The sequence below is a fragment of the Dysgonomonas sp. genome, assembly GCF_035323175.1.
GTDB lineage: Bacteria > Bacteroidota > Bacteroidia > Bacteroidales > Dysgonomonadaceae > Dysgonomonas.
This window is the reverse complement of the sequence record NZ_DAOKYH010000004.1, coordinates 1-115343: the sequence shown is the minus strand read 5'-3', so window position 1 is coordinate 115343 and position 115343 is coordinate 1. Positions and strand designations below refer to the sequence as shown.

General features: G+C 35.5%; 87 protein-coding genes and 2 tRNA genes (1 of these 89 running past the window's edge). 53 read left to right on the top strand and 36 right to left on the bottom strand.

Features of this window, described 5'->3' with window-relative positions:
* From PKC55_RS07255 to PKC55_RS07185, 15 genes are all read left to right on the top strand, one after another.
* Positions 1 to 973: the 3' portion of a GumC family protein gene (locus tag PKC55_RS07255; protein ID WP_291130508.1), read on the top strand. 1442 nt of this gene lie to the left of the window's left edge; only the last 973 of its 2415 coding nucleotides appear in the window; its start codon lies beyond the left edge, outside the window; it ends in the stop codon at positions 971 to 973.
* A gap of 54 nt (positions 974 to 1027) precedes the next feature.
* On the top strand, positions 1028 to 1912 hold the full coding sequence (rfbA, locus tag PKC55_RS07250; protein WP_135105964.1) for a glucose-1-phosphate thymidylyltransferase RfbA: 885 nt from the start codon (positions 1028 to 1030) through the stop codon (positions 1910 to 1912).
* A 3-nt stretch (positions 1913 to 1915) separates the two neighbouring features.
* Positions 1916 to 2509, top strand: coding sequence for a dTDP-4-dehydrorhamnose 3,5-epimerase (gene rfbC / locus PKC55_RS07245; RefSeq protein WP_414647322.1), 594 nt, complete (start codon positions 1916 to 1918; stop codon positions 2507 to 2509).
* 54 nt (positions 2510 to 2563) lie between these two features.
* A complete protein-coding gene (gene rfbB / locus PKC55_RS07240; RefSeq protein WP_291130511.1) occupies positions 2564 to 3628 on the top strand; it encodes a dTDP-glucose 4,6-dehydratase in 1065 nt (354 codons plus the stop codon).
* A gap of 33 nt (positions 3629 to 3661) precedes the next feature.
* Positions 3662 to 4285: an acyltransferase gene (locus tag PKC55_RS07235; protein ID WP_291130512.1), complete on the top strand. Its 624-nt coding sequence runs from the start codon at positions 3662 to 3664 to the stop codon at positions 4283 to 4285.
* Positions 4286 to 4292: 7 nt separating this feature from the next.
* On the top strand, positions 4293 to 4880 hold the full coding sequence (locus PKC55_RS07230) for an acyltransferase (RefSeq protein WP_291130513.1): 588 nt from the start codon (positions 4293 to 4295) through the stop codon (positions 4878 to 4880).
* A 63-nt stretch (positions 4881 to 4943) separates the two neighbouring features.
* Entirely contained in the window at positions 4944 to 5777 is an 834-nt protein-coding gene (locus PKC55_RS07225; RefSeq protein ID WP_291130515.1) for an NAD-dependent epimerase/dehydratase family protein, read from the top strand.
* A 2-nt stretch (positions 5778 to 5779) separates the two neighbouring features.
* Positions 5780 to 7003, top strand: a complete 1224-nt coding sequence (locus PKC55_RS07220; RefSeq protein WP_291130516.1) for an O-antigen ligase family protein — start codon at positions 5780 to 5782, stop codon at positions 7001 to 7003.
* Between the two features lie 5 nt (positions 7004 to 7008).
* On the top strand, positions 7009 to 7974 hold the full coding sequence (locus PKC55_RS07215; protein ID WP_291130518.1) for a WaaS/CpsH family glycosyltransferase: 966 nt from the start codon (positions 7009 to 7011) through the stop codon (positions 7972 to 7974).
* A 44-nt stretch (positions 7975 to 8018) separates the two neighbouring features.
* Entirely contained in the window at positions 8019 to 9278 is a 1260-nt protein-coding gene (locus PKC55_RS07210; protein ID WP_291130520.1) for a lipopolysaccharide biosynthesis protein, read from the top strand.
* Positions 9275 to 10228, top strand: a complete 954-nt coding sequence (locus tag PKC55_RS07205; RefSeq protein ID WP_291130523.1) for a WaaS/CpsH family glycosyltransferase — start codon at positions 9275 to 9277, stop codon at positions 10226 to 10228. Before PKC55_RS07210 ends, PKC55_RS07205 begins: the two co-directional genes overlap by 4 nt.
* A gap of 5 nt (positions 10229 to 10233) precedes the next feature.
* Entirely contained in the window at positions 10234 to 11193 is a 960-nt protein-coding gene (locus PKC55_RS07200; RefSeq protein WP_291130526.1) for a WaaS/CpsH family glycosyltransferase, read from the top strand.
* 28 nt (positions 11194 to 11221) lie between these two features.
* Complete coding sequence (locus tag PKC55_RS07195) at positions 11222 to 12268, top strand: Gfo/Idh/MocA family protein (protein WP_291130527.1); 1047 nt, start codon at positions 11222 to 11224, stop codon at positions 12266 to 12268.
* 2 nt (positions 12269 to 12270) lie between these two features.
* Complete coding sequence (locus tag PKC55_RS07190; protein ID WP_291130530.1) at positions 12271 to 13146, top strand: hypothetical protein; 876 nt, start codon at positions 12271 to 12273, stop codon at positions 13144 to 13146.
* Between the two features lie 99 nt (positions 13147 to 13245).
* The gene (locus PKC55_RS07185; protein ID WP_291031168.1) at positions 13246 to 13452 is read left to right on the top strand and encodes a hypothetical protein; all 207 of its coding nucleotides are present in this window, start codon (positions 13246 to 13248) and stop codon (positions 13450 to 13452) included.
* 235 nt (positions 13453 to 13687) lie between these two features.
* Here the strand turns inward: PKC55_RS07185 and PKC55_RS07180 are convergent, their stop codons facing one another.
* Positions 13688 to 14566, bottom strand: a complete 879-nt coding sequence (locus PKC55_RS07180; protein ID WP_283687504.1) for a helix-turn-helix domain-containing protein — start codon at positions 14564 to 14566, stop codon at positions 13688 to 13690.
* Positions 14567 to 14735: 169 nt separating this feature from the next.
* On the opposite strand from PKC55_RS07180, the gene PKC55_RS07175 reads away from it, so the two are divergent.
* The 3 genes from PKC55_RS07175 to PKC55_RS07165 are packed head-to-tail and all read left to right on the top strand — an operon-like array spanning position 14736 to position 20173.
* The gene (locus PKC55_RS07175; RefSeq protein WP_283687503.1) at positions 14736 to 15788 is read left to right on the top strand and encodes an efflux RND transporter periplasmic adaptor subunit; all 1053 of its coding nucleotides are present in this window, start codon (positions 14736 to 14738) and stop codon (positions 15786 to 15788) included.
* 9 nt (positions 15789 to 15797) lie between these two features.
* The gene (locus PKC55_RS07170) at positions 15798 to 18899 is read left to right on the top strand and encodes an efflux RND transporter permease subunit (RefSeq protein ID WP_324372447.1); all 3102 of its coding nucleotides are present in this window, start codon (positions 15798 to 15800) and stop codon (positions 18897 to 18899) included.
* A gap of 32 nt (positions 18900 to 18931) precedes the next feature.
* Positions 18932 to 20173: a TolC family protein gene (locus PKC55_RS07165; protein ID WP_283687501.1), complete on the top strand. Its 1242-nt coding sequence runs from the start codon at positions 18932 to 18934 to the stop codon at positions 20171 to 20173.
* Between the two features lie 138 nt (positions 20174 to 20311).
* On the opposite strand, the gene PKC55_RS07160 is transcribed toward PKC55_RS07165, so the two are convergent.
* The 3 genes from PKC55_RS07160 to PKC55_RS07150 form a co-directional block, all read right to left on the bottom strand.
* Positions 20312 to 20782, bottom strand: coding sequence for a pyridoxamine 5'-phosphate oxidase family protein (locus PKC55_RS07160; protein WP_283687500.1), 471 nt, complete (start codon positions 20780 to 20782; stop codon positions 20312 to 20314).
* A gap of 166 nt (positions 20783 to 20948) precedes the next feature.
* Positions 20949 to 22547 carry an ATP-binding cassette domain-containing protein gene (locus tag PKC55_RS07155; protein ID WP_324372444.1) on the bottom strand — a complete coding sequence of 533 codons (1599 nt, stop codon included), beginning with the start codon at positions 22545 to 22547 and terminating at the stop codon, positions 20949 to 20951.
* A complete protein-coding gene (locus PKC55_RS07150; protein WP_324372442.1) occupies positions 22540 to 24186 on the bottom strand; it encodes an ATP-binding cassette domain-containing protein in 1647 nt (548 codons plus the stop codon). Before PKC55_RS07150 ends, PKC55_RS07155 begins: the two co-directional genes overlap by 8 nt.
* A 260-nt stretch (positions 24187 to 24446) precedes the next feature.
* Between PKC55_RS07150 and PKC55_RS07145 the strand changes: the two genes are divergently transcribed.
* From PKC55_RS07145 to PKC55_RS07110, 8 genes are read left to right on the top strand one after another with little or no spacing between them, the layout of a single operon-like run.
* Entirely contained in the window at positions 24447 to 27413 is a 2967-nt protein-coding gene (locus PKC55_RS07145) for a TonB-dependent receptor (protein ID WP_291128423.1), read from the top strand.
* A 52-nt stretch (positions 27414 to 27465) separates the two neighbouring features.
* Positions 27466 to 28794, top strand: coding sequence for a DUF4876 domain-containing protein (locus PKC55_RS07140; RefSeq protein WP_291128424.1), 1329 nt, complete (start codon positions 27466 to 27468; stop codon positions 28792 to 28794).
* A 13-nt stretch (positions 28795 to 28807) separates the two neighbouring features.
* Positions 28808 to 30421 carry a DUF6850 family outer membrane beta-barrel protein gene (locus tag PKC55_RS07135; RefSeq protein ID WP_324372439.1) on the top strand — a complete coding sequence of 538 codons (1614 nt, stop codon included), beginning with the start codon at positions 28808 to 28810 and terminating at the stop codon, positions 30419 to 30421.
* Positions 30422 to 30470: 49 nt separating this feature from the next.
* Positions 30471 to 31346 carry an ABC transporter ATP-binding protein gene (locus PKC55_RS07130; protein WP_291129974.1) on the top strand — a complete coding sequence of 292 codons (876 nt, stop codon included), beginning with the start codon at positions 30471 to 30473 and terminating at the stop codon, positions 31344 to 31346.
* A gap of 22 nt (positions 31347 to 31368) precedes the next feature.
* On the top strand, positions 31369 to 32040 hold the full coding sequence (locus tag PKC55_RS07125) for a hypothetical protein (RefSeq protein ID WP_291129976.1): 672 nt from the start codon (positions 31369 to 31371) through the stop codon (positions 32038 to 32040).
* Positions 32041 to 32070: 30 nt separating this feature from the next.
* Positions 32071 to 33303: a DUF4857 domain-containing protein gene (locus PKC55_RS07120; protein WP_291129979.1), complete on the top strand. Its 1233-nt coding sequence runs from the start codon at positions 32071 to 32073 to the stop codon at positions 33301 to 33303.
* Between the two features lie 7 nt (positions 33304 to 33310).
* Positions 33311 to 33859 carry a hypothetical protein gene (locus tag PKC55_RS07115; protein ID WP_135106015.1) on the top strand — a complete coding sequence of 183 codons (549 nt, stop codon included), beginning with the start codon at positions 33311 to 33313 and terminating at the stop codon, positions 33857 to 33859.
* Positions 33828 to 34391 carry a PepSY-associated TM helix domain-containing protein gene (locus PKC55_RS07110; protein ID WP_291129983.1) on the top strand — a complete coding sequence of 188 codons (564 nt, stop codon included), beginning with the start codon at positions 33828 to 33830 and terminating at the stop codon, positions 34389 to 34391. The genes PKC55_RS07115 and PKC55_RS07110 overlap by 32 nt, the downstream gene beginning before the upstream one ends.
* 204 nt (positions 34392 to 34595) lie before the next feature.
* Here the strand turns inward: PKC55_RS07110 and PKC55_RS07105 are convergent, their stop codons facing one another.
* From PKC55_RS07105 to PKC55_RS07090, 4 genes are all read right to left on the bottom strand, one after another.
* A complete protein-coding gene (locus tag PKC55_RS07105) occupies positions 34596 to 37520 on the bottom strand; it encodes a DUF8696 domain-containing protein (RefSeq protein WP_291129985.1) in 2925 nt (974 codons plus the stop codon).
* Complete coding sequence (locus PKC55_RS07100) at positions 37517 to 38059, bottom strand: hypothetical protein (protein ID WP_291129987.1); 543 nt, start codon at positions 38057 to 38059, stop codon at positions 37517 to 37519. The genes PKC55_RS07105 and PKC55_RS07100 overlap by 4 nt, the downstream gene beginning before the upstream one ends.
* A 33-nt stretch (positions 38060 to 38092) precedes the next feature.
* Positions 38093 to 38776 (bottom strand): phage tail-like protein, encoded by a 684-nt coding sequence (locus PKC55_RS07095; RefSeq protein ID WP_291129989.1) that lies wholly within the window; start codon positions 38774 to 38776, stop codon positions 38093 to 38095.
* 861 nt (positions 38777 to 39637) lie between these two features.
* A tRNA-Arg gene (locus PKC55_RS07090) sits at positions 39638 to 39711 on the bottom strand.
* Between the two features lie 222 nt (positions 39712 to 39933).
* Between PKC55_RS07090 and PKC55_RS07085 the strand changes: the two genes are divergently transcribed.
* From PKC55_RS07085 to PKC55_RS07070, 4 genes are all read left to right on the top strand, one after another.
* A complete protein-coding gene (locus tag PKC55_RS07085) occupies positions 39934 to 40314 on the top strand; it encodes a VOC family protein (protein ID WP_135106024.1) in 381 nt (126 codons plus the stop codon).
* 107 nt (positions 40315 to 40421) lie between these two features.
* A complete protein-coding gene (locus PKC55_RS07080; protein ID WP_252637464.1) occupies positions 40422 to 41765 on the top strand; it encodes a hemolysin family protein in 1344 nt (447 codons plus the stop codon).
* Between the two features lie 13 nt (positions 41766 to 41778).
* On the top strand, positions 41779 to 42909 hold the full coding sequence (gene tgt, locus PKC55_RS07075) for a tRNA guanosine(34) transglycosylase Tgt (protein ID WP_291129992.1): 1131 nt from the start codon (positions 41779 to 41781) through the stop codon (positions 42907 to 42909).
* Positions 42910 to 42922: 13 nt separating this feature from the next.
* Positions 42923 to 44020, top strand: a complete 1098-nt coding sequence (locus PKC55_RS07070) for an LptF/LptG family permease (protein WP_291129995.1) — start codon at positions 42923 to 42925, stop codon at positions 44018 to 44020.
* A gap of 327 nt (positions 44021 to 44347) precedes the next feature.
* Here the strand turns inward: PKC55_RS07070 and PKC55_RS07065 are convergent, their stop codons facing one another.
* The 10 genes from PKC55_RS07065 to PKC55_RS07020 all read right to left on the bottom strand — a co-directional run bounded on the left by PKC55_RS07065 (position 44348) and on the right by PKC55_RS07020 (position 63790).
* Positions 44348 to 50005 (bottom strand): cadherin-like domain-containing protein, encoded by a 5658-nt coding sequence (locus PKC55_RS07065; protein WP_291129998.1) that lies wholly within the window; start codon positions 50003 to 50005, stop codon positions 44348 to 44350.
* A 116-nt stretch (positions 50006 to 50121) separates the two neighbouring features.
* A complete protein-coding gene (locus PKC55_RS07060; RefSeq protein WP_291130001.1) occupies positions 50122 to 51060 on the bottom strand; it encodes a fimbrial protein in 939 nt (312 codons plus the stop codon).
* Between the two features lie 12 nt (positions 51061 to 51072).
* Positions 51073 to 52371: a fimbrial protein gene (locus tag PKC55_RS07055; RefSeq protein WP_135106036.1), complete on the bottom strand. Its 1299-nt coding sequence runs from the start codon at positions 52369 to 52371 to the stop codon at positions 51073 to 51075.
* A gap of 37 nt (positions 52372 to 52408) precedes the next feature.
* The gene (locus PKC55_RS07050; RefSeq protein WP_291130005.1) at positions 52409 to 53380 is read right to left on the bottom strand and encodes a FimB/Mfa2 family fimbrial subunit; all 972 of its coding nucleotides are present in this window, start codon (positions 53378 to 53380) and stop codon (positions 52409 to 52411) included.
* Between the two features lie 98 nt (positions 53381 to 53478).
* Positions 53479 to 55113 (bottom strand): Mfa1 family fimbria major subunit, encoded by a 1635-nt coding sequence (locus tag PKC55_RS07045; RefSeq protein WP_291130007.1) that lies wholly within the window; start codon positions 55111 to 55113, stop codon positions 53479 to 53481.
* Positions 55114 to 55178: 65 nt separating this feature from the next.
* The gene (locus PKC55_RS07040; protein ID WP_324372427.1) at positions 55179 to 56642 is read right to left on the bottom strand and encodes a DUF3868 domain-containing protein; all 1464 of its coding nucleotides are present in this window, start codon (positions 56640 to 56642) and stop codon (positions 55179 to 55181) included.
* 6 nt (positions 56643 to 56648) lie between these two features.
* Positions 56649 to 57236 carry a DUF3575 domain-containing protein gene (locus tag PKC55_RS07035; RefSeq protein WP_252637454.1) on the bottom strand — a complete coding sequence of 196 codons (588 nt, stop codon included), beginning with the start codon at positions 57234 to 57236 and terminating at the stop codon, positions 56649 to 56651.
* 765 nt (positions 57237 to 58001) lie between these two features.
* The gene (locus PKC55_RS07030) at positions 58002 to 59027 is read right to left on the bottom strand and encodes a helix-turn-helix domain-containing protein (protein ID WP_291130016.1); all 1026 of its coding nucleotides are present in this window, start codon (positions 59025 to 59027) and stop codon (positions 58002 to 58004) included.
* Between the two features lie 975 nt (positions 59028 to 60002).
* Complete coding sequence (locus PKC55_RS07025; protein WP_291130019.1) at positions 60003 to 61967, bottom strand: transglutaminase family protein; 1965 nt, start codon at positions 61965 to 61967, stop codon at positions 60003 to 60005.
* Positions 61964 to 63790: a DUF3858 domain-containing protein gene (locus tag PKC55_RS07020; RefSeq protein ID WP_291130021.1), complete on the bottom strand. Its 1827-nt coding sequence runs from the start codon at positions 63788 to 63790 to the stop codon at positions 61964 to 61966. The genes PKC55_RS07025 and PKC55_RS07020 overlap by 4 nt, the downstream gene beginning before the upstream one ends.
* Before the next feature lie 182 nt (positions 63791 to 63972).
* On the opposite strand from PKC55_RS07020, the gene purH reads away from it, so the two are divergent.
* From purH to rodA, 6 genes are all read left to right on the top strand, one after another.
* Positions 63973 to 65496: a bifunctional phosphoribosylaminoimidazolecarboxamide formyltransferase/IMP cyclohydrolase gene (gene purH, locus PKC55_RS07015; protein WP_324372423.1), complete on the top strand. Its 1524-nt coding sequence runs from the start codon at positions 63973 to 63975 to the stop codon at positions 65494 to 65496.
* 33 nt (positions 65497 to 65529) lie between these two features.
* Positions 65530 to 66555, top strand: coding sequence for a rod shape-determining protein (locus PKC55_RS07010; RefSeq protein WP_006843992.1), 1026 nt, complete (start codon positions 65530 to 65532; stop codon positions 66553 to 66555).
* 64 nt (positions 66556 to 66619) lie between these two features.
* Positions 66620 to 67480: a rod shape-determining protein MreC gene (gene mreC / locus PKC55_RS07005; RefSeq protein WP_291130026.1), complete on the top strand. Its 861-nt coding sequence runs from the start codon at positions 66620 to 66622 to the stop codon at positions 67478 to 67480.
* Positions 67481 to 67496: 16 nt separating this feature from the next.
* Positions 67497 to 67991 (top strand): rod shape-determining protein MreD, encoded by a 495-nt coding sequence (gene mreD / locus PKC55_RS07000; protein WP_228093915.1) that lies wholly within the window; start codon positions 67497 to 67499, stop codon positions 67989 to 67991.
* Positions 67973 to 69949, top strand: coding sequence for a penicillin-binding protein 2 (mrdA, locus tag PKC55_RS06995; RefSeq protein ID WP_291130029.1), 1977 nt, complete (start codon positions 67973 to 67975; stop codon positions 69947 to 69949). The genes mreD and mrdA overlap by 19 nt, the downstream gene beginning before the upstream one ends.
* A gap of 6 nt (positions 69950 to 69955) precedes the next feature.
* Positions 69956 to 71413, top strand: a complete 1458-nt coding sequence (gene rodA / locus PKC55_RS06990) for a rod shape-determining protein RodA (protein WP_135106059.1) — start codon at positions 69956 to 69958, stop codon at positions 71411 to 71413.
* A 3-nt stretch (positions 71414 to 71416) separates the two neighbouring features.
* Here the strand turns inward: rodA and PKC55_RS06985 are convergent, their stop codons facing one another.
* From PKC55_RS06985 to PKC55_RS06975, 3 genes are all read right to left on the bottom strand, one after another.
* The gene (locus tag PKC55_RS06985) at positions 71417 to 72433 is read right to left on the bottom strand and encodes an ABC transporter ATP-binding protein (RefSeq protein ID WP_291130031.1); all 1017 of its coding nucleotides are present in this window, start codon (positions 72431 to 72433) and stop codon (positions 71417 to 71419) included.
* 89 nt (positions 72434 to 72522) lie between these two features.
* The gene (locus tag PKC55_RS06980) at positions 72523 to 73554 is read right to left on the bottom strand and encodes an iron chelate uptake ABC transporter family permease subunit (RefSeq protein WP_135106063.1); all 1032 of its coding nucleotides are present in this window, start codon (positions 73552 to 73554) and stop codon (positions 72523 to 72525) included.
* Between the two features lie 50 nt (positions 73555 to 73604).
* Positions 73605 to 75239, bottom strand: a complete 1635-nt coding sequence (locus PKC55_RS06975) for a dipeptidase (RefSeq protein ID WP_291130037.1) — start codon at positions 75237 to 75239, stop codon at positions 73605 to 73607.
* 594 nt (positions 75240 to 75833) lie between these two features.
* Between PKC55_RS06975 and PKC55_RS06970 the strand changes: the two genes are divergently transcribed.
* Entirely contained in the window at positions 75834 to 76325 is a 492-nt protein-coding gene (locus PKC55_RS06970) for a helix-turn-helix domain-containing protein (protein WP_291130040.1), read from the top strand.
* Positions 76326 to 76569: 244 nt separating this feature from the next.
* On the opposite strand, the gene tnaA is transcribed toward PKC55_RS06970, so the two are convergent.
* Positions 76570 to 77946, bottom strand: coding sequence for a tryptophanase TnaA (tnaA, locus tag PKC55_RS06965; protein WP_291130043.1), 1377 nt, complete (start codon positions 77944 to 77946; stop codon positions 76570 to 76572).
* 296 nt (positions 77947 to 78242) lie between these two features.
* On the opposite strand from tnaA, the gene PKC55_RS06960 reads away from it, so the two are divergent.
* The 3 genes from PKC55_RS06960 to PKC55_RS06950 all read left to right on the top strand — a co-directional run bounded on the left by PKC55_RS06960 (position 78243) and on the right by PKC55_RS06950 (position 81037).
* Positions 78243 to 79025 (top strand): dihydroorotate dehydrogenase electron transfer subunit, encoded by a 783-nt coding sequence (locus PKC55_RS06960; protein ID WP_283687465.1) that lies wholly within the window; start codon positions 78243 to 78245, stop codon positions 79023 to 79025.
* Positions 79013 to 79924, top strand: a complete 912-nt coding sequence (locus tag PKC55_RS06955) for a dihydroorotate dehydrogenase (RefSeq protein WP_283687464.1) — start codon at positions 79013 to 79015, stop codon at positions 79922 to 79924. The genes PKC55_RS06960 and PKC55_RS06955 overlap by 13 nt, the downstream gene beginning before the upstream one ends.
* Positions 79925 to 79999: 75 nt before the next feature.
* On the top strand, positions 80000 to 81037 hold the full coding sequence (locus PKC55_RS06950) for a glycosyltransferase (protein ID WP_283687463.1): 1038 nt from the start codon (positions 80000 to 80002) through the stop codon (positions 81035 to 81037).
* 66 nt (positions 81038 to 81103) lie between these two features.
* Here PKC55_RS06950 and PKC55_RS06945 read toward each other — a convergent pair whose 3' ends face one another.
* From PKC55_RS06945 to ilvD, 8 genes are all read right to left on the bottom strand, one after another.
* Entirely contained in the window at positions 81104 to 81667 is a 564-nt protein-coding gene (locus PKC55_RS06945) for a 30S ribosomal protein S16 (protein ID WP_291130047.1), read from the bottom strand.
* Positions 81668 to 81789: 122 nt separating this feature from the next.
* Positions 81790 to 82758: an alpha/beta hydrolase gene (locus tag PKC55_RS06940; protein ID WP_283687461.1), complete on the bottom strand. Its 969-nt coding sequence runs from the start codon at positions 82756 to 82758 to the stop codon at positions 81790 to 81792.
* A 107-nt stretch (positions 82759 to 82865) separates the two neighbouring features.
* On the bottom strand, positions 82866 to 83483 hold the full coding sequence (locus PKC55_RS06935) for a hypothetical protein (RefSeq protein WP_252637427.1): 618 nt from the start codon (positions 83481 to 83483) through the stop codon (positions 82866 to 82868).
* A gap of 135 nt (positions 83484 to 83618) precedes the next feature.
* Positions 83619 to 84665, bottom strand: coding sequence for a ketol-acid reductoisomerase (gene ilvC, locus PKC55_RS06930; RefSeq protein ID WP_135106081.1), 1047 nt, complete (start codon positions 84663 to 84665; stop codon positions 83619 to 83621).
* A 31-nt stretch (positions 84666 to 84696) separates the two neighbouring features.
* Positions 84697 to 85440 carry an acyl-[acyl-carrier-protein] thioesterase gene (locus PKC55_RS06925; protein ID WP_283687460.1) on the bottom strand — a complete coding sequence of 248 codons (744 nt, stop codon included), beginning with the start codon at positions 85438 to 85440 and terminating at the stop codon, positions 84697 to 84699.
* 24 nt (positions 85441 to 85464) lie between these two features.
* The gene (gene ilvN / locus PKC55_RS06920) at positions 85465 to 86022 is read right to left on the bottom strand and encodes an acetolactate synthase small subunit (RefSeq protein WP_135106084.1); all 558 of its coding nucleotides are present in this window, start codon (positions 86020 to 86022) and stop codon (positions 85465 to 85467) included.
* Positions 86023 to 86090: 68 nt separating this feature from the next.
* Positions 86091 to 87794 carry a biosynthetic-type acetolactate synthase large subunit gene (gene ilvB, locus PKC55_RS06915; protein ID WP_135106086.1) on the bottom strand — a complete coding sequence of 568 codons (1704 nt, stop codon included), beginning with the start codon at positions 87792 to 87794 and terminating at the stop codon, positions 86091 to 86093.
* Positions 87795 to 87820: 26 nt separating this feature from the next.
* A complete protein-coding gene (ilvD, locus tag PKC55_RS06910) occupies positions 87821 to 89650 on the bottom strand; it encodes a dihydroxy-acid dehydratase (protein WP_291130051.1) in 1830 nt (609 codons plus the stop codon).
* 724 nt (positions 89651 to 90374) lie between these two features.
* Between ilvD and mfd the strand changes: the two genes are divergently transcribed.
* Positions 90375 to 93578, top strand: a complete 3204-nt coding sequence (mfd, locus tag PKC55_RS06905) for a transcription-repair coupling factor (protein WP_324372567.1) — start codon at positions 90375 to 90377, stop codon at positions 93576 to 93578.
* A gap of 56 nt (positions 93579 to 93634) precedes the next feature.
* Here the strand turns inward: mfd and PKC55_RS06900 are convergent, their stop codons facing one another.
* A complete protein-coding gene (locus tag PKC55_RS06900) occupies positions 93635 to 94237 on the bottom strand; it encodes a SagB/ThcOx family dehydrogenase (protein WP_291130056.1) in 603 nt (200 codons plus the stop codon).
* 200 nt (positions 94238 to 94437) lie between these two features.
* On the opposite strand from PKC55_RS06900, the gene PKC55_RS06895 reads away from it, so the two are divergent.
* The 9 genes from PKC55_RS06895 to PKC55_RS06855 all read left to right on the top strand — a co-directional run bounded on the left by PKC55_RS06895 (position 94438) and on the right by PKC55_RS06855 (position 108680).
* Positions 94438 to 95679 (top strand): lipoprotein N-acyltransferase Lnb domain-containing protein, encoded by a 1242-nt coding sequence (locus PKC55_RS06895; RefSeq protein WP_324372409.1) that lies wholly within the window; start codon positions 94438 to 94440, stop codon positions 95677 to 95679.
* Complete coding sequence (locus PKC55_RS06890) at positions 95676 to 97274, top strand: alkaline phosphatase family protein (RefSeq protein ID WP_291127970.1); 1599 nt, start codon at positions 95676 to 95678, stop codon at positions 97272 to 97274. The genes PKC55_RS06895 and PKC55_RS06890 overlap by 4 nt, the downstream gene beginning before the upstream one ends.
* A gap of 45 nt (positions 97275 to 97319) precedes the next feature.
* Positions 97320 to 100637 (top strand): preprotein translocase subunit SecA, encoded by a 3318-nt coding sequence (secA, locus tag PKC55_RS06885; protein ID WP_291127973.1) that lies wholly within the window; start codon positions 97320 to 97322, stop codon positions 100635 to 100637.
* A 192-nt stretch (positions 100638 to 100829) separates the two neighbouring features.
* Positions 100830 to 103430: a DNA gyrase subunit A gene (gene gyrA / locus PKC55_RS06880; protein WP_291127976.1), complete on the top strand. Its 2601-nt coding sequence runs from the start codon at positions 100830 to 100832 to the stop codon at positions 103428 to 103430.
* A gap of 22 nt (positions 103431 to 103452) precedes the next feature.
* Entirely contained in the window at positions 103453 to 104745 is a 1293-nt protein-coding gene (locus PKC55_RS06875) for a tetratricopeptide repeat protein (RefSeq protein ID WP_291127979.1), read from the top strand.
* Between the two features lie 186 nt (positions 104746 to 104931).
* A complete protein-coding gene (locus tag PKC55_RS06870; RefSeq protein WP_324372565.1) occupies positions 104932 to 105816 on the top strand; it encodes a universal stress protein in 885 nt (294 codons plus the stop codon).
* Positions 105817 to 106015: 199 nt separating this feature from the next.
* Positions 106016 to 107113 (top strand): methylmalonyl Co-A mutase-associated GTPase MeaB, encoded by a 1098-nt coding sequence (meaB, locus tag PKC55_RS06865; protein WP_291127985.1) that lies wholly within the window; start codon positions 106016 to 106018, stop codon positions 107111 to 107113.
* Between the two features lie 112 nt (positions 107114 to 107225).
* A complete protein-coding gene (locus tag PKC55_RS06860; RefSeq protein WP_135106107.1) occupies positions 107226 to 108188 on the top strand; it encodes an ROK family protein in 963 nt (320 codons plus the stop codon).
* A gap of 156 nt (positions 108189 to 108344) precedes the next feature.
* On the top strand, positions 108345 to 108680 hold the full coding sequence (locus PKC55_RS06855; protein ID WP_291127988.1) for a YegP family protein: 336 nt from the start codon (positions 108345 to 108347) through the stop codon (positions 108678 to 108680).
* 99 nt (positions 108681 to 108779) lie between these two features.
* Here PKC55_RS06855 and PKC55_RS06850 read toward each other — a convergent pair whose 3' ends face one another.
* Genes PKC55_RS06850 through PKC55_RS06840 form a run of 3 tightly spaced genes read right to left on the bottom strand, consistent with a single transcriptional unit; the run spans position 108780 to position 111380 of the window.
* Positions 108780 to 110204 carry an ammonium transporter gene (locus PKC55_RS06850; RefSeq protein WP_324372404.1) on the bottom strand — a complete coding sequence of 475 codons (1425 nt, stop codon included), beginning with the start codon at positions 110202 to 110204 and terminating at the stop codon, positions 108780 to 108782.
* Positions 110205 to 110241: 37 nt separating this feature from the next.
* Positions 110242 to 110610: a P-II family nitrogen regulator gene (locus PKC55_RS06845; RefSeq protein WP_135106111.1), complete on the bottom strand. Its 369-nt coding sequence runs from the start codon at positions 110608 to 110610 to the stop codon at positions 110242 to 110244.
* A gap of 41 nt (positions 110611 to 110651) precedes the next feature.
* Entirely contained in the window at positions 110652 to 111380 is a 729-nt protein-coding gene (locus PKC55_RS06840) for a TorF family putative porin (protein WP_291127993.1), read from the bottom strand.
* A gap of 443 nt (positions 111381 to 111823) precedes the next feature.
* Here PKC55_RS06840 and PKC55_RS06835 point away from each other — a divergent pair.
* A tRNA-Asp gene (locus tag PKC55_RS06835) sits at positions 111824 to 111900 on the top strand.
* 141 nt (positions 111901 to 112041) lie between these two features.
* Here the strand turns inward: PKC55_RS06835 and PKC55_RS06830 are convergent.
* Together PKC55_RS06830 and PKC55_RS06825 are read right to left on the bottom strand one after the other, a co-directional pair.
* Positions 112042 to 113055 carry a hypothetical protein gene (locus tag PKC55_RS06830; protein ID WP_291127996.1) on the bottom strand — a complete coding sequence of 338 codons (1014 nt, stop codon included), beginning with the start codon at positions 113053 to 113055 and terminating at the stop codon, positions 112042 to 112044.
* Between the two features lie 6 nt (positions 113056 to 113061).
* Positions 113062 to 113919, bottom strand: a complete 858-nt coding sequence (locus tag PKC55_RS06825; protein WP_050702519.1) for a toll/interleukin-1 receptor domain-containing protein — start codon at positions 113917 to 113919, stop codon at positions 113062 to 113064.
* A 116-nt stretch (positions 113920 to 114035) separates the two neighbouring features.
* Between PKC55_RS06825 and PKC55_RS06820 the strand changes: the two genes are divergently transcribed.
* Positions 114036 to 114752 (top strand): hypothetical protein, encoded by a 717-nt coding sequence (locus PKC55_RS06820; protein WP_324372401.1) that lies wholly within the window; start codon positions 114036 to 114038, stop codon positions 114750 to 114752.
* Between the two features lie 170 nt (positions 114753 to 114922).
* The gene (locus PKC55_RS06815) at positions 114923 to 115207 is read left to right on the top strand and encodes a MerR family transcriptional regulator (protein ID WP_308601652.1); all 285 of its coding nucleotides are present in this window, start codon (positions 114923 to 114925) and stop codon (positions 115205 to 115207) included.
* Positions 115208 to 115343 lie beyond the last annotated feature (136 nt).

Here is a 115343-nt window from a genome sequence, read left to right as displayed (position 1 = left end):
ATACAATACACGTATGATAACCCCTCCTTATGGTAATTTGAACTCGATAGCACCACAGAAAAGAAATATATTATTGGTTGCCTTTGTATTAGGTCTCCTTATTCCGGTAGTGATAATATTTATTCGAGAGAATACGAATTCTACAATACGGGGACGGAAAGATTTGGATAATCTGATCTTGCCTTTTATCGGAGAAATTCCTCTTTTCTATCCACAGAAACGTGGCTGGCGATTCTGGAAAAAACAACCTGAAGAGAGTAAAGTGGTTGTAAAAGAAGAAAATAAAGATGTCATCAATGAAGCATTTCGTGTTTTACGTACAAACCTTGAGTTTATGACAGCTAAGAAAGATAATTTGAATGTAATTATCTTGACATCGTTTAATCCCGGGAGTGGTAAAACATTCCTGACAATAAATATGGCTATCAGTTTGGCTATAAAAGGTAAAAAAGTATTGGTTATCGATGGTGATTTGCGCTATGCTTCTACTTCCTCTTTTGTTAATTCACCGAAGCAGGGTTTGAGTGACTATCTGGGGAAACAAATCGATAATATATATGATACAATTATTGTCGACGAAAAATATACGAATCTTAGTATTTTACCGGTGGGCACCATTCCTCCGAATCCTACAGAATTACTATTTGACGAACGTTTAGAAACATTGATAAACGATATGCGTAGTAAATATGATTATATCTTTATTGACTGTCCACCAATAGATATTGTAGCAGATACCCAAATTATTGAAAGGCTTGCAGATAGAACTCTTTTTGTTGTTCGTGCAGGATTGTTAGAACGAAGCATGCTCTCCGATTTGAATAACATCTATAAGGAAGAACGTTTCAAGAATATGGCTTTGATCCTGAATGGTACGACCAGTGGTATCGGATACCATAAATATGGCTATCGTTATGGCTATCAATATGGTTATTACGGATCCAATAATCAAACAAAGAAAAGAGATAAATAACGACCTGACTTATATATATACACATAATAGAAAATTAATAAAAAAAACTTTAAGATGAAAGGAATAGTATTGGCTGGTGGCTCGGGTACAAGATTATATCCGATAACGAAGGGTGTAAGCAAACAACTCCTTCCCATTTATGATAAGCCCATGATTTATTATCCCATATCGGTATTGATGCTTGCCGGAATACGAGAAATATTAATCATATCAACCCCTGTCGATTTACCTGGATTTAAACGCTTATTGGGCGATGGGTCAGATTATGGTGTGCATTTTGAATATGCAGAACAGCCTTCACCTGACGGGCTGGCACAAGCCTTTATTATCGGTGAAGAATTTATCGGAAATGATGCAGCTTGTCTGGTACTGGGAGATAATATTTTTCATGGAACAGGTTTCTCCGCATCACTCAAGGAAGCTGTACGAGATGCAGAGGATGAAGGTATTGCTACAGTATTTGGATATCGGGTTGATGATCCGGAACGATACGGTGTTGCCGAATTTGATTCAGAGGGAAATTGTCTCTCGATTGAAGAAAAACCTCAGAAGCCTAAATCCAATTATGCGGTTGTAGGACTCTACTTTTATCCAAACAAAGTGGTAGATGTCGCAAAAAACATTAAGCCATCTGCTCGTGGAGAGTTGGAAATCACGACTGTTAATCAAAAGTTCCTTCAAGATAAAAGCCTTAAAGTAAAGACTCTGGGGCGTGGTTTTGCTTGGTTCGATACCGGTACTCACGATTCATTAGCAGAAGCATCTATATTCGTTGAGGTTATAGAAAAACGACAAGGCTTGAAGATTGCTTGCCTTGAGAGTATTGCTTTGCAAAAAGGATGGATTAACCAAGAACAGATGTGTACTCTGGCTGTACCAATGATCAAAAATCAATACGGGCAATATCTACTGAAAATGATAGAAGAAATAGAACAATAAGCAATGGTGAATATAATAACAACTCAAATAAAAGATGTAGTGATCCTAGAACCGAAGATATTCGGAGATGATAGAGGATACTTTTTTGAAAGCTACAATCAGACTGAATTTAATACATCCATTCGCACAGTGCGTTTTGTGCAGGACAATGAGTCTAAATCGTGTTACGGAGTTTTAAGGGGATTGCATTTTCAAAAACCGCCCTTTGCACAGAGTAAGTTGGTACGTGTCATCGAAGGAGAAGTATTGGATGTGGCGGTAGATATACGCCGAAATTCACCTACATTCGGTAAACATGTAGCTGTGAAACTATCGGGAGAGAACCACCGTCAGCTATTTATTCCTCGTGGTTTTGCTCATGGTTTTGTCGTACTCAGCAATGAAGCTGTATTTCAGTATAAATGTGATAATTCTTACTCCCCGCAATCGGAGGGGGCTATTGCATGGAATGACCCGGAGATTGGTATCGATTGGATTGTAGCTCCTGAAGATATAATTCTTTCTGAAAAGGATACTCGGCACCCATTTCTCAAGGATGCAACCGAACTATTTGATTACAACATCGATTACTATACCGAGACATCCGTAAGTATATAAATATACCTATCCTGATAGTATATTATTTTAACAAACAATCAATTGATTATAAAAATGAAAAATATTATAATTACCGGAGGGGCTGGTTTTATAGGTTCACACGTTGTTCGTCTGTTTGTGAACAAATATCCCGAATACCATATTATCAATCTCGATAACCTGACCTATGCCGGCAATTTGTCTAACCTCAAGGATATAGAAGATAAATCCAACTATACGTTCATAAAAGGAGATATTTGCAACTTTGATCTTGTTATGCAGCTATTAAAGCAATATAACGTAGATGGTATTATTCATTTGGCTGCTGAAAGTCATGTTGATCGCTCAATCAAAGATCCATTTACTTTTGCTCGTACTAATGTGATGGGTACTCTTACCCTGCTGCAAGCGGCAAAATTATATTGGGAAACATTGCCCGAAGGTTATGAGGGTAAGCAGTTATATCATATCTCTACCGACGAAGTATATGGTGCTCTGATGTTTGATGATACACTGTTTACAGAAGAGACCAAGTATGACCCTCATAGTCCATATTCTGCATCCAAAGCTAGTAGCGATCATTTTGTACGTGCATTTCACGATACTTATGGCATGCCCGTAATAGTAACAAACTGTTCTAACAATTACGGTCCTTATCAATTTCCGGAGAAGTTAATTCCTTTATTTATCAATAATATTATTCACCGGAAGCCACTACCTGTATACGGAAAAGGCGAAAACGTACGTGACTGGCTCTATGTTGTGGATCATGCCCGTGCTATTGATGTTATATTCCATCATGGAAAAAATGCTGAAACTTATAATATCGGAGGTTTTAATGAATGGAAAAATATAGATATAATCAAGGTTATTATTAAGACTGTCGATCGTTTATTGGGTAATGCCGAAGATCATTCTCTGGATCTGATCACATACGTAACCGATCGTAAAGGACATGATTTACGTTATGCTATTGATTCAAGTAAGCTCAAGCGTGAACTCGGGTGGGAGCCTAGTCTCCAATTTGAAGAAGGCATAGAGATTACAGTGCGTTGGTATCTTGATAATAAGGAATGGATGGATAACGTCACTTCCGGAGAATATCAAAAATATTACGAAAGCATGTATAACGAAAAATAAAATTCAAATACATATTTACAACTCAACATATTTATGACAACGAATTTATTTGATATATATCATTTTGGAATTATAAAGATTAATAGTTTTATATATAGAACTATTTGGCGACCTTTTTTCGGATCGCTAGGTAAAGGTACAACTATAACTAAACCTCGGATTATGAATCCGGCTCGTATTTATATCAATCAGAGATGTTCTATCGAGTCTTTTGTTTGGTTAGGAGTCATAAAAGAATCTCATTCAAAGGCTAAGAATCCTCATTTGGTACTTAAAGATGATGTTAAAATCGGACGTTTGTCTGAGATATTTGCACACACTTCTATCATATTACACAAAGGGGTTCGAGTTGCAGATAATGTATACATTTCTGATAACACTCATACCTATGATGATATAAATACTCCATTTATCAAACAAGAGATCAAACTTGTAAATCCTGTTGAGATAGGAGAATACTGTTGGATTGGAAGGAATGTTTGTATTATTGGTTCAACCATAGGGAAACACAGTATTATTGCTGCCGGAGCATTTATTAGCAGAATGAATATTCCTGATTATTCAGTCGTTGTAGGTAATCCTGCTTATATAGTAAAACGCTACAATACCGAGACCGAAAAATGGGCAAAGACCGATAAAAGCGGAAATTTTATCTGAAGATATTATGTTACACGAAAAATTACGGAAGTTAAGATGTAAGATATTCATCTTGCTTAATAAACATAATTTCGCGCAATTTGGGAAAAACGTTTTCATCTTTGATCCTCAAGTTTGGAATCCTCAGCACATACATCTCGGTAGCAATTTATGGATAGGAGATAAGGTGTGGCTTGCAGTATCTTCAAATCGGTCTGATTCAAAACTTGTTATTAAAGATAAGGTTCGGATTGGTCGATTTTCCGAGATATATGCTCTACAAAGTATTATTCTCGAAGATGGAGTTGTAGCTGCTGAGAATGTGTATATTTCAGATAATACCCATGCATATAATGATATAAATAGGTTTATTCGCGATCAAGAAGTAGAATATACAGGAGAGGTTGTTATCGGTAGCGGAACCTGGATTGGTCGTAATGTGTGTATTATAAGCTGCACAATTGGAAAAAACTGTATTATCGGTGCATATTCATTTGTTAAACAGGATATTCCAGACTATTGCGTTGTTGTAGGTAATCCTGCCCGCATCGTAAAACGTTATAACCCCGATACTCAGAATTGGGAAAAAACGGACAGAGACGGTAATTTTATTTAATATACTTTCTTCTCTGTCTTTCTACACATATAATATTCCTAGAATCACAAAATCGTTTTTAATATGAAAATCTTAGTTACCGGAGCCAATGGTTACATTGGTCGTCACGTCGTGTGCAAATTATTGGATCAAGGACATGAAGTTACGGCTTGCGATGTTCGATTGACAGAAGTGGACAAGCGTGCCACTTTGCTAGAATATAATATTTTATCAGGTTCATATATTAATGCTTATGAGGAGCTTGGAAGCCCCGACGTTTGTTTACATATGGCATGGCGCGATGGGTTTGTACATAATTCATCTAATCATATGGGAGATGTGTCAAACCATTACAAATTTATGTGTTCGTTGATTGATGGTGGATTGAAGCAACTTGCTGTAATGGGTACGATGCATGAAGTGGGTTATTATGAAGGTGCTATTGATGAAACTACACCTTGTTATCCAATATCGCCGTATGGAATAGCAAAAGATGCTTTACGACGTAGCATACAATTATATGCCAAATCTCATGACTGTATTTTGCAATGGATCAGGGCATACTATATTGTTGGCGATGATTTGAAGAGTAATTCTATATTCGCTAAAATCAGAACAGCCGTCCTCGAAGGAAAGAAAAGTTTTCCTTTTACATCGGGTAAAAACAAATATGATTTTATCGAAATTGAAGAGTTAGCATTACAGATTTCAGCCGTAATTACTCAGAAAGATATTTCAGGTATAATTAATTGCTGTTCAGGCAAACCTATGAGTTTAGGCGAGCGCGTGGAAGCCTTTCTTAAAGAAAACAACTTGGATATCAGTCTAGAATATGGTGTGTTTCCCGATAGAGACTATGATTCTCCATGTGTTTATGGCAACGATAGCAAAATCAGAATGATATTATCTAATAAATAAATATGACTTCTAGTCCACTTGTTATAGAGAGAAGAGATTGGTTTGGAGTCATCCTGTTATTTTTAGTGATGATGATCAGTGGCGGTAACCATTTGTTCCCTCGAAATCCTATATGTTTGTTGATAATAGCCGGATATGGTCTGAAAATTTACAGATTGAATAATGGTATAACATTAAAATATGTTTCCTCAAAATTATGGCTATTCATAACAACATTTCTTGTAATAATAATATCACAAACTATACTGGGGGGGGATCTTGATAGTGCCGCATTAGCCGCATTATCCAGCGTTATTGCAGCTCTGTTTGTCTATACTTATTATAAGTATGAAGGAATAAATGCATTGATTAACGATGTTACTATTTTATTAAAGATTTTCATCGTTTTAGGATTGATTTCTTTTTTACTTTATACTTTTACCCCTGATCTTTTTTCAAAGTATACATTTATAGATAGTTATGGGGATAAAAGGTCTGTAAGCCATATCGCTTTTCTATTTTATAAAGGACTGGATATCCAAGGTTTATCTTCGAGGCTTTATGGCTTTTTCTGGGAGCCCGGAATTTTTCAAATATATCTTAATATCTTTTTATTAATCCAGATCTTCTATTTCAGACAGAAATTGTGGATTGTAGCAACATTATTGGCTATTTATTTGACAAAATCTACTACAGGATATCTTATCGCCATTATCATTCTAGGATATATTTCGGCTCGCTTCTTTTATAAAGAACGAAACCTATACAGCTCTGTATCTATCCTTTGCACAACCATCATTGCGCTTTTTTTTGTGTGGAATAATATTGTGTCTGTAAATGTTGAAGAAAAAGTCGCCGGAGCTCAATCCGGATCTTTTTTTGTTCGTCAGGCCGATGTAATTGCCGGTTTGAGTATTGCAGCCGAGAATCCTGTGATTGGGATTGGTGCGAATACCGATCGATTTAAGCAAATGAGGAGTAAAATTGCTTGGCAAGGTAAACTGAGCGGTTCAAAAACGAAAGAGAGCGGAACAACAAATGGCATAATAAGTCTAATGTACATATGGGGAATCCCGTTTTCTTTGTGGTACTTATGGGCCTTAATAAGGCAGAATATCTTATACAAGAATCGCTGGCTAATGGCTATTCTCCTGATTTTATCCCTAAGTTCTGAGCCTTTAGCTATGACTCCATTTTTTTTACTTTTCGTTTATTCGGGACTGGATGCAAAGACAATAAATAATTAATTGTTATGAAAAAACTATTGTTCATCGGTTGGGACTATCAAATATATACGCGAGAAATGATAGAAGAGTTTCAGTTATCCGGATATGATGTCACATTTTATAATGTTGTATCATTTTCTCCGGCTACGAAACTAAGAAATCTGATTTCTAAGAAATGGGATAAGGAAGTGCAGTATTCGAGACATCAGGAAATTGTTGTAAAAGAAAAAGACAATAAATATGACATTGTATTTTTGTTATTACCATTTTTCTCTTTCGATTGCTTACAAAACTTAAGAAAAGATCATCCGCAGGCAAAATTTATATTGTATTTATGGGATGCTGCCAATGGATATATAAGAAAGGGGATAAATATATCTGATTACTTGGGCTGTTTTGATAAAGCATACACTTTCGATAGACAAGATGCGATACAATATGGCATAAACTATTTACCACTCTTTTGCGTACGGAAGTTTCAGAATCTAAAGCAAAACGAAGTCGAATGGAATAATGTATATATGGTCGGGAACTTAGCTAATTTCAGACGGTATGATGCGATTAAGCAATTTGAAGAATATTGCAAAAAAGAACAAATCAGTTTCAACTGGTATCTAAAAGGAACGCTGCGTAAAAATATAAAAGTTTTACTGCAAGGGAAGTCTCTCAAGTATCTTCATACATCATCAATTAGCAATAATACATTTATCGACATGATGCAACGCTCATCAACCGTATTTGATTTTGCAAACCACGTACAAGATGGCTACACGATGAGAGTGATGGAGAATTTGTGTGCCGGAAAGAAAATCATCACGAACAATCGGAATGTTTTAAATGAGTCTTTTTACTCTCCTGACAGATTTTTTGTCTACGATGATTTAGATTTTAATGGTGTAAAAGAATTTCTGAGGACACCATTATCTGATCCGTCTGCCAGATTTGAAGAATTTTACTTAAGCTCTTTTATAAAAAAGCTTGTTTCGGAATGATTCGTTTAATTATACTGAAACTAAAAGCACCTATTTAGATCAAAATGTCAATAAATATCAAAGCAATAAAGCGGATTATATTTAGTTCAAGTTCCTTATTTATTCTAATAAATTTATTTACTTCTGCCATCAACTTTATCCGTTCTATGGTATTTATGCGTGTTATGGATATGAGAGAACTGGGTATAATCAGCCTCATTCAAACATGTATAATGTTTATTGGACTCTTACAGTTTGGGTTCCTAAACGGTGGATATAGGGTTTTTGCTTATAAGAAGACCAGTGATCAAACGAAGGTTAATAATATTCTCTTTAGCCTTTTTGGCGTCATTGCATTAGCCTTATTGCTTATATGGATTATATTAAGCGTATTAGATATTGAATTATTGATCAGCCCCCGGTATCTGATTTTAACGTTCATTGCAGGCCTATTTTCTTTGATATCTACTTGGCTGACAAATACTATGACGGTGAAAAAGATGATTAAAGATATTAATATCAGAAATCTCATCTCAGGTATTATATCTATAGCCTTAATTCCTCTTGTCTATCTTTATGGCATTATGGGAGGTATCATTAGTATTATGATGCAACCTATAGTTTTTGTTGTCCTGGCATTATTAATGCATAAAAGCTTAAGACCGGATAAAATATGTTTTGACAGAAAGGAAATTAAATATATTCTATCGTTAGGATTTGTCCCATTTATGATTGGAATATTTACAATTGTCAATATTCAGATCGAACGTTGGTCTATAGCATATATACTGAATGTGGAAGAATTAGGTAATTTTTATCTTGTTTTTATATTCTCTTCTTTATTTGTTTTAGTCCCAACGTCCATTAATTACCTTTTCCTTCCCAATATCATTTATTCATATGAAAATGGATTAATGGCAGAATTCAGGCGGCATGTACGTAATTATACATTAGTCCTGATGGGATATGGTATATGTGTAGTTCTTGCCGTACTTACTGCACTTCAACCATTGGTAGATATATTATTTCCAAGTCACTCGGGCAATACTCACTATGTGTTTTTGTTGATTCCGGGTTTAATGTCACAATTATTATACTACTCGGTATCTGCTACTTTAAATGCATGGAAAAACTTCACTCCATTGCTAATATCTGGACTTGTAGGAGTATTTTCTGCTATAGCAATAATCGCTATAACAGGTTCTATGAAGCTTTTCGACTTGACGGTTATGGTTTACATAAAGAATATCTCATATTTTTTACCAACTCTTTTCGGTGGAACTTATATCTATTTACATCGTCAAAAATTTAAAAATAAATTATGAGCAAAATACTTTTCATCGGGCTACCTTATCATAATTACATAAAGGCACTTACAGATGAGATGGAGTTTCAAGGGCATACGGTTACTTTCTATCCTGTAGAATTACGTAAAACAAAAGACAAGATTCTTCGTACGCTCTCGCCTTCGTCATACATAGACAAACTTGACCGGTATCATTCTCTAATGATAAGACAGGAAAAAAAAGAAAAATATGATTATATTATTTTTTTGCAAGTACACACGATCTCTATGTCTAACTTCTTAGAACTTAAAGATGATCATCCGGAGTCGAAGTTCATATTATACACATGGGATGCTTTGTCGCCTCTTGTAAATTATGTTCCTTACATTCCGTATTTTGATAAGGTTTACACCTTCGATGCGACAGATGCTGAAAACTACGGACTGAACTATCTGCCGTTGTTTTGTGTAAGAGACTTTCAGAATCTGCCTATTGTGGAGCCGGATACTGATGTATATATGGTCGGGAATTTGGTTAAACCAGATCGGTATAGGGCTATTCAGGCATTCGAAAGATATTGTAAAGAAAACGATATTCGCTTCAAGAAGTATATTAAGTGTACACCTGTTGTAATAATTCAATTATTGATTAAAGGTTTTGTCCCTAGAGGACTTAAGCTAAGGAGCATTTCTCGATCTCATTTTATCCATTTACTACAATATTCAATAGCGACATTCGACTTTGCCAATCATAAACAGTCTGGATACACAATGAGATTCATCGAAAATATGTGTGCAGGGAAAAAGATCATAACGAATAACAAGCGTGCTATTGGTGAGTCATTTTATTCTTCCAACCGCTTTTTTGTTTTTGACGAATTGAACTTCGATGGTATCAAAGAATTCATACAAGAACCTATAAAAGATAGCGACGTTCGTTTCGATGAATTTTCTATACAATCCTTTATCAGCACCCTGCTAACAATATAAATAAAATGAAAAAGAGGTGTTTACTCATCATGCCATTAAGTTTTTATTCGATGGGCAATCAGATAATATCCGGATTGAACGAATGTGGTTATGATGTGAGAATTTGCAATGATCGTTATCCGGATAATTTATTCACAAAAGTTCTGTGGAAAATAGGCATAACTAAAACGTTATATAGAAAAACATACAATCATATAACTCGCCACTTCCTTCAAGACGAAAGATATGATATCTGTATCATTATGAAAGGATACGGAATAGATAAAAAACTGATAGATGAAATATATAAAAAGTGTTCATATATAGTTGGTTATAATTTCGATTCTTTTGCCTTTCATCCTTTATCACTTTCTTGGTATCGCTTGGTCAATAATTTTTATACGTTTGATTATCATGATGCAAAGAGCTATGATATCAAAATAATAGAATTGTTTTCGGCAATAGAAAAGCAGAAGAAAAATGTAGAAAGAGTATATGATATATCTGTAATACAAAAGATACATTCCGAACGCTTGTCATATACCAATAAAATATTGCATCTGTTCCAGCCCGCGAATTCATACGTATATCTACATGAAAGTAATTATGTAACAATGGCTCTGAATTTTATCAGAAATCCGTTTACGTACATTAAACTACGACGATATATACATCTTAAAACATTGTCGTATGACCAATATGTAGATGTATTACATAAATCAAAGTACACGCTTGATTTTGCTCATCCCAAACAAAGTGGTATTACGATGAGATGCTTTGAGGCTGTGAGCTGTGGAACAAAAATAATAACGAATAACAGGAATATATTTAAAAGCGGATATTTCAACCAAGAGAATACAATCGTATGCGATAACTCGTCTGTAGTCGATAATGAAATAATCGAAAAATACAAGCAGATGTTGCCTTCAGATGTAATACCTCGTAGGCGGAATATTATAGATTTCGTAAAAGAAATAATCCAATAAATAATTCTGTGTTTTTAATAAATTCACAATGAAAGAAATAAAATTATCTATTATCGGAATGGGGCGAATGGGTATTACCCATTTCTCTATTATCAATTCACACCCTAATGTAAATATTGTATCAGTTTCCGATACTTCAAAAATTACATTGGACTTATTGAAAAAATACATACCATCGCTTCAAGTATTTACAGACTACAAGGAGTTGATTGATAAAACAATGCCGGATGCTCTTATCGTCTGTACCCCACCTAATTATCACTATGCAATATGTAAATATGCTTGTGAGAAGGGGATTAATGTTTTTTGCGAAAAACCCTTTACTCTTTCCACCGAAGAGGCTAATGAACTACAAGAAATGTTCGACAAAAAAGGTTTAATTAATCAAGTTGGGTATGTAAACCGCTTTAATGATATGTTCACAACTGCCCGAGAATATATAAAAGAAGGCTTAATCGGTGATATTGTGAGGTTTAAATCGGAAATGTTCAGTTGCACTATTTCAAAACCCGAAACAGGTGAGAGCTGGCGTGGTAAAAGAGAGAGTGGGGGCGGGGCTGTTTATGAAATGGCTGTCCACGTATTAGACCTTATTAATTATATAATAGGCGTACCCAATAAAGTTATTGGTACCAGCATGAACCAAATATATTCGAAGCATGTGGAGGATATGGTTTCAAGTACTTTAATATACGATAAAGGGTGTGTTGGGACATTATACGTGAATTGGAGTGATTCGAGTTATAGAAAACCTAGTAACAAAATTGAAATATTTGGTACAAATGGAAAATTACTGGTAGACCAGTACGAAATGAAGATATTTTTAAATGAACCTGTCTCAGGTCATAATTATAGAAAAGGTTGGAATACTATATATATCACAGATATCTTTAAACCTGTTCCTTTCTACGTTCGAGGAAATGAATTTACTAGACAATTATATCATTTTGCTGACAGTGTTTTAGATGGTAAGATTGTTGGAGCTACCCAATGTACATTTGAAGACGGATACAATACGCAACGTTTGGTGCACGACATGTTCAATGACTATGATAATAAAAATAAACAAGATTAAATATGGAAAGAATAGATAAAGTCATCTTTGGGGATAATCAGTTTTTCGGGATTAATCACATGTCACAAGAGAAAGCTCAACAACTTTCCGAAAAATTTCATGACATAAAGAATATCTACAAAGTATATGATCTTGCTTTCAAAAATGGCATTGGAGCTGTTATGCTTAATAGTAATGATCGCGCAAAAGATATATGCGAATATTTTCGTCAGAATAAGTCAAAATATAATGATATTGTATGGTATCCTTCAATTCCTTATCCACATAAATATGCAAATCTGGTTGCAGAAAAAGGGATATTTCCTGCAATCAATGAAGTAATATTTTCTAATAACTCAGCAGTAGGGGCATTGTCTATGATTGCCAAAGGAGGAATGGCTGTATTAGGAAAAGATCCTATAAAGATGATGCAGATGTTGATAGATGCCGAAGTAAAAATGTTTAAGGGGTTAAATGTTAAAGTGTTATTCCTGCAAAACATCATAACAGATCTTCTTCTTGGATATGGAACAAAAGATATATTTGAAGCATATTGCGACTATGTTCGTAAGAAATATAAATTGATTCCGGGGCTTATTACTCAAAATATGCCTTATTTGAAGCAAAAACTATCTGAGTGGGGAATAGAGGAGGTTGTTATATGCAGCTCTATTAATAAGATAGGTTACCTTATGTCCCCTTCGGTAGAAGCGTATGTTGATACAATTCAAAATAATGATTCTTCAAAATATCAACTTATGGCAATGAGTACACTTGCTTCTGGAGCAATTAGTGCCCCTGAAGCCTATGAATTTATTAATGCTCTGAATATACAATCCGTTGTTTTTGGTGCTTCTTCAGAAAGAAACATCAGAGAAACTGTGAGTTTAATAAAGTAATATTGTTCCGATTATCATTAGTTTACTGTTTGATCTCTGTTTGTCTGAATAGAAATTGCTTACCATTAAAAACGAAATAAGCAAGAATTACACTGAAATATGAATTATGCAAATTTAGACCGCCTCAAGATTCTGGACTATCTTGAGAGGTGCGGTAATGAGGCTTCTGTTGTTGATATAATAGCATATTCAGGAGCAGAAAAATTGAGGGTATACAGCTTGATAACTAAAATGGAACTGAATGGGGAAATAAAAATTTTGGAAAAAACCTCTTTTGGTGCTCCTATGTATATTAAAATAGTCTAAAATATATTGTCTATTCCATTATTATACATTTATATATAACCGATCAATTAAATAATTAATCAGATCTCGTGTAGAATCAAAATAGTCTCCAATCCAAGAAATACAGAAGTTCGACTATATTTTCTTACGCAAATTTGAATTTAAATTATTCTAGCCGTCTTGCTTGTGATAAGTAGGGCGGTTTTTTTATTTTAAGGATTATCTATATAACGTTCGATATATTTTATTGAAAATCTTAATTCTTCTTATATTGTAAAGGTGTCAGGCCAGTTCTCTTTTTGAAGTAGGTGCCAAAAAAGGAAGAATTTGGAAAATTCATCTCCTCCGATATCTGTAAGATAGTCATATTTGAGCTCTTTAGTAATGCTTTAATTGCCATAATAACCATATCGTCTATCCATTGTTGGATATGTATACCACTAGCATCCTTCACTATTTGAGATAAATATTTGGGCGTAATAAACATTTTATCTGCATAGAAACGAACACTACGTTCTTTCATATGATATTCAAATAACAAGCTGATGAAAGTTTGTAAGTATTTTTCTTTGCGGGTCAATACCTTATAGTCAATCTTCTTGTCCTGATATAGCTGCAAAACTTCATAAATTAATGTCTGCAATAAACTTCTTGCAATTTCTTCTTTGTAAAGAAAATTTGTTCTTTTGTAACGCTTTACAATAAAGGCATGCAATTCCAATAAATCATTCGTTTCTTCTTCACTTATCTTTAAACAAGCCATCTGATCTATTTTTTTAGGAATATCAATATCTATAATTAACTTGATATCGGAAATAAAGTCAAAAGAAAATAATAAGAACTCTACAACTAAATCTTCACTTTGCTCTATCAATTCTAAAATATAATTAGGCAGAACAACAATAATAGTACAAGGCTCAATTTTGTACTCGCGTAAGTTAATTTTGATTCGTCCGGTACCTTTCACACAAATAGCAAAAGCTATTCCTTCCATAATTTGCGGATATCTAAAATCAAAAGCATAATCATCAATATTAGCACCATCATCGGATATAACAAAGTTCTTTATTCCGTGATTTGAGGTTTGATCTTTAAAGTCATCCAGCGATATTTTAGCATAATTTTCCTTATTCATGATCTTATATGTTTCATTTTGGCCCTAAAAATATAAATAAATGTTGAAAACTGCATAAAAAACGAAGTTTTGAACATTTTTGGCGTAGTATTGATTTAGACAGAACCATATTATAAAGAGATCTTTGCGACAGAAATGAATAGTTGTAAAATTACTTTTAATGAAAGTTATGGATAAATTGAAATTATTTTTTAGTAGATCGGTATTGTGTCTTCTATTTTTAGGAATGGTTTCCTGTTCCGCAAAAAAGAGTGAAGAAGCCAATTCAAGACCTGTTCCGGTAAAAATACAAACAATAAAGTATAGTGATGATATATACCAACAAGAGTATATAGGAACTGTAGAAGGTGAGAATGCGGTTGATGTTAGTTTTCAAGTAAATGGAAATATTGAACAAGTATATGTACAGGAAGGACAAAATGTTCGAAAAGGACAATTGTTAGCCCGATTGAATACAAGTTCTATTGAAAGTATGCACAATGCAGCAAAATCGACCCTTAATCAGGCACAAGATGCATATAATCGCTTGTCTATTCTCTATAAGAATAACAGCCTTCCGGAAATAAAATATATAGAGGCGAAGACTCAGTTAGAGCAGGCGCAAGCTAATGAGCAAATTACCCGTAAGAATTTACAAGACTGTAATTTGTATGCTCCCATATCTGGTGTAGTAAGTCAACGCTATCAAGAAGCAGGAGCAAATGTCGCTCCTGGTACTCCAATTTATAATTTGGTAACTATAAATTCAGTGAAAATAAAAATAGCTATTCCAGAGAACGAAATTTCAGCAATAAAGATTGGTGAATCTTCACGGATAAAAATATCTGCGTTGAATGATGCTGAGTTTGAAGGCAAGATTCAGGAGAAAGGAGTATCTGCAAATCCGTTATCACATACCTACGATATCAAGGTACAGGTAAATAATCCCAACTCACAGATTATGCCGGGAATGGTGTGCAAAGCTTATCTAATAAATCCATCAGAAGTTTCAGGTCAAAAGAATATTATAGTTCCGTTAAAAGCCATACAAGTAGACTTTTCCGGTAAACAATTTGTTTGGTTAAAAGACGACCAAAATAAGGCCGTATATAGAGAAATTACTCAAGGTAAACTGATAGGTAATGGAGTTGTAATAGAGGAGGGACTGCAAGATGGGGATAACCTAATCATTGAAGGCTATCAGAATGTAAGTCCGGGTGTAACAGTCGAAATAGCTAAATAAGAAGAAGATATGAAATCAGAATCTGGTATTATCGGCTGGGCAATGAAGTATAATAAAATTATATTGCTCATTGTAATAGTGTTAAGTTTATTTGGAATTTATGCTCTCAATGTGATGCCCAAACAGGAATTTCCTGTATTTACAATCCGTCAGGGAGTTGTAGTGGGAGTGTACCCCGGAGCCACTTCTGCCGAAGTAGAAGAGCAATTGGCTAAACCTCTAGAGAATTTCTTGTTTACATACAAGGAAGTAAAGAAATCGAAGACATATTCACATTCCAAAGATGGAATTGTCTATGTATATGTCGAGCTGAATGATGATGTAAATAACAAGGACGAGGTATGGTCAAAAATAAAACATGGATTGATGTTTTTCAAAATGCAGTTACCTTCAGGAGTTTTGGCTCTTATTGCTAATGATGATTTTGGAGATACTTCGGCATTACTAATAACGCTTGAATCGGAGACCAAAACTTATCGACAATTGGAAACATATTTAGAAAATCTCGAAGACCGTTTACGAACTATAGAATCTGTTTCCAATCTGCGTCGTTATGGTGAACAAAATGAACAGATAAGTATATATGTTGAAAAAGAAAAACTGGCAGCATATGGTATTAATATATTGAACCTGTATCAGACGCTCATCACGAAGGGATTTATTACTACTGCAGGTAAGATTGATAATCGTGATATGGATGTGCCAATACATATCGAGAGACCCTATCAATCTGAGAAGGATTTGGAAGAACAAATCATCTATTCAGATGCTCAGGGAAATCATATTCGATTGAAGAATATAGCGAAAGTTGTTCGGGAATATCCTAAGCCTAACAGCTATACTACCAACAATGGCAAAAAGTGTCTCGTTTTATCTACTGAAATGCGTGAAGGCTATAACGTTATTCAATATGGAAAAGATGTCGAAAAGGTTCTCGAACAATTCCAGAATGATATTCCTAGTGATATTCATATCTATCGTGTAGCCGATCAACCTCAAGTTGTGGCTCATTCTATCACAACTTTCCTAAAAGAGTTAATGATTGCTATTGTAGCTGTTATACTCGTAACAATGATATTATTACCCTTACGGGTTGCCGGCGTTGCGGCATCTTCCATTCCTATATCTATCTTTATCTCTTTAGGGCTGATGCTTGCTTTTGGCATGGAGCTTAATACGGTGACATTGGCTGCCCTAATCGTGGTATTGGGTATGATTGTAGATAATTCGATCGTAGTTGTAGACAGCTATCTTGAAAAATTGGATCATGGTATTCCTCGTTGGCAGGCATCGATAGAAAGTGCCAAAGAATATGCTAAAGCAATCATCTCGGCAACACTGGCAATCAGTCTAACTTTCTTTCCATTCTTGGTGATGCTTACAGGACAGTTTCTCGACTTTGTAAAGCTCTTCCCTTGGACTGTACTTATTACGTTGGGTGTATCTTTGGCTGTGGCTGTTCTTCTTATACCATTCCTACAATATTTCTTTATACGCAATGGATTACATCAGCCCGGTAAGAAGCAGAAAGAAACATTCTTAGATAAATTACAAAACGGATATAATTGGCTATTGGAAAAAGTATTTCAATACCCGAAGATATCTCTTACGATAGGTATCATTTCTATCATATCGGGTATTTACATGTTTGCCAATGTTCCACAGAAGCTCATGCCTATAGCTGAAAGGAACCAGTTTGCAGTTGAAATATATTTACCGAACGGCAGCTCTCTGGAACAGACAGAAGTAATAGCTCAGGATCTTGAAAAGGTTTTGAGGAAGGAGAAGACTGTTGTTTCTGTAACGTCTTTTATCGGAACGGGATCTCCTCGTTTTCAGACAGCTTATGCTCCTAAAGTGGGAGGACCTAATTTTGCTCAGTTTATTGTAAATACAACATCGAATGAAGATACAGAATTGTTGTTGGATAAGTATTCCACTCAATATGCCTATCATTATCCGAATGCCTTTGTAAAATTCAAACAATTAGAGTACGAATCAGTAGATGCTGACATTGACGTTCGTATATCGGGAGAGAATATAGCTGATCTGAAGAAAGTGGCAGACACTTTAATGACTAAATTAAAGAAACTGGATGAACCGATCAGAATTTATACAAATTATGAGGAGCCATTGCCCGGTATAAAGATAACACTAGACCCTGTAGAATCCAATCGGTTGGGCGTAAATGAAGGAACTTTGGCGTTAGGTTTGGCTTCCCGTTTCGGGGGAACACCAATCACTAATATCTGGGAAAATGATTATTCATTGCCTGTTGTATTGAAATCCAAATGGGAGAATAAAGATCCTGTGGCCGAGGATGTATCGAATGAGTATGTTGCAGGTTTATTATCACCAAGTGTCCCTTTACGCCAGATAGCTGATGTTTCAGCAAACTGGACTGAAGGTCAAATCAACCGAAGGAACGGAGTACGCACCCTATCCGTTTTCGTTGATCTAAAGAGAGGCGAAAGATCGGGACTGGTTCAACCAAAGGTAGAGGAGATTGTGAATGCAGTGGCTGCGAAATCGTTACCTAAAGGTGTTTCTATTTCATATGGAGGAGTGAAGGAATCTGATGGCGAGACAATGCCAAAACTGATTAAAGCTCTTTCTATCTCAATCGTTATCATCTTTTTCATACTTGTGTTTCACTTCAAAAAGATAAGTTTAGCTACACTCGTTTTGGCTTCTACCTCTTTGAGCATTTTTGGCGCGGCTATTGGTTTAAAGGTGATGAATGTGGACTTTAGTATAACGGCTGTGTTGGGAATTGTGAGCCTAATTGGTATTATCGTTCGTAATGGAATTATTATGTACGATTACACCGAAGAGTTAAGGCATAAACACGGTAAAACAGTATTTGAAGCATCATTGGAGGCCGGAAAACGACGGATGCGCCCTATATTCCTTACATCAGCTGCCGCATCTATGGGAGTTATTCCTATGATCATAAGTAAGAGCCCGCTTTGGTGTCCGATGGGAACAGTTATCAGTTTTGGAACTATTTTCTCCATGATATTCATCCTTACATTATTACCCCTTGCTTATTGGCTAATCTATAAGCATGAAGATAAAAATATATCTAAAGACGAAACCGAACAATTATGATCAAAAAATATATAACAATAGTAACAATGTGTATGATAACTATATTTATATCTGCACAGACGAAGTATAGTCTCGAAGACTGCAAGCAATTGACTATCGAGAACAATCGAAAAATTAAAAATAGTCGGTTGGAAATCGAATCATCCAAGGAAACGAAAAAGGATGCATTTACTAATTATTTTCCATCGGTCAGTGCTTCAGCATTTGGATTCTCGGCTAAAGATCCTTTGGTTACGATGAACATGGGAGGAGCCCCGATCGGATTTCTTAAGAATGGGATGAGTGCTGGTATTACAGCGACGCAACCGATCTTTGCCGGAGGCAAAATAATCAATGGTAATAAATTGGCTGACTTAGGAATTCAGGTAAGCCAATATCAGGCTAAACTATCCGAAAATGATATGTTGCTGAATACAGAGAATCTTTACTGGCAATTGGTTTCTTTGTATGAAAAAAGAAGAACTCTGGATGTTATAGACAGTCAGGTAGATCAGTTGTTGAAAGATGTAGAGTTGTCTTATCAGACAGGAATGATTAACAATAACGATGTTTTGAAGGTAAAATTAAAAAAGAATGAGGTCGTAAGTAATCGTATTAATCTAGATAATAATATCAAATTGCTAAAAATGTCTTTGTGTCAGCAAATGGCTATGGATTTGAGTTCAGCAGATTCTTTAGATATACAGGTTCCTAATATTGAAGACGTAGAATCGCCTATAAAATATTATGTGGATCATAAAAATGTTTTACCCAATAGAGCAGAAGCAAAACTCCTTGATAAAAACGTAGAAGCCTCGAAGCTGCAGACTAAAATAAAAAGAGCTGATTATTTACCCACAGTGGCTGTTGGTGCAACATATTCCAGAGATAACTTTATGGATAAATGGAATACGAATGGGGCCGTTTTTGTTTCTGTCAATATTCCAATTTCCGGATGGTGGGGTGGTTCTCATGCTATCAAGCAGCAGAAAATACAAGAAAAGATAGCATTAAACAATAAAATAGATATTGAAGAACAATTGTTGTTACAAATGCAGAACGTAAAAAATGAATTGGATAATACTTATAAGCAAATATTGTTGGCTAAAGATGGTGTTGAGCAATCTACAGAAAACTTGCGTCTTAATAATCAGTATTATAAAGTCGGTACAGTAACTCTTACGGATGTATTAGATGCCCAGACATTATTACAACAGAATCGAGATAAGTATGTTGAATCGTATGCTAATTATCAAAAGAAACGGATTGAGTATTTGCAAGTAACCGGGCGCTAATTTTTTTTATTTAATACCTGTTTTTGATAGGGCTGTATGATCTTATATAATAATTCATTTCATTGATAATGAATTAAAATATCGAGATTGTTACAAAATCCCTTGATGGTAAAAGGACATTTTTTATTAAATGTCCTTTTATTTATAATATTTCCCTGTGATTTCAATTGGATTTATCTCTATAATACCCGTTGCTTTCAGCATTTTTTCAGGAAAGCTCAAATGAGATAATTGAGGGGTATATTTTGAAACAACAGCATGTAGCACATTTTCTTTGAGCGATTTATCTTCCACCATTTTGGCTGTACCCAAGATAATTACACTTCTGAATGCAGTATTTGTATCACAAACATTTTCGTTATCAGGAATGATTGCACCCATTTCATCCACTTCAAATCCAACCTTATCATTTTTAGTCAAGTTTGAAATCTTTTGTCCTTTGATCAGTCCGTGGATATATACTTTTTCATCATAGACGATGAAATGTACAGGGACAACATATGGATACCCATTTTCATTGTGTGTACCTATGCGTCCAACTTCTGCTTTTTTCAATACATCATCTATCTCTATCTTCGATAACTGATGATGCTTCATTCTTCCTTGCATGATAATAGTTTTTTATATTAGTATATTACAAAAATATTTATTTTTAGGATTGTCTTTATGGTGCAGATATAATAAAAAATGATAGGCCAGATATTGCGATCTCAGGATATAACTTGAAAAAAGGAATAAAAACCTTAAGTAAATATTTATAACTGTCTAAGAGCATTTATATCCTTACAATTTTATCTGATACATATTCAAAATCTTTTAGGTGAGTCGCCATTAAAATTGTAATGTCGGGATATTCACGTTTTATATTCTGAAATATAGCAATAGCATTTTCGGAGCTAATACCGGCTGTAGGTTCATCCACAACTAATAGTTGTGGCTTTTTAAGCAAGGCTTGTGCCAGAAGTAATTTCTTACGCTGCCCACCACTCAGAATTTCGCCGTTCTCTCCCAACCAGCTATCTAGTCCATCGGGAAGCGATAAACGCCAGCTAGTAAGATCTACTGTATCTAGTACGTGTTCAATAGCTTCATCCGGATGACCTTCAAAATTTTCGCGCAATGTTCCCGTTAATAAATAAGCTTTTTGGGTAACATAAATACATTCCGGAACAGGTAGATGAGACAATTCAATATCGTTATTCCAGACTAACGATCCACATCTACGGTATTCAGGATAAAAAAGGCTGTTTAACAAAGTCGTTTTTCCTTTTCCAGTTTCTCCGAATAGTGAAATCCATTCACCTTTTTTTATTTCTAATGACACCTCTGAAGTAGTCACAGATGTCTCAGGGATCATTGCACTCACATTTTTAAGACTTAGGCTCTCCATTTTTGAATGTACGATTACCGTTTCCAGAGGTTTCTCCCCATCCTTGATAATCCTATCAACATCTTCAACTTGATGAGCAACAGCACTCTTTTCCGATTTTCCCGAAAATAGCATTTCTGCCAATTCGGCCTGTGCCATAATACCGAAAAATATCCCGATGGCTGTAGGTGCATCTATGCCATTACCATGTGAACTCCATAGCAGAAGTGATGCAATATAACTAAAACCGAGTCCCGCAATTAGCTGCAACCAGAATGAATTGGTTTGTAACTTGTCTTCCAATTGCTCGAGGCGTAATAGCCGTTGTTCGTATTGTCCGATAACTTTCTCTTCCAAACTGTATTTCGATATTTCTATTCTCCCTCTAAAGCTTTGTATAAGAAGCAGATTGTTCTCTTCGCGGCATATCTTTAGTTCTTCATAGAGTTTTCTGTTTTTCCTAAAAATTAATTGAGGAATAATAAATAAAAGAATAGCAGATGAAATCAAAAATTCTATTGCAATAGTTTGAGAAAAGACAATAAGAAAGAAAAAGTATATACTGAGTGAAATTATTAGTGCCGTAAAAGGTAAAAGCCACAAAAGAATGTGGTTCAATATCTGGTCGATTCCATGTGTACTGTTTTCGAGTAGTGTGGAATTATTATTTACCTGTTTTTTGAAATAGGGAAATCTGGCTACGGACTGAAAAATTCTTAATTGCAAGCTCTGCTGAGCGTCTAGTGTGGCTTTGTGGTTTTCTAATCGCTCAAAGTATCTTGCAGCCGTTCTGAAAAATGCCATTAAACGGATTATAGCAGATGGTACCAGATACGAAAAAGTAGTACTTGCAGTAACAAACACCACACTACAGATTGCCAAAAACCATCCTGAGATAGCCGGAAGAGCAATAAAAGAGATCGTCCACAATAATAGAAGAAATGCTCCTCGCAACCATTTGCCTGCTAAAGGCTTTAATATATATACTCTTATAAATTTATTCATGACTCATTTGCTCCCCCCAGTTTAAATTTACGATTGTATTCGCTACATTATCGAACATTTTCTCATGAGAAGCGACTATAACCAATCGGTCTTCTGCTAATTTCATTATCTCCGGAATGATAATTTCGATTGTATCCGGATCCAGATTGGCTGTAGGTTCATCTAATATTGCTATTGGTTTTGGATACAACATCATTCGGGCAAGTGTAACTAATTGTTTTTCTCCTCCTGAGAGTTGCTTTCCATTATGACTTAGTTTAGTTTCCCAACCATCGTCCTTTTTAGCAAGTATTTTATCTAAAAACTCAGGATATTTTTGTGATTTATTAGTTTCATTTTTTAAGAAAACATTATATCTCAAAGTTTCGTCAAAAACGAAAGGAAATTGATTCATGTATGAAGAATTGGTTCTAAGCCACTTTTGCGAATACTTAGCATCCTTTCCGTTTACTGAAATACTATTGTCCTGTAAACACAGGCTTCCGGAGCATATTTTTAGCAAGGTTGATTTTCCTGAGCCCGAAATTCCCTTTATTAATACTAGTCCTTTTGAAGGAAATTGTACATTAATATTGTGTAGAACTTTCACCGGTGAATCGGGATAAGCGAAGTTCAAATTGTTAATAGCTAAATTGTTAAACTGATCATCAATATTGATTGAAGTTGTATCGATGTCTTCATTTAATATTGGCATTAATAATTTTGCTGCAGCCACAGCTCTGTTTCTGTCATGGTAGGCACTCACGAATTTCCGTAAATAAAAGAAAAAATAAGGAGACATCATAAGTAAAAATAATGCAATCTGAAAGTCGTAACCTTTTCCGTAATTAGGTCCTGTCATAATACCGAGAAGACTCATCCCTAAATAGATTGCAACGACAGCAATACAAATAGTAACAAATAATTCTAATACCGCTGAAGATAAAATAGCCACTCGCATGACATTAGTCGTTGCTTTATTTAACTCCTTACTTTTTTCTGACAAGAAATTATATTGAGGTCTGAAGTTATCTAAATTAACTATTTCGGCAATAGTCTGAAGGCGATTATAAAATACAGCTGAATATTTCAAAAAGAGATTAATGTGTTTTTTATGAAGAGCTTCAGCACCTATGCCTATTATTATCATTTGCATTGGGATAACAATCAATGAAACCAACAGTGTAAGACCAACCCATTTTTCGATCCAAAAACTAACAACAAGTATCATTCCACTAACCAAAAGAGATGCCATTGCGTATGGAATAAAAAAGGCATAAAAAGGTTTCAAATCCTCACAAATTCTGGTAATATAGAGAGTGCTTGCTACAGAGTCTAATTTATTGTTGTTTAATAATATGGGATATAGATTTTTTTTGACTTTGGATACAATCGTATTTCCCGCTTTATAGTTGAATATCGAAGCAAAATGAGCAAAGATATATCTAGCCGTAAGAAACACTAATGAATATAGGAGAGGGTCTGGCTGAAGTAATCCTCGATTAAGCCATAAGGCTGCAAATTGTGATAAATACCAGCAAAAAACGATAAAAGATACCGCACTTAAAATAGTAAATACCGCAGCTACAATATATGAACCTTTGGCTTCTGCTATTTTTTTACTCAGCCATCGGGATGCATTATCTTGATTTGAACTCATAATGATTATCTATGATTTTCGTTCATTCATCAACAAAGATAATGAATTACTCCATGTTGTTACAACATATAGTAATGATTTTCCTCAATCCTGGTTTTATACTACAAGAAACAAATTAGGTAATATTAATAGCTATTTTATAAAAACAGTGTCGAGATACCTACTATATGTTATTAATTAGACCTAAAATACCAAGAAAATGCGATTGAAGGCCTTTCTTTCAACAACTAAATTTGCATTTCTAATATTTTATAAAATCAATGAAAAAGAGTTTATTACTCTGCTTTTTATTTTTATGCATTATTGAATCTGCATATTGCCAGTTCTACACTATATCGGGAAAACTCTTAGACAAGAAACATCAGACGCCCATAGAGTATGCTACAATCTCTATCTCAGATCTTGGCTTAGCTGTTATTTCCGACATTGAAGGGAAATTCACTATTAAAAATATTCCGGCGGGATTTTTCGAGCTGAATATTTCTATTTTGGGATATGAGAAAAAAGCATTCAAAATACAAGTAGATAAGAATAAAAACGATCTGCTTTTTTATTTGGCAGAGGATAACTTACTATTGAATGAAATAGTTGTTACTGCTGAGAAGAAAGTGGAAGATCTTACAACAGCCTATACTATCGAACGAGCAGCATTGGATCAGATACAAGTGTTGAATATCACTGAAATAGCAGCTCTTTTACCTGGGGGTCAAACCAGTAAAAAAACACATTTAGCTGGCGTTAGGGGTGCTGCTGATAGCTTCAATCTTCGCTCTAACGGAGGAAGTGAACTAGGCTTATCTTCTTTTGGAACAGTAGTTGAAGTCGATGGTGTACGAATATCCAACAATAGTCAATTTATAAAAGAAGTAAAGGGGGCTGATACCCGCAATATCGCTTCAAATAATATTGAGTCTGTAGAGGTTATAACCGGAGTTCCTTCTGTCGAGCATGGAGACTTATCTAATGGGATGATACGTATAAATTCCAAGAAAGGCAAATCGCCATTAAATATAGAACTAAGTACCAAGCCGAATACGAAATCTATAGCTATCGACAAAGGCTTCCTCCTAGGAAAGAAGTGGGGGATACTTAATACGAGTTTTGAGCATACAAAATCCAACTCCGATATAGCTTCGCCTTATACGACTTATGTCCGGAACAATCTATCTCTGATTTATTCCAAGGTATTTAATCCATATCGGAATAATCCTTTAAATTTTTCTTTGGGTTTGACTGGGAATGTTGGAGGCTATAATTCGAAAGGAGATCCGGATGCTTTTGTAGATACTTACACTAAAGAAAGGGATAATGCACTTCGGTTGAATATGAAGCTAGATTGGCTAATTAACAAACCGTGGATTACTAAATTAGAATTTTCGGGAACTCTTAATTATTCGGATCTACAATCTGAGAAGAAAGAAAACAAGGATAGTAATACTTCAACTGCTGCTATTCATACATCAGAATCTGGTTATTTTATTGGTTCTTTGTATGACATCAACCCGAATGCCGAGATTATACTGATCCCCGGAGGATATTGGTATACAACAAGAAGAGAAGATAGTAAACCTCTTTTGTTTACGGCAAAGATGAAAGCTAATTGGGTACGAAAATTCGGAGATGTTACTAATCGATTCATGCTTGGATCAGATTTTAATCGGACTACAAATCTAGGCAAGGGAATATATTATACCGATATGCGCTATGCTCCTACATGGAGAGAATATAAATATAGCGATCAGTCTGCAGTAAATAATCTGGCTCTTTTTGCCGAAAATGAGGTAGCTTTTCTCTTACCTAGTGAAACTTCATTAAAGGCATCAATTGGTCTTCGAAGTGATTTAACATATATAAGTAAATCCGAGTACGGAACAATTAATAGCTTGTCTCCTCGGGTTAGTGCAAAATATATATTCTGGAATCGTCCCAAAAACACTCTTTCTTTAATGAGTTTACGTGCAGGATTTGGAGATGCTGTAAAGCTTCCTTCTTCATATATATTAAATCCAACTCCTACCTATCAGGATAGATTGGTCTTTACACCAGGTACAACGGCAGAAAATACAACGTATTACGCATACAATACGATGCCCAGTACAACTATTTACAATCCGAATCTTAAATGGCAAAGAAGCCGTTTAATAGAATTAGAATTCAATGCTCGTATTGGACAAGTAGATATTTCGTTATTAGCCTATAATAGTAAGACAATAGCCCCCTATGCTGATGCTACCCTATACACTCCGTATTCTTATAAATTTACAGATCAGACAGCACTTGACAATAATTTAATTCCTGAAGCTAACCGTTCATACGCAATAGATAAGACTACCGGAATAGTTACCGTTTCAGATTTGACAGGGAATTTGCCTAGCCAACAATTAGCTTATAAAGAAAGGAATACATTTAAGACCAATAGTTATTATTACAATGAATCTGATTTTTCGAAAAGAGGGCTGGAATGGGTAATTAATTTCGGAAAAATCCCCTCTATTCATACTTCATTCCAAGTAGATGGATCTTACAACTATTATAAGGGTCTAAAAACAAAGTTGATAGCATATTCGCCCAGCCTTTCTCAAAATATGGCTGACGGAAATCCTTATAAATATATCGGTCTATATGAAGGTACAGATGAAGTTGCGAATGGCAGCCTCTCTAAAAAAATAACAAATAATCTTTCGATAAGTACTCATATACCAGCAATACGCCTCATAGTATCTCTTCGATTGGAAAGTTGCTTGTACGATTATAAGCAAAAATTGAGCGAATCATCTACAGGCTCACGAGGTTTTGTAATAGACAATAGAAGTGATTACATCCCTTCAAATTCAGAGACAAATATTTATAAAGGGGACTATTTTGTTGCTCTTTATCCTTTATATTATGTGAGCTTGGATGATATGAATACAAAAATCCCATTTAAAGAAAAGTTCTTATGGGCCAAAGATAATGATTCCACTTTATTCAACGAGCTGGCAAGAATGGTGGTTCGGTCAAATGTCAATTACTATTTCAAACCTACAGATATATCCGCATATTTTTCGGCGAATCTGAATGTGACAAAAGAGTTGGGTGATCATGTTTCAATATCATTTCTGGCAAATAACTTTTTTAATAATGTTGCAAAGGTTAAGAATAAACAAAATAACAGTGAATATTCTTTATTCGGATCAGGTTATTTACCTGAATTTTATTACGGACTAACTCTTCGTATCAAATTGTAAAAGGATGGTTGAGAAAGATGTGAAATAAATATAAACATATAAAAAGTAACTTATGAATTTACAAAAATTATTTTTCTTACTAATAGCAGTTCTTACAATTGGAACTTCTTGTAGTGACACTGATGATGATAAATACCAAACTTATGATGTGGCTGTAAAACTGGTTTATCCGGATGATTACACTTCATCTGAAAATGTTATTGTTACACTCGTTAATACAACTACGAAAGCAGCATATACGTCTACAACAAACGCTTCGGGGGAGGCATCTTTTAAAGTCTCTACAGGTATCTATCAGGTAACAGCGACTGATAATAGGGCCGTTGGAGGAAGCTCTTATGTTCTGAATGGCCAATCGAATCTTACGATTGGAAATAATTGGGTTAGTGCCGCCCCGGTTGAATTAAAATTGAATGCATCTAAGACAGGACAAATAGTTATCAAAGAATTATATGTTGGAGGATGTCAAAAGAATGATGGATCGGGAAAATTTCAGAATGATGCATACGTTGTGTTGTATAATAACTCAAGTATTGATTTGAGCTTGGAAAATACAGCGTTAGGTACAACTATACCTTACAATTTTACATCTGCTAATAAATACTATTCGAACGGAAAGCTTTCGTATGAGGCAGAAGGATGGGTTCCGGCAGGAGCTGCTATTTGGTATTTTAAGAATCCGGTAAAAATAGCGTCCGGTAAGCAAATTGTAATTGCTTTAAAAAATGCAGTAGACAATACTACAACCTATAGTAATTCGGTAAATTTAGCGAACTCTGAATATTATTGTACATATGATATCTCGGGACAATATACAAATACGACTTCTTATCCTTCTCCGGCTTCTGTTATTCCTACAAGTCATTACTTGTCAGCATCGGTTTATGGAGCGGGTAATGCATGGCCTTTAAGTACTGTATCTCCAACATTTTTCATTTTTAATACACAAGGAACAACTCCGGCAGCATTTGCTAGTGATGCAACAAAAAGAGAAGATTATTTCGGAAGTACGGCATTAGTAAGCTTAAAGATTCCGGTAGAATGGATTCTTGATGGTGTAGAAATAAAAGGACAAGGAGTTGACGGCGTTAAGCGACTAACCTCTACCGTTGATGCGGGATATGTAACAATGATTAATGGTTTTGGGTACTCAATATACCGTAATGTAGATAAAGAAGCAACGGAAGCAGTTGAAAGTAATGCAGGGAAATTGGTTTATAATTATTCATTGGGAACAACCGATCAACAAGATGGAACAACCGATCCAAGTACAATCGATGCCGAAGCTTCAATTAAAAATGGTGCGCGCATTATATATAAAGATACCAATAATTCAACAAACGACTTTCATCAACGTAAGAAAGCTTCGCTGAAAGATTAATACACAAAAAATAATGGCTAAAAAAGTACATAATATAACGATTCTTTTGCTTCTGGTTGGATTTTGTATACCCAAAAAGCTAATTGCGCAATACGAAAAAACAGGATGGGAAAGTTATGAGTATGTACAAGAATCAAATCCCTGGCTGTATTCTGATAATGCAGCCGGGCTTCATTCTATTACTATCGACAATTTCTCTTATGCAGAAGCTTATTTTGATAAGAAAAATGGTAAGTTAAAAAACTACTTTCAGTCTGATAATAGTTTCCAATCTGGAGCAGATGTGAAATCTTTATATCGATTAAATTCCAAAACAGTATTTTACGGAAATGTAAATTATAGTCATTTTGAAGGCAAAAATATGGGGGGAGCTACTTTTATTGATCCTTATGTAAGCCCATTCAACATAGTGGAATATGCAGATAGTACGCAGGGGAAAAAAGCGTTGGATATATACCATCTGACAGGGGCATTTAGTACGGAACTTGCCAGAGGATTTAATGTAGGAACAAAATTAGATTATAAAACTTCTAATTATGCCAAATTTAAAGATCTTCGTCATGAAAACAGAGAAATGGACTTGATACTCACATTAGGAGCTGCTTACCGGATATCTCCATTTTGGGAGGCTGGTATTAATTATACATATCGACGTAGGATCGAAGAAATACGTTTTCAATCATATGGGAATACCGATCAACAGTTTAACTCATTGATAGACTTTGGTGTTTTTTATGGGCATCAGGTACGATTCAGTAAAAGTGATGGTTATACAGAGGCTAATACTTTCAAGCCTCTATTTGAAGAGTTTCAAGGAACATCCCTTCAATTAAATTTTACATTATCTCCTAACATATTATTTTTTAATGAATTGACTTTGAAGTGGAGAGACGGATATTATGGTAAGCGTGGCACATCGTCTGTTGTATATACAGAACATACTTCTAAAATAAATGAGTATCGGGGGAATTTGACATTGCTAAATAGTAACGATCGCCACATACTCTCATTTAATATAAGTAGAGAATTGCTCAAAAACTATGAAAATTCATATCAAAGAAGTACGCTACCCAATGGAACTAACGTGATTGACTATTCTAGCCAAGAAGAAATGTTGAATAAGACAATCTGGAAATTTAGTGCTGGGTATACTGCATATCTTGGCGTAAAAGATTATTCTCCTATATGGATATTGAAGATTAATGGAGAAGCAAATAATATGAAGCAAAATGTTTCTATTTATCCGAATTACCGCAAACAAGATATAAATCAATGGAATGTAGGGATGTCCGCCAGTCGTAATATTATAAAATCGTTAAATCAGTATAGCTTAACTCTTGGATTCAGTTATATTTCAGGAGGAGGTAACGAAAAAAAAGATGGGACTTATGATTCTTCTACTCAGGAATCTACCTCTGTTAGTTTAGATCGTTATATCTACCGGGAATTCGAATATCTGACGACAGACCGTGTCCGAGGAAATGTGACCTTTCGTTATTCAAGGCTTTTTCCAGGCAAGATAAAAGGGTATGCACAATTTAATTATGCTTTGACAAATGCCTTTTCTACCAAACACATTGGTAAAACTTTTAATGAGCTGGCTCTATCGGTAGGAGTTGGCTTTTAATACATAGAATAAGGAATCACTAAGAACAACTATCATAAAAGAACCAATTATGGATACAATTATTCAGTGTGACAAAATAACACACTATTATGGAACAAAACTTATCTACCAAGACTTGAGTTTTGAAGTCAAGAAAGGTAAGATATTAGGATTGCTCGGAAAAAATGGAACAGGAAAGACCACAATTATAAATATCCTCAACGGATATCTACGTCCACAAGCAGGTGTGTGTCGAATTTTTGGTGAAGAAATGGATCACTTTACGCCACAGACCAAAGCTCGTGTAGGTCTTTTGCTCGAAGGACATATACAGCATACGTATTTTAATGTTGTACAAATAGAGAAATTCTATAGTAGTTTTTTCCCAAATTGGAACAGAGATGCGTATTATGAATTGCTGAAAAAACTACAGGTAACTAAAACTCAGAAGATAAGTACGATGTCTTGCGGGCAACGTTCTCAAGTAGCTCTCGGATTACTATTTGCGCAAAACCCCGATTTGCTGATTCTCGACGATTTCTCTATGGGATTAGATCCCGGCTATCGCCGCTTGTTCATCGAATATCTGAAAGAATATGCGACAGCCGAAGATAAAACGATTTTCCTTACATCCCATATAATACAAGATATGGAAATGCTTATCGATGATTGTATTATTCTCGATTATGGTAAAATATTACTTCACCAACCTACAAGTTATATCATTAATAAATTTAAACGCTATCGCTTTATAACCAAGACTGAAGAGATAGGTGTTGTAGATGGATTATGGAATACACAAAAGATCGGATCGTTCTGGGAAACTTATTCCTTTGACGGAATAGAAGCTGTGAATCAAAAACTAGCTCCTTTTGCTGTTTCTGAGGTAAAAGAGGAAGCATTGACATTAGAGGACGCTTTTATAGGTTTGACAGGTAAATATTAATAAGAAACAGAATATAATAGATATGATACAAGCTCTTTTATTTAAAGAATGGATTAAAACCCGACGTGTAGTTACCTTAATTGGAATTATCTTCGTTACTCTGATTATTTACACACTGATAAACACAGGACAACAATTTCGTCTTGGAGGCGCTGTACAAATTTGGTCGACAGTGATACTTAAAGATATGCCTATTCTCCCCGGATTTGCACAATGGATTCCTCTTTTGGCTGGTCTTTTATTAGGTGTTTCTCAATTTGCCCCTGAAATGCATGACAAGCGCCTTAAATTGACTTTGCATTTACCTATGCTAGAAACAAAAATTATGTCTGTCTTACTCTTTTTTGGAATAGGCATCTTATTATTTATCTTTTTGTTAAGCTATCTAGTCTTATCGTTTTCTTTTTCTTTCTATTATCCTTCCGAAATTATAAAAGCAATGATATGGGGAAACCTACCATATTTGTTTGCTGGTGTTTTTGGATACTTATTCGCTGCATGGATAAGCCTTGAACCCGTATGGCGTCAACGAATAGGATATACATTGGCCTCTATTGGCTTTCTTTCTTTCCTATTCATCCGCTCCGTTTCAGGAGCCTACATACCATTTATGCCATATCTTGTAGTTTTAATGATTCTCTGCTTTTTCTTTCCCTTCTATTCTATGTATCGGTTTAAAGATGGGGCACAATAACGGAATATTAATTGATAGAAAGTTACAGAAATGAAGTTTAAAAATATTATTTATATAATTATACTGCTGTTCATAACCTTAATAGGAATGTGGGCAATTCCTTCTTTGGTAAATAAAGCAACATATAACTCAGACCAATATCCTTTTGCCTATTACAGTACAATACTGAAAGATATTGGCTTAATAGATTACAAAAACAAAAAGTTCCCGATGGAAGATTTGAAGGGGAACAAATATAATACAGCGCAGTTCGACTCCCTGATGCCAATGTTGAATTATCGTCAGTTGATGACTGATGGGAAATTGCCGGATAGTATTAATGGGCAAAAAATAACCCCGCAGTTACTCCGTTCTAAATCTGTTGTTTATAAATACAAGCCATCAGATATAAATACTCCTGTCAATGGGCTTTATATTTTATTAGAAACTATGCCTAAGCGTGTAGGATTAGAAATTCCGAACGATGTGTTTCGTCTTAAAAATAACATTGAGTTTATAGATGCGCAAACCAATACATTGGAAGTTGAAAAAAGTAGGCTTTTTCAACAGGCTCTCGACAAAGAAGGGTTTCAGTATCCCGCCCAATGGCTTATAGGAAATCCAAATCCACGTAAGCCTTACGACGAAGGATATTTTGTGTTGGACGCTAACAATCAATTATTCCATATGAAGATGGTTAACAACCGTCCTTATATAAAGAATACAAAAATCGGGGAGAAGATCGAGGCTTCATATTTCTCGATGTTGGAAGTTGCCGATAAAAGATTCTATGGATTTCTTTTCAGCAAACAAGGCGAACTATTTATTATCGAAAATGATGGAGCTAATTATAAGACGGTGAAACTGGATATCGATCCGATAGATATGCAAAAAGACGAAGTAATCTTGATGGGCAACATGTTTGATTGGACTGTTTCCGTCGTGACACCTTTTGCTAAAAAGATTTATGCACTAGATGCCGAAACCCTAAAAAGAATTGGAGAGCATACTATTGACCGTACGCCCGGTAGATGGGATGCTGTTTCTAAATGGATATTTCCTGTATATTTAACTCTCGAAAAATCAGAGACTAGCTATATACAACCCTATTTTCACTATATAGGGATTTATGGCTTTGCAGTAAATCTAATTATAGCATTCTTGACAGTTCTTTTTATAACGGGCTCTCCTAAAAGGAAGATTTTTAATGGAATATATATCTTTTTAACCGGTATAGCTGGCTTAGTAGCTTTGTTAATCTTGCCTAATTCAAAAAATAAATAAAGTGTATATGAAAAAAATTATGTTATTAGCCTATATGGCTATTTGTTTAGTTTCTTGCACAAGCAAGAGTACGGATAATAAAGAAAATGATACAGATTCGACTTCTGTAGCTCAAGTATCGGGTCTTGCCATGTATCCATTAGATAGCTTATTGGCTGAGGCAGACCAATTAGTTAATAAAAAAGTAATAGTTAAAGGTAGTGTAACACACACATGTAAGCATTCGGGCAAACGTTGCTTTATTGTAGGTGACAACGAAAATGTATCTATGCGGGTAGAAGCTAAAGGAAATATCGGTGGCTTCAATCGCGAATTAGTAGGTTCTGAATTAGCAATCACCGGAGTCTTAAAAGAACGTCGTTTGACTAAAGAATATATAGATCAGTATGAAAAGGATGTAAACGAAAAGAAAGTGAAGGAAGACGGTTCTGCTGAAACTTGCCAGGCCGAACTTGCTAATATTAGCGAGATGCGTGATTGGATGAAGAAAAACAATAAAGATTATTACGCCATTTACTATTTAGATGGAGAAGAATTCAGTATCGTCGAGCAGTAGAACATTGCACCGTTGGGCAAGGATTATTCATAGGGACTTAGGATTTCTGATGGTTGGAGTTAGTCTTGTTTATGCGATTTCAGGAATTCTATTGAATCATATGAACGGAAAAGACCCGGCTTTTCATACCGAAGAGATAACTTTGCAAGCTGAAAAAGGACTTAGTTCGCAAGAGTTGACATATTGGTGGAACGATAGGAAAGATGTTCCGCCTTTGCGGAAAATTCTATCGATAGATGATCAACATCTTAGATTGATGCTAGACGGTGGAGTCGGCGTTTATAATTCGGGCAGTGGAATGCTGGATTACGAAAAGCATAGCAAACGAGAGTTCGTTTATTGGATAAATAAGCTTCATTACAATAAAGTAAAGGGCTGGAGTGTAATGGCAGATTTCTTTGCCGTATCTCTCATTTTCTTTGCCTTCTCAGGTCTTATTATGGTAAAAGGGAAAAATGGTATTAGTGGACGGGGCAAATGGTACCTACTATTCGGGCTTATAATACCAGTCCTTTATATCGTGCTTTCTTGATTTATAAGTGAAAAAGAGTATGTTCGTTTTTTTGAGCATACTCTTTTTATATACAACCAATACCTATTGATAATACCTTAATATTCTTAATATCAAATAATAGACAAAAAACCGTTGGTATTATTTAATGATATAAAAGCAGAGTAAATAGAAAAAGATTATTTACTCTGCATCTTTAAATATGTAGTTTTATTCGGGCTAAGGTCAGAAAGTCCCGTCTTTTTTTCGCTCTATTTTACTGCGTATATTTGGATTTACAAGTATGTAGCATCCCTTTACATTTACTTTTATCAGATTGTAGGTTGTACCGCAAGTAGTGTCGGAGGTTATTCTGCGATAATAATATGTTCCTGATCTTATTTGTGTCGGAGGGATATAAGAAGCACTGATAGCTCCGGCTATATTAAACCAGGATATGCCATCTGTACTCGATTGCCATTGATAGGTATAGAATCCCTCTCCACCTGTCACTTCTGCCGTTAGAGTTGCTTGTTCTCGTACACATACCTCTAAAGATTGGTCTGCAGTACTCGGTGTGGGTAGCAAAGCTGGTGTCACTGTAACATGTATGCTATCGAGTTTCGCTATACCACAAAACTCAGGTGTAACCGATACTTTATACCAACCTGTCATATTTGTATCTACATTGCTAATGGTCGGATTCTGCATATCAGAAGTAAAACCATTGGGTCCTGTCCATGTATAATTAGTGCTCCCCAGAGTTATGCATTTAAGCTGTATTGTTCCTCCTGTACAAATCGGATTTGAACTCGCATATACTATTTTTGCCGTCTCTAGGTTTGATATCATTATCTGCTGCTTAAATGCGTTTCCACATTGGTCGTTGATACGAATTGTATAAGTCTCATCTGCTAGTCCGTAAGTAAAATGAGCAATACCGCTGGTTGTTATATCTGCAACACCTGATATTTTCACTGTATTATCTGCATTCCACAACTGATAGGTATAAGGAGCAACTCCATTCATCGCTTTCACCGAAATATTTCCGGTTGTTCCTCCTACACATACATATGCCGAAGTAGCCTTAGGGTCTAGATCTAATGGTGGAGCTGTATAAACGATGGTTGTATCACCAATAACACAAGCGGTAGAATTATTATCTGTTAATATACCTAGCACATAAGTTCCCGGTGCAGAGAAAGTAAAGGATCCGCCGGGGGCAATTACCGTTTTATCATATCCCGTAGGACCACTAGTTAAGCGGTAATATGTAGTTGTAGGATTACGTTTATACGTTATAGTGCCCGTTGGAGTTATTTTCATCCCCGAACAAGTTTGTTGACTAGTATATCCAAGATCTTTATAGTTATATATCCCCGGATTATTGAAGGTCGAGACGATAGGATTGCCGCAACCATGATTCACTGTGAGAGTGTAAGTTCCCGGAGGTAAGTTTGTTGCAGGCATAGTATAAGAGGCAGATGATGATGTCATTGTTGCCGATTGTGAAACATATCCAGTCGGTCCTGTTATTGTTAAAGTGGTTCCTATTGGCCAGCCTGCATTTGCGGATATATATAAGCGTCCTTTATCTACAGTACATTTATCATCGTACGAACTGCTTGTGCTCAATGCATAACTTGTCGGTAGTGTGGATGCTATATTACGTGTAGTAGTATAAGTAAATCCATCAGCATAAACTGCAGTGAATGTATATGTTTTACCATACTCTAAAGGGCAAGAATAATTAGTCGCAGTATTAGTTAGGGTTTGGGTACATACCACCACATTATTGGGGTCGGTAATAGTCACCTCAACAGGTATACACTTATGGGTTCCGGTTGGTAGATAATAAACTAGTTGATAACTGTCACAATCAAATCTATTGGTTGTAAATGAAATGTTCCGGTTTATAGCGGAAATTGAACTCGTGACTACTGTTCCATTTTGATCTGTACACGTAACTGTATACTGAGTATCATACTCTAATGTCATTATATCATTCGAGTTGACACTGTTCAACCAGTTCGGATTATTATAAACGATACCTCCCCCTGTTGTTTTTTTTACTATAATATTTAATGGATAACAAAATAATCCATCATAATCAGTCCATGGTCTTACGGTATATGTATAGTTATTGCAATTGCGATCACGCATAGAATAAGTGAAATAGGTGGGTTTTTTTATATTCGTAGTGAAGCTTTTGTAAATGTCATTACAACCTTTCAATCGTATATAAATAGCAAGACTATTTGATGAATAAAAATTAGCTATATTATAAGGAGATATATTCAATAATATTCCGCCAGAGGCAGTACTGTTCCAGTCTGACCATTGGGTTGGTATCTGTCCGGCGGGAGCTGCTCCTATTTCATACATTCTATCGTTGTAATATCTTTTATAATCAGGATTAGCCGATATTTCAGTAGAAGAGGCAGTCCATTTTACATATCCACATGAACCTTGAGTATTATCCAAATCGGGGAGAAAAGCAGTCTGAGTAAGGTTACTAAAAGTAGGAAATCCAGAAATAGTACCCAGTGTAAAATCTCTTACTGATGTATAACATCCGTCATTTACCTGTACGGTGTAATTCCCTGCAGGGTAATTTGTGTTAGGAAATGTGTAAACATTTCCACTCTTTGTGGGCGTCACCGTCTGCGGAGTAGCAACCCCTGCGGGTGCCGAGGTAATCGTAAACTCAAAATTTCCACTGCCATTGGTAACATTCAGCGCAATAATACCTGTACCACATCCTAGATATGATTTACGTGAGACATCAGAATTAAGCGATACTTCCGGTACTTTGTAATTACCTCCAACAATCAGATTTGAGAGATCTTTAACCGTACTATACTCACTGTCTATTTTACAAAAAGCTCGAACAGTCAGCTGATATGTACCGGGAGGTATATTTCGCAACACATGATCACTTTGAGGATTTATAGAAAAACCGCCCTCAGAACTAAGTCCGTATTGCACATTAAAAATATTTGTGGTATCTCCACCCAATGTTACGGTTATCTCTCCATTCGACAAACAGGTAGAATTCTTTATTTGGGTACTTACAGTGAAGTTGGGACTACAAGTCTGTGCTCCAATTTGTGACGAGCTAATTAAACTTATACACAAACAAGAGAATATATAAATAATTCTTTTTGTCATAATATATTTTTATAAGGTTCGTCTTTAACAAGAACAATAGTCAATGTACCCTCTAATGGGAAGTTATAATCACTATTTCCATAAATCTCTGGAAAAGTAAATGTTGCAGTATTTCCTTCTATAGTCAAAGTGTACAGAGGAGATAAGGAATATGGCGAAGAAAAATTATCTTCTGGTTTTGGATCTATTTCCTTCTCAGATTCTTTAGCTGGCAATAGTAACATTCCCTCATTGATTACATTATATTCCGCGAGGTTGTTCCACAGAGTACAAGCAGCTAGCTTTCCCGATTGTATATATACCGATAAGAATATGGGATGAATGGGAAATGGCAGCTTGTTTATCCCTTTTAGAGATGTGGTGTCATTAAAGGTATGCGCCAATACTCCTGCTTTAGTCTCATAGTTACGAACATTTATTGTTGCACTACGAAACCAATAATTTCCATTAGTCTCTTGTTTTACATCCTTTACTATATTGTTTTGCGCAAATGCAGAAATGGTGCATACGCAAAATATTAATGCATAAAATATTTTCATAATTTACTAATCTTTATTTTGTACAAACTATTGTTATTTGACCTTAAAAACAATGTTCATAAACGTTTTTTCGGAATAAGTAAATTGTGCGAAAAGTTTGTATTTCAAAATCCCTGTATTACTTAATGTGATATTCTGGAAAACCGTATTATCATAATAAGGAATGAAATACTCTAAGTCATTACTAGCTAACACGGGTAAAGTTGTTGCACCCGCCCCCTTGATAGACGACGCTGAATTAGTCAGTTCGAATTGTTCTCTGTAAAGAGTATATAAATCAACAGTAAACTCTTGTGTAACTGTGTTATAAGATGGGTCTGCGGTATCTGTCGGTAGCACAATAGATGGCATATAAAAGAATTTAGGTGTAACTGCAGAAACTTCCGCAAAAAGTTTTATCCATTTAGTCCCATCATTATAATAATATCCGGGGGTTACATCGTTTATCGTAGCGGTGTTATACACAGTCATTCCTGCTACATGCGCTAGTAAAGGAGAAAATGATGTTGTTGATGAAAGTGAAACGCGTGGTAGCAGTAACCCTTTTGTAGAACTGTGGTCGGAATGCTCCTGTAAATCGAGTAACGCATTTGAATTTGGTTCATATCCCGAACCGATGGTTACCTGTCCACGTAATAAGGAAGAAGCTCCTAACATTATAACTATGAATAATGTTTTCAGTTTGCTTCTGTTTAGTTTGAAGTTTGTTGGTTTCATTTAGTAAATGTTTTAGTTTTATAATGAAATAATTAATCACTCATTTTTTGCATATATAATTCTATCCCGTATAAAAACTTCAATACCCTATATTCTCTTCCGAATACTTTCCCAAGCGGCGGTTGAAAATAAATGGGATGACAACAAATATTAAAGACAAACAAATTAAAGACAAACAAGTGGTTACCCCGTTTTATAGGGTATTGAAACTTTTGTATGGGTATATATAGTTCGTGTAAATGTCTGGAGTGGAAAAGAAACATTATGCTATAATTTATTTTTCTAAAGTTTGCTATCTCATTGATTTTTCTGATTAATCAACAAATGTAATGTATAGAGCAAAGGCAAAAATTTATCGTATAGGGTATATCTCCTGTTAAGAGATATATTTTAATGTGTAATGTGCTGATAACGTGTATTATATATATTCGTAGATCTATCTAAATTAAATTTATGAACATATTGCAGATTATGCCTTTTTCTTTTTTATGTCTTTTAATTACTTAAATTCAATTTATTTTCTAATTTTGTAATTAATTAAATATCTCTTAACAGGAGATATTTTTTTTGTTTATTCTTATCTTATTTATAATTAGACTGTTGATGTCTTCTGTGACAGATCTATTTAATGATACAAAATAAATTTGGCTTGTTGTTTGCGAACATGTCTCATCTCTTTTTCTCTTGTTATTTATGTCTTCAATATATAGTATCGCTTGTGCTATGTAGATAGTTTAATAAATCAAGCGTAAAAGTTTGCAATAAAATGTTGTAATAAATCTCTGGTGTATACTCACTATAGTCTTCTAAAAAAACAGCTATACATCTTGTGATATATAGCTATTTATAATTGCTGTATTGTGATCCCGAAGCGATTCGAACGCTTGACCCACAGCTTAGAAGGCTGTTGCTCTATCCAGCTGAGCTACGGGACCTCACCTTTTGCTTTTAAGCGAGTGCAAAGATAGTACTTTTTATAAAAAGAAAAAGATTTTATTTCAAAAGTTTTCAATTTTTAGTGCTTAAATAAATTAGAGTTGTGTAAATCAAATCTTTATAATAATCTACATGTAAAAGATTATCAAAAGACAAGATATAAAGTCAACCGTTTATTTTATTCATATTATATTTGTATTCTTATTAAAAGAAAAATAATTATGGAAATAAAAGGAAGATTTGATCATTTCAATATAAATGTAACAGATTTGGATAAAAGCATCAGTTTTTATAAAAAAGCATTAGGCTTGAACGAAATAAGGCGTAAAGAGGCTTCAGACGGATCTTTTACTCTTGTATATTTGGGAGATGGTGTTAGCCCTTTTTCTTTAGAATTAACATGGCTGAGAGACCATCCTCAAGCTTATGAATTGGGAGAAAATGAAAGCCACTTATGTATAAGAGTAGATGGTGATTATGATAAAATCAGAGAATATCACAAAGAGATGGGGTGTGTTTGTTACGAAAATCATAGTATGGGACTTTATTTTATAAACGACCCCGATGATTATTGGATTGAAGTTTTACCTATCAATAGATGATATATTTCCAACAATTTATTAATACTAATTGATATTGATTTATTCGTTTTTGTTAAACAAATATACATTTATATTATCTTTGTAGCTATTACCATTCATATAAAAATATGGACATTGTCATATCGATACTAATTACACTTTTATTTGTTTTTCTTAATGGTTTTTTTGTTGCAGCCGAATTTGCAATTGTCAAAGTAAGATCTTCTCAATTGGAACTGAAAGCTCAGGCAGGTAGTCGTACTGCAATCCTGTCAAAGCGTATAGTTTCACACCTTGATGCATATCTTGCAGCTACTCAGTTTGGTATTACTATTGCCAGCTTGGCTTTAGGGTGGATTGGAGAGCCTGTCGTTTCTAAAATAATAAAAGAATTAATAGGGCTATTCGGATTGGAACTTGCACCGAATATTCTTTCTACTATTTCTCTTATTACGGCATTTGTTATTATTACTATACTCCACATTGTTTTAGGCGAATTAGCTCCTAAATCGTTGGCAATACAGCGTTCAGAACAGACAACATTGGCTGTAGCATATCCTTTGCATGCTTTTTATTGGCTGTGTCGTCCATTTATCTGGATGTTAAATGGTATTGCCAATTTTATACTTAAGCTAGTCGGACTACATACTGTTTCGGAGCAAGAAGTGTATAGTAGTGACGAGCTGCGCTATCTTGTTGATCAGGCTAAGGAAAGCGGAAATGTAGATAGTGCCGAATTTGATATTATTCAAAATGCATTTGATTTTTCAGAACGGACAGCACGTCAGATAATGGTTCCTCGCACTCAAGTTGTAGCTATTGATGCTAACGATTATGATGAGAAAACCCTCGAATTTGTAATAGAAGAAGGATATTCCCGTATTCCATGTTATGAAGATAATATAGATAACACGATTGGTGTTGTTCATCTAAAAGATATATTGAAAAAAATGCGGATAAATGGAACTGTAGATATACGTTCTATTATTCGTCCTGTTTCATTTACTCCTGAGACCAAAAGGATTGGTCAATTACTGAAAGAATTTCAAGTAAAGCATCAGCAAATAGCAATGGTGCTTAACGAGTATGGTGGGGTAGAAGGGGTTATTACGATGGAGGATATTCTTGAAGAATTGGTAGGTGAGATTCAAGATGAGTATGACAATGAAATTCCTTTTGTAGAACAAACCGGAGATAATACATATTCTGTAATTGCCACAGCTGCCATCTCAGATATTAATGACGAATTACCACATCCTATCGATAAAGATAAGCAATACGATACATTGGCCGGCTATTTAATAGATAAGTTTGGTCGTATTCCCAATACTCACGACAAGCTTGAAGCCGAGGACTATCAGTTTACTGTAGTAAAGAAAAATAAGGCTTCGATAGTTTTAGTGCAACTCAAAGATCTGGCTCAAGATGAAGAATCTGAAGATACAGAACAAGCCAGAACATCTCAGATTTGAATAAAAAAATAGAATGGATTTTGAACTTCAATATACCGATGATCAGTCTAGTGCTCGCGCAGGGTTGATAACGACAGATCATGGACAAATAGAGACTCCTATATTCATGCCCGTGGGGACCCAAGGTGCTGTAAAGGCCGTCCATATGACTGAGCTCGAGAATGATATACAGGCACAAATAATTTTAGGAAATACATACCATCTGTATTTACGTCCGGGGTTAGATATTTTACAACAAGCAGGAGGTTTACATAAATTTAATAGTTGGAATAAGCCTATTTTGACCGATAGTGGGGGATTTCAGGTTTTTTCTTTGGCTCATAATAGAAAGCTTACTGAAGAAGGTGCCATTTTTCGCTCTCATATCGATGGCTCTAAACATGTATTTACTCCTGAATACGTAATGGATATCGAACGTACTATCGGCGCTGATATAATGATGGCATTCGATGAATGTACACCTGGCGATGCAGATTATACTTATGCAAAAAAATCGCTAGACCTTACAGAACGATGGCTTGATAGATGCATAAAACGTTTTAATGAAACCGAATGTGAATACGGTTATAAACAAGCATTATTTCCTATTGTACAGGGATGTGTATATCCTGATTTACGCAGACGAGCTGCAGAGAATGTCGCTTCTAAAGGTGCGGACGGGAATGCTATTGGAGGGTTAGCTGTTGGAGAGCCTACAGAGAAGATGTACGAAATGATAGAGGTTGTAAATGAGATTTTACCAAAGGATAAACCTCGTTATCTGATGGGGGTAGGTACACCGGCCAATATTCTCGAAGCGATAGAACGTGGAGTAGATATGTTTGACTGTATAATGCCCACACGTAATGGACGTAATGGACAATTATTTACTCGTAATGGGATTATGAATATGCGAAATCAGAAATGGGCTAAAGATTTTTCTGCAATAGAAGAAAATGGAGCTTCATTTGTTGATACTTTGTACACAAAAGCATATCTTCGTCACTTATTTATAACGAATGAAATTCTAGCATTACAGATCGCTTCTATCCATAATCTGGCTTTTTATTTATGGCTTGTCAAAGAAGCCCGTCAGCATATAATAGCAGGTGATTTTTTGAGCTGGAAAAGAATGATGACTGAAAATGTTTCAAGACGTTTGTGATTAACTGAATAGAATGAAAATACTATCAATACTTGATAAGTACATAATAAAGAAATTTTTGGGAACATACATATTCTCAATTATTCTTATTATTTCTATATCCGTAGTGTTTGATATAAACGAACGACTTGATAAGTTTTTAAGCAATAATGCTCCCTTAAAAGCGATCATATTCGACTACTACATGAATTTTGTACCGTATTACACCAATCTTTTCAGTGCATTATTTGTGTTTATTGCGGTAATATTTTTTACGTCCAAACTTGCTGATAATTCTGAAGTTATAGCAATGTTATCAAATGGGATGAGTTTCAAACGATTGATGAAGCCCTATATGATTTCAGCAGGTATTATCGCAGTAGGATCATTCATTCTAAGTAGTTTTATAATTCCACCAGCCAACGAAACGCGTATAAAATTTCAGAACAAATATATAAAGGATAAAAGTGTAGATTATGCAAGTCGTATACAAATGCAAGTTGACAAAGGAGTTATTCTTTATATCGAACGTTTTGATAATAAAACACGATTAGGATATAATCTTTCTTTAGATAAATTTGAAGGCAAGGAACTAAAATCGAGACTGGTTGCAAACAGAATAGAATATGATACAGCATATCACTGGGTTCTTAATAATTATTCTATACGCGAATTTCATGGAATGAAAGAAAAAATCACAACCGGGGCCCGGATAGATACCACACTGAATGTTATACCGAGTGATTTTCTGGTATCTGTAAATGATTTTGAGCAAATGTCAACGCCTAAGTTGTATTCGTATATACAGCGACAAAAGGCCAAAGGATTGGCAAATGTCGGAGGTGTAAGTATTACTCAATTCGAGATAGAATTCCATAAGCGATTCGCATCAGTATTTTCAGCATTTATACTCACTATAATAGGCGCCTCCTTATCTGCTCGGAAAATGAAGGGCGGAATGGGACTTAATATTGGAATCGGACTAGGGTTGAGTGTAACCTATATTATGTTTCAGACAGTAAGCTCTTCTTTTGCTGTTTCAGGCACAATGCCACCAATGCTGGCCGTATGGATACCGAATATTGTATTTATGTTTATAGCTGCATACTTATATTCTAAAGCACCAAATTAATATCTACATTCTTTCTTCTTTGTAGACTATACAAATAACTGAATCTTATCCAAGTTTATTTTATTTAGCTTCTCTGTCATTTGTAATAAGTGATTGGAGCTTATGGTATATTACAAAATATTCGATGAATTACCTTGTAAGTAAAGGTCAAATATCGCTCAGCACTGAATCTCTAATTATTAATAATAAAAATAGAACCTACGAATCTCACGACTCATAGGTTCTCAAAAACTTTTACAAAACTACACTACTATCTTGGTTGATAGTATATTTTAAGAATGTCTCTTTCTTTATTTTCCGTTTTAATCAGAATTATTACCCCAGCTTTTATTTCATAAATATCCGGCTAGTCTTTTTTACTGTCTGTTTATTATCTGCTACTTTAACTATATAAATGCTGTTTTGAATAAAGTAACCGTCAGTGAAGCTTTCGGAGCTATATTTCTTAACGTTTTTACTAAATATTTTTTTACCGTTCAGATCATATACAATAGCCAGACAATCTACTTCAGACATATTGGTTACTACGATAACATTGTTATTTACCGTAATATTGATTAATGCTGAACCTTCATCATCGTCAGTTAGTACAGAGTTGCTAGAAACAATATCGAAGCGATTTTTATCTAAACTACTTTTTCCATTAATCGCATATTCTCCATTATTAACAATAGGGTAGATGTGTCCTGTTGTTAAATCTCGAAGGTATAGTTTACGATTTTCTATATCCGGAGTAACAGATAAGTTTAACGTATAATTTTCATTTATTGAAGTTTTTACATCAAAAGCTGTACCTGTTATTTGTGGTACTGTTGCTATTTGGAACTTCTCTTTATTTGTACCTGATACGTAAATCTGAGTCAAACCATTTTCTAGTAACTTGTATCCATCCCAACCATTATCAAATCCGTTTGTAGTTGCCGGATTTTCGAACAACCATACGCGGTCGGCCGATGAATCACCTATTACATCCATAATAATATGAGGATAAGCTTCGCTATTGCTACTTTTTAATGAACGCCATGCTGATTGATTAATCAATTCGTTCTTTCCTAATTTAGCGTATTTCAAAGTTATCGAACCGGATGTTTTAGCATTCAACATGAATGTATGCATCGATAAGATCCTATCAGGTAAAGTTGCCTGACCAGCCAAGCTGAATGGTACAGCTTGATATTGTCCTCCGCTAATACCGGTAGCAGTAGATCCATTTAGCTTACGCCATTGGTCACGAGTTCCTGTATTGAATAAGTATACAGTTTCTTCTTCCAATAGTCCGGTGCCAAAAGTAATTGCATCTGTTGAGATCGGGATTGCTGCTGTATATGAATTACCGATCAAATTCATGCCTGAATAATTCACATTCGAAGTTTTTGTTAACGGCACAATCGCATCAGCTACATTTAGTGTACCTGTGAAATTATATATTTTGTCAGGTAAAGAAGTAGCACTATTGGTCATTTCATAACCCTTGAATGCTTTTAATTGAGTATCCGGGCTATATGGTGCAGGACGCCATTTGTCTCCGCTGTAAGGCTCTACCCATTGGTTTACAGTTTCTACTCCGGTAGAAGGAAATTCAGAGCTATTTACCGGTATCCCGAAATATTGCCATTGTCTCTTATAGTAACCACAAGTAGAACATTCGTATGCTTTGTTATAGAATTCGACAGTAGCATTTACTGCTAAGTTTGTTGCCGGATTGGTAAAAATAAGTGTGCCTGTAGCTTCATCCGGAGATGTTTTTACGATTATAGTCCCTTTATCAGAGTTACTGTCATTGACGGTTCCGTTTATCGTCAATTGATTTTGGGTCGTTACTACGAGGTTCATATCGGAGTTATTGGTAAGATCTCCAATAATTCGGTCTTTATCTAAATACAGATCATTAACAGCTGCTCCCGCACCATTTCCACTTCCTGAAGATCCGTTATTGGAAACGGTTGCAAATTCAATATTTTCTCCCGATACAGGGACATAGTTGGCTGTCCAGTTATTTTCTTTTGTCCAATCTGTATCAACTGTACCGTGCCAGTAATTACGTATATTTACTACAATATAAACAGTTGCACGGTCACATGCCTGAGGTGTACCATTATCGCATATTTCATATATAAAACTGTCTGTTCCCTTAAATCCGTCATTGGCAACATAAGAAAATGTTCCGTTTGCATTTAAAGTAAGAGTACCATTGGAAGTACTGCTGACAGGTGTTGTATTTACGACTTGTTCATTTCCTTCGGGATCGAAATCATTATCCAGGACATTCCCGTTTAATGTTTTTTTCCCATCAATGTAGAAAACATCGTCGCGTGCAAAAGTATAATTTACTTGACCACTTTGGTCTGATATTACTGTTATAGTCACTGTAGCCTGATCACAAGTTACAGGATCACCATTATCACATACTTCATAAACGAAAGAATCTTGACCTACAAAATCGGTATTAGGAGTATATGTATATGTTCCGTCTTCAGCTATTGTAACCGAACCATTAGTAGGAGAAGTTATCAGAGTTGTATTAACAATCATATTATCACCATCAGGATCAAAATCATTGGTTAGTACATTGCCCGAAACACTTCTGTTTTTTCTGGTAACGGCTTCGTCGTCATTCGCTATGATGTTATTATTTATTGTTGGATCTGCTTTTTGAATTACTTTGATTGTTACTGTCGCTTGGTCACATGCTTGAGGAACACCATTGTCACACACTGTATATGTAAAGCTATCTTCTCCTACGAAATCATTCTTTGGAGTATACAAATAACTTCCATCAGCATTTAGTATAACGTTTCCACCTTTAGTCGTAGTTATTGATCCATTATTGGTCACAGTCTGTGAGTTTCCTTCCGGATCAAAGTCATTGGTCAATACATTACCACCAACAGATATATTCTTATACGTTATATTAATATCATCAATTGCATAAGTTGTATTTGGAGATACTGGTTCTGGATTTACGTGAATGTATACAGTCGCTTTGTCACAAGCTACAGGAGTGCCATTATCGCATACTTCATATACGAAACTGTCTGTTCCTGTAAATCCATTATTTGGAGTATAAGTAAACGTACCATCAATATTTAGAACTAAAGATCCATGAACCGGAGCATTAACCGGAGTAGTGTTTACTATCTGGTTATCGCCTTCGGGATCAAAATCATTCAGTAATACGTTTCCATTTACTGTTTTATTTACTTCACTATAATAAGCATCATCATTTGCATAGGTATGATTTGTCTTATCACTTTTTGGTAATACAGTAATTGTTACTGTTGCTCTGTCGCATGTTGCAGGGTCTCCATCATCACATACTTCATATACAAAAGTATCTACACCTTTAAAGCCAGCATCTGGAGTATAGACATATGTTCCGTCTGATGATATTGTAACTGTACCATGTGAAGGAGGGGTTGTCGGGGTTGTATTTATAATTAGATTATCTCCGTCAGGGTCAAAGTCATTCGTTAGAAGATTCCCGGATACAGGCTTATCTTGTTCGGTAACACCTGTGTCGTCATTTGCTACAACATTGTTATTAATCGATGGGTCTCGTTCTGGAATAACATTGATTGTAATTGTTGCTGTTGCACATGCTTTAAGAGGTGCAGGAACATCATCACATACAGTATAAGTAAAAGAATCGGTTCCGATAAAATCATTAGCAGGGGTATATGTATAAGTGCCATTTGCATTTATTGCAATTGTTCCACCGTTTACTGTTGTGAAAGAACCTGTAGAAGTAACGGTCTGGGTATGTCCTTCCAAATCGAAATCATTGGTCAATACATTTCCGCTGATTGATTTGTTTTCTTGTGTTACATTAATATCATTAACAGCATTCGTTGTATTCGTTGGATTTATCGTAACTGTTGAAATGTTGTTGCTTAGATCTGGATCTGATTCTTTTGTCTGCGGATATCCTTCTGCTGTATTATTATATATACCCGATTTGAGTACCTTCGCTTTAATAGTTAATACTCTTTCGTTTTTGCTTAGATCAAGTGCATCATATGGTATATCATATACAGTCCATATTCCGATAATTGGATCATAGGTCGTTTGTTGTTGATTCCAAACTTCGGGATCATTACTTCCTATAGGTGAAGGTGTAACAGTTGAGCCCATAGAGGCTGTATGACTTACATATTCATACCCCGAAGGTAATAAATCGTCTACCGTTATATTCTGAGAATACATCATACCTTTGTTGGCTACTTTGATCGTGAAAGTAACCTCACTTCCTATGGCCGGCGTAGAGTTGCTAACTGTTTTGACGACTTCTATATCAGACTTATCCCAGTTGAATGTAAAATTCAACTCCATCGTTTCCATCCATGACCCTGCATAAACATTAAATGTATTTTCATTCCCAATACCATTATTTCCACTAGCCCACCAGATATTCGCAGGGCTATCAGCCCCCGTAGTATTTATAGCCGGAGATTGTACATTATTATTAGCAAAAGTGCCGGATTGATTAGCTGGAACTGTAAACCAATTGGTATTTCTGTTACCGGGACCCCCTGTGTAAACTTTACTATGATCCCAATACAGTTTAACTGTGGCTTTATTCATATCTACCGGTCTGATGTTTTTCATTGTTATCCCAAGACTTTGTTCCATATCGTAGACAGGGAAATGGACTGGGAAGAAATTTGCTGATGTGAATAGCTTAATAACAGTCCCTGCCGGAACAATGTTGCCATTATCATCTTTCCCATCCCAATACACATCATAGGTTCCTGCATCATTAAAGTATCTGAAAAGGCGAACATCACCAGTAGAGTAACTTCCTGAGCCATCAATGTCTACTAGGATATCCAGAATTCCGGGAGTATCCACATATACGATAAAATATGCTTCTCCACCTGTAGCATCCGCTTTTCTTCCAAATCTTACGTCTGTAGTTGCAACCGGACCTCGTGAAGTTTTCCAAATAGATTCATCCGGTTCTGCAACAAATAAAGGATATTGATAGCGATTGGATGTTCCTTTAATAGACTTGCGGTTTTCTTCAATATTGGGTTCTCCATTCCCTAATTTCTCGTTTAGTGGTCCGGAGTCATTAGCAAAAAATACTACATAACCCGCATTCGATTTTCCAAAATTGACATACTTAATATAATAATCGTCTGTTTGTGCAGAATATGTATTATCTACGGGTACATAGAATCCAAAATCATCGTGAAACGAAGAACTATTTGTTTGACCGGCTGTAGTAGGAAGGCCACTATAAATACTCCAATACCTACAATATACACGGCCTGGACGCTTGGTCGTTCCGGAGGCAACCGTAACATCCCAATCGGTAATTTCCCAACCAGTGTTACCCGGACTAGCCATTTCTACCCAAAAAGCTCTATCCTGACCGGTATTGTTTGTAAATTGACCACCTGCGTTCGTATTGGTAGCACTTGCGGTTCCTGTGGTAGAATAACCTCCCGACGTTAAAGCAGAGGGGCCGAGAAAAGCTTGAGCCTGTGTCAGACTTGTATTGGTACTCGTTCTTCCTTGTAAATTACTATTAGCTGTTGTAACTGCCGTTTGTCCTGAACCTGAAAGTCCTGAAGGGAAAAATGTATTATATCCTGTCGATGAGTTATCATAATACCAAGTAAAATTGCTGGTGGTCGAACTCTTAAAGCTAAAGTAAACAGTTTCACCCGCTTTTACATAAACATAGAAGCGGTGATTCGTATCATAATTCGTAGTTGCACTAGGCCTCATCATGCTTCCGCGAGTATCGTAGCCTGTATTTCCTGCAGTATTTCCGGGAACATACAACGAACTTAGACGACTTACTGTTGCAGAGCCTTTCCAGTTACCGGAACCTTCAGCATGAATATATGATACAGATATTGTAAAAAACAATAATAGAAATAATAGATAAAGGTTTGATCTTTTATGATGAGTAAAAAAGTATTTTTCAACTTTCAAACTTTGATTCGGATAAACCTGAGTATGGTATTTTTTATTCATAATTCAAATAATTAACAGATTTATTGGATCGTATCCCTGATATTTTATATTCAGCTTTTAACCAATCTATCATTAATTTACTTTTGTGGCTATATTGCAAACCTTCGTATTAATTTTTAAATTTCCACATCATATACATACCAGTGATTACGCTCAATCTTCGATGGCAGTAACAATTTGTATGTTTCATCACCAAATTCAGGAGGAGGTAATGGACCCGTAGCCTGATATGGTAATTTTATCTCTATGGCACTACTTGCATTATCTCTTTCATTTATATAAGTGATTAATGTCAAGTTTGTAACATTTCCTTGATCTAAAGTATAGGATGAAACTGAGCCAGTTGCACTCCAAGCTGTCCAGTCGTTAGAACTTGCTAGATTATCTGTTTTTGTAGATGGTTTAAATACATACGTATTTTTATCGAAATCAATATATTTGTAACTATATTGAGCTTTGCTGTCTACTATAGGAGTACTATAATGTTGCGCAGAAAGTTTTACATTCAGTTGAACTTTTGCTAGGGCCCTAACTAATGATACATTATTGAGTTGATAGTTCGTATTGAAATCATGAGTCTTATTTCCGGACATTAACAATGGGGTTGTAATGTTCGCAGACCATGGGTTATTTACTGTTTGCCAAATAGCTTGTAGGTCTTCTATAGCTGATACTCCATCAAGGTTTGTTTTAATTGTAGAGCAATTTGCTACTATATATACATTTCTATTACCAGCCTCAGCCTGTGTGAGATTCAATGATATCTTCTTTGTACTACTATTCCAAGACCCTCCGGTAAATGTTACTCCTGAAATATAATATTTAATTAACGTCTGAGAACCTGTAGTAGGGAAAAGGAATACATATAAATCATTTACAGTCTGTTCTTCTTCCGTTCCATCACTTTCGGCTTTCGTTATATTTTTAATGTAATTATTTACAGTTAATGATAATTCTATATTGTTGTTATCGAATTCTGGTTCCGGGGTCTCTTCATTTGAACAAGCAACAAAGAAAAGGCTCAGAAAGAATGTTACATATATTATTTTATTCATAGTCTTTATCTTTTATTTGCTAAAAGTTTTTACCAATGCATCGTTGTAATACACCTGAAGGTATGATCCATCTCCCACGCTAGGAATAGTGCTTAGGGTATATCCTACAGATGCAGTAGGATCAAAATTATTAAACGATTTTTCGGTCGTATTATCAGAAAATTTGAATGGTGCGACTGTCTTCAGCACAATGTCATGCGGAGCACAAGCTTCTATCGTATTGCTTATTGTTATTTTTCCGTCCTCATCAATTCCTACATTGTAGCCATATCCCATGTAAGTTGCGCTCTGCTTGATCTTCCATGGATCTATACTATAAATGATCTCGATTGTTTGTAATTTTTTTATACTAAAAAAATAATGATGGTTACGGTAAATATTATAATCTGGTTTTTCTGTTTGATTTCCTGTGGCAAAAGACAAATAATCGCTCTCAGCTATGGTACCGTCATATGTTATGATCGGAATTTCGTATAGCGTTCCGTTCAATGTTTCAATAACAAAGTAATTGACAGGCTTATGAGAGCTTGCCGACCAGCTAGGAGCTGACATCAGAGCCTCCGGCATGTAATATATAAACGAATTATCTACCTTTTTTAAAGGTTTATCTTCGTAATAAATCGGTACGATTGGTGTTAACGGAGATTGTAGACTAAATTGTCGGTAAGCATTTTTATAATATATGCTTTTTACGCCCAAATTAGTTGTAGAACCGTCTATTTTTACCTCTAGTCTTGCTAGTACTCGAATAAGTTTTACTCTGTCTTCGCCATTAGGACGAAAGGGTAGGGGTGAGTAAATATTTCCGCCTTGAGTAATGGTCTGATTCTTGTATATTCGAGACATAGGGAACCCTTTTGTTTCAGTAGCATTTAGATATAAGTCTGTGTCTAAATCTCTAAAGGTATTCATATATGATTCCATAGCAGACCGCGTGGTTATGCTTTTTAAGGCTGCTATGGGCATATTAGCTACAAAATAAAAATCACGTTGACCAGGCCCCGGATTCAGTTGTACAATAAAAGACTTGTCTTTTTCTGAAATAGGAATATTTTCATCAAAGTATTCACCCACCTTTGTACCGCTAGATGAATCGAAGACCAGCATAGCCAAGTCATGAACCCGGTCTTCATACTCTACATCATCTGCATTCAAAGTCTCTAATCCTTCAGCCTGGGCTTTAGTTACCGAGAGATAAACTACCGGCTCGGATTGCGGGTTCTTTTGATCATCATAAATTAGAGAATCACAACCTGCAAATGATAATGAAAGTCCTAAAAGTGATATATATATTAAGTATAATCTTGTCATAATCATATAGATTATTAAAGCAAAGAATGCTTTATAATTATAAATCTGTGCTATAGCTATGTACAAGCCAGTTGTTTACATAGATTGCGCAACTGAAATTTGTCCCGCACTCTGCACAGTAATCTTTAAGTACAAATTTTATTGTAAAATCGTTTTCACAATTCAAATTAATTCCTCCATTAATAGTATTCATCAAAATACTACCTATAAGGTCTCCATTAAATACTTGCTGACCTGTTTTGGGATAATTGATAGTCAAATTATTATGATATCCGGTAACAAGCTCTAACATAGAGAAATTCCATGTTACACTATTATCTGTGTAAACAGTATTTTGTTGAGGATAATATATTACAGGGGAATTATATGGCATAGAACCATCTATATTTATAGTTCCATTAGCCGATGATACAGCCACAGCTAAATCTTGAGGCTTTAACTCTGTGATTGTTGAATCAAATTCGACAATCACTTTAACACGATTGGTTAACTCGCGCAAATTGATTTTAGTATGCTTATATAGTGATCCACTTTTTTCAGGATCGGGCAAAAATACCGTTGGGCTTTCACCTTGCCAAATGCGTTCAGTATTGCCTAAACTAGCCGCTCTACTTTCTGATGACTTAATAGCTAACATTACATCTTTTTTTGTTGTAATGCCTGAAGAGAAAGTGCTTCTTGTAAAGTTTTCGTTTACTCCTGTCCATGCAATAAATGAGAAGTTTCCGTTCGAAACAGGAACAAGCACTTCAAAATCGCGGTTAAGAGTTACATTCTGCTTGCTCACTGAAGTTACAAGTTTACCCTCTTCATCAAACGCAAACACTGTGAGTGATGATGCTTCACCTATGAACGTTGAATCTACAGCACAAGGTGTCATTGAAAAAAACTTCACATATACACCTTGGGGACAGTCTTCTAAGTCGTCATAAATAAGAGAATCACACCCCCAAAAAATTGCGCTTAATGTTAACGCGGTCATCAATATCTTAATTCGCAAATTCTTCATTTGTTGCATTTTGTATGTAATTGATGTTTTAAAAGACTGGGGGAAAAAGGAATCCTTACTTCCCCCAGATATAATTAGAATTATAAATTTTCTATAAATCAGATTCCCAGATCAATACTATAAGAATGAAGTTGCCAAGGCAATACTGTAACATCTACACTCATCCATGTTTCAGGAGTAGTCAACGGATCTGTTGGATCTACAGGATTTTCCGGTTCCTCTACACCTGGTACGTTTGGCCTAGGATCGGGATTCAAAGGTTTTTTAGGACCATTCGGATTTGATGGATCTACCGGTTCTCCTTTTGGATTATTCGGATCTTCAGGGAACAATGGATTCCAGTTAGTTCCTAAATTTTTAAATCCTGTAATATGGATATGATATACATTATTTCTTACAACCGGAGAATTATACCATGTAGGAATATTATCAGGATTAACCCATGCATAATACAATACTTTACCTTTTACGTATCTTGCTACAGTTTGTCCGGTTACACCACCTTTGCTTGGTGTTACTGCATTTGCAGCGCTCACATAAAATTTACCATTCGCTCCTACGAAGAAGTCATCACCTGCTGTATAAGTTTCTCCGTCAGCAAAAGCCGCAGCAGAAGGAGTGAATTTAGCTCTGATAAGAACATATGCAGTGTTACCCTTCTTGTAACCGGATTCATTTCCGGCTCCATAGGCGTGAGTGTTTGGCAGGATAAATTTACCGGATAAGCTAGCTTCTAATTCATCTGTTATAGCCGATGATGGATTTGTTGCATAGTCACTCATAGTAGCAACATTAGTTCCTCCAAACTGAGTTGTTGGATCATATTCTTCGAATAAACCTGAGTAATCATATTTCGAACTTGAACCTGTAATTTCGGTACCCCAATATTGAGCATCGGTAATTGGTACCCATCCAAAATTAGGTGTTGCGAAATCAGCTTTACGTTGAAGATAAAGAGAGCTTTCTCCTTGTGCCAATACCCATTTGATTTCAGAAATTGTACCTAAGATGGTAGAGCCGTTTCCTGCAGGAACATTATAAGTTAGTCCTTCTGTGGATACCATAACACGTCCAACAGTTCTTTCTACAACTAGACTAACACGGTTTTTAGGAGATGCAGCGGCAGTAGTTTCAGCAGCAGACACATTATTAACGACATCAATTGTTTTAGGTTCAACACAAGTCATTAGAATTTTCTCGTCTGTTGTTCCATTTTTTATAGCTAATTTTTCTGCAGAAGTACTTACAGTTGTACTTGTACCCGAATTAGCTATATACAAAGCAGCTTGAGCATATGCATTCTCGAATTCAGCAACAGGTGTTTTAGCCAAAGCATTTTCAACCTCTGTCGTTCCATTTATTAATACATAAACCTTTTTAACTCCGGCAGTTGTTTTAATGGCAGCCGATTCTTGAGGAACTAGAGTCACCTGCCCACTTATTACTTCTTTTTTATAATCCGTTCCTACATTAAAAGATTGAGCAGTTACGGAAGCACCGTCAATAAGATAAATAGCCACTTTGGTAATGTCATCTCTTCCCGCCCATTCTCCAATCAAACGATAGTCGTCCGGTAAACTTTTTCTTGTGTTCGAAGACATACTAAGAGTGATACTAACATTTGTAGTAGCCTCTTGTTCAGTAGGTGAATTTAAATTATTATCATCGCTACAGGCTGTAAAAGCAAGCCCTAGGACTAGTACAGCTATTAAGAATAGTTTTGCTTTTTTCATTCTTTTTAAATTATTACGTCATGTTTTACTTTCTGAAATTTTACAATTAAATATTTTGCTTATATTTATTTTATATTGATTGCTTTTTGTAGTGTTTCAAGATTTTTCTTTCCATCGATGCTGCCACTATCGGCTGCTTTCGCAAAATAATCTAAAGCTTTCTCTGTATTTCCTTTTAATATATAGGCTACACCAAGGTTATTCCAAGCTTTAGGATTACGTTCTATTTTATTTAGACGGTCAATTGCAGCATCTAGATTTTTACCTTCAATATCTGCAGCGGCAGAGTTCATTATAGCGATATCACTTTCAGGATACAATCTTACTGCAATATCAAACACTTCTCTAAATTCTTTGCTGCTAGTTGGATAGCTATGGGCTACCAGATACATTTCATTCAAACTAAGTAGTTTTGGGTTCGTTTTAATAATCTGTCTGGCTTCTTCAACATTAAATGGACGAACAACATAAGCAATAGCATATTCTGTACGGCGTAATGGAGGATAATATTCGTTCAATAATGTTCGGTAGGTTTCTCCATTCGATAACCTCTTTAATTTTGCATCGCGAGCATCAGGGTTCGAGGTCTTGTCTATTATATCTAAAATAGCTTGTTTATTAGAAAAATTAGATGCAGAAACAGCATTTTTCAACCCTGCCCAATCTTCACCAAAGCCCTCTACAGTAAATTTATTGCGGGTGATGCCAAATTTTGTAACAAGATAGTCGGCAAAAGAATTAGCCCTGTTTTCTGATAGTACTTTGTTATGCTCAAATCCACCTTCGGGAGAAGCATATCCTGCGATACTAAATTCAGTTATCTGTAGATCATTATTGTTTTGTATTTCGCCAATAACTCTGTCTACTTGATCGAACTCACTCTGATTGTTTCCGAAATCACGAAGTAGCTCATAACGATCGACAATATAATTAAATGTTGCAGTATGTCGGTCTTTTCGAGATTTTACCTCTACTTCAGGAACAATAAACGAGAGTTGATAAGATGCTAGATCTCTTTTGGGTAGTATGTTTTGCGCTATTAGCTGATCGTTTGATACGGTATAACAATTTGCACAACCAGAGATTGTTCGCAACATAGATATGGAAGCATCGTCCATCCATGCTCTGTAAGGTACAGATACATTATAGTCTATGGATTGAGCTGTGTTGTTATTTCTTTTTATTATAGCATTAGGCTCAGTACTAAAAGGAAGATCTTTTCCGAATGTGCTGTTACGATTCAATATTTTATTTCGTAAGCTCCCTGTTACAACGACAGGAGGGAGGCTTAGACTATCCAGTTTGTTTTGATTAGACTTAAGTATTGGAGTTAAAATAACCATGTCATTTCTATTTACATGTATTTCATCCAGAATGACATCCATTTTAATGGCAACTTTATTATCTTGTTTAATAAAGTGCTCTCCGGATACTTTAACTTGCTCGGATTGCGCTTGTGAGTGTACAGGTATTATAAATCCTGCCAACGATACAAACAAATATATTTTTAAGATTATAGTTCTTTTCATGAATCTTTATTTTAAGAAATAAATAAAAGATAGGCCTAGCTTGGTTACTCCCCAATAATTATAATTTCCTTCATCTAACTTTGTACCGCATTCTTCGCATGGATACTCATCATAATGAATACGAGCATAACCGGCTCCGATATTGAATTCAAAATTCCAACGGTTACTGATTACCCATTGATAACCATAACTTATACCGCCTCCGTATAGATAACCTTCATACCTTTTATCTTTAAGGACATCTAAACGTCCGATAGGAATATCCCAGCCTCCCACATTGAATTGAGAAGCATGTGCGTGTATTCCTAAGAAATGTCCGTTAAATGATTCACAAAACCACCAACGGTATTCGGGTTGAACAAGCCAATGCTTAAAATTCTTATTATCGGAAAAAGAGAATACATTTAATCCTCCGCCAATTTCTAGCGTACTCTTTTTACTTAAACCAACTTCTAGCCCTAAGTTAGGCGTTGTGGTTGCCCAATAAGCTAGATTTGTTTTTATAGCTATTTCCTGACTTTTTACAACAGTAGAAAAGCTAAAAAAAATCAAAAAGGCTAAACAGGCACTTCTTAATTGTTGATAAATATTCATTTTCTTGAGATATATAATGACCAGTGTTTTGTTAATAAATTCGAAAGGCATTTCCTGTAATTTTATAAAAAATAAAACCAATTAACTCTATTTCTTTACTGTTATAGCAACATTTATCCCTACAGTTTGTCTCTAAACCGTGTTTAATATAAAATTTGCGCATATTTGTAATCTTTTATTCTATTATTTGTAGCCACTATTTATTTGTATTTCATAAAATTTAGAAAATCTTTATTGAAAATTAAATAATTAAAAGGCTGTTTATGTTATTTTGCTTTGTACAAATATCTATTTATATAACTTTATTATATGTGCATTTTTGTAGAATATTGCAGTTTTTGGTTTCTAATTTCCATGTATTTTTACATTATTATACGATAATGTGATGCGAGGTAATAGTTAAAATGCAGAAATTGTTGTTTTATTTATTTAATTAATATGTAAATGCATTTTATGATTCTTTAATACATATATGTATTTTAATTTATTTTATAAATAGTTCAGATAAAGTGAAAACTTATTTTGCTGAAGAAAAAATGTCACAAAGTCAAATTACCTCTAATTATTTTAGAGGCTTTTCTACTATTTTTTTAGAGTTAATTGTTATATGTTAGTTGGTTAGCTGGATGACGGTTACTTAGTATTGATATGTGTAAATGAAAAACACCTTACACTATTATTTATAAATACTGTGCAAGGTGTATATTGTCAATTTTAAATTGTATCTGATTTTCTTTTCGTGTTTTGTATATACAAAATGTAGAATTAAGGATGTATAGTATTAATAATATTTTTTTGTTCCTTAAAAAAATTGTGTCTTTGAATTTCTCCGCCAAAAGTAATAAGGGTAGAGTATCTTTTTAATGATTCAATCCATTCATTATGAACATTTCTAATGTTTTTATTCTGAGAATTCATACCACTGATTCCATAAATAGCGAGATGTGCCAGAGCGATACCATTACCTTCAAGTAATATATACGATGATTCAATATCTACATTTGATAAATAAAGGAATAGGTCTGCTTCGTTTGCATATTGTCCTGATACAGTATATGTATATAATTCGTTTAACAAATCGTTTAATTCATCTTTTAAAGAGATTAAATCATGTTCATCTAGTAAATTGAGATTGTAGAAATAATTGATTTCTCTAATAATAGACGAGAATATATCATGACTGATGATGACGCTGGAATGTCTTATTTTTTTTAATTCCGAAGTTAATATTTTTTGAGCATTAAAAACCTCTTTATCAATAATAAAGTCTTTGAATGGTAGAGGTTGACTTTTCTTAATTTGATAAGCGTATTTAAAAAGTCTGAGTTTTGATAAGTTTTGATGATGTAAATAAAATAGATAAGGCAGGTTACTAAAAGCACACTTTAACACTGAATCTTTGGTTTTGTTTATATTCTTGATGATTTTGATATCATTCTCCAATGTTTTGGTATATGCACTGTTTATCTGGTTTGCATCTATTAAATTAATCTCAAAAATAGCTTTCTCATTTATTTGGGACCCAATAATATTATCAACCGAAAATGATAAAGTCTTGGCAATCAATGCAACTTCGTCAAAAGAAAAGCGAACCTCTCCTCTAAGTCTTCTATAAACCGACTCTTTACCAAGGCAGAGGATGTCTGCAAGAACTGAAGCTACTTTTTCTTTGTCTGATTTAGTTAGTGTTTCTTTTTCTACAATTACTGTTCTGATGGCATTAATTAGTTTTTTATGAACTGTGTTATCTATTTTTGTCTCCCTCACATTATTAAAATCTAAATTATTCATTTTATTTCCTCTATAATATTAGTATTTAGTATTTTATCAAAAGAAAAAAGTGTGTTTTTATAATCTCAATGCCTAAGTTGAGTTAAGACTTAAATGTTTGTGACTAATTAAAGTGTATTCTTTTGTTTAATTGCAAAAATACAGATTGCTTAATGATGTGTAGTTTCATTTTTTGAGTATTATACACATGTTTTTTTCTAAAATCCTATTATTCTTAAATTTAAAACCATATTGTATTATTTATATAATCCGAATTCGTATTTAATCTATTTATATTGTTAAAAATGCATTAATCGTTGTTTTATGTGGTTTATGATGCAAATATTGACTTTGAAAAAAATAAGGATTTCTTTGTTTTTATAATATTAATAATTATAGAAGGAAGATAATAGATAGAAAGCGATGATTTCTTCTGATTGTTTTTTACCAGATAATGGCTACTTTGTTGATACAGTTTAAGAATATAAGCTTGCTATTACTCATAATTGGTCGAGATATACCCTAAAAAAGCCAAATAAGAGATTCTTTAAGCTTTAATAAGGTTTACCTACAATTCACTATACCATATTGAGGGAAAGGGTATTACTATGCACACATACATAATCTCTTAATATACATTATTAAGATTCACTTTCCGATAAAAAACTAACCCTTTTATACTTCTTATTTAAAAACAGCAACAAAAGAATAAAAAAAATAGGACTTTATTGTATCTTTTTGAATTGTTTATATATAAATATTATTTATTAGTATCATATATCTTTTTGTTTGTGGTTTATGTTGTTGGTTGTTAGATTGTTATTGTTTTTTTTTCTATGGTGTCTGATTAAATTGTGTACAATGATGACTGTTGAGTATCGGCGTAATTGATACGTTAATATCGTATTACAAATAAAGGAACAGAAAGATTAACTCCTTCTGCTCCCTTATTAAAAATAGATCCTATATTATTCGTTTTATATATACTCTGAAGAGTTACTCTTTCTCAAGAATAACCATCTCTGAAAACCTTTTTATTGCCTCAGCAAAAGACATTTTCAGGCTAATATAGTTTTGAGGTTGATATATATTCTGTTTAAGAGTATAACCAGCATTTATTATTATTTTATTATTCTCTTTTTGTACTGTATATTGTATTGAGACCAGGTTGTCATCTACAATATAAGGTGATGGTAAATAATTAATCTTATACCCTTCAGGAATATTTATTTCAGATCGATAAAAATCACTTTGCATGTATATCATATCTACAGGCAATGTCCGCTTGGTTTGCTTAAAAGGGTTATCGCTGATGGATAAGTTGCAAAATGGATGAATAAATAATTTATCCGATAAATTTTCGACAGAAGCATCAAATGCGAAAGAGAAAACAAAAGGTTTGTCTAAGTCATCATTTTCATCGATATTGATATCGCCTTTTACATCAATATTGTTATTGCTTTTCAATTCTTTTTGCAAATTTTCTGTTTTCCCTAGATATGTTGAACGATAATTATATGCTTTTTGTCCTCTCCCGGCAAATCTGGCTTTTACGTTCATTTTACTTTCTTCCGGAATAATATCTAGAATAAAATTCTTCTGTGAAATGGAAAGTTCTTTTTGTCGTATGCTAACCCATTCTTCAGATTTAGGTTTTACTACAAGCCCATTTACATTGAGGCAACGTTCAGGAAGATCACTATAGTAAAGTAACGGTTCGGTGGCGTCGAGATAATATATTTTTTCTCCAATTCTCACTAGGACTATTGTATAATTAAAGAACTGTTGAAAAGGATGAGATAAGCTTATCGATCCGTTCTTTCTTGTACTTAATATTATAGGGTATGCTTCTAGTCCCGCAGAACGGAGTAGCCCGGTTAGAAATAGGTTTATATTGGCAACATTCCCCGTTTGTTTTTTTATAAAATCGGAAACACTATATTCACTGAGTTTACCATAATTTCCATTCCAATTGTATTTTTCTTTTACATATTTAGTTATAGCCTCCACTTGTTCCAGAGGAGTTTTGCTTGCGATATTTAAAGTGGGCAGTATTTTTTTTCCTTCTTTTTCACTATTCTTTATGTACTTTCCGAAATCATTATCTTTCAAGAAATCATCACACATAGCAGGCCAGGTAGTCATGATTTCTTTGCTGCCTCCTCTTGGATAATATATTTTAGATAGCTGGAAGTAAAGACTTATCAAATAATCCTGTTCGGAAGTAATGTACTCTTCGTCTTTAAATGCGGGAAGGTTTTTTAATCCAAACTCATATTGCATTTCTTTATAAACTAAATGACCAAAGCGAATTTCGTCATTTAGTGGTGTTGCTTTATACTCGTCAAATTTATTTATACTTCTTAGTATATATGTATACTCATAATATGGTATAGCTTTATATTTTAATTTGCTATAAACAACAGGAATTTTCTTTTGAAAATCCCATTTTCTCATGTTAAAAAAGTAAGGAGTCGTAATTAGATATTTGTATTCGATTACCGAACCTTCGCGGACATCAGCTAATGCTACCTTTTTTATACTTAGATTATTGCTAACCTTTTCTTCGTATATGTTTTTAGGATCGAGAATTGTTTTTGTTAATTGTCCTCCTTCCATGTTGTATGTTATGGCTTCTATTTTTTCGATAGACTCCCATTCTCTATTCTCTGAATAGTAAGGTATTTCGAAGTTTGCGTATTTTGTGCCTGCTTGTTTCAGTATTTTAATTTTTACTTTACGTTCCATCGATAACAAGAATCCTCGAGATTCGTCTGGTCTGAAATAATAATCACCCAAGTCGTATATCACAACAGCTTCGGCATCTTTATCTTGCTCATATTGTGACATTGACATTTCATACTGTGTGACTTTTCCGAATTCTTGCGAATAGTTAACTTGAGAGTATCCACTTATAATAGATATTATAAATAGGATAGAAGCTGTAATTGTCTTTTTCATATGTACTGTAGGTATATTTTTCTTAGTTCATTATTCTTTACAGTCGTTATAAAATCATAGAATTCTTTATATTCAATAAGGTTGTATCTTCCCGATGAAATCAGTATCGATTTATATATATAAACTTCATTGTTTTTTTGCTTATAACCTATAGAGTATTTTCCATAATCAGATTCCATATTTATATCTTCCGGCAATTTTACTTTTTTGTCATCAGGTAAGGAATAGCAAATAGTATCTTTATAAAAACTTGGATAGTCAAGTTGGAGATCACTTTTTCGTGTATCAGGTGTCTCATAGGTCGGTATCTCTATAGAAAAAGGCTCAATAATTAAGTTGTCCCCATATTTTTTCAATAAATTATGAAACTGACACTCAGCATTCAGTTTTATAGAAGGATTATCAGAAGCTGCCTTCTCTAAATTGAAATTAATAAGATCGTATGAACCTGTCAAAATAGTATTTCGTATATATTTATCAATCGTATTTTTATTAATATCGGAAGCCAGATAGATTAAACTTTCATAATTGTCGCCTCTAGCTGTTGATGTAAGTTTTACATCAGATGTTTTGAGATCAACAAGAATCGAACGGCTGCATAATACATCGTTTGGGTTTAAAGGAGGAATGTTTACAAAATGGCTGTCATTCTCATCAATAAGTAAAGCTTTGCGAGCTTGAGTAAATGTCCCCATGTATCCGAATGGCGTATTTTTTGAAGTACACTCAAGGTAAATCGTATCTTTTTCGAAAGGAATTGTAAGAATAGCATGATTGAATACCTGAGAGGGGAAAGTCGTATCTACGTCAACTATTTGTCCTCCTGCAAATATTAATGTGTAATATGATTTTATTCCTGCATATTTGAGCATTGCCTGCATGTAGTTGGTGAGAGCTTTGCAATCTCCATATTTGTTGGTAGAGACATAGCTGGCCGGATATGTTTGCATTCCTCCTATATTGATGCTAACGTTTATGTAGCGAGTATAATCCTGCAGATATTGATATAAGATTTTTGCCTTTTCTTTATCATCTGTTACGTCTGAGAGTAACGAGTTTATCTTTGCTTGCTCTGATGCGGGTAGGATATCTCTGCCTCTATTTAATCTGTATACCCAGTTTCCAAATGATTTCCAATTCTCATTGTTGCCCTCTACTCCATATTTGAAATTGATAGGAGCAGCGTGTATTATGGGAGCTTCGGTATTGTTTGGTGAAGCGTTTAGTTCTTTTGTTTTTAGAGGTCTATAATTATATTTCCAAACATATCTGATATTATTGTTTATAGTATCTATAGCCGGAGGATCTGTGTTTCTTTGTTTAAATGTAATAGGCAGATCTATTGGTACTTCAGCAACAAGTTCTCCTGAGATTATAGGTGTCCGTGAATTTGTATAATTGAGAGAGGCAAGATTAAGAAATTTAGAATAAATTACTCTGAACGAATAGACAATTCTGTAAGGATATTGATTGTGTTTCAGTTCAAAAGTTTTAACAAAATCATCTTCGTATAAAGAGATATTTGAAATAGAGCTTCTGTCTGTTATTTCTTTATTCTTTAATTTCCTTACAATATTGCCCTGCATATCTTCTATCCAGGCATCTCCTACAGAAACTTTATCGCCTTTACTATAGTTGATAAGTATCTCGGCATCATGATCGCCCATTCGTTCATTAATCTGTAATATAACAGAATCTGTTCTTATCAATTTGTCACCTTTGATTTGGTTATAACTTTTATACTTTATATATTCACTTCTGAAATCTTGAGATACAGCAAAAAGAGGTATTATATATAAGATTACAATTGCGACAAATTTCATGATTAACAAGCTAAGTAGGTAAATTAAGATTTGTTTGTAAATATATAAAAAATGTGAACGCAATATTGAATTTTTGTTGATTTATGTAACAAAATGTATTCTTCAAAAATTATACTAAAAAGGGTAAGTAATACTAATAGTTTTTTTAACTTTGTATCCCTAAAAAAGGATATTAACACACCATGTCTTTAGAGAAAAAAATTAAAACCGCATTAGTCTCAGTTTATCATAAAGATGGCTTAGATGAAATTTTGAGAAAGTTAGATAGTTTGGGAGTTCGCTTTGTGTCGACAGGTGGAACCCGAAATTTTATAGAGTCGCTAGGCTTCGCTTGTGATGCTGTGGAAGATGTAACAGGATACCCCTCGATTTTGGGTGGACGAGTTAAAACATTACACCCTAAAATATTCGGAGGTATACTCTGTCGTAGAGAACTTTCGGAAGATATGAAGCAAATAAAAGCGTATGATATACAAGAGATTGACCTCGTTATTGTAGATTTATATCCTTTTGAAGAAACTGTTGCTTCAGGAGCAGGAGAACAAGATATAGTTGAAAAAATAGATATTGGCGGTATTTCATTGATTCGCGCGGCTGCAAAAAACTTTAAAGATGTAGTAATTGTAGCTTCAAAGAATCAATATGCTCCTTTAATGAGTCTTTTGGAAGAAAAAGGTGGAAAATCAGATATTACAGATCGTAAATTCTTTGCAAAAGAAGCGTTCTCCGTATCATCATCATACGATACTGCGATCTTTAATTATATGGATAATTATGAAGGATCGGCATTTCGCTACGCAGAAGATGATGCAATGCACCTCAGATATGGAGAAAATCCGCATCAGAAAGGAACTTTTTACGGAGATTTCAATGCGATGTTCGATCAATTACACGGACGTGAAATTTCTTACAATAACTTGTTAGATATCGAAGCTGCAATAAGTTTGATCAGTGAGTTTGACGAAACCACTGTAGCTATATTGAAACATAATAATGCTTGTGGTATAGCTTCGAGAGAAACAGTAGTTGAAGCATGGAAAGATGCATTGGCTGGAGATCCTGTTTCCGCTTTCGGTGGAATTATTATAAGTAATAGAAAAATAGATAAGGTAGCAGCTGAAGAAATAAATACCATTTTCTTTGAGATTGTAATTGCTCCCGAATATGATAAAGAGGCTTTAGAAATACTAGAACAAAAGAAGAATCGTATTATTCTGGTGCAAAAACAGCCTTTAGAGGGAACTAAACAATTCCGTTCATTACTGAATGGTGTTTTGGTTCAGGATAAAGACCTTAGTATACAAGCTGCTTCAGATTTGAAACTTGTTACAAACAGACCTTTACAAGGAACTGAAGCTGAAGATTTGCTATTTGCGAATAAGCTTGTAAAACATACGAAGTCGAATGCTATTATTCTGGTTAAAAATAAGCAACTTTGTGCAGGTGGTACAGGACAAACATCTCGTGTTGACGCTCTCAAGCAAGCGATAGAAAAGGCCGATGCTTTTGGCTTTAAGCTTGATGGTGCTGTAATGGCTTCTGATGCCTTTTTCCCTTTTCCCGACTGTGTCGAGATCGCAGGAAATGCAGGTATCACAGCTGTGGTTCAACCGGGAGGATCTATAAAAGATAACCTATCAGTAGAATATTGTAACGAACACAATATATCTATGGTTATGACGGGAGTGCGTCATTTTAAACATTAAATGTAATTGTAAATAAGCAAATATAACATCAATATGGGATTATTCTCTTTTACTCAGGAAATTGCGATGGACCTTGGCACTGCCAATACTATCATCATACATAACGACAAAATAGTTGTCGATCAGCCATCAGTAGTGGCTTTGGAACGTAAAACAGGGAAAGTCATAGCTGTTGGAGAACAAGCCCGACAGATGCATGGCAAAACCCATGAGGACATAAGAACAATCAGACCGTTGAAAGATGGTGTGATTGCTGACTTTACGGCTGCGGAACAAATGATTCGCGGACTGATAAAAATGTTCAATAACAAAGGACGTTTATTTGCTCCGTCATTAAGAATCGTTATTTGTATCCCATCCGGAAGTACTGAGGTTGAAACCCGTGCGATCAGAGACTCCGCAGAACATGCCGGAGGTCGCGATGTTTATATGATATATGAGCCGATGGCTGCGGCACTTGGTATTGGTCTTGATGTGGAAGCACCGGAAGGAAACATGATCGTTGATATAGGCGGTGGTACAACAGAAATTGCTGTAATTTCTCTTGGAGGTATTGTGTCAAATAAATCAATAAAGATTGCAGGTGATGATCTTACTGAAGATATTCAGGAGTATATGGGACGTCAACATAATATCAAAGTAGGAGAGCGGACAGCAGAAAATATTAAAATAGCAGTTGGTGCTGCTTTGACTGAATTACCTGATGAGGATGTGCCTGAAGACTTTATTGTTCATGGCCCAAATAGAATGACATCTTTGCCTATGGATATTCCTGTATCATATCAGGAAATGGCTCACTGTCTCGATAAATCTATTTCTAAAATGGATTCGGCTATCCTAAGTGCTTTAGAACAAACACCGCCGGAGTTGTATGCTGACATTGTTCGCAATGGTATATACCTTACAGGTGGTGGCGCATTGCTGAGAGGTTTGAGCAAACGTTTCTCTGATAGAATCGGTATCGCATTCCATGTAGCAGAAGATCCGTTGCATGCTGTTGCCAAAGGTACTGGTATAGCCCTAAAGAATATAGAGAAGTTTAACTTCTTGATGAGATAAAAAGAGAAGTGATTTCTGAACAAATCGCGAATCATAACTATTTTAATATAGATAATTACAGAGAATGCATAACCTAATCAATTTTTTAAGAAAAAATAGCCATTGGTTTGTGTTTATTTTCCTTGAAATAATCTGTTTTTATTTTATATTCAGTAGCAACTCTTATCAAAAGAGTATATTTTTTAACTCTTCCAATGAATTTACTGGAAGAGTTTATACTATTTCAGGAAACGTGCTGTCTTATTTTGGATTAAGATCGGAGAATGAGGAGTTATTACTGAAAAATGCAGATTTACAGTCTCAAATTGCAGAATTGAAGGACTATATTTATGATCTTGAGAATGATTCCTTAAAGACAAATGCATTTATTACCGACTCTCTGGGCTCTAGACAAAAAGAGCCGCATATTATAGCCCGTGTAGAAAATAACACTATATCACAGATTTATAACTTTATTATAATAAATAAAGGGAAGAAAGATGGAGTACAGACTGATATGGGGGTAGTTTCTCAACAAGGTATAGTTGGTGTTGTTAGGGATGCTACTTTAAATTACGCTGTAGTTCAGCCTGTATTAAATCCTCATAGTAGATTTAGTTGTAAGATATTAAACTCTAATACAGCAGGAACTTTAGTTTGGGAAGGTGGAGATCCTCGATATGCAAGCCTTACTGAATATCCTAAATATGAGAAGGTAGAGAAAGGTGACACTATTGTAACGAGTGGTTTTTCTGATATCTTCCCTGAGGGTATATTTGTAGGTGTAATCGAAGACTATAAAAGTGGAACGAATGATAATTTCTATTCTTTAAAGATCAAATTATCAACAGATTTTGGATCATTGAAAAGAGTTCTTTTACTGAGTGGAAAAGATGATGAGAGGAAAGAATTGGAGCAAAAAATAAAAAATGTTCAAGAGCAGTAATATAAAGTATATAATAATGTTTGTACTGCTTGTATTATTACAAGTATTGGTACTAAATCGGATTTCATTTCTCGGATATGGAGTCCCTTTTGCGTATGTATATTTTATAATAAAACTGCCTATCCGCTCTAATAAAAGTTTAGTTATCTTTTTAAGCTTCTTAATCGGATTTGTTATTGATCTTTTCTGTAATACGCCGGGAATAAACGCTGCAGCTTCTACTTTTGTGGGGCTTGTTCGCTGGCCTGTGCAGAAGTTATTCTTTATGGTTGACGATTATGATGAGCAAACCCCGAGATTGTCTTTATTAGGAGGTGCATTTATAAGATATGCTATATTTTTGACACTGATTCACCATATTGTACTAATCTCGATTGAATCTTTTTCATATTTCAATTTGGAAATACTTTTGCAACGAATTCTTTTGTCTACTTTACTAACATCATTATTGGTGTTTGCATTTGAAGGTTTATCTTTTAAGAAGAAAAACTCATGGCAAAAAACATCTTAGACCTATCTAAAAGAAAATATGTACTAGGCGGAATAGCCTGTGGCATAATTCTTATATATATAATTCAACTTTTTAATTTACAAGTGCTTAATCCTGAATATAAGGATTTTGCAGATGGAAATGCATTCTTCAACAGGACATTATATCCGGCAAGAGGAGTCATTTCTGATAGAAAAGATCGGATACTTGTATATAACCAGCCTACATATGATATAGTATACATACCGCGTGAGGTACAGCCTTTTGATACCCTAGATTTTTGTAAGTCATTGAATATAACCAGGGAGCAGTTTGATAAACGCATGAACGACATAAAAGATCGTCGATTGAATCCCGGATATTCGTCATATACAATGCAAACGTTTATGACTCAACTTACAACCCAAGAGAGTGGTTTATTACAAGAGAAATTGTATAAATTTCCCGGTTTCTTTATTCAGAATAGGACATTGCGGCAGTATAACTATCATAATGCAGGCTTATTGCTGGGATACGTAGCAGAAGTAAGCAGAAGTCAACTGGAGAATGATCCTTACTATGTAAGAGGTGATTATGGTGGAAAATCCGGGCTTGAAGCATCTTATGAAAACTATCTTAGGGGAGAAAAAGGTATTGAGGTTTTATTAAGAGACGCTCATGGACGTATTCAAGGGCGATATGAAAATGGAAAGTTTGACAAATCACCCGTATCGGGAAAAAATCTAACACTTTCTGTAGATATAGATCTACAAGCATATGGAGAGTATCTTCTTCAAAATAAAGTTGGATGTGTTGTTATGATCGAACCTTCGACCGGAGAGATATTATGCTTGGTTACATCTCCCACTTATGATCCTTCTATGCTGCTGGGTCGTAACTTTAGTAAGAGCTATAAAGAACTGGAAGATAACCCTCTTAAACCATTATTTAATAGGGCTATACAAGGAATGTATCCTCCCGGATCTACTTTTAAACCAACACAAGGATTGATTTTCCTTCAAGAAGACATTATTACTTCCAATACATTATATGCGTGTGCAGGAGGGTATCCGCCACTGGGTGGTCGTCCCAAATGTCACCCTCATGGTTCACCACTGTCATTAGTTCCTGCTATTGCAACTTCTTGTAACTCATATTTTTGTTATGGATTATCTGCGATGTTAGGAAACAGAAAAAAGTATAAAAGCACTGTTGAAGCTTTTGATATTTGGAAAGATCATATGGTAGATATGGGATTTGGTTATCGCTTAGGTGTAGATTTACCTTCTGAGAAGAGAGGTTTTATTCCTAATGCCAATTTCTATAGCAGAGCTTTTAAAAGAGAGAATTGGAGCGCTTCCAATGTTATTTCTATAGCAATAGGTCAGGGGGAAATAACAGCTACCCCTTTGCAAATAGCAAACTTTGCCGCAAGTATCTCTAACAGAGGATTCTACTATGCGCCACATGTTGTGCGTCAGATACAAGATACGCCTTTAGACAGTATATATACACATCCTCACTATACCGGAATAAAAAAAGAATACTATCAGTATGTAGTAGAGGGGATGGCTCTTGCTGTTACAGGCGGTACATGTAGAGGAGCTAATATACCTGATATTGAGGTTTGTGGCAAAACTGGTACAGCCGAAAATCCACATGGTAAAGATCACTCATTATTTATGGGTTTTGCTCCTAAAGATAATCCGAAGGTGGCTATTTGTGTTATTGTTGAAAATGCAGGATTTGGCGCTACATTTGCTGTTCCTATCGGACGTCTGATGATTCAGAAGTACTTGAAAGGAGAAGTGCCAGCTTCTGATAAATATATTGAAGAAAGAATTGCAACAACGACAATTTTGCCCCAAACATTTTTTAATTGGAATAGGGCTAATAAGAAGTATGATGAGTTTTCTCAGCCTGCGGTATCAAATACAGATGGTGCAGTAGATGAAACATCTATAGAACCATTTTCATTAAACCCTGCTGAAAATCAATAATAAGGAATGTACAGAAGAGAAGATGAACATATAAAAAGCAGTATAGACTGGTTTACAATCGCATTATATCTGATTATGGTATTGTGCGGATGGCTCAGTATATATGGAGCTAGTTATCAATACGGAAGCACTACCAGCATGTTTGATATATCGGGTAGAGCCGGTATGCAATTGGTTTGGATTGGTACATCAATTGTTCTGGGTTTCATAATATTAAAACTGGATAGCAACTTATACGATATATTGGCTTATTATATTTATATAGCTTTTATATTACTTCTTATAGCTACTATATTTCTATCCACAGACATCAGAGGGTCTAGATCGTGGCTCAAAATAACTGATTCGGTGCAAATACAGCCTGCCGAATTTGCTAAATTTGCAGTAGCTTTAGCTCTGGCAAAGTTGCTGAGCACCTATAACTTTAAATTACTCACCCCTAAAAATCTGATAACAGTAGCGGGACTTATTCTTCTCCCTATGTTGCTGATCATCATGCAGAAAGAGACAGGATCTGCGCTTGTATATACAGTCTTCATATTAATGTTATATAGAGAGGGACTGCCCGGAATTATTTTGTTCTTGGGAATATCAGCCATTGCATTTTTTGTAATTGGACTCAAATATTCGGATACAGATATAGGTATAATATCTACAGGTGAGTTTGTTACTATAATTTTAGTTATACTGATCTGTGCCGCATTATTGGTAAGTTATAGACAAGATAAAGTAGCAGCTCGTAATATTATATTGGGAATGCTGGCGTTATTTGGAATTCCATATCTGATTTCGCTACTGAATGTAAATATTGATTTTGGAATTATTTCACTAATCGCTCTTGGTGTACTTGTAGTATATCTTTTGGTTCTGGCGAAGAAATATTGGTCGAAAGTATATTTTCTGACAGCCGTTTTTGCTATTAGCAGCCTTATATTCGTCAGCTCAATAGATTACCTTTTCTCTGATGTTATGCAACCTCACCAGCAGATGCGCATAAAAGTTACTTTGGGGATGGAAGATGACCTAATGGGAGCGGGGTATAATGTGAATCAATCTAAGATTGCAATAGGCTCAGGAGGGCTTTTAGGAAAAGGATATTTAAATGGTACTCAGACTAAATTGAAATACGTTCCCGAGCAAGATACTGACTTCATATTCTGCACAGTAGGAGAGGAACAAGGATTTGCCGGATCGGTGTTTGTTCTTTTATTATTTTTAGCATTGATTCTACGTTTATTCTATCTGGCAGAGCGTCAAAAAAGTACTTTCGGAAGAGTATATGGCTATTGTGTTGCTTGTATTTTCCTCTTCCATGTGATGATAAATATAGGAATGGTAACAGGTTTAACCCCTGTGATAGGAATCCCTTTACCTTTCTTTAGTTATGGAGGTTCTTCTTTGTGGGGATTTACAATCCTTCTATTTATATTTCTACGTATTGATATGGCAAGAAAACGTAGATAGAAATTATAGTGTTTTGTGCTTTCTCAAAAATGAAGCTAACTGTTCGTAGCTACTAATTTCTATTTTTATTGTATTATACTCAAGTATAACTTGTTCAGACGATTGAACTTCAATTCGGAATATAGCATCATTCAAATCCTTAGTTAATGAGAATCCGTTTCTTTCTAATATGTTTTTTGTCCAGTGGTGTAATATTCCATCTGCTTTAAGATAGACCTTTCTATTGTTGGCTCTTCTCGGTAAGAAATTGCCTGTATATCTGTCGAATACAACATTGTCTCTTTTAAAGAAATCATCTAATGTACCTGACAATACGATGTCTTCAGTTACTCCTGTAGTCAACCCCTTTTCTCTTGATAATAGCCAAAGACGGTCGGCTAGGAGCAAGGCCATATCAATGTCATGTGTTGATAATAATATTGTCTTATTTTGATACATTGCCAGATTATGGAGCAAATTCATAATCTCTATACGGCTTTCAATATCTAGAAAAGCTGTAGGTTCATCCAGCAAAACGACAGGGCACTCTTGCGATAAAGCTTTGGCTATCATAGCTTTTTGCCGCTCTCCGTCAGACAATTCAGCTATATAAGAATTAGCCTTATGTGCTATCCCTACATCTTCCATTGCTTTCTGAACAATTGATTTATCATTCTCTGATAATTGACCGAAAAATCCGGTGTAAGGATAACGTCCCAGCTCAATAAGTTCTTTGACAAGTAATCCTCCGGCAGAAGTTTTATCAGTTAAGACTAGGCCTAATCGTTGTGATAATTCTTTTTCTGATAAAGATGAGATGCTTTGATCCTCGAAAAGTACATCGCCTCCTTGCGTTGGTTGTGATGCACTAATTGTTCGTAATAGTGTCGATTTTCCGGCACCGTTAGCTCCTATCAGACAAACAAGTTCTCCTCTATATAAATTGAATGACAGGTTGTTATAAAGAATATTATTATGCTTAGATTTGGCATAGCCAATACCAATATTTTGAGCCTTAATTACTACTTCTGCATTATTCATAAGTAATCACTACAGTGTATTCAAAAAAGTGAGTAATATTTAATTTACATAAGTAAACTATTTGATATTCAGTTTTTTAATTTGTAAACTTAATGGAAATATTGTATTTTTTTCTGATTAAGAATTACATATATAATTACAGGTGCTCCAAAAATAGGAGTGATAGCATTTAATGGTAGTACTCCACTGGCCCCCGGTAATACGCATATCAAATTGCAAAGCAAAGCCATTGCCGAACCAATTAGTATGGTAATAGGCAATAATGATTTATGGTTTGATGTTCCCAATATTAATCTGGCTATATGTGGAACTGCTAGTCCGATAAATGCTATAGGACCACAGAATGCACAAGTTATTGCAGTGATCAGTCCTGCACAGAGTAAGAGTAGAAAGCGAATAAATTTTATATTTACACCTAAGTTTGCTGCATATCTTTCTCCTAACAGTAGAGCATTTAAGGGCTTGATTAGTAGGATAGAAAGGAGTAAGCTAACACAGACAACGATGCAATAAAAAGGCAATTGCTCCTTTGATACTCCCGAAAAATCTCCCATACCCCATATCATGAACGAATATGCATCTTCGCTAGTACTCCAGAACTTCAAAATAGATATAATAGAAGATGTAAGATAACCAACCATTATACCAATGATCAGTAACATAACATTATTTTTGATAATAGATGCGAATCCCATGATGATAGCTAAAATAATAGCTGCACCAATGAAAGCACCAAAAACGATAGTCATTGAGTAAGACAAATTAAATCCATTTACCGATCCGAAGCTATTTCCTATTAAAAGAATTACTATTGCTACTCCCATGTTTGCACCCGAACTGATACCTAATATTCCCGCATCAGCCAGAGGATTGCGAAATGCTGTTTGCAGCAACAAACCCGAAACAGCAATTGCTCCTCCAGTAAATAGAGCCGTGATTGCCTGAGGTAAGCGAGATTCGAGTATAATATAGGTCCAAGCTTGTTTCTCAACTTCATTTCCTTGCAATATTTGAAAGACAGCTTGCGACGGTATTGATACAGAGCCTAGAAATAGACTTAAAACAAATAGTATAAATATACTTATAACGAATAAAATACTATATGTAAATCCTTTGGACATAAGTACTGAATGTATAAAATAGCCCCTCGTTGTAGGAGGGGCTTGAATATTTAATAAAGAACTTTATATTTATCTCCGGTTTCCTTCACTACCCGCTCATAGAAATCTTTAGGATATCCTACTCGCTGTGGCGAAGATGGTTTTCCATGTTCATTACGGATAAACTCACCATCTTTTTCTTTGCGGACAACACCATCCATATATTTGATGACTAAGAACTCCCCTAGTTTTTTCCATTTTTCAAAAGCATACTGTGCTTGCTTCTCACTATATTTAGTTAAGAATTGAACTGCTTGTTCGGGCGATTTCTTATATAATTCTAATGCCTCCTTTTCAGTACTATTTTGTTCAGCTAAGAACTTTCCTTCTAATTCATCCTGTATCTTTTTCAAATCAGGATGCATATAATCGTATTTATTATATACCATATTTGACACCCAATTTTGAATCCAAAAGCTTGATGTCCAAGAGAATGTATACAAATCACCATTACCTTCACGATAACATTCAGGTACCTCTGTTACAGAACAATACATTGGTGTAAACACAGTTTGAGCAGCATCATCTGTTCCAAACCATAATACTCCACCGATTGAATTTGGTAGCCATGAACGCATCTGAGATGTAAACACAAAACCTGATTGTTGAGTTGCAATAGGGCGTTCGTTACAGTATTCTACAGAATCTACTTTCCAAGTAAGTGGAGCCCAGCGATATGGAGATTTGAAAGGACCGGCTCCAATATCGTTAGTCCAATCTAATTCAGTTCCTTCATAATGGTCTCTCATCATCCCTTGTATATCAGCAAGAGATAATTTCTTATCTGGTTTGATATAAAGAGGCATTGGTTCCTGAGTTTTTCCTTGTGCATAGGTCACAAACTTAGCCATGTCTTTATTGCATTTGTTGAAGAAACTCCAAACGCGAGCTTCACAAAAACGCTGACCTCCAAAATCCAGGGGATTATATGCCTTAGAAAAGCTAAAGCCTTCATCTTTACCAGTATAATAACCTTTCTCACGGGCAAAAGAAATAACATCTTTTGAGTAAAGGCAATTTTTGGGATCTTTTAGAGGAAATTGATGTATACGAGATTGGTTTGCATGGGCCGAAATGCAGTCGTCAGGTATGCGTACAGCTACCCAAACAGCTCCTTTGTTACCCTTACCTTTACCAATCATCTCCAAAACCCATATTTCATTCGGGTCACCTATCGAGAATGACTCTCCTCCGCTATAGTAGCCATATTCAGCAACAAGGTCGGTCATTATTTTAATAGCTTCTCTTGCTGTCTTGGCTCGTTGCAATGTGATATATATAAGACTTCCATAGTCGATGATACCATCCGGATCAGCCAATTCTTCACGTCCGCCAAAAGTTGTTTCGCCTATTGTCACTTGATACTCGTTCATGTTACCAACTACATTATATGTTTGGCTAGCTTGTGCTATTTCTCCTAAATATTTTCCGGAATCCCATTCATATACTTTTAGCATTTCTCCTTGTGAGTATTTTTTGGCTGGCCAATGGTACAACTCTCCAAATAGAGCGTAAGAATCTGCCGAATATGTTATCATTGTTGACCCATCGACAGACGCATATTTGCCAACTAAAAAATTTGTGCAAGCAAATATGTGAATCTCGCAGAGAAAACAAAATAACATGAATAATGATATTTTCCTCATAGAATTATAAATTATTGTTATATAAGCGTAAAGATACTTCAATTAATTTATTCCTGCGATATGATTGTATCATTTTAATAAAGATGTATTTCATAATGTATTTCTTTCTTGTAACATTTGTAAATTATAGAACTGTTTACAAATGTTCCACAGCTTATCAAAGCTAATATTGTAACATATGATTACAAAAATTCTCAAATGTAGTAATGTTTACATTTGAATATAACTTGTCTATAGATCATTTAATAAACAATTGTAAAATATTAAAATCCTTGAATAAATATATCATAATATTATATATATCAGATAATTATTTAAATAAAATAAAGTAATAATTTAGATATATTAGCCATAATTCATTATATACAATAATACCGCCTCTAAATAGGGTATTTTATTAATTTATTTACATACTAATTAGTTTATTATATATTTATTATGAAGTGTTTATTTATGCTATATTCAATTGTATACACATATACATAAAACAAAAGTATATCATTGTATCCAAATGTAATTTACAAATATAAACCAAAACATTTTCCATTTGTAAAATATAAAGTTTACATTTGTGTTCTGATAATATACAAAAATATGAAGGATAGAATCAAGCTTATAATGGATAATGAGCACTTAACGCCATCAGCTTTTGCAGATAAGTTACAATTAGGACGTGCTGTTATATCTCATATACTGAATGGACGTAATAATCCTAGTTTGGATGTTGTATCTCGTATACTATCAAAAATGGATTATATCGATTCGGATTGGTTATTAACCGGAAATGGTAAAATGTATAAAACCGATAATAGAGAAAAATCACATCTCGCTACATCAACTATACCGGTAAATTCTAATCTTCAGCCCGATTTATTCTCTCTGAATGAAATATCTCAGCTATCCGATAAACCTGAACCAGAATATCGCAAGGAAATAATAGTTGAGAAACCTCAAAAATCAGATGAAGACGTTGTAAAACAATCTGTTATATATCAAAAAGCACCTGAGCGGAAAGTAACTAAAATAATTATATATTATTCGGATAATACTTTCGAAACATTTAATGCTGATAACAAGCCATTATAAATATCTACTTTTCTATTTATTCGATACAGTATTTTTAATGTAATTAATTAGTATACATATGTTTATCTTTAATAAGTAACAAAAATGGCACTTTTATTACTTATTACTAATGTAACTTCTTATATATTCAAAAATATATCAAAGAACACTTTTGTATAAGATAAAATTCTCCATAAAAAATAAAAACCTCTCGAATTCTTATATTCCGAGAGGTTTCTTTGTCTTATATACTATAATTATATTCCTATTTTACCCTTTTAAGTTCGACTGTAAAATGTCTTAATAAATCAGCTTCCCAAGTAATCGTTAGTCCTTTTGTAATCGATTCTCTACGATCGAATATATTTTTTAAGGCTACTGCTATTACATTCATATGATTGTCTGTATAAACACGCCGTGGTATGGCTAACCGTAGTAAATCGAGCCCATCGAAACGATTTTTCCGGGTTACAGGGTCTCGGTCTGCTAATAGATAACCGATCTCACAACCTCTGATACCCGCTTCAAGATATAATTCTACAGCTAATGTTTGTGCCGGAAACTCTTCTTTAGGTATGTTTGGCAATACTTTCGACGCATCTACAAAGATTGCATGTCCTCCTGCCGGACGTTGATATGGGATATTATATTCATCAAGCTTCTTACCAAGATATTCAACTTGTTTTATTCTGCTTTCGAGACTATCAAACTCTGTATTTTCATCCAACCCTATAGCCAAAGCATTCATATCACGTCCACTCATACCTCCATAAGTAATATATCCCTCATAGGCAATTCCTTTTATTTTGGCTACATCATACCATTCTTTCAGGTTTGTAGCAAAGAATCCTCCCATATTAACAATAGCATCTTTCTTCGCGCTCATCGTCATAGCATCGGCATATGAGAACATTTCGTCGCAGATCTCTTTTATAGTCTTGTTTTCGTAACCTTTCTCTCGTTTCTTGATAAAATATGCATTCTCAGCAAATCTGGCTGAGTCAAATATTACTTTTTTAGCATATTTATTTGCAATCATACGTGTTTCCTGCAAATTCTGCATAGATACAGGTTGTCCACCTGCCGTATTATTTGTTATGGTTATAATGATAAAGGGTGTACGATCTCCATACTTTTTCAGTGCTTCTTCAAGTTTTTTGATATCAACATTCCCTTTGAATGGAATTTCAAGTTGAGTGTCTTTAGCATCATCTATCGTACAATCTATCGCAATGGCCTTTCTGGATTCTATGTGACCTTTTGTTGTATCGAAATGCGAATTACCCGGGCATACGTCTCCTTCTTTGATTAGACAAGAAAATAAAACATTCTCAGCAGCACGTCCCTGATGTGTAGGCAGAACATATTCAAATCCTGTAATATGCGTTATCATATCTTTCATTTTGTAATATGAAGACGCTCCTGCATAGCTCTCGTCTCCAACCATCATGCCAGCCCATTGCCTGTCACTCATAGCCCCTGTTCCAGAGTCTGTTATCAGGTCTATATACACTTGTTCCGATCTTAACTTAAACATATTGTATTTAGCATTTTTCAGCCATTGTTCACGTTCTTCCCGTGTGCTTTTATGGATAGGTTCGATCATTTTGATCTTCCAAGGTTCGGCAAAAGGCAATTCCATAATTATTGATGTTTAGATGTATGTTAGACAAATGCTTGATATAGATAATCACTATGAATAAAAGAAGAACAGATTATAAACCTCTTATTTCAAAATGATATTTTAATAGCAATAATGATGTGCTTTTGGATTGTTTTTCATACAATATATGCTTGTATTAGTGTAATATGTTTGACATAAAGGTAGTAAAACTTGTGAATAAATTAAAGTCTTTCCTAATTTTATTATAAAGTCAAACTTTATTAACTTTGTACTCGAAATAACTCAGGAAATATTTATCTCTAAATAATAGGTTAATGAAAAAAATGATGGATTTAGTTGTTACTCAAAATGAGCAACTAAACCAAAACTATAGCCTCATTAAGCTCACCACAACAGATAACACTCCCTTAACCGAAATGCATCCCGGGCAATTTGTAGAAGTGAGAGTTGATGGATCTCCCTCAACTTATCTTAGACGTCCTATTTCGGTAAACTTTGTGGATAAGCAAAAAAACGAATTATGGCTACTCGTTCAGGCTGTAGGTGATGGAACCAAGAAAATGTGTGAGTACAAACAGGGTGATATTGTAAACCTTCTATTACCGTTAGGTAATACATTTACAGTTCCTACTTCGAATCCGGAGCAAGAACTTCTTCTTATTGGCGGAGGTGTAGGTACTGCTCCTATGTTATTCCTTGGCGCACGTCTCAGGGAAGCAGGCTATAAACCTAAATTTCTTTTAGGTGCAAGATCAAAAAATGATTTACTCCAATTGGATGATTTCAGAAAATATGGTGAATTGTATTGTACCACTGAAGACGGAAGTTTCGGAGAAAAAGGGTATGTAACGGATCACTCTGTATTAAAAAATACTCAAATATCTAAAATTTATACCTGTGGTCCTAAGCCTATGATGGTGGCTGTAGCCAAATATGCCAATATGAATGAAATCGAGTGTGAAGTATCACTCGAAAACCTTATGGCATGCGGGTTTGGAGTCTGTTTATGTTGTGTGGAGAAGACGCGCGAAGGGAATGTCTGTGTATGTACAGAGGGCCCCGTATTTAATATAGAAAATTTGACATGGATAAACTAAAAATAAATATAGGAAACCTGCATTTAAAGAATCCGGTAATGACAGCATCCGGTACTTTCGGGTATGGAAAGGAATATTCTGACTTTATGGACTTGGGGCGAATTGGTGGTGTTTTTGTAAAAGGAACTACCATTCGCGAAAGGCAGGGGAACGATTATCCTCGTATGGCAGAAACTCCATCGGGGATGCTTAATGCGGTGGGACTGCAAAATAAAGGCGTAGATTACTTTGTTTCAAATATATACCCCGAGATAAAAGACTTTGATACAAACATTATTGTGAATGTTTCGGGATCAACTATAGAAGATTATGTAGAATGTTCTCAAAAGTTGGTATCTCTCGAAAAAATACCTGCTATTGAACTTAATATTTCCTGTCCAAATGTAAAAGAAGGGGGTATGGCATTCGGCACTTCTGCTTGTTCTGCTGCTGATGTAACAAAAGCTGTACGTGAAGTATGGAACAAAACCCTTATCGTAAAGCTGTCTCCTAATGTAACTGATATAACAGAAATCGCAAAAGCTGTAGAGGGTGAAGGTGCTGATGCTGTTTCACTGATCAATACATTGCTGGGGATGGCTGTAGACATAAATAAAAGACGTCCGGTGCTATCTACTGTTACGGGAGGATTATCCGGCCCATGTGTGAAGCCTATTGCGCTTAGAATGGTTTGGCAGACTTACAATGCTGTAAAAATTCCCGTGATAGGTATGGGAGGAATATCATCGTGGCAAGATGCCATTGAATTTATCCTTGCAGGCTCTTCTGCTATACAGATAGGAACACATAATTTTATTGACCCTACAATTTCTGTAAAGGTTGTAGATGGCATAAAAGAATATCTGGATAAGAATAATATCAATTCCATTACAGACCTTATAGGAGCTTTGCAAGTATAATCTGATTGTTGGTATATTTCTAATTTAAGATTAGATAGTTATATAAACTTTGTAAAAATGAATTAACATAAATCTATGAAAAAGGTTTTTATATCCAGAAACTATAAAGGAATAGAGAGTGCTGGTGGAAAAGCAAAAACAGATGTAGAGTTAATTTTACAAGGTATTGGGTTTAAGAATATAGGATGGAAACAAAGTTCGAGCAACAATAAAATCATTGATTTTGTTTTAAATATTACAGGGATACTAAAAGCGGTAATACGAATGCCATCTAAAGGTATTTTATTTCTTCAGTATCCGATGAAAAAATATTATGCATTCATTTGTGGTATTGCTCATTTGAAAAACACTAAAATCATTACACTTATCCACGATTTAGGAACTTTTAGAAGACAGAAGCTTACTGTAGATAAAGAAATTACGCTCCTAAATAATTCCGATTACATTATAGCCTTAAATAAGAGTATGGCGAAATGGTTGGAAGAGAATAATTACAAAGGACAGACTGTGACTCTTGATATTTGGGATTATCTGTCAAAATACAAAAATACCTCAAGTTTTAGATTCAATGATGACCAAAACTATGTTGTTAATTATGCAGGAGGGCTTAGTCGACGTAAAAATTTATTCTTATACGAATTTAGTAAGCATGTAGACTCATTTATTTTCAATCTTTATGGTACAGGTTTCGAGCCTACAGAACAGGAATTAAAAAATCCTTACTTTGTTTATAAAGGTTTTGTTCAGAGTGATGATCTGATCAGTAGTATCACGGGTGATTTTGGACTGGTTTGGGATGGTGATTCTATTGATACTTGTTCCGGTAGTTTCGGTTCTTATCTACAATTTAATAATCCTCACAAAGTATCATTATATATTCGTTGTCATTTACCTGTAATTATTTGGAATCAAGCAGCTATGGCACCATTTGTTTTAGAGCACGGTGTTGGTTTTTCGATAAATTCATTATCAGAAATAAAGCCGCGTTTATTGTCTCTTACAAAAGAGGAATATAATGAGATGAAGCGAAATACAATAAAACTCAGCTTACAGATAGAGTCAGGTTACTATATTAAGCAAGCAATGAATAAAATAAAGTTGGATGAAAAATAATATCTATCTGTTATAAAAAAGAAAAGGCATCCAATCGGATGCCTTTTTTATGCTGTTTAAAACAAATTATTCAGCACTTTTCTCTTCTGCAGGAGCTTCTGTTTCAGCAGTAGGTGTTTCTACTACTTCTTCACTTGTTTCAGCTTCAGCTTCTGCCTGTGCTGCATTTTCTTCTGCTTTCTTTTGAGCTACAGCTTCAGCTTTTGCTTTGTTTGCTGCTTTTTCAGCGTCTAAACGAGCTTTTGCGTCTGCCTGAGCTTTTGTTTGGTTCTTGTTGATAGCTGCTTGAGTACCTTTTTCTTTTTCAGCTTTCCATGCTTCAAATTTACTTTCTGCATCAGCTTCAGTAAATGCACCTTTAGCAACACCACCAAGTAAGTGTTTCTTTAACAAAACACCTTCTTCAGAAAGGATGTTACGAGTAGTGTCGGTAGGTTGAGCACCAACTTGTAACCAGTACAAAGCCCTGTCGAAATTTATAGTTATTGTAGCAGGATTTGTGTTCGGGTTATATGAACCAACCTTTTCAATAAATTTTCCATCACGTGGAGCTCTGCTATCTGCAATGACGATGTGATAAAAAGGATAACCTTTACGTCCTCGTCTTTGTAAACGGATCTTTGTAGCCATTTCTTTCTAGTTAATTTTAATTATACATAATTGTTATTAGCGGGTGCAAAGATAAGAATAAGTTTTTGTTATACAATAAAAATGATATAGAGTTATTTACTCTCTTACTAACTATATAAGGGTTATTCTAAATATTTCTTAAGAATAGCTGCCGTGAATATTATCATATTTCTGGTCGAAGGTAGATCTGCATAACCATTCAATAGACCCCAATCATGAATAACTCCGTTAAATCTTACTGTGGTAACATCAACTCCGGCTTCATCAAGCTTGCGCCCTAATTCTTCTCCGGCATCTCTCAATATATCATTTTCGGCAACTTCGATGAGTGTAGGAGGCAATCCTTTCAACTCGTTGGTTGTAGTACGTACAGGGGATACATAAATATCATCGTGTTGCGTTCTGTCTGACAAGTAGTTGTCTCTCATCCAAATCATTAAAGATTTAGTCAGGAATCTTTCTTCTCCATATTTTTTAAATGATTCGGTGTTTATACCAGCGTCTGAATATGGCCATAATAGAATCTGACATTTAATATCCGGTCCTTTATTATCCTTTGCCTTCAGACAAGTCCCGATAGTCATATTTCCTCCTGCGCTATTTCCTACAATAGCTAACCTTTTTCCATCTACATTTATTTCATCGCCATGTTCTGCAACCCACTTTGTGGCAGCATAACATTCATTCAATGCTATTGGATATTTAGCTTCGGGCGAACGGCTATATTCAATAAAGACACAAGCATATCCTGATTCAACGACTAAGTCGCGAACCAGGCGTTTATGAGTTTGATAATCTCCAAGAACCCAGCCACCACCATGTATAAAAATAAAAACAGGGAGTTTCCCTTTAGTTTTCTCTGGCCGTACAATATATAGTTTTATATCATGTTCATCGACTAATATTACTTTTTCTGTTTCCTCAATACCACTAACATCTACTTTTATTGCAGCTTGGGTATCGACCAATACATTACGAGCATCGGATACAGGTAATGATTCAACAGGTTTTCCACCGGAATTCAAAACCTTCAGATACTCTTTGGTTTCTTTACTCAAATGCGGGTCTTTTAAAAAATCCGAGGTATTCATAATCTTAAAAATTTAATTATTATCAATTACTAACCTCTTTTTTAACGGCTTCTTATTAACTGTTGTTTTCTCAAATATTGATAAATAACATTTTATATACTGATTTTTTATTTTTTTACAATAGTTACTTTTGCAGAAACTGCATTCGAAAACTCTTTTTCTTCTTCTATATTTAGAGCAAAGCTGACAAGTGAATATCTCCGTTCGGTTACAGGCTTATCTATTTCTGTTTCTTTTGTAATGAATATCCCTTTACTTCCTTCAAGCTCTATTTTACAGTTATATATTCCTTTTTCGAGGATGATAAAATAGGCATCTACTACAGCTTTAGACTTGATTTTACCTAAATAATCGAGACTTACACCTGTGCAAATATTTGCATTATATGAAATAGGATCATAATATTGCCCGGTAGCTCCTTTATCCAGACCTTCTACTGTCTGAACCAAGGTACGACCCATCACCGAAGCTACTTTTTCGGCATGCTCATTCATTTGTCTGTCTAGGCTTTTTCCTATACCATCAGCAAGTTTTCCTGCTGCATCTGTTGCTTTTTCACCAACTCGGGCACCGTGTTCGTCTACAGCCTCGGCAACACCTTCTATAGCATTTATACCGGTTTCTGTAACTTTTTTTGTTGCTTGTTTTACACAGCCCGAACAGGAACTAAGGGTTGTTATAATAGCGGAAAGGATAATAAGTGATAAAATCGTTAATTTTCTCATGTGATTAAAATATGTGTTAAGCTTAATAATAAATCGTAAAAAACAAAGATAGAGAATTTGGATTAGATAGACTAATAAATAAAAAGAGGCTGAATAAAAACAGCCTCTTCATACGTATAATATTGAAATCAATAATTAGTTATTTTCTGGTCTCAATTTTCTCACAACTGCTCCTGTACGCCACATTTCGCTTTCACGAAGAGCTTTTAGTTCTTCTTCTAGTTTTTCACGATAGTCAGGTTTAGAGTTGGTATCGATAGAGCGTTGTGCTTCATTACCGTTTGCTACTTCTGAATATAATTTGGCAAATACAGGTTTTGTAGCATCATGGAAAGGTACCATCCAGTCTAGTGCACCACGTTGTGCTGTAGTAGAACAATTTGCATACATCCAGTCCATTCCTTTTTCTGCAAATAGAGGCATCAAAGATTGAGTAAGCTCTTCTACAGTTTCGTTAAATGCTTCGGACGGTGAGTGACCGTTTTCACGTAACACTTCATATTGAGCAAGCAGGATACCTTGTATAGCACCCATCAATGTACCACGCTCACCTGTAAGGTCAGAATATACTTCACGTTTGAAATCTGTTTCAAACAAATATCCCGAACCAACGCCAATACCCAGAGATACAGTTCTTTCGAATGCACGACCTGTAGCATCCTGGAATATAGCATAGCTTGAATTCAAACCGCGACCTTCGAGGAACATGCGACGAAGACTTGTTCCTGAACCTTTTGGAGCAACAAGAATTACATCGATGTCGGCAGGAGGAACAATTCCTGTACGTTCTTTATATGTAATACCAAACCCATGAGAAAAGTAAAGAGCTTTTCCGGCAGTCAGGTAAGGCTTAAGACGTGGCCACACTTCTATCTGAGCAGCATCTGACAATAGATATTGTATGATAGTACCTTTGGCTGCAGCTTCTTCGATATCAAATAATGTTTCGCCCGGAACCCATCCGTCTGCTATTGCTTTTTCCCATGTTTTGCCACCTTTTCTTTGTCCTACGATTACGTTAAACCCATTATCTCTAAGGTTTAATGCTTGTCCCGGACCTTGTACGCCATAACCGATAACAGCAATGGTTTCATTTTTCAATACTTCTCTTGCTTTTTCCAAAGGGAATTCTTCACGGGTAACTACTTTTTCTACTACCCCGCCAAAGTTCATTTCTGCCATAATTTGTTTTTATTAAATAAAATATTTAGGTTCAAAATTGTTTCCATATAATACAGGTCGAGCATACACTCGTTTCCCCGTCTTTCATTTCTAAAATAAAATTAGAATCTTCTTCTTCTCTTTTCAATATATCCAACTTGGAGCCGTAGCGCCCTTCGGATATATAATTTATCTCAATCCGTCTGATTTCTTTATCCTTGAACATATCTATATCAAACACATCTACAAAATGTTCAATATACTTCATACTGTTCAGGTGTTTATTGATATCCACATCGCTATATTTTACAATAAACTCATCCGCTTTTTCATAATCATCCTTCAACGCTGAGATTTTGCTCAATCCCTCTATCGGACATTCTTTTTCCGTATAGATATAATCAGACAACCCATCCAGCTCTGTCAGATTGGTGGGTTTACGAGTTTTAAGATCTATTGAAGCCCATAGTGATCTCGCATAGCCCATAGTTTTTCCGTCAGAGTCTTCGAAAGCAAAATGACGCTCTGTGAACAATCTGTTTACACTAACAATCCACGTCTTGATTATCATGTTAGTATCGTTTTTCGGATATTCGAACAGCTCGATTGCCATTCGGGACAATACCCAGACTCGTTGCTGAGAAGTCATTGATGAGTATCCAAACCCACGTTCATCGGCATGCTTCGTTGCTGCTTGCAGCATAAAACCTCCAATCATGGGCAAAGTGGCTCTGCCTCTGAAATCGGTTAAGTATGCATCGATCGTAAATTCGTATCTTCCTATAGGAGCAAACATTAAATATAGTTTTGAATGGATATATTAATTTGTGTCTTGCGATTTATGTCTTTTATCTAACTCCGCTAGCATGTCGCTTAATCTCTCAACTTTCGATTTTGTAATCGCTATCCGACCCGAACGTATAAATTGCAGAACTCCAATACTTTTACTCAGTTCTTCAAATAGATATTGAGTCTCTTTATAGTGTCCTGTTTTTTCCAAAACAACACAGTTTTCATTTATATCGAGAATATGCGCATTGTGTTTGCGGATAAGCTCTTCTACCGATTCTATCTTAAGAAAATCGGGAGTAGATAGTTTATAGAGAGCGATTTCTTGATGAATAAGCTCTTCATCGGTATTGTAATACGCTTTCAGCACATCTACTCGCTTATCTATCTGGAGTACAACCTTTTTTACAACATCTTCGTCACAAAAAACAGTGATGGTAAACTTATGTATGCCTTCTAAAGCTGAAGCAGAAACAGATAGAGTCTCAATATTCAATTGACGACGAACGAATACACTGGTTACCTGACTCAACAGACCAACAGTATTCTCTGAAAATATAGTTATCGTATATAATGTTTTATCTTGCATAAGATTTATTTTTACAACTGTAATATTAGACAGTTTCAAATTTAACGAATCTCATCAATATAATGAACTTATTCGTTCCCTAATAATATATTTGTAACGCAAGTACCGGCAGGAACCATCGGGTAAACCATGCCTTTAACCTCTACCTGTACGTCTAGCAAATAAGCGCCTTTGTGATCCAGCATTTCTTTTATTGCTCCGTCCAATTCATTGCGGTCGTCCACCTTCTTTGCCGGAATATTATATGCTTCAGCTATTTTCACAAAATCAGGATTATTCATCCGGGTTTCAGAATATCTTTCATCAAAGAATAGTTCTTGCCACTGGCGTACCATTCCCAAGAAGTGGTTGTTCAATATAATGATTTTAACGTCAACGTTATACTGCATGATCGTACCTAACTCCTGTATGGTCATCTGAATACCTCCATCGCCAACAAAAAGGCATACTGTACGATCGGGTGTGCCGTATTTTGCGCCTATCGCAGCAGGTAATCCAAAGCCCATTGTGCCCAGCCCTCCTGATGTAACCACACTACGGCTTTGGTTGTACTTGAAGTAGCGCACAGCCATCATCTGATGTTGACCTACATCCGTAACCAATACAGCATCGTGGTTTGTAGCTTCGGATACTTTATTGATAACTTCACCCATCTTCAACTGTCCCGATGTAGGGTATAGCTCGCTATCTATGACAACGTCGTACTCTCTTTGGTAACATGCTTTAAACTCTCCAAGCCATTCGCTATGCGTGGCAGGGGTTAGTAATTCTGTCACCTTTGGTAACGTATCCTTTACATCTCCGAGTACACGTGCTGTAACAGATACATTCTTGTTTATTTCAGCTTTATCGATATCAAAGTGGATTACTTTTGCCTGTTTTGCGTACGTCTTAAGATCTCCCGTTACACGGTCGTCGAAACGCATGCCAATGCCAATAAGTACATCACATTCATTTGTTTTCTGATTAGGGCCAACATTGCCATGCATCCCTAACATACCAATCTGTAAAGGATGGTCGGAGGGTATGGCAGATAGTCCCAATACCGTAGATGCCGCAGGAATGCCAGCCTTTTCGAGAAAAGCAAGCAATTCTTTTTCTGCTCCGCCCAAAATAACACCCTGTCCCACAAGTGCTAGAGGTTTCTTTGCACTGTTTATTATTTGGGCAGCTACTTCCATTTCTGATAGTTTTACTTCGGGTTTAGGCTGATAGCTACGGATAAAATCAACTTTTTTGTATTCTGATTTATCCATTTGCCCAAACTGAGCATCTTTGGTTATATCCAGAACTACCGGTCCGGGTCTTCCTGTTGATGCTATATAGAATGCCCTAGCTACTGCCGATGGGATGTCTTCGGCTCTGCGAATCTGATATGCCCATTTGCATACAGGCTGTGTAATACCTACGACATCTGCTTCCTGAAAGGCATCACTTCCTAGTAAGGAAGAAGCAACCTGCCCGGATATAACAACTATAGGTGTGCTATCTATCATTGCATCGGCAATTCCTGTTACCGTATTGGTTGCACCGGGGCCCGAGGTTACCAGCGCAACGCCAACTTTACCCGAAGTGCGTGCAAACCCTTGAGCAGCATGCGTAGCACCTTGTTCATGACGAACAAGAATATGATTTATTTTATCTTTATAATGATATAAACTGTCAAATACGGGCATTATGGCTCCGCCCGGATACCCGAATATGGTATCTACACCTTCACTCAACAAAGATTGAATAAGGGCTTCACTTCCTGTAATTTTATTTTTATCCATGATATTTGTCTCTATTTTGTGCTATTTTATTCAATGATTCTTATTCCACCTAAATCAGCCGAACTAACCATACTTGCATAGGCTCGTAATGCTTTGGATACCGTACGATTACGATTAGGTTTGAATGCATCTTTACCTTTGGCAAGCTCCTCTTGTCGGCGAGCTTCCAGTTCCGCATCGGATATACGTACATCGATAGAACGGTTAGGAATATCTATATCTATAATATCTCCATCTTTAACCAAGCCAATAGCGCCACCAGATGCAGCTTCGGGAGAAACGTGCCCAATAGAAAGACCTGATGTTCCACCAGAGAAGCGTCCGTCTGTAATAAGGGCGCATTCTTTACCCAGGTGCTTAGATTTGATATATGATGTAGGGTAGAGCATTTCTTGCATACCCGGTCCACCTTTAGGCCCTTCGTATGTGATGACAACAACATCTCCGGCTTGTACATCACCTTTCAATATTCCTTCACATGCCGCATCCTGAGAGTGGAAAACTTTGGCTGTTCCCGAAAATTTGAATATGCTTTCATCTACACCCGCAGTTTTTACAACACATCCATTCAGGGCTATGTTACCTTTCAATATAGCCAATCCTCCGTCTTTGGTATATGCATGCTCCATACTGCGGATACAGCCGTTTGCTCTGTCGGTGTCCAGAGTAGGATAGCTACTGTTTTGAGAGCCCATTACAAGATTAAACTTATTTCCGGGTGCTGATTTATATAAATCTTCGGCGGCTTTTTCTGGATTAGCTTTTGTTATATCATATTTCTCTATAGCTTCCGCAAGAGAAAGTCCATCGATTCGTGAAACGGCAGTATTAATCAACCCACCTTTATTCAATTCGTTCAAAATACCAAGTATACCTCCTGCACGGTTGACATCTTGTATATGATATTTTTGAGTATTAGGAGCTACTTTGCACAAACATGGTGTTTTGCGCGACAGTTTGTCTATATCGTCCATTGTGAAGTCTACTTCGCCTTCTTGTGCTATAGCTAACAGGTGAAGGATCGTATTTGTAGAACCTCCCATCGCTATATCTAATGTCATAGCATTCAGAAAAGCCGTTTTGGTAGCTATATTTCTGGGAAGTACCGATTCGTCACCGTCTCTGTAATAACGGTAAGCATTATTTACAATCTGTTTTGCAGCATCTTGGAATAATTTCGATCGGTTTGCATGAGTGGCAACGATTGTTCCATTGCCTGGTAATGCAAGCCCTATGGCTTCGTTCAGACAGTTCATCGAGTTAGCGGTAAACATGCCCGAACAAGATCCGCATGTCGGACATGCCGCACGTTCTATGGCGTTTACTTCTTTATCGGAAACGGTATCATCCGCAGCTTTTATCATCGCATCTATCAGGTCGAGGTGTTTATTGTCAAGCTCTCCTGCTTCCATTGGTCCTCCGGATACAAATACAGTTGGGATGTTTAATCTCATCGCTGCCATCAGCATACCGGGAGTGATCTTGTCACAATTGCTGATACATACCATTGCATCTGCTTTGTGAGCATTCACCATATATTCTACACTATCTGCAATCAAATCTCGTGATGGAAGAGAGTATAACATTCCATCGTGTCCCATGGCAATACCATCGTCTATAGCTATGGTATTAAATTCGGCAGCAAAGCATCCCAAAGCTTCAATTTCTGCTTTTACTTTCTGACCTATATCATGAAGGTGTACGTGTCCCGGGACAAATTGAGTAAATGAATTGACGATAGCAATGAGAGGTTTTCCCATTTGTTCTTCTTTCATGCCATTGGCTCTCCATAGGGCTCTTGCCCCGGCCATACGCCGTCCTTGTGTACTAGTCGAACTTCTTAATTCAAATCCCATAATTATACATACAGTTAAAAAAAAACCTTTCCCATTGAATGAGAAAGGCCTATGTTAATTTCCTTATTATATACTTAACTTCATATACATACCTTTCTCATTTATTCTGACCGACGAGGAGAATATCAATGAGACTGAGGATATGTAAAAAGCAATTTGTCATTATTTCGCTATAAAAGTGATCACAAAGTTATAAACTTTTTTTTAAAAACAAATTTTATCCCATTTTTTTTAAGTTGACTAGGAAACTAGTCATTGAATATCTCTTAATGGATTGGCTTCAGCACTTGTAATTGATGTTACAATATTCGTGTAAAATTGTCTAATGGTAGAGGTTTTCGAGTGTGTATAAAGTGACAGTATAAAACTTCTATAAAAAGTGTCACTTTTGTCACCTTTTGTTTGTATACTATTGATATATAGTAGTTTGTTGTTTGTGTGGTTTGTCACTTTTTGAGAGCAATATTTACATTGAGTTGATATGAGGTATTAAATGTCTCGGATTGATAAAATTTATATATTATATCCATATTATAAACGCGTTGCAAATACAACACAACAATAATTTTATTAATTTTGCATCCCAATTAAATTTTTTACAGTGCTAAAATTATCCATACTACAACAGATTTTTGAGACTCACAAAAATATACCCGCAATAATAGATTTATTGTCTAAGCATAAAGATATCTATGTTAAAGGTTTGCAGGGTTCGTCAGCGTCTATGCTTGCTACAGCTTTGTTTCACAAGACAGATAGCTGCTATTTGTTTGTGCTAAACGACTTAGAAAGTGCGGGGTATTTTTATCACGACTTGAATCAGATTTTAGACTCGGATAAAGTTTTATTCTTTCCTTCGGCATACAAACGGGCGATAAAGTACGGACAGATAGATGCTGCCAATGAAATCCTCCGTACTGAGGTGATGGGACAGTTACAGGTTGAAGATAAAAACCTGATAATCGTAACATATCCGGAAGCTTTAGCCGAAAAGGCTGTAGCTAAAGATATACTGAAGAAGAATACGATACAGATGTCGGTGGATGAAGAGATCGATCGTAATTTCGTATCTGAGATGTTGGATAGTTTTGGATTTGAATACGTTGACTATGTGTATGAGCCGGGACAATATGCTATCAGGGGAAGTATTCTGGACGTTTTTTCTTTTTCGAGCGAATATCCTTATCGTATCGACTTTTTTGGAGATGAAGTGAGTACAATACGAACTTTTGATATCGAAACACAGTTGTCGAAAGAGAAACTAAACCAGATACAAATTATCCCTGACATGCAAAAGTCGAATATGGACCGGGAGTCGTTGTTGAAACTGATTCCGAAGGATACGGTTATTGCATTTAAGGATTTTGTATGGGCTAGCGACAAAGTAGAGAGTGTATATAATGATTCTACTATTCTGGATAATCCTGAATATGAGAAAGATTTACAAAATAAGCTGACGTTAAGGGATGAACATGATGCGTTGGTTAAGGGATTCAAGCATATTCATTTCGGGAACAAAATACAGGCAGAAGCTGTTGTCGAATTCAAAACAGATATACAACCTTCGTTTCATAAAAACTTTGACCTGATCAGTGAAACTCTTCACAAATATCTCGATAGAGATTATACTATATATATATTAAGTGACAGTGAGAAGCAACAGAAACGGCTAAAGTCTATATTTGAAGACAGGGGAGATAATATCAATTTTACACCTGTGGAGAGGACTCTATCAGAAGGGTTTATTGACGAAACTTTAAAAATCTGCTGTTTTACCGATCACCAGATTTTTGACCGTTATCATAAATATAATCTTAAATCCGATAGGGTACGTTCAGGGAAGTTTGCTCTTTCTTTAAAGGAACTTCAACAGTTTCAGATAGGAGATTATATCGTACATATCGATCATGGTGTAGGTCAATTTGGTGGGCTTGTAAGGTCTGATATGAACGGTAAGATGCAGGAGTTGATAAAACTCATTTATTTGAACAATGACGTTATCTTTGTTTCACTGCACTCCTTACATAAAATATCGAAGTATAGAGGTAAGGAAGGCGAACCGCCACGTATCAATAAATTAGGTACAGGGGCATGGAATAAGATTAAAGAGAAAACCAAAAATAAAGTAAAGGATATTGCCCGCGACCTGATACAACTATACGCCAAACGCCGACAAGAAGAAGGATTTAGTTTCGCTCCCGATTCTTTTCTACAGCATGAGCTCGAAGCCTCTTTTATTTATGAAGATACCCCCGATCAGGTAAAAGCAACTGCGGATGTAAAACTTGATATGGAGAACAGCAAACCGATGGATCGCTTGATTTGCGGCGATGTTGGGTTTGGAAAAACAGAAGTCTCTATTCGGGCTGCATTTAAGGCTGTAACAGATAATAAGCAAGTTGCAGTATTGGTTCCTACAACAGTTTTAGCCTATCAGCACTATCAAACATTTAAAGAGAGGCTTAAAGACTTTCCTTGCCGTGTAGAATATATCAGCAGGGCACGGTCGGCAGGACAAATTAAAGAGGTTCTAAACGATCTGAAAGAAGGAAAAGTTGATATACTGATTGGTACGCATCGCATTGTTGGCAAAGATATTCAGTTTAAAGATTTGGGCTTGCTTATAATAGACGAAGAGCAAAAGTTTGGTGTTGCTGTAAAAGAGAAACTGAAGCAAATGAAGTCCAATGTGGATACTTTAACGATGACAGCTACGCCTATTCCACGTACATTGCAGTTTTCGTTAATGGGAGCAAGAGATTTGTCTGCAATAACAACGCCTCCTCCAAATAGGTATCCGATACAGACTGAAGTACATACATTCGATCCGTTGATTATTCGTGAAGCGATAGAGTTTGAAATGAGCCGTAATGGGCAGGTATTCTTTATCAATAACAGGATAAAGAATATACATGAACTTGAAGATATAATAAAGAGAGAGGTTCCTGATGCACGCATTGCTGTTGGTCATGGACAAATGGATCCCGCCAAGCTGGAATCGATTATTATAGACTTTGTAAATCAAGAATATGACGTATTGATAGCAACTTCAATTGTAGAGTCGGGTATTGATATCCCCAATGCAAATACGATAATAATAAACAATGCTCAGAATTTTGGTTTGAGTGATCTGCATCAATTGCGTGGACGTGTTGGGCGAAGCAATAAGAAGGCTTTTGCATATCTATTAGCGCCTCCGTTGCATACCTTGACCCCTGAGGCTAGAAGACGATTGCAAGCAATTGAGAACTTCTCGGAACTGGGTCATGGATTCCACATTGCTATGCAGGATTTGGATATTCGTGGAGCCGGAAATCTACTGGGAGCAGAACAGAGTGGTTTTATCGCAGATTTAGGATATGAAGTTTATCAGAAAATATTGACGGAAGCAGTCAATGAGCTCAAAAACGATGAGTTTGCAGAGCTCTATCATGAGGCTGATGAAGATAATAAGATTTCGGGAGAAAACTTTGTTGATGATGTTCAGATAGAAAGTGATCTTGAACTTTTGTTCCCAGCTCTTTATATACCAAATGATTCGGAACGTATTACACTCTATCGAGAGCTCGATAATATGGAGAAAGAGTCGGATATAATGCAATTTACAGAGCGTCTCGAAGACCGTTTCGGAAAAATTCCACCCGAAGGTCGAGAGTTGATTCTGGTAGTTCGGCTTCGATCTATAGCCAAAACGCTGGGTATCGAAAAGGTCGTTTTAAAAAATGGAAGAATGAGTTTATTCTTGGTTACAAATTCGGAGTCACCATACTATCAGTCGAAAGCGTTCGATAAATTACTCAATTACATCCAGAAGTATCCTCGTAAGTGCGAATTGAAAGACAGGAACGGAAGGCGTTCGGTGAGTATACAGAGCATTCCAAATGTAGAGACTGCTTGTATGGTGTTATCAGAAATAAACGGGCTGTAAGCAAAAAAAGAGAAAAGCTTGCGCCTTTCTCTTCTAAGCTTCTGTAAGTATGATGTTTACTTAATGTATCCTACTGGTTGAACGAATGTTATTTCTTGTTTGTCAGTAAGTTTTAATGTATTATGTAGGTCAGGGCGAGTAAATGATCCCCTTGCTACAGAGCCTAAACCTACTGAAGCGCAATATAAGTATACATTCTGAGCAATAAACCCACTGTCGATAAATCCGGCTTCGCGGTTAGATGCTTTATCCATATTTGCCACATAGATTAGAGTCAACGAGGCATTGTCCGAAATGTTGGGCTGTCCGAGTGCTTTTCTGAAATCGCCTTTCTCTTTCATCTTTAGTACATTGTCTTTCGCATCATAAATATATATACCTGAACTCAGCATTACATATACATCAACTTCCTGACGGTTTTGGGACGAAGGAACTGTCCGTTTATCTTCTCTGTTGAAACCATAAGCAGCCCAAAGAAGATCGGATAGGGTTTGGGCCGGCATTTCTTTATATTCGAATGATCTATGAGACTGACGTTCATTCAGGGCCTCCATCAAGGGTTTTCCTCCTGTTTTGGTTGGAGAAACTAATTGTATATCCTGGGCAGAGACACAATTTATTAAACAAAATAACGCAATGGCTAATAAACCTTTTTTCATAATTGTAACCTAATTTTATAATTAACAGAAACAAAAATATAGAATTATATTCGTTTATAAACCCTTGTTTTTGAATTAAGTTCTTTGTGTAACTCTTGTTTTTAAGTAAAATTCACAACTTGAAATAAAATATATATACTTATAAATAAATTCTATCGCTTATTGTTTTATATTTGTGAATAAAATCCGCTAATAATACAATGCGAAACCTATTCTTTATTGTTTTTTTGATCATAGCATCCTTTTCGCAGGGATTACGGTCACAGCAGAATACATTCCGGTCGCCCATAACTCTTAGTGATACAGCTCAAATAAGTTTACTGACTAGCTCTGCATGGGAAAAAGAGATCTATGCTTTGTTTGGGCATACGGCTATTCGGGTTTGTGATACAACACAACATTTAGATGTCGTGTTCAACTACGGCTTATTTGACTTCAATAGCGATAATTTCATATATAGGTTTGTCAAGGGAGAAACTTATTATATGGTTGGCTCTATACCTTTCAAGTATTACATAGAAGAGTATGGACAAAGAGGTGTAGGAGTTACCGAGCAGGTTTATAATTTGACCCTGAAAGAAAAGCAAGAGATATTTGATGCTTTAGCTCAAAACTCTAGTCCCGAAAATAGGGAATATCTTTATAACTTCTTCTATGATAACTGTGCAACTCGTCCTCGTGATATCGTAGAGAAATATGTACAGGGAGAAATAGAATACACTCCAACTGATAAGCAACAAACATATAGAGGTCTAGTGTGGGAGTGCGTTGGAATACAGCCATGGACTAAATTTGGTATAGATATCATAATTGGGGCAGATGCTGATAAGGTAATCACAGACAAACAAAAGGATTTTTTACCGGCTTATTTGATGAAAGCCAACGAAGGAGCTCGCATAAAAAATACTGATGGGACATATCGATACTTCATTTTAAAAGAGCACCAACTTTTGACGCCACAAGAATTAGTTTCATCAGAAAGTCACATACAACCACTGTATGTCGGTTGTATCTTGTTGTTGATTACTACACTCTTGTCTTTCTTAGTCTATAAAAAAAGGTGGTATACATTAGGACGAATTTATGATACACTATTGTTTATTGTAGCAGGAATTGGAGGATGTGTAATTTTCTTTTTGATGTTCTTTTCCATTCATCCATGTGTTAATCCAAACTGGAATATAGTGTGGTTAAATCCGCTTCAATTAATCGTTGCTTGTTTATTCTTTGTAAAATCACTTTCAAAATTCATAAGTTGTTATCATTTTATTAACTTTGTAGCACTTTTGGCTTTTCTTTTGGCATGGTGTTTGATACCACAACAATTAGAGATAGCCTTTATCCCATTCATCTTATCGTTGTGTATAAGATCGGGGATGAATATTTTACAACTTAAAAAGTTAAAGAAAAGAGCTGATTATAGCTTGCCTAGGCGAAAATGATAAGAATACTAACCTCTTTAGTCGCAGTATTAACCATAACATCTGTTCAGGCACAGACTTCTGTTCACGAGGTGCCGAAGTTGGTGATTGGAATAACTATTGATCAGTTGAGAGGTGATTATCTAGAACTCTTTCAAAGTTCATTTTCTGAAAGGGGCTTCAAACGTCTCTTGAATGAAGGACTGGTATATCAGAATATAAAATTTGATTTTCCAAATTTAGACGATGCCTCTGCAATTGCCACTATATACACTGGTGCTTCACCTTTTTATCATGGTATCGTAGGAAATAAAAAGTACATTGTAGCTAAGAAGCAAGAGGTCTCGACATTTACAGATGAAGCTTTCTTAGGTAACTATACACAGGATAAAGTTTCTCCTTTGGCTATCAAAACCTCTACTATGACAGATGAGTTGAAGATGGCATCGCAAGGAAAATCTGACGTATATTCCTTTGCTCCTCAAATAGCTCAGGCTTTGATATCATCCGGCAAAAGAGGCAATTCTGCTTTCTGGATAGATGACTATACCGGCAAATGGGCTTCAACTACTTATTATAAGGATTTTTATTGGTCGGTAGATCAGGATAATCGTAGTACAACAAACTTTGCATCTAAGGTTTGGAGTATGTATTGGCGTCCTTCTAAGGAAGTTAGTACATATAAGGCTTTTCCTTACGAGCAAAGCGAATCGTCTTTCCAGCACTTTATGGGAGGAGATAAGCAGACTTATGTTTTAGCGAAACAAATTCCTGCTGTCAATGAGAATGTGCGATCTTCGGCTATGACCTTGCTTTCTAAAGCAGAATTAGGTAAACGCACTAATCCTGACTTTTTGTCTTTGACATTCTATGCAGGGAACTTTCCCGGAGTTTCCGATTATTCATACGAGATACAAGATATTTATAGCTGCCTTGACAAGGAGATAGAAAAGTTGTTGGACGAGGTCGAAAAGACTGTCGGTCTTAAAAATACGTTGATCTTTGTCACTTCTACCGGATATTACAATTCGTCGGAACATACAACGTCTACAGCTTTATCAAATTCAAATATCCCAGAAAATAAGTTCTATGTCAATCGTTGCGAAGCATTGCTGAATATGTACTTAATGGCTATATATGGCAGAGATGGACAATGGGTTGATAAATTTTATAAAGGACAGGTTTATCTGAACAGGGAACTGATAAAGAGTAAAAATATATCATTGCAAGAAATACAGGAAAAAGCGGCAGAGTTTGTTTCTGAATTTACCGGCGTGCAAGAAGTATATACTTCATATCAAATACAGCACGGTCAGTGGAATCCTGTAATGGAATATTATAAGAATGGCTATACTAAAGAGAACTCTGGCGATCTATTTGTCGAATTACAGCCCGGCTATAAAATCGTAAACGAGCAAGATGCTTCATTTAAAGAAAAACAGACTCGTAATAATGCGATTGTGAGCCCTGTAATTTTCTTTGGCAATAATATTAAGCCCGCCAGAATAAGAAGGACGATTAAAGCTACAGAAATAGCTCCTTCGGTAACATATATAATGCGTATAAGGTCTCCTAATGGAGCAAAAGAAGAGCCTTTACCGGAGTTAATTTGGTAGTATAATAAACAAACAAAATAAAAAGAAAATAAACTAACTAAATATATGGGATTCGCTGACATTTTAACATCATTATTCGGAAATAAGTCTCAAAGAGACTTAAAAGAAATCAATCCGTATGTAGACCGTATCAAAGCTGTATATCCTTCTATCGAACGTCTGACACACGATGAATTACGTGCAAAGACAATGGAGATCAGACAAAAAGTTCAGGAGTACGTAGCAGCAGAAAAGAATAAAATAGCAGAACTCAAAGCCAATATCGAATCACTGGATATTGATCAACGTGAGGATGTATGGGTAGAAGTAGATAAGCTGGAAAAAGAAATAACTGACAAGTATGAGAAAGTATTAGACGAAGTACTTCCCGAAGCTTTTTCTATAGTAAAAGAGACCGCTCGCCGTTTGACTGAGAATGAAGAGATTGTAGTTACAGCCACAGAGTTTGATAGAGAGCTGGCAGTAGATCATGACTTCGTGCGTATTGATGAAGATAAAGCTATATATCAAAATCACTGGCAAGCAGGAGGTACAGAAATACAATGGAATATGATCCATTATGATGTACAGCTGTTTGGTGGTGTTGTGCTTCATAAAGGTAAAATCGCCGAAATGGCTACAGGGGAAGGTAAAACACTGGTAGGTACTTTGCCTGTATTCCTTAATGCACTTACTGGTAATGGTGTGCATGTGGTTACGGTGAATGACTATCTGGCAAAACGTGACTCTGAGTGGATGGGACCAATTTACATGTTTAACGGACTTTCTGTAGATTGTATCGATAAACATCAGCCTAACTCAGAAGGCCGTCGTAAAGCATACCAAGCAGATATTACTTTCGGGACAAACAATGAGTTTGGTTTCGATTATCTACGTGACAATATGGCAATCAATCCGTCAGATCTTGTTCAGCGCAAGCATAATTATGCGATTGTCGACGAGGTAGACTCCGTATTGATTGACGATGCTCGTACTCCATTGATTATCTCCGGGCCTGTACCTAGGGGTGAACAACAGTTGTTTGAAGAATTTCGTCCACGTGTGGAGATTATCGTAAAAGCACAACGAGATCTTTGTACTAAATTACTTGCTGAAGCAAAAGCTAAAATGGCTTCCAGTGATAAGAAAGAGCAAGAAGAAGGATCGTTGTTGTTATATCGTTCATTCAAAGGGTTACCAAAGAACAAGCCTCTTATCAAGTTCCTTAGTGAACCGGGTATAAAGGCATCTATGTTGAAGACTGAAGAGCACTATATGAGCGAACAAATGCGTAATATGCATATTGTTACAGATGATCTTTATTTCACTATAGATGAAAAAAATAACAGCATAGAGCTCACAGATAAAGGTATCGATTTGCTTACAGGTAATTCTGATGACCCATTGTTCTTTGTTTTGCCTGATATCGGGTCTCTATTATCTGACTTGGAAAATCAATCGCTTACTGACAGTCAAAAAGCAGAAAAGAAAGACGAGTTGATGCAAAACTATTCTATCAAGTCGGAACGAGTACATACAGTCAACCAGTTGCTAAAAGCTTATGCTTTATTCGATAGAGATGATGAGTATGTGGTTATCGATAATAAGGTAATGATTGTTGATGAGCAAACAGGACGTATCATGGATGGTCGCCGCTATTCGGACGGATTGCACCAAGCGATAGAGGCTAAAGAGCGTGTTAAAGTAGAAGCTGCAACACAGACATTTGCAACTATTACATTGCAGAACTATTTTCGTATGTATCATAAGCTTTCGGGTATGACCGGTACAGCTGAGACAGAAGCAGGTGAGTTGTGGAATATCTACAAATTGGATGTGGTTGTAATTCCTACCAATAGACCGATCGCGCGTAAGGATATGAATGACCGTATATATAAAACAAAACGTGAAAAATATACAGCGGTTATACAAGAAATAGAAAAACTGGTAGGGGAAGGTCGTGCTGTACTTGTGGGTACAACATCTGTCGAAATCTCTGAGTTGCTGGGTAAGATGCTTACCATGCGTAAGATAAAGCATAATGTATTGAATGCTAAGTTGCACCAGCGTGAAGCTGAAGTCGTAGCTCTTGCCGGACAACCAGGAGCTGTTACTATCGCAACAAACATGGCCGGTCGTGGTACCGACATCAAGCTTGCACCAAGTGTGAAAGAAGCAGGAGGGTTGGCGATTATCGGTACAGAAAGACATGAATCTCGTCGTGTCGACCGTCAGTTGAGAGGTCGTGCAGGACGTCAGGGTGACCCGGGTTCATCCGTATTCTACATCTCGTTAGAAGATGATTTGATGCGTTTGTTTGCATCGGAACGTATTGCCGGAATGATGGACCGTATGGGCTTCAAAGAAGGAGAAATGCTTGAGCATAATATGCTTAGCAAGTCTGTAGAAAGAGCTCAGAAGAAAGTTGAAGAAAACAACTTTGGTATTCGTAAACGCTTGTTGGAATATGATGATGTAATGAATTCTCAACGTGAAGTTGTGTACAAACGTCGCCGTCATGCTCTTATGGGTGAACGTATTGGTATCGATATCGTGAATATGATATATGATACGGCTGTGAGTTTAACAGAGCAACATGCCGATAATCTTGATTATGAAGGATTGACGGTTGATATGCTACGTTTGTTTACGACAGAACCACCTGTTGATGAAGCGACATTCCGTTCTACCAAGCCTGATACATTGACCGATATGATATATGATAAGGCTATCCAGAACTTCAAACATAAGATGGATCGTTTAGCAGAAATTGCCAATCCGGTAATCAAACAGGTTTACGAAGAACAAGGTGATAAGTTCGAGAATATTCTTATTCCTATCTCAGACGGAAGACGTGTTTATAATATCTCTTGTAATCTGAAAGAGGCATACGAAACACAATCTAAAGATGTGATCAAATCTTTTGAAAAATCAATAGTCCTTCATACAATCGATGAAGAGTGGAAAGAACATCTTCGTGAAATGGACGATTTGCGTCAATCCGTTCAGAATGCCAGCTATGAACAAAAAGACCCATTATTGATTTATAAACTAGAGTCTTTCAGTCTGTTTAAGAGCATGTTAAACAGCATAAATAGTAAGGCGGTAACAATTCTTATGCGTGGACAGATACCTGTTCGTGAACCGGAACAAGTACGTCAGGCAGAACCGGAACAAAAGACTGACTATAGCCGTTACCGTACCGAACGTAATGATATAGAAGATGGACAACAAAGAGCTTCGGCTCCGGGTCAAGGGCAAGCAGCTCAGGAACGGCCAAGAGTGACAGCTCCTATACAAGTAGACAAAAAGCCGGGGCGCAATGATCCTTGTTTTTGTGGCAGTGGGAAAAAGTATAAAAACTGTCATGGAAGAAATGAATAATCGGAAGTAAATACTTGATATATTTATAATAATGAAAAGCCCGACAAGTAAGTTTCTGTCGGGCTTTTTTTATGTTATTATGTTTTCTAATACAAACAAAATTTGTATCTTAGCATGTTTTTTAATTGTCAGAAAAACAAAGTGTAAATGTACTTTACAAATATTTGAAAATAAAAATTTTAACTTAAGATAATGGCAGAAACAGAGGACAGAATTATCAGGATCAATATTGAAGACGAAATGAAGTCGGCATATATCGACTATTCTATGTCAGTAATTGTATCCCGTGCATTACCCGATGTAAGAGATGGATTTAAGCCTGTTCACCGTCGTATCCTTTACGGTATGAGTGAGCTAGGTAATACGTCAAACAAACCGCACAAAAAATCCGCAAGGATTGTAGGGGAAGTGTTAGGTAAGTATCACCCACATGGAGACTCTTCTGTCTATTTTGCAATGGTGCGTATGGCTCAAGAATGGAGCATGCGTTACCTTTTGGTAGATGGACAGGGTAATATGGGGAGTGTAGATGGTGATAGTCCCGCCGCCATGCGTTATACAGAGGCCAGGTTAAGTCGTTTGGCCGAAGAAATGCTTAAAGATATTGACAAGGAAACTGTTGATTTTCAATTAAACTTCGACGATACGTTACAAGAGCCGACAGTGCTTCCTACACGTATACCTAATTTGCTTATAAATGGAGCTTCGGGTATTGCTGTTGGGATGGCTACGAATATGGCTCCTCACAATATGACAGAGTCTATTGATGCTATTGTAGCATATATAAACGATAGAGATATCGATACCGATGGTTTGATGCAATATATCAAAGCACCTGATTTTCCATCAGGAGGGTTTATATATGGTTATCAAGGAGTAAGGGATGCTTTTGAAACAGGGCGAGGACGTGTGGTTATGCGCGGTCGTGCCGAAATAGAGACAGAAGGTAATCATGAAAAAATAGTAATTACCGAAATACCTTATCTGGTAAATAAAGCTGAATTAATCAAGCATATAGCTGACCTGGTTGGAGAAAAAAGACTGGATGGTATCAGTAATGTTAACGACGAGTCTGACCGCCAAGGAATGCGTATCGTTGTAGATATCAAGCGTGATGCTAATGCGAATGTTGTGCTAAATAAATTGTATAAGCTTACAGCTCTACAATCTTCATTTAGTGTTAATAATATTGCTTTGGTAAAGGGACGTCCTAGAACGTTGAATCTTAAGGATATGATATCATTATTCGTTGAACACAGAATAGATGTTGTTATCCGCAGAACTACATACGATTTACGTAAGGCCGAAGAGCGTGCTCATATTCTGGAAGGATTAATAATTGCATCAGATAATATAGACGAAGTAATAGCTCTTATAAGGGCTTCTAAATCGCCTCAGGAAGCTATTGAAAGTTTGATGAATAGATTCGACCTGAGCGAGATACAGTCTCGTGCAATCGTTGAAATGCGTTTGCGTCAATTAACCGGACTTGAACAAGATAAACTTCGTAATGAATATGACGAAATACAGAAACTAATTGCTTACCTGAACGAAATCCTATCGAACGAAGATCTTCGGATGCAGGTAATCAAAGATGAACTGATAGAAATAAAGAATAAATATGGTGATGCTCGTCGTACAGAGATTGTATATGCATCTGAAGAACTCAACCCTGAAGATTTCTATGCAAATGATGAGATGATCATAACAGTATCTCATTTCGGATATATCAAACGTACACCTCTTACCGAGTTTCGTGCACAAAACAGAGGTGGAGTAGGAGCTAAAGGTTCTGAAACACGTGACGCAGATTTTATTGAACACATCTATCCGGCATCGATGCACAACTATATATTATTATTTACTCAAAAAGGTAAATGTTTTTGGTTGCGTGTATTTGATATTCCGGAAGGAACCAAGAATTCAAAAGGAAGGGCTATACAGAACTTGCTGAATATTGAATCGGACGATAAGGTTACGGCATTTATTCGTGTCAGAGGATTTAGTGATACTGATTACATTAATAGTCATTATCTTGTATTCTGTACAAAAGCAGGAGTTATCAAGAAAACCAGACTTGAAGCATATTCTCGTCCTCGCCAGAATGGGGTCAACGCAATTACTATTCGTGAAGATGACAGAGTGATTGAAGTCTTGATGACTGATGGAGACAGTGAAATTCTCATAGCAAATCGTAATGGACGAGCAATTCGTTTCCATGAATCAGATGTTCGTGAGATGGGGCGTACTGCTACCGGAGTAAGGGGTATGCGTATCGATGAGGATGGACAAGACGAAGTGATAGGAATGTTGGCTATGTCTAAAGAAGATCAGAAAACTCATACTATCATGGTGGTTTCAGAGCAGGGATATGGAAAACGTACTAATCTGAATGATAAAGACGAAGAAGGAAATGATCTTTTTGATGAAGATGGCAATATTATTCCTGTATATCGTATAACCAGTAGGGGAGGTAAGGGTGTTAAAACATTGAACATAACAGATAAGACCGGTAAGCTCGTTTCTATAAATAGTGTTACTGATGATAACGATTTAATGATAATTAACAAGTCTGGTATTACAATTCGTCTAAAAGTTTCAGATATTCGCACTATGGGACGTGCTACACAGGGCGTTAGACTCATAAATTTAGGAAAACGAAATGATGAAATAGCATCTGTTTGTAAGGTCGATTCCGAAGATGAAGAAGATATTGAACTTGCCGAAATAGAGTTGGATGAAGATACCCAGAATAACTCAACCCTGGATGAAAATGAGGAAATAAATAACTGATATATGAACTAAAAAAATAATTATGAAGCGAAGTTTATTATTAATAACATTATGCATATTTGCAGGATTCTCTTTTGCCCAGAAAAAAGCCGTGAAAGATGCAAAATCCGCAATGAAGAACGTTGATGAAGCAAGAGAATTAATCAAACCCGCACTCACTAATCCTGAAACTGTGAATGATCCTGAAACATGGAAAATAGCAGGTGATATCGAGTACAAAGCGTTTGATGATGAACGAACTTTAGAAATGCAAAAAGAGATCACCGGTAAAGGAGGGAATGAAGAAAAGATGTATATTGGACTTTACAATATGTATGATCCATATATCAAAGCTGATGAACTAGGTCAGATACCAAATGAAAAAGGACAGGTAAAGAACAAGTTCAGAAAGGATATTGTTAAAAATATGAGAGATGGACACAGGTTCTATATTAATGGAGGTGTGTACTATAACGAGAAGAAAGACTTTAAGAGAGCAACTGACTTTTTTGAAAGATACTGGGAGCTTCCTTCTTTAGCTATGTTTGAAGATACAAAAGGTGACTTCAATACACAAGATAGTGTTTATCAGACTATCAAATATTATGCTGTTATTAGCTCTATCCAATCGGCTGATCATGACCGTTCTATCAAACTATTGAAGAAAATTATTGCTGAACCTTACGTTCAGAACAGTACTTATAAGGAAAGTGATGCATATGAACTCTTAGCTAGTGAATACCAACAAGTAAATGATAGTCTTGCGTTTGTACAAGTATTGAATGATGGTGCTAAGAAATTCCCTGGTAATAAATATTTCACACCAAACTTGATCAATGAGTTCATTAGAGGAGGCAAGACGGCAGAAGCTATGGCTTATCTGGATCAAGCGATTGCTAACGATCCAAGCAATACTTGTGAATTGATAGGTGTAAAAGCATCATTATATGCTGAGCAAAAAAATTATGCAAGTGCAGAACCTGCATATCTACAAGCTATCGCTGCTGATGCTAACTGTGAGAAAGCTCTTGAAGGTTTAGGCGTGTTGTATATACTTCAGGCCCAGGATGTAAAAGAAAAAGCTGGTCAAACAAATAGTAGAAGTGAACAAGCACAGTTAGATAAGCAAACTGCAGACTTTTACCAGAAATCTTTACCATATCTTGAAAAATATAGAGATTTGTTGAAAGCCAGAGGTGCTGATTTTGATTTAGATATCAAACCTGCATTAATGAAATTACAAAATGTATATTATAACTTGAGTCTATTGAATATAGATAAATCAGCTGAATATGAAGCAGTTCAAAAAGAGCTAGGTATATCAGATAAGCAATAATATTTATACTATAAATAATAATAAGCGTCCGGAACTTTTTAGTTCCGGACGCTTTTGTTTTATCATATGTTTAAATAAGGTGAAACTTTATTGCTTCTTGTTAATATTGAGGCTATTTATCACTTTTATTGTGGATAGTTTTTTGTAAATGAAAATAAAAAACTATTCAGATATGATGATGAGAAGATATCTAAAATAGATGACGGACGGAAACGCATTCTAGTCGCTGTAGACTTTTCCAGTTACTCAATAAAGGCTTGTCATGCAGCATTTACCATAGCGCAACAAACGAATGCTAAAGTGAAAATACTGCATGTATATCGGGTACATTTTCCAATTACATTCCCATTTGCTGATAATTTAAACAAAGATGATGAAAGTGATGTACTAAGTGTAGCTAGACGGAGAATGCTTGATTTTTGTAATGAAATAGATGAGAAAATTACACAAAAAGAATTTCCTCCTATAAATTATTCATATTCGTTACGTGAAGGACTCATTAGTGAAGAGATAGAAAACTTTGTAGAAGAATATAAACCATTCTTACTTGTTTTAGGTACTAAAGGTTTAAGTAACAATAAGAGGAATGTAGTAGGGAATGTAACGGCTGATATAATTGAGATGACCAATGTGCCTGTGATGGCTATTCCGGAGAACTTTACGATTGAAAATACTCTTGATTTTCAGAATATAGCTTTTCTTACAAACTTTCAGAAAAGGGATCTGGACGCTTTTGATTTCTTAGTTAATATATTGAAGCCTTATCCTAATGTAAGAATAACGCTTACCCATGTAAATGTAATAAACAAAAAAGATGAGAAATGGTCTGAGGCTGAGCTTGCTGAAATGAAGAAGTATTTTATCGATAAATATCCGGAACTGAATGTTAGCTATCAACTTATCGATGGTCCAAACATGGCGGATTCGATTAATGAATTTATCAAAAAAGAAAACATTAATATAGTTATGCTAAATACTAAACGACGGAATCTTTTTGGTCGGATCTTTTTACCTAGTATATCTAGAAAGGTTTTAATAAATTCTGATGTTGCCCTTATTATCTTTAGATAGAATCTTAAAAATAGCATAGCGAATGATAGCCAAATTTAAAACGCTATCATTTGTTATATAATTACTATTATGTTTAATTGTATATTTAAAATCTATTATTACAAACTCAAGTTATATCGCCTCTCTCTTTTTTAGTTATCTTTGATTATAATTCTAGATTTTATAAAAATCTATTCACTAGCATTCAAAAATAGAATTTATGGATCATATTGAGAACGATGAACAATTTCAAGGATTAAGTGTAAATAAAGGCACTTCAGAGCAACCGACTATTAATCCTTATCTAAATAGCTTCAAGAAATTTAAACGCAAAACGTATTCTGTGTCTGAATATGTTGATGGTATTCGCAAGGGAAATATATCTATTCTTGGACAGGCAGTTACACTTATTGAAAGTTCTAAACCTGAACATCAGGCAATAGCACAAGAGGTTATCGAAAAATGTTTACCATATACAGGCGATTCTGTTCGAATTGGTATTACAGGTGTACCCGGAGCCGGAAAAAGTACTTCTATTGATGCATTTGGAATGCATATTCTGAAAAAAAATAATAAACTAGCGGTTCTTGCTATAGATCCATCAAGTGAATTGACTAAAGGAAGTATACTTGGAGATAAGACTCGTATGGAACGTTTGTCTGTTGAAAAAAATGCGTTTATACGCCCCTCCCCTTCTGCCGGATCCTTAGGTGGTGTAGCTCGCAAGACGAGAGAAACGATTATACTCTGTGAAGCTGCTGGATTTGACCGTATTATAATCGAAACAGTTGGTGTTGGGCAGTCTGAAACCGCAGTACACTCTATGGTCGATTTCTTTTTACTTATACAATTAGCCGGAACCGGAGATGAATTGCAAGGTATCAAGCGTGGTATAATGGAGATGGCAGACGGAATTGTTATAAACAAGGCTGATGGTAATAATATAGAGAAGTCTCGTTTAGCACAGTCTCATTTTAAGAATGCTTTACACCTATTTCCTCTTCCGGAATCAGGATGGGTACCCAAAGTCTTAACTTACTCCGGATATTATGAGATAGGTATAGATGAAGTGTGGAATATGATTGATGAATATATTGCATTTGTCAAAGAAAATGGTTATTTTGAGCATAAACGTAACGATCAATCTCGCTATTGGATGTATGAAACGATTAACGAACGGTTAAAGAATAATTTTTATAACAATGCTCTCATACAAAAGGAATTAAGGATATGTGAAGAACAAGTACTTAATTCTCAGATAAGCTCATTTGCTGCTGCTAATAAAGTCTTAGATATTTATCAGAAGATATCTAAATGATAAGGAAACGTATATTATTGCAGATTTATAACCGAATATTTTCTTAGAAATCATTATATTTGTACACTTTAATAGAAATAATTTCATTGTTGAATTAACATTAATATAAATCATGGAGAAACCATATGCTATTGGGATTGATATTGGTGGAACCAATTCTGTTTTTGGTGTTGTAGACAAACGTGGACACATCATTAATCAGGGTTCTATCAAAACTGGTGCTTATAAAGAAATCAACGAATATGTAACAAATCTCTCAGCCGGAGTTCAAGAAATTATAGATCAGGTTGGAGGATCAAGCAATATCAAAGGTATTGGAGTTGGAGCTCCAAACGGAAATTACTTTACAGGTTGTATCGAATTTGCACCTAATCTTCCATGGAAAGGTGTTATTCCATTGGCTCAGATGCTGACAGACAAACTAAATGTACCTGTGGCATTAACCAATGACGCGAATGCAGCGGCTATAGGTGAAATGACTTATGGAGCAGCTCGTGGAATGAAAGATTTTATTGTTATTACATTAGGTACAGGCGTTGGTAGTGGTATCGTCGTAAATGGGCAGTTGGTATATGGCCACGATGGATTTGCAGGCGAACTAGGCCATACTACAATTCAACGTAATGGACGTATGTGTGGTTGTGGTAAAAAAGGTTGCCTTGAAACATATAGTTCTGCCACCGGTGTAGCACGCACAGCGAGAGAGTTTCTTGAAACAAGAAAAGACCCAAGTTTATTAAGAGAACTTGATCCGAACGAAATAACATCAAAAGATGTCTATGATGCTGCTGTGAAAGGTGATGTTTTAGCAAAAGAAATATTTGAGTTTACCGGTCAGATGCTTGGAGAGGCGTTTGCAGACTTTGTAGCATTTTCTAGTCCCGAAGCGATCATACTATTTGGAGGATTAACCAAATCGAGCAAATTTATTTTTGATCCTGTACGCAAGCATATGGAAGAAAATATGTTGCCTATATTCCGTAACAAAATTAAGCTTTTAATGTCTGAGCTTAAAGAAAGCGATGCAGCCGTGCTTGGTGCAAGTGCATTGGGTTGGGAAGTAAAAGACTATTAAAAAGTTCTATAAATAGAAAGTATATATGTAGCAGTAGATTTTTTTCTACTGCTATTTTTTCATCAGTAATTTATTATAGTTGAATAGAGATTGATAATAAACTTTTTATAATAAATTAGTGTTTTACTTTAATATGAACTTTTAAAACACAACAAAATGGGAAAATTTGAAATTTCGAAGAGAAAGAATGGTGAATTCCAGTTTAATCTTAAAGCAGGCAATGGACAAGTTATATTAAGTAGTGAAGGATACACAAAAAAAGAAAATTGCAAAAATGGCATTGAATCTGTAAGAAAAAATAGCCAAGTTGAATCTCGTTTTGAAAAATTAGAATCAAAAAATGGCAAACCATATTTTAATCTAAAAGCCACGAATGGGCAGATTATAGGAACGAGCGAATTATACGAAAGTGTAGCTAGTCGCGATAACGGTATTGCATCTGTTGTTAAAAATGCACCTGATGCTGAAGTTGTAGATCTGAGTACAGAGTAATAAAGATAAGCCCCCTACCCTCTTTTTAGAAAAAAAATGCCATGCAAAGATATTCTCTTTGCATGGTACATTTTCTGTGTTTAATAGTGCGATTTCTAGTTATTCTTCTTCGCTGTAAGCAATTTCTCCATGTTGAGATATGTCAAGTCCGGTAGACTCGTCATCTTTGCTTACCCTCAGTCCAATAGTTTTATTAACAATAAAGAATAGTATGAATGTTAGAACAGCACTGTATACAACTGAAGCTCCAGTTGCAACAACCTGTATCCATAATTGATTCCAATCTCCGTATAATGCTCCTTGAACGCCCTCTGGGCCGGTGATAGCTCGTGTGGCAAATACCCCGGTAAGTATAGATCCAACTATACCACCGATACCGTGTACACCAAAAGCATCTAAAGAATCGTCGTATTTAAGTTTTGGTTTTACATAAGCAACCATAAAGAAACATACTAAAGCAGAAATTCCTCCTATGGCAAAAGCTCCGAGCACATCAGCAGTTCCTGCTGCGGGAGTTATTGCTACAAGCCCTGCAACAGCACCTGTACAAAATCCTACAATAGTTGGCTTTTTATAAAGAATCCATTCCAGAGCCATCCATATCACAGCTGCTGCAGATGTAGCTAAATGAGTTACAAGGAATGCATTTGCTGCCAATCCGTCAGCTGCAAGTCCACTACCTGCATTAAATCCAAACCATCCGAGCCATAGTAGAGATGTACCTATGAATACAAATGGGATGTTATGCGGTGTAAAAGGATGACCTATTGTTCTGTATCCTTTTCGGCGTCCTAACATGATAGCCATAACAAGAGCAGATATACCGGCATTGATATGTACCACAGTTCCTCCGGCAAAGTCAATGGCACCCATTTTCATTAGCCATCCACCGCCCCATACCCAGTGAGCCATTGGGTTGTAAACGATGATTGACCATAGGATGATAAAAACCACATAACCCGAAAACTTGATTCTTTCAGCAAAGGCACCAATAATCAAAGCCGGAGTGATAACTGCAAACATACACTGGAATAAGGCAAACAAAATCTCAGGAATGCCAACTCCGCTCATATATGTGTCTAATTTTATACCATGTAAAAATGCCTTATCAAATCCTCCGATAATTTGACCTAGAGGACTGCCGGAATCCATAAAGCTAGTACCAAATACCCAACTGTAGCCAAAAGCTACCCAGATAATACTAATTATACCGGTAGCCATAAGGCACTGCATAAGGATGCTCAAAATATTTTTTTGACGAACAAGACCTCCATAGAATAATGCTAACCCCGGAATTGTCATCATCATAACAAGCACAGTAGCTACTATAACCCATGCGGTATTCCCTGAATTTAAAACTGTAGGTTCTTCCGTAGCTGCTGCTACAGCTTCTACGGGAATAGCCGTTGTTGTTTTTAAAGAGTCAGCAACAGTTGTAAGAGAATCCTGTGCCCATACAGCTGTGGGTAAAACCATAGCTATAAACAATATAATAGTGACGTATTTGAATAATCGATGTTTCATATTTTTATTTTTTACCTAAAGCTTTTTAACCTAATCTTTATTTACTCTCTTCATCCTCTTCATCCTTGTCGTACAAGGCTTCGTCACCATGGTCTCCGGTGCGTATGCGGATTGATTGTTCTATCGCCGATACGAATATTCTACCATCTCCGCTTTCGCCTGTAAAAGCTGAACCCAAAATGGCATTAATTGATTTTTCTACATTTATATTTCTCACAACAAAAGCGATATAGATGCGTTCTATTGTATTTACATCATATGCTATACCTCTGAATATTAAACCTTGACGGGCACTTCCCTGTCCATTGACTTCCCACCATGACAAAAAGTCGATATCTGCTTCATGTAATGCTCGGCGGACTTCATTAAATTTTGATTTGCGAACGATTGCTTCAATTTTTTTCATATAAAAAATGATAAAGTGTTTTATTTATAATAAGGAGGTTCTTACTTAAAAGACATACCAAATACAAAATGTATATCTTCAAGATTTGGGTTGCAGATGATATGCCCAAATATTGGTAAAGAAAATGAGTCTGTAACTTTTAAACTTTTGGATGCTTTTAAAGATATAGAAGTGAAATTGAATCCATTTGTTCCATAAACAGCACTTTCCCAAGGTGTGAATCCTGTTGATATTCCCATGTCTATTCCCGCAACTGAGAATGGATAAGCTAACTCGATGTAAGTAGAATAAGAATTTTTACCATCTTCTTTCTTATTTCCTTTGCCTAATAGGAATGTATTCCATGTAACATTTAAAGGGAATGATTCGGGCAGTGTATAGCCTAATGATGTTTCTAAATAATGTCCATTGTTACTTCCTTGAGGGCTACTCAAATATCGATACTGGCCTTCTCCATCCCACCAGTAATCTGTAACAGCAATTTTAAATCCGCTATTTTCGTATGCGGCAGTAAAGTCTACTTCTTTTTTACCATTTTCGCTAGTAAAATCTGTAGAAGCCCATGCTCCTAGTGAGAATCCATTTACACTAGCACTTAATGTTGGTTGAAAACTGGCTCCGGCTTGCTTATAACCGCGCCATGCATAGGAACTTACTAAATCGGCTCCGAAATCAATATTAACTGATTGCGATTTTACGGATAAAGTAGAGAGGAAAGCAAATAATACTATAGCCAGACAACCTTTTTTACCTAAAATTAGAGTTTCCATAATCAAAATATTTAAAGATATTAAAATTCATCTTTATTATTCATTTTGATTAGATATATTGGTTATGAGTTTCTTTTTGATTTATTTATTTGCAAAAATATGACAAAATATTTTATAAATCAAAATAAAGTGTAAAATATTTCAAAAAATATTTAGTGAAGTCATAAATTTGGTAGATATCAATATTGTAAATGTTGTTTATGTTGCTACTTTTTTAAGTATCAATTCTCGTAAACTTTTTTATTTATTTATATTTTTCCATTTAAATTTTCATAGAATACTTAAGCCGATAATTTTTCTTTATTTTTAATCCTTTGAAACACAATGATGTTAAATTTTATTCAAAAAAATCTTTGTAAATCTATTGCAGGATTCAAATCCTTATCCTATCTTTGCATCGCATTTGAGAGGAAATGCTGCTAATAAAAAAGCAAAAATAAAATGGTGTGGTAGTTCAGTTGGTTAGAATACCTGCCTGTCACGCAGGGGGTCGCGGGTTCGAGTCCCGTCCATACCGCCAAAAGCCTTGATAGTCTATTGATTATCAAGGCTTTTTCTTTTGTTGTCGTGCATCTGTCGTGCAAATTCATATTTGTCCTATTCTTTTCCTGCCATTATGCAATACAAGAAAATATTAGCAGAACAAGATAATTTCACTAAGTTATTTCAGTTCTTCTTGATAATATCGTTCTAAATATCGGCGAGTAAAATGCCTCATATCTTTACTAAACATATATAACTCTTCTGATTTACCGAACATTTCCCGATACATTGGTTGTCCAAGTATGTCTAACGATTGCTCAAAAGTTTCAAGGGACTTTCCTTTTTCTTCTTTAGATTTTGACGATTTAAGAATATTATAAGTTTCAAGTCCGACTTCATATATCCAAGGAAAATCATCCTTAAATAAACTAATCATCATCAAGAAACTTAAGGCTGGATTTTTTTCTTTCAATTCCGTATACATTATTTCATCCAACATCATTGGATGAAATTTCCTTCGTCTTCTTCTTTCAGGGTCATATAATCTATTTTCAATTAGAGACGGTAATGTTTCTATTTTCGCTTTCAATTCTTCCATTGATTTAGAGGATTGTAATCCTTTATCTATACCAGCAACAGTCAGTCGCAAATCGGAAATTGCTTCAACAATATCAGCCAAAGACCGCTCTTCTGCGTCTCCACTTTCTTTTAAAACCTTTAAGTCTAAGGATACAGATATAGGGTTTTGAACTTCACTACCTCCGATTTCAATCGATTTCACTTGCGACGATATTTCCTCTTTCGCAGCTGCTACACTATCTAAGTTGTGAAGATCAAACTGTATTACCCTTGTTGCAGCGACATCAAAAGGAATAACATCCCCTTTTCTTATCATTTGAACGAGAGGTTTTCTCATTGCATGTCTAATTGCCAGTTCATAAAACACGTTTGGATTATGGTCTGTCAAATCAGCAATCACAAGTTCGGCATCTACTATATACTCTATAATTTGAGTTGTGATGATTCCCGGTTCGGAGATTTTATCCGCTCTGATTACTTCATACCCTAATTGTGATACCGGTTGAGTAATGATATGTTTTAGTATTTGATCTGAGCGTGTTCTGGTTTCAGATCCTTCCTCCCCAATGGGAGATATCACAAAACAAATTTTCTTATCCTCTTTTTTCATCATATCTTTTTAGATTTTAATTCTTTGAGCAATTTTATCAGCAATTTCTTCAATAGTATAATCTGTCGTATTAATAGCCAGCATATCTGCTATCAAAGGGCTATAATTCATTACCTCATTTTTCGATATTTTATGCCACAACGGTAATATAACTTTAGCCCCATTTACCTCTCTAGCAAAAAGACCATCCAATTCTCTTTGAGGCCATTCTTTATTAAAGAATGATTCAGAAAGCACGACTATTCCATAAGTGGAATTTCTCAGGCCATTATCGATAGAACGCCTTAGACTATCTCCCAATCGAAGTTCAAACTCATCATACCAAACAGCAATATTTTGGGCTTGCAATGCCTCAACAAAAGGTCGAACAAAATTTTCTTTATCTTCTGATGCGTGAGAAACAAACACATCATATTTTTTATCTGGCAATATAGATTCTGTCTGAAAATGTGTTGTTTGGAAGCTATCTGCTGAAATTGTTCTCTGTCTTTCCATTTCACGAGTAATACTTTGTTGTAAAGAGAGCATCTCTTTTTGTTCTTTCTTTGTTTTATCTCGCTCTTTTTGCTCTTCCTTACTAAGCTCTTGGGTCAATTTTGTCCGTTTAATTTGTTTGTCTGATAATGTTTTTACCTTTCCTGCTTTATCTTTGGTTAGTTTATTTATATCCTCATTTTTTTTTGTTAAATCTTTCTGATGCGTTATTATACGTTTCAAGTCTTTTTCTCTATTCATCTTATCTAAGATACTGTTAGCTTCTCTCTCTTTACGAGTAATATTATTATTTATTGTTTGAATTTGATTTTCAAGACTATGTATTTCCCTGTCAACACTAGAAATAGAACTGTTTATGCTTTGTATGCTCATGAGAATGATAATTTTGTTATAAAGAGTAAAGATAGTTAATCCTAATCATACTGAAAATCAACAAGTATCGTAAAAATAAAAAATCTTCGTAATTTTGTAGAGAAATTTAGTGAAGTATGGATAAGTATCGAAAAATATACAACGATAACTTCTTGGGAACATCAGATGTTTCCATCCTTAAATTCTATTATGCCAGCTTTAAGATACAACAAGCAAAAGGTAAAGCTCCTAATGTAAATGTCTTTTTAGATGATTGTGCGAAAATATCCGAAGAGAGTAACCTTATGCTAAAGGTTTCCAGCGTAATACCGTTCTTTAATTTGCTCTTTGGAACAGGTAGAGAACAAAAATATATAGCTGAAATAATAAGAACTAAACGAGAAGAAGTCGAGAAGCTATTCATACAGGATGATATTTCGGATAAAGCTATAAAATCTATATTGTATGGCATATCACCTATTACACAAGCTGGTAGCTTGACAAAAGAAGATATGATACAGGTAGTAAAGGATAAAATTCTCAAATGCTATTCTATAAAAGGCCGGAAGCAATTAGGCGACCGTATCTTCGGCTATTTATTGGCTTCGGAACTTATTTCCGCCTATACACCTGAAGAGCGATTACAAGCATGGCAAATGCTTATAGGAGAAAAAATTGCTCCGTCCGATACAAAGCTACATGCCAACCCGTCCTTAAACCGTAGTAACGTAGATACTAAAACACTTCTAAAGCATTTGGATACGATTCGAGAATTTTATTCCGGAATCGGACTAATAAAAGCAGTTTCCATTATCGAAAAGGATATGAAGATCTTATCGCATAAAGGCGCCTGATACTCTCTCCTTATTTCTTGCATTTACACTTATTTATTCTTAATATAATACACGGATTTGTCCCGTTTAGTGAGTTGTTGTCCCAATCTGTCCTGTGAAGGCAAGTTTCTTATTATCAGATAAATTGTTATATATATTTGTCTTTCGAAATTTCTAAAATTATTAATAAAATGAGAAAGACATTCAAGAAATTCTGGTTAAAATCAGAAAATGAGGAAGCTGTTGAGAATAGTATTCCTCAAGAACAAGCATCACCGGTTGACAAGGCGATGAGTAACCTAATCAAGATGAAAGAGGCTGTAAAACTTCTCAAGGCTTCTGCTCCTACTGTCCGTAAATATGCCCGACTCGGTTATTATAAAGAATACCGATTCGGCGAAAAACTGGTCTTTTACAACAAAGAAGAAATCTTAAACTTTATCCTAAGCCGATTCGAAACCGCAGAAGATTCTTGATGCCATGAAAGAAAAATCATCAACCTCAGCCCGTAGGTCGAAAAACGAACGGATTGAAGAGGAACTGCGGACACTGTACAGCTTTCGGTTCAATACCGTAAAGAGCCGTACAGAGTACCGGGATATCCATGCACAA

Coding starts and splice junctions, on each gene's coding strand:
- PKC55_RS07035 (WP_252637454.1), bottom strand. CDS start 57,236: ATGAATATTTATCAACAATTAAGAAGTGCCTGTTTAGCCTTTTTGATT.
- PKC55_RS07115 (WP_135106015.1), top strand. CDS start 33,311: ATGAAAAAAATTATGTTATTAGCCTATATGGCTATTTGTTTAGTTTCT.
- PKC55_RS07175 (WP_283687503.1), top strand. CDS start 14,736: ATGGATAAATTGAAATTATTTTTTAGTAGATCGGTATTGTGTCTTCTA.
- PKC55_RS07055 (WP_135106036.1), bottom strand. CDS start 52,371: ATGACAAGATTATACTTAATATATATATCACTTTTAGGACTTTCATTA.
- PKC55_RS07135 (WP_324372439.1), top strand. CDS start 28,808: ATGGCTAAAAAAGTACATAATATAACGATTCTTTTGCTTCTGGTTGGA.
- PKC55_RS07150 (WP_324372442.1), bottom strand. CDS start 24,186: ATGAGTTCAAATCAAGATAATGCATCCCGATGGCTGAGTAAAAAAATA.
- PKC55_RS07210 (WP_291130520.1), top strand. CDS start 8,019: ATGTCAATAAATATCAAAGCAATAAAGCGGATTATATTTAGTTCAAGT.
- secA (WP_291127973.1), top strand. CDS start 97,320: ATGGGATTCGCTGACATTTTAACATCATTATTCGGAAATAAGTCTCAA.
- purH (WP_324372423.1), top strand. CDS start 63,973: ATGTCTTTAGAGAAAAAAATTAAAACCGCATTAGTCTCAGTTTATCAT.
- PKC55_RS07110 (WP_291129983.1), top strand. CDS start 33,828: ATGGAGAAGAATTCAGTATCGTCGAGCAGTAGAACATTGCACCGTTGG.
- PKC55_RS06840 (WP_291127993.1), bottom strand. CDS start 111,380: ATGGAAACTCTAATTTTAGGTAAAAAAGGTTGTCTGGCTATAGTATTA.
- PKC55_RS06850 (WP_324372404.1), bottom strand. CDS start 110,204: ATGAAACATCGATTATTCAAATACGTCACTATTATATTGTTTATAGCT.
- PKC55_RS06890 (WP_291127970.1), top strand. CDS start 95,676: ATGATAAGAATACTAACCTCTTTAGTCGCAGTATTAACCATAACATCT.
- PKC55_RS06970 (WP_291130040.1), top strand. CDS start 75,834: ATGAAGGATAGAATCAAGCTTATAATGGATAATGAGCACTTAACGCCA.
- PKC55_RS06925 (WP_283687460.1), bottom strand. CDS start 85,440: ATGTTTGCTCCTATAGGAAGATACGAATTTACGATCGATGCATACTTA.
- PKC55_RS06950 (WP_283687463.1), top strand. CDS start 80,000: ATGAAAAAGGTTTTTATATCCAGAAACTATAAAGGAATAGAGAGTGCT.
- PKC55_RS07040 (WP_324372427.1), bottom strand. CDS start 56,642: ATGAAAAGAACTATAATCTTAAAAATATATTTGTTTGTATCGTTGGCA.
- tnaA (WP_291130043.1), bottom strand. CDS start 77,946: ATGGAATTGCCTTTTGCCGAACCTTGGAAGATCAAAATGATCGAACCT.
- PKC55_RS07070 (WP_291129995.1), top strand. CDS start 42,923: ATGAAAATACTATCAATACTTGATAAGTACATAATAAAGAAATTTTTG.
- PKC55_RS07145 (WP_291128423.1), top strand. CDS start 24,447: ATGAAAAAGAGTTTATTACTCTGCTTTTTATTTTTATGCATTATTGAA.
- PKC55_RS07025 (WP_291130019.1), bottom strand. CDS start 61,967: ATGAAAAAGACAATTACAGCTTCTATCCTATTTATAATATCTATTATA.
- PKC55_RS07120 (WP_291129979.1), top strand. CDS start 32,071: ATGAAGTTTAAAAATATTATTTATATAATTATACTGCTGTTCATAACC.
- PKC55_RS06825 (WP_050702519.1), bottom strand. CDS start 113,919: ATGAGCATACAAAGCATAAACAGTTCTATTTCTAGTGTTGACAGGGAA.
- PKC55_RS06815 (WP_308601652.1), top strand. CDS start 114,923: ATGAGAAAGACATTCAAGAAATTCTGGTTAAAATCAGAAAATGAGGAA.
- PKC55_RS07080 (WP_252637464.1), top strand. CDS start 40,422: ATGGACATTGTCATATCGATACTAATTACACTTTTATTTGTTTTTCTT.
- PKC55_RS07180 (WP_283687504.1), bottom strand. CDS start 14,566: ATGAATAAGGAAAATTATGCTAAAATATCGCTGGATGACTTTAAAGAT.
- PKC55_RS07215 (WP_291130518.1), top strand. CDS start 7,009: ATGAAAAAACTATTGTTCATCGGTTGGGACTATCAAATATATACGCGA.
- rfbA (WP_135105964.1), top strand. CDS start 1,028: ATGAAAGGAATAGTATTGGCTGGTGGCTCGGGTACAAGATTATATCCG.
- PKC55_RS06945 (WP_291130047.1), bottom strand. CDS start 81,667: ATGGCTACAAAGATCCGTTTACAAAGACGAGGACGTAAAGGTTATCCT.
- PKC55_RS07065 (WP_291129998.1), bottom strand. CDS start 50,005: ATGAATAAAAAATACCATACTCAGGTTTATCCGAATCAAAGTTTGAAA.
- PKC55_RS07100 (WP_291129987.1), bottom strand. CDS start 38,059: ATGAAAATATTTTATGCATTAATATTTTGCGTATGCACCATTTCTGCA.
- PKC55_RS07030 (WP_291130016.1), bottom strand. CDS start 59,027: ATGAATAATTTAGATTTTAATAATGTGAGGGAGACAAAAATAGATAAC.
- PKC55_RS07155 (WP_324372444.1), bottom strand. CDS start 22,547: ATGAATAAATTTATAAGAGTATATATATTAAAGCCTTTAGCAGGCAAA.
- PKC55_RS07195 (WP_291130527.1), top strand. CDS start 11,222: ATGAAAGAAATAAAATTATCTATTATCGGAATGGGGCGAATGGGTATT.
- PKC55_RS07205 (WP_291130523.1), top strand. CDS start 9,275: ATGAGCAAAATACTTTTCATCGGGCTACCTTATCATAATTACATAAAG.
- rfbC (WP_414647322.1), top strand. CDS start 1,916: ATGGTGAATATAATAACAACTCAAATAAAAGATGTAGTGATCCTAGAA.
- PKC55_RS07130 (WP_291129974.1), top strand. CDS start 30,471: ATGGATACAATTATTCAGTGTGACAAAATAACACACTATTATGGAACA.
- PKC55_RS07105 (WP_291129985.1), bottom strand. CDS start 37,520: ATGACAAAAAGAATTATTTATATATTCTCTTGTTTGTGTATAAGTTTA.
- PKC55_RS07225 (WP_291130515.1), top strand. CDS start 4,944: ATGAAAATCTTAGTTACCGGAGCCAATGGTTACATTGGTCGTCACGTC.
- PKC55_RS07200 (WP_291130526.1), top strand. CDS start 10,234: ATGAAAAAGAGGTGTTTACTCATCATGCCATTAAGTTTTTATTCGATG.
- PKC55_RS07020 (WP_291130021.1), bottom strand. CDS start 63,790: ATGAAATTTGTCGCAATTGTAATCTTATATATAATACCTCTTTTTGCT.
- gyrA (WP_291127976.1), top strand. CDS start 100,830: ATGGCAGAAACAGAGGACAGAATTATCAGGATCAATATTGAAGACGAA.
- PKC55_RS07060 (WP_291130001.1), bottom strand. CDS start 51,060: ATGAATAAAATAATATATGTAACATTCTTTCTGAGCCTTTTCTTTGTT.
- mreC (WP_291130026.1), top strand. CDS start 66,620: ATGCATAACCTAATCAATTTTTTAAGAAAAAATAGCCATTGGTTTGTG.
- PKC55_RS06820 (WP_324372401.1), top strand. CDS start 114,036: ATGGATAAGTATCGAAAAATATACAACGATAACTTCTTGGGAACATCA.
- ilvC (WP_135106081.1), bottom strand. CDS start 84,665: ATGGCAGAAATGAACTTTGGCGGGGTAGTAGAAAAAGTAGTTACCCGT.
- meaB (WP_291127985.1), top strand. CDS start 106,016: ATGGATCATATTGAGAACGATGAACAATTTCAAGGATTAAGTGTAAAT.
- PKC55_RS06960 (WP_283687465.1), top strand. CDS start 78,243: ATGAAAAAAATGATGGATTTAGTTGTTACTCAAAATGAGCAACTAAAC.
- PKC55_RS06900 (WP_291130056.1), bottom strand. CDS start 94,237: ATGAAAAAAGGTTTATTAGCCATTGCGTTATTTTGTTTAATAAATTGT.
- PKC55_RS06975 (WP_291130037.1), bottom strand. CDS start 75,239: ATGAGGAAAATATCATTATTCATGTTATTTTGTTTTCTCTGCGAGATT.
- PKC55_RS07085 (WP_135106024.1), top strand. CDS start 39,934: ATGGAAATAAAAGGAAGATTTGATCATTTCAATATAAATGTAACAGAT.
- PKC55_RS07165 (WP_283687501.1), top strand. CDS start 18,932: ATGATAACTATATTTATATCTGCACAGACGAAGTATAGTCTCGAAGAC.
- PKC55_RS06860 (WP_135106107.1), top strand. CDS start 107,226: ATGGAGAAACCATATGCTATTGGGATTGATATTGGTGGAACCAATTCT.
- PKC55_RS06855 (WP_291127988.1), top strand. CDS start 108,345: ATGGGAAAATTTGAAATTTCGAAGAGAAAGAATGGTGAATTCCAGTTT.
- ilvB (WP_135106086.1), bottom strand. CDS start 87,794: ATGGATAAAAATAAAATTACAGGAAGTGAAGCCCTTATTCAATCTTTG.
- PKC55_RS07190 (WP_291130530.1), top strand. CDS start 12,271: ATGGAAAGAATAGATAAAGTCATCTTTGGGGATAATCAGTTTTTCGGG.
- PKC55_RS07045 (WP_291130007.1), bottom strand. CDS start 55,113: ATGAAAAAAGCAAAACTATTCTTAATAGCTGTACTAGTCCTAGGGCTT.
- PKC55_RS07050 (WP_291130005.1), bottom strand. CDS start 53,380: ATGAAGAATTTGCGAATTAAGATATTGATGACCGCGTTAACATTAAGC.
- PKC55_RS07230 (WP_291130513.1), top strand. CDS start 4,293: ATGTTACACGAAAAATTACGGAAGTTAAGATGTAAGATATTCATCTTG.
- PKC55_RS06955 (WP_283687464.1), top strand. CDS start 79,013: ATGGATAAACTAAAAATAAATATAGGAAACCTGCATTTAAAGAATCCG.
- mfd (WP_324372567.1), top strand. CDS start 90,375: ATGCTTGCTACAGCTTTGTTTCACAAGACAGATAGCTGCTATTTGTTT.
- PKC55_RS07170 (WP_324372447.1), top strand. CDS start 15,798: ATGAAATCAGAATCTGGTATTATCGGCTGGGCAATGAAGTATAATAAA.
- PKC55_RS06895 (WP_324372409.1), top strand. CDS start 94,438: ATGCGAAACCTATTCTTTATTGTTTTTTTGATCATAGCATCCTTTTCG.
- PKC55_RS07185 (WP_291031168.1), top strand. CDS start 13,246: ATGAATTATGCAAATTTAGACCGCCTCAAGATTCTGGACTATCTTGAG.
- PKC55_RS07125 (WP_291129976.1), top strand. CDS start 31,369: ATGATACAAGCTCTTTTATTTAAAGAATGGATTAAAACCCGACGTGTA.
- ilvN (WP_135106084.1), bottom strand. CDS start 86,022: ATGCAAGATAAAACATTATATACGATAACTATATTTTCAGAGAATACT.
- PKC55_RS07010 (WP_006843992.1), top strand. CDS start 65,530: ATGGGATTATTCTCTTTTACTCAGGAAATTGCGATGGACCTTGGCACT.
- PKC55_RS07095 (WP_291129989.1), bottom strand. CDS start 38,776: ATGAAACCAACAAACTTCAAACTAAACAGAAGCAAACTGAAAACATTA.
- PKC55_RS07220 (WP_291130516.1), top strand. CDS start 5,780: ATGACTTCTAGTCCACTTGTTATAGAGAGAAGAGATTGGTTTGGAGTC.
- PKC55_RS06980 (WP_135106063.1), bottom strand. CDS start 73,554: ATGTCCAAAGGATTTACATATAGTATTTTATTCGTTATAAGTATATTT.
- PKC55_RS07235 (WP_291130512.1), top strand. CDS start 3,662: ATGACAACGAATTTATTTGATATATATCATTTTGGAATTATAAAGATT.
- PKC55_RS06875 (WP_291127979.1), top strand. CDS start 103,453: ATGAAGCGAAGTTTATTATTAATAACATTATGCATATTTGCAGGATTC.
- PKC55_RS06940 (WP_283687461.1), bottom strand. CDS start 82,758: ATGAATACCTCGGATTTTTTAAAAGACCCGCATTTGAGTAAAGAAACC.
- tgt (WP_291129992.1), top strand. CDS start 41,779: ATGGATTTTGAACTTCAATATACCGATGATCAGTCTAGTGCTCGCGCA.
- ilvD (WP_291130051.1), bottom strand. CDS start 89,650: ATGGGATTTGAATTAAGAAGTTCGACTAGTACACAAGGACGGCGTATG.
- mrdA (WP_291130029.1), top strand. CDS start 67,973: ATGGCAAAAAACATCTTAGACCTATCTAAAAGAAAATATGTACTAGGC.
- PKC55_RS06935 (WP_252637427.1), bottom strand. CDS start 83,483: ATGAGAAAATTAACGATTTTATCACTTATTATCCTTTCCGCTATTATA.
- PKC55_RS06845 (WP_135106111.1), bottom strand. CDS start 110,610: ATGAAAAAAATTGAAGCAATCGTTCGCAAATCAAAATTTAATGAAGTC.
- rodA (WP_135106059.1), top strand. CDS start 69,956: ATGTACAGAAGAGAAGATGAACATATAAAAAGCAGTATAGACTGGTTT.
- PKC55_RS06985 (WP_291130031.1), bottom strand. CDS start 72,433: ATGAATAATGCAGAAGTAGTAATTAAGGCTCAAAATATTGGTATTGGC.
- mreD (WP_228093915.1), top strand. CDS start 67,497: ATGTTTGTACTGCTTGTATTATTACAAGTATTGGTACTAAATCGGATT.
- PKC55_RS06830 (WP_291127996.1), bottom strand. CDS start 113,055: ATGATGAAAAAAGAGGATAAGAAAATTTGTTTTGTGATATCTCCCATT.
- PKC55_RS07140 (WP_291128424.1), top strand. CDS start 27,466: ATGAATTTACAAAAATTATTTTTCTTACTAATAGCAGTTCTTACAATT.
- rfbB (WP_291130511.1), top strand. CDS start 2,564: ATGAAAAATATTATAATTACCGGAGGGGCTGGTTTTATAGGTTCACAC.
- PKC55_RS07160 (WP_283687500.1), bottom strand. CDS start 20,782: ATGCAAGGAAGAATGAAGCATCATCAGTTATCGAAGATAGAGATAGAT.